The sequence below is a fragment of the Microcoleus sp. A006_D1 genome (assembly GCF_036702805.1).
GTDB lineage: Bacteria > Cyanobacteriota > Cyanobacteriia > Cyanobacteriales > Microcoleaceae > Microcoleus.
This window is the reverse complement of sequence record NZ_JAUBVZ010000017.1, coordinates 1-97,530: the sequence shown is the minus strand read 5'-3', so window position 1 is coordinate 97,530 and position 97,530 is coordinate 1. Positions and strand designations below refer to the sequence as shown.

The following is a 97,530-nucleotide window of genomic DNA, read 5'->3' as shown; positions in this document are numbered from 1 at the left end:
CGATCGCCCGTCGCCCGTGAAAAAATCGTCAAGGGCGATCGACCGGCACGATGCCAAAAGAGCGATCGCCCGTCGCCGCTGAAAAAGTAGTCAAGGGCGATCGCACTTTCGGATAGGGGGAAAGTGCGATCGGGCTTTACTCTTGGGGTAATAGGAAAAGAGATCGCACCTCAACCTAATTTTTCAGGCAGCAGAAACTCTACGCCATCACTGACCGATCGGAATAAAGATTAGCCAGTTGCGAATCCCGTTGCAACGCCCACGCACGGCGAACCGCAGCATCAGCATTAACCAATCCATTGCCAAAGGTATTATCGCGACCAGCAGTTCCTAAGTCCATTGCTGTGTCTATTAAGATTTGGCGTATTTGTCCTCCAGTTAAGGCTGAGTTGACACTCCACACCAGTGAGGCAATTCCTGCCATATTGGGATTAGCAGCAGAGGTGCCATTAAAAATTAATTCACCCGATTTAGACATTGCTGGAGAATCTGTTGCTGCCATAAGCGTGAGGCTGGAACCAAAATTAGAGTATGAAGCTTTACCTACATTTGTAGCATTTGTCAACCCATTTACAGTTGTTTGGTTCCAATTCTCAAGCGCTCCAACGGCCATCACATTACTATGGTTTGTTTGAAGTCGAGCCACACCTCCACTCTTTATGGGGTTGGTTGTCTTATCATCAACATTAATGCCACCATTACCCGCTGCAACAGCAAAGAAGGCAACGTCAGAATTATCTCGAATCAACTGCTCTAGTTGTGCTTGTGTGGCACCATCATTAAGCCACGATTCTCCTTGAACTCCACCTTGGAAGACAACCTTTTTACCAGTAGCACGGGCGGCTTTAATTGAACTATCAATAGCACTGAAGAGGCTTACACGACTCCCTCCCCTACCTCCTCCATAGAGGTCGTTAACAATTACTTGACTGTTCCAATTTATTCCAGCAACTCCCGAACTATTGTTAGTCGTTGAACTCATGACACTAATTGCCATATGTCCATGTCCATCATCATTGTAGTCATCATTATCAATGCCATTAGAACGCAGACTCAAACGATTATAGTCAATATCAACAGGTGGTGGCGTAAGCCCTGAATCCAAAGATGACAGCAGGATATTACTGCTACCGCGAGTGAAACGCCATGCACTAGAAACATCAGATACACGAAGATTCCACTGTTTATCAGAGGAGGTATCATTAGGACGAATTTGCAGATCCATCTCTGATCCATCAGAGAAGCGCAAACGCTCAATTCCTTGGAAATAGACTTCCCGACCATCAGAAAGGGTAATGTAGTCTAACGCATTACCGTTAAAGATAGCTTGACTGTTCGTTGAGCCAGACCAAGGATTAAAGGAATTGAGACTCATTCCATTAATGCTAGTAACGCTGGAACGAGAAATTCCAGAGAGATTTAGTGTATCCGTGCCACCACGTCCAATAATCACGCCACCTGTACCTAAGCCACCTGCATAAGTCAATGTTTCGCCTGCAAACGTACCATTAACTCGGTTAGCAGACAAAATTTTGATTGACTGTGCTGGCGAGATGACTTCTTGACCGCTTGTAGTACGAGCAACTGCACGAATTTGGTAATCTCCTCCAGTTAGGTTGGAGAAGTTTGCTAGGTTGACTAGCTGGTTAGATAAACTAGCTGAGTTCCAAGTGCCAAGGTTAGCAACGACGCTACCATTCCTGACTGCTTCTAAACGCACGTTGGATAGGTTTGCAGTATTAGCCAAATTGTAACTAAATCGGATAGCGCCTCCCTCAAAAACCGTATTGGCAGTGTTATCACCAGAAGCATCAGTTATGCTGAAACTTGTGAATTCAGGATTTTGAGTTGCGGTAGTATTGGCATTAAAATTCTGCCAATTACTCCATTCTTTCCCATCAAAAGCACCAATCCAGAGACTATCACTACCAGCTAGACTGCCGCCAACAAAGCGAAGGGTTTGAAGCTGATTAGCTGCTACCTCAATAGCTTGAACGGCTGGCTGACGCACACCATTAACGGTAAAGTAACCACTGCTGGCAGAGCTATTACTATCCCAGAAGCGGTAGCGCGTAATAACATCTCCGTCTGCATCGGTAGCTGTAAATACTGGACTAATTGATTGATTGGCATTAACAGATTGGTTGCCAACATTTACCACAGGAGCACGATTAGCTTGTTTCGTCTCAATATTGAAGCTAGTGCTGCCCCAAGTTTGCCCATCGTAAGCCCAAACTGTCAAATTATCATTGCTAGCTACGCTGCCACCAAAAAAGCGTACTGTACTTAGTTGACTTGCATCAACCCCAAAGGAAGATGATTGACGCACCCCATTGACGGTAAAGTAGCCGCTGGTGCTGTTAAAATTCCCATCAGAGAACCAGTAGCGGCTGATGGTATCCCCATCCGGGTCGCTAACGTTAAACAATGGCGACATTGACTGGTTAACGTTGACTGTTTGATTTAAAGCACTTAAAATCGGAGCACGATTAGGCTGTTTTGTCTCAATGTTGAAGCTAGTGTTGCCCCATGTTTGACCATCATAAGCCCAGACTGTGACGTTATCCGTGCCTGCTGCACCTCCACCTACAAAACGAACATTACTCAGTTGACTGGCATCAAAAGCGAAAGCACTGTTTTGACGCACACCGTTAAGAGTAAAGTAGCCACTGGTACTGCTGGAATTGTTGTCAGCAAAATAGTAGGTGGTAATGCGATCGCCATCCGGGTCGCTGACACTAAATGATGGCGACATGGACTGGTTAATGTTGACTGTTTGATTGAAACTACTCACCAGCGGAGAACGATTTGGTTGCAGGGGAGCATACTTAGCAACAAACGAATCAAGACTTCCGGCAGCAGTACCACCTAAAGAGCCATCAGTCCAGCCAGAAATATAGACATTACCTGTACGGTCAACTACTACATCCCTGGATGCGTCTACTGCTGTACTACCCAACAGTAAAGTCGAAATTTTGTTGCCTAAGCTATCATATTTAGTGACAAAAGCATCCGTACTTCCTGAGTTAGTTTTACCATCCAAAGAGCCTGTTGTCCAACCAGAAATATGAACATTTCCTGTGCTATCAACAGCCACTCCCATCGAACGATCTTCACCAGATGTTCCCAATTGACGAGTCCACAAACGATTACCAAAAGTGTCGTACTTTGCAACAAAAGCATCCTGTCCTCCAGCAGTAGTATTGCCATACAGAGAACCTTCAGTGGTTCCCGAAAGGTAAACATTTCCAGTACCGTCAACCGTAACATTCGCGTTACGTTCGGCTTCAACAACTGAACCTTCTGAAGCAGGAGTCCCGAATAGTCGCGTCCACAATTTGTTACCAAACTGGTCGTATTTAGTCAGAAAAACATCTGTACCACCAGAGTTGGTATTGCCATCAAGAGAACCTTCTGTTAATCCGGCAACGTAAACATTGCGAGCCGTGTCAGTGGCAACCGAACGAGCTACATCATTGCTCCCAGTCCCCAACTGTCGAGACCAGAGTTGATTACCCCAAGTATCGTATTTGGCAACAAAAGCATCTGTATTACCAGCGTTTGTACTACCAAGAGAGCCGTTAGTTTGTCCTGCAACATACAAGTTGCCAGCACTATCAGCCGTCACGCCACTAGCCCAGTCATCAGTTTGAGTTCCTATCAATCGGCTCCACAACCGATTACCATTACTATCTATTTTGGCGAGAGTAACATCTCGCGATTGAGTTCCAGGCCCGTTATCTTCTCCAACTGTAAAAACGTTTCCTGTTCCGTCAACAGTTACGTCTGTATAAAAATCCCAGCCTGTAGAACCTAGCTGACGAGTCCAGAGTTTATTTCCATTGGCATCGTATTTCGTTATGAAAGGATCAGACTGATTGGAGCCATTACCATTGGCATTGACATTGCTATCTAAGGAGCCAAGGGTGCCACCAGCCATATAGACATTACCAACACTGTCAACAGCAACTCCACGAGGTCTGTCTATAGCTGAACTACCCAATTGTTTTGTCCAGATTGATTGTTGATTATTGGGTGGTTCTACTTCTTCAGGAAGTGGATCTGCTGGGTTTTCTTGACTACTGATAAAGTCCCAAAGTGCTTGATCTAACCGAACGGATTGTTCCTGCACCGGGTCTGTGACAATCGGGTCTGTGACTGGATCTGTGACAATCGGGTCTGTGACTGGATCTGTGACAATCGGGTCTGTGATGATCGGGTCTGTGACGATCGGGTCTGTGACAATCGGGTCTGTGACAATCGGGTCTTTGACTGGATCTGTGACAATCGGGTCTGTGACAATCGGGTCTTTAACAATCGGGTCTTTAACGATCGGGTCTGTGACAATCGGGTCTTTAACGATCGGGTCTGTGACAATCGGGTCTTTAACGATCGGGTCTGTGACTGGATCTGTGACGATTGGATCTGTGACAATCGGGTCTTTAACGATTGGATCTGTGACAATCGGGTCTTTAACAATCGGGTCTGTGACTGGATCTGTGACGATTGGATCTGTGACAATCGGGTCTTTAACGATTGGATCTGTGACAATCGGGTCTTTAACAATCGGGTCTGTGACTGGATCTGTGACGATTGGATCTGTGACAATCGGGTCTTTAACGATTGGATCTGTGACTGGATCTGTGACAATCGGGTCTTTAACAATCGGGTCTGTGACTGGATCTGTGACAATCGGGTCTTTAACGATTGGATCTGTGACTGGATCTGTGACTGGATCTGTGACAATCGGGTCTTTAACAATCGGGTCTTTAACGATTGGATCTGTGACGATCGGGTCTTTAACAATCGGGTCTGTGGCGATCGGGTCTTTAACGATTGGATCTGTGACGATCGGGTCTTTAACAATCGGGTCTGTGGCGATCGGGTCTTTAACAATTGGGTCTTTAACAATCGGGTCTTTAACAATTGGGTCTTTGACGATTGGGTCTGTGACAATTGGGTCTTTGGCGTAATCAAGCAATTGCTTACCCAAATCAGTTTTCCGCCAATCTTTATCCGGGTTAATCACAGTATCGAGCAAAGCAGCTTTTCCAGTCGCACCCCGCACTTGAAAAATGATATCATTGTAATCCTTATCACTCCCTGCATCTAAGCGCATATCCTCCATCACAAAAGTATTACCTTCTCCCGTGACATCGGCAATTTGACCAAAGTGAAATCCCTCAACAGGATTCGCCATTGCCATAGAAAATAAAGGACGCTGAGCACCGCCAATAGTCGGATTATCAAACACAGACTTTACACTACCGTTGGGTACCAACATCACCCCATATTTACCCCCAGGAGTCACCGCAAAACCCTTGACTCCTAAGTAGACTCCTTGATTGGCATTACTCTCTCCTAACACACCAGAAAACCGCGCTCCTTCTGTAGCATCATTAATCACTACATGACCCTTCACAGAGTTACTTAAAGAACGCGCAGCTACTTCTTTGATAAATGCTTCGGAACCGGGTTGAAGATTTTCTAAACCCTCTAAATTGAAAATAGCCAACTCACCTTGGAACATCCCGCCATCAAATGTATAGTCTATACTGATTCGACCAGTTTGATCCGTAGTAAATACCCCCGATGTAAACGGAGATGTCAATTTTTTGTCGGTAGTTGGTTCAGGTTCTTTTTTGGTTTCAGTTGTTGCTACGCCAGTAGTTGAATTCTCTTTCTTTGTTTCTTCTAGGTTGCTGGTGGCAGTATTTGGTTGTTCTACTGACTTGGCATCATCAAGAGAGGCTACAACGGCTTTATCTGCTGTTAAAGGAGTGGCTGTTTTGGTTTCTTGAGTGGCTACAGTGTCGCCTGTAATTGGATCTTTTGTGACAGCAGTTGTTGCCGCAGCGGTTGTTGTTGCGGAGAGAGTTGTTGCTGGTTTGTCAGTTGTTGTTTGAGAAGTGGTTGTAACTAATTTGTCAGGGGTTGTTGATGTCGTTGCAACCGCAGATTCTGTGGCTGGAGGAGTTGTTGCTGGTTTATCCGTTGTTGTTTGAAAAGTGGTTGTAACGGGTTTGTCAGTGGTTGTTGATGTTGTTGCAACCGCAGATTCTGTTACTGCGAGAGTTGTTGCTGGTTGATCCGTTGTTGTTTGGGAAGTGGTTGTAACTAATTTGTCGGTGGTTGTTGATGTTGTTGCAACCGCAGATTCTGTTACTGCGAGAGTTGTTACTGGTTTGTCAGTTGTTGTTTGGGAAGTGGTTGTAACTAATTTGTCGGTTGTTGTTGTTTCAGAGGCTGTTGTAACTGGTTTGTCAGTTGTTGTTATTTGAGATGTGGCTGTAACTAATTTATCCGTTGTTGAGGTGGTTGAAACCGCTGATGTTGTGGAAGTTTCTGTAACTGGTTTGTCAGTTGTTGTGGAAGTTGCTGTAACTAATTTTTCGGTAGTTGTTGACGTGGTTGTTTCTGGGAGAGTTGTTGCTGGTTTTTCGGTGGTTGTGGAAGTTGCTGTAACTGGTTTTTCTGTTATTGTGGATGTGGTTGAATCCGCCGATGTTGTGGAAGTAGTTGTTGGTGGTTTCTCAGTTGTTGTGGAAGTTGCTGTAACTGGTGTGTCGGTAGTTGTTGTTTCAGAGGCTGTTGTAACTGGTTTGTCGGTAGTTGTGGAAGTATTTGTAACAGATTTTTCGGTGGTTGTGGCTGCGATAGTCGTTGCTGGTTTGTCGGTAGCTGCTATTTTATCTGCTGCTGCGACTGCATTTTCCTGAACCAAAGTTCCTGTGATGGGATCTTTGGTTGCCGTGGGTTTTTCGGAAGTGCTGACAACTGGTAAAATTGTTACAGTTAAAGGAGATGTTGTCTCGACTTTTACACCTGTGATGGTGTCTGTGTCGGCTTTTTTGGGAGAGTTTACTTCTGCTAAATTCAGGGTGAGTTTGATGTCGCCGGTGATTGGCAAAACTTGGATGGTATATTCCCCTGCTGACAAGCCTTCTATGTTGGAAGAAGTCTTGATGATTGCGCTGGTATTATTGAGTACGGATATGTCGGCATTCCCACTCAAGCCGTTGAGGGAAATTGGGAAGCTTCCCGGACTGTTGATGTTAAATTTGTACAGGTTGTCGATATTTGTAGTACCAACACTACCTTTGTAGGTTCCGCTGTCAGTGAATGCCCCGATGTTAAGTTCAGTCATTTGTACCCCTGAAAAATAGTTGGTTAAATCAGTTGTTGAGAATCGATCGATCGCCCTATTATGTTTTTATGTTTTCTCCTGTGCGTTTTTGAGCAGTTAGAGCTACCTAAAATTTTTCTGAAAACGGAAACTTTCAAGACTGCTTCTTTACTTTTTCAACGAAGCAGGGAAGTATTGCATTTATTTGTGAAGAAGCTTTAGTGATATTTGCCCGGGTGTCATATTTTAATCCAAATTTCACCTCAGTTTTAAAGTATCAGACAGCAAAAAAAAAAGCAATACGTATAAATACGCAATTTTTTACATTAAAAACTTTACAGTAACTTTACAATCGGCAATATAATTTTTGGTAGGTAGAATGACTGTAAAATAGCCAAAAACCATAGAAATTAAGCACTAACAAAGTATTAGCGCTATTGCCCACCAGACTGTTAGCAAAGCACGGCAGATGTAAAGCATCCCCAATGCAGAAGATTTGCTAAGTTTGTGTAAAGTATCAAAGAAACAGGACTTTATGACATTACTTAAAGCTCCTTTAAACCGAATTTAATGACGATTACTTTAAAGCTCCTTAATCGTCGAACAGCTATACTACCAGTCATAGACGCAAGAACGGCTAAAAACAAACGGTTGCGATTACGTCGCACAGCGAATAATGACAGAAATACGTTGTTTCTGCGTCTTGGACTAACTACCATGAAAAAAATTTGCTTCAAAGTGGCCTCAAATATATATCTGGGGGAACTTGAGGGTTTTATGCAAATTCGGGAAAATTGTTACATAAGTTTACATTTCAGTTGCCCGATCGCCTAAAGTTACCTCCAGCCACACTACCCCTGAAAAATAGTTCCTTAAAAGTGCTCTTAATTATCTATCGGGATTGACTTGAGGTTTTTATGCAAATTCCGGGCATTGTTACATAAGTTTATATTTGGGTTGCCCGATCGCCAAGTTAACATAAGTAGTAATTTTGCTTCAAACTATTGTGGGGTAAGCATCTTGCCCGCCCAAAGCTGCTATGTAAATACAGAAAATCTGAGTTGCGCTTGGGTATTGAAGGGGCTGCAAGTGCGATCGCCCCAATCGATCGCCCCAGACAATCCCTTATCCCCTACAATAAATAAGCAATTGTTATATTTTGAGTTATCCTGTGAGTCCTACTGCCGAAGTCAGCAATAACGTAAATGCGGGCGCTCTGCCAACCGTTACCGCTACCCCAGCCCGCCGCGCTGTTTTTCCCTTCACCGCGATTGTTGGCCAGGAGGAGATGAAACTTGCGCTGCTATTGAATGTCATCGATCCCAAAATTGGTGGAGTGATGATTATGGGCGATCGCGGTACTGGTAAATCTACCACAATCCGTGCCCTGACTGACTTGCTGCCGGAAATTGAGGTGGTGGCTGACGATCCTTTTAACAGTCATCCCACCGATCCGGATTTGATGAGCGATGAGGTGCGCGATCGCACTTTATCTCAAACTGACATTAAAATCGCCCGCAAAAAAGTACAAATGGTAGACTTGCCGCTCGGCGCTACCGAAGACCGAGTGTGCGGTACGATCGACATCGAGAAAGCTTTGTCGGAAGGCGTGAAAGCTTTTGAACCAGGCCTGTTAGCTAAAGCTAACCGCGGCATTCTTTACGTCGATGAAGTTAATTTGCTCGACGATCATTTAGTCGATGTTTTGCTAGACTCCGCCGCCAGCGGTTGGAATACTGTTGAAAGAGAAGGCATTTCGATCCGCCACCCGGCTAAATTTATTTTAATCGGTTCCGGGAATCCCGAAGAAGGAGAATTGAGGCCGCAGTTGCTCGATAGATTCGGGATGCACGCAGAAATTCGGACTGTCAAAGACCCGAATCTGAGAGTGGAAATTGTCGAACAGCGATCGAGCTTTGACCAAAATCCGCCCGAGTTTCTCGCCAAATATCAGCACGAACAAGATGATATGCAGCAGAAGTTGGTGGAAGCCCAGGAAAGGCTGAAATCCGTAACTATCGATCGCGATTTGCGAGTAAAAATCTCCCAAGTTTGCGCGGAATTGGACGTAGACGGGCTGCGGGGCGATTTGGTCACAAATCGGGCTGCGAAAGCTTTCACAGCTCTGGATGAGCGCACAGAGGTGACTGTGGACGATATTCGCCGGGTGATGACTCTGTGTTTGCGGCACAGATTGCGCAAAGACCCGCTAGAATCTATTGATTCGGGTTCTAAAGTGACTAAAGTGTTCGATCGCGTATTCGGCCTAGAAGCAACTGAGGGGTAATGAGTAATTGGTAATTGGAAATGGGTAATTTGTGGTGATGAAACATTCCCAAAATTTTCAGACCTGATGCCCCATTTCCAATTACTAACTCAGGCAATGGAAAAACGAATTTTAGGATTAGATCCGGGCTTAGCCAATCTCGGCTACGGCGCAATTTCCTGTAAAATTGTCCCCGGAAAACAAGATCAAAACAGCGTTTCCATGATTGATTGCGGCGTAATTCAAACAACGCCAAAACAGGAAATGGGACAGCGCTTAAAAACAATTTACGAAGATTTGCACGCGGTAATTGAACAAGTAAAACCAGATTTAGCAATTGCCGAAAAACTGTTCTTTTACAAAATGGGAAATACCATACTTGTAGCGCAAGCGCGGGGAATTTTGATCCTAGTATTGGCGCAGTGCGGAGTGCCGCTGTTCGAGTTTACGCCGGCTCAAATTAAAAAAGCTTTGACCGGCCGCGGCAATGCTGATAAATCGGAAGTGCAAGAAGCTGTGGCGCGGGAGTTGGAGTTAGGTTACATTCCGAAACCGGATGATGCGGCGGATGCTTTGGCGGTGGCTTTGACTGGTTGGTACGACGATGATATTTGTCCGAAGACAATACTACAGTTGGAAACTCAAAAGAATTGATGCAATAGACTTGCATTGCATTCATTCACTTTCCTATCTTAAAATTATCTGCGTTCATCTGCGTTGATCTGCCTGACATCTGCGGTTGACTATCAATCAAAGATTTATGCAATTGCTCGTCTAATATCAAATCATCGGCAAATTCAACACAAATCCGGGCAAGACATCTTCTCCCGATAAACTCACGGGAAATTGTAAAATCTCTACTTCGCGATTAGGGCGATAAATTTCTACTTGTTGGTCTTGAGGATTAATTAACCAACCCAAGCGCAAACCGCTGTTGAGATACTCCTGCATTTTCTCCCGAAGCGGGCGCAGCGGGTCTGCGCGCGATTCCCTACTGGATAGCTTCGCTTCACGCAATTCTATTACAAAGTCAGGACAAATTGGCGGGAATTTTTCTTGTTGTTCTGCTGTCAAAGCAGACCATCTTTCTAAGCTAACCCAGGCCGCATCGGGAGAACGGTCTCCGTTATTCGGTAGCCGAAAAATTGTTGAAGAACTAAACACTCTCCCTAGCTGGGTTTGGTAATTCCACAGCCAAACTAAGCCAATCAAATCGGCTTCTCGATTGCCGCTGACTCCGCCTACTGGTGACATAATGATGATTTCTCCTTTCGATGTCCGTTCAAATTGCCAGTCTCGATTCATCTGGCACAAACGGTAAAACTGTTCGTCTGTTAATTCGACAGTATCTAAGTTTAAAGTAACTGTTGTCATTTTTCCAAACTCCCGATAAATATGAGTCCTGCAAACTATTTTAGCGCCACTTTCTGTCAATTTTAACATCAGTCCTGACAGCGAAAGTCCAAAATATGAGTTGAAAATGTAATTAAGTACGCGCCGCAGCTATCCCTGTGAATCGCCCAATCCCAACCTCAATCCCAAAAATGCTATAATATCAACTTTAACTGCTAAACTTACCCCGCCAGCATAGAACATAGGAAAATCTTATGGTGATTATTACCTCACAAGAAATTGCCCAATTTCGATCGCAATTAGCCGAATATCCCGAAGCCCTAAAAGCTCTAGACGAAATCGAAGATTGCGAAGGCAACATCGAAGATGCAGCGATATCTCTAGCAATTCAAGCCGGACAAGAACCGAATATTTCTGAAAATTGGTTGGACGGATTGGCAAAAAGATGCCGCGTTGCTATCTGCAAATCTGAGGTGAAAGAAGAGTTGATAAACGGACAGTTGAATGCAGCATTTAGAGATTTAGTCGCCGCCAAAACTTGCCCGCAGATTTTGGTGACATCGGTGATTATTTATGTATTTAAAACTGGGGTGAATGATTTTTGTGAGCCTCTGGAATATAAACTGTAAAGCCATTGATGCAGTTAAATTCGCCGCGATTTATCAAAACATGATATAACGAGGCGATCGCACTTTTCTCTACCACTGTGCACTGCTGTACCCAGCCGGCACCAAATCTGGCGACAAACCCAAAGATTTCCCCAGCAAACGAGCAAGTTGTACTAAAAAATTAGCAGTATCTGCGTCACCTTCGCCGGCCATTGAAGCCGATATCTGGATTAGCATCTGCACAAATCCTGCATCAATTAAATCGGAACAGGAACTCAAAACCTCTGGTTCTTGACCGTTGGGACAGGTAAGCACTCGCTCGATCAAGTTCAAATAAGCCTCGTGGCGTTCTGGATTCATTTTGGGGGGGTCGGTACAGTAAATGATTTATTATTACGTTTAACTGAGTCCTGTCAATCAGGCGATCGCATATACGATCCCCGTCTTTCGTCTAGAAACTCCATTCAGTCAGGAATAGACAGAAGCTTAAAGAAAATCTTAAGTTTTTCAATGCTAGTTTAGTCGAGGTAAGGTGCGCCATGAGCACCCTAGGATTCAAGGGACTTAGGAATATAAAAAATGAAAATAGGAATATTTTTAGGAAATCTCGGAAATCCCGCCATCTACTATCCCAAACTAGCCAAAATTACGGGCGGAGTCACGGCGAGTATTTTTCTGTGCCAATTATTGCAATGGCAAGCACAACAGTCAAATCCCGGCGAATGGGTGAAAACTAACGGCGGCGAAATTGAAAAAGCTACTGGTTTAAATTGCGAAGAACAAGAATTCGCTATAAAACTGCTGAAAGTGCGATCGCTCCTGAAAGAAAAATCCACAAATCCCAACACCGAAACCCTAGAACTCTGGGCGGACATTGACGCTTTGGAGGAAAAAATTAATAACTTTTGGGGAACCAATCCTGCTGATATTATAACACAAACAAGCCGCGAAAACAACAATCGTCCTGTAGAAATATTCCCCGAAACTTCACCCCCAAATGATGCAGTTAAAACTGATAAATTTTTCGGGCAACCGCGCCAGAAAATTGCGGTTACAGTCATCCCAAATTACCGATTTAGCGGGCCTTGGAATTCCGAAGCAGAACTGCAAAACTTTCAGCGAGCTTTAGAAGAATATGCCAGAGATCGCAACTTAGGATTTGGCCATCCTTCGGGATGGGCATTAAAAATTATTGACAGCATGACAAAGGGCTTAACCTCGACTTTTTGGGACGAATTTATCGCCGGAATTCCTTTAGGAGAAAGTCAGAAAGTTAAGCGAGAGTGGGAAATTGAGCCGGAAGTGCCTTATCCGGCGTTTGAAGAGGAGCGCATTCAGTATTATGTGCACAAGGGCGAACCGCTGGAAGCAGCAGTGTCTAAGGCTCGTGCTGACTTGAGAAACCCGGTTTTAGGGAAGGATTTGTGGGAGGGTTTTTTGCGAAAGTGCGATCGCATTGCCGATGATGCACTCAAAGCCAAAAACCAAGGCGTACAACACGCATATTTGCCCTCTTCCTTCAACGAAAGACCGCAAATTACCAAAGAAAGCGTGATGAATAAATTAGGGGCGATCGCGCCTCAATTTGCCCTGAATCAATCCACATCTGAAACAATCGCAGAACCGCCAAAACTCGAACAACAAGAGCCTCCAGCCGACGAAATCCCCAGTATTTCCTTTTTGCAAAAAGCTTACCAAACTTCTCTCGGTCGAGGTATTGTTGAAAAACAAATCGCGGCTAACCCAGAATGGGGCTATGAAATAGTTGATGGTGAAATAGTAGAATCTATTCCTTTTTAATGAGGCTAAAATGAAACGAATTAGCGATATCAATCCGCTGGGAGTTGAGCGGGCAAGTCCTTCAAATCCCGAAAGAGCAAAGCTGCGCCAGGAAAGATTGCAGCATGAGAAGTATTTAGGTTTTCAGCAGTTAATAGAGCTTTGTAGTTTGGGCGAATATGGCATGGCGAAACAACTTGCAAGCCGACATTCTCGTTGGGGTTATGAAATAGTTGATGGAGTTGTAATGGATCGGGTAGATTAGGTTCGTAGTAAAGACTTTAGTCCTTTCAGCCTCGGATTTTAGGACTGAAGTCATTACTACGAACCTACTTTTGCGGATATGTTAGAATTATAATAGAGAATTAATTGATTGTAAAGTTATGACAGCTATTATTAATGCCAAAAATCTAACGCTCAATGAAGTTAGTGAATTTTTGAAGTTTCAACAACTGTTTAACAACGAAACGTACCCAAGTTTATTATCATTAGAACCACTCGCCGAGTTTGAACAGCTAGAACTCGTGCAAATCCGCAACGATTTTCGCGAATACCTCTCTTTTGAAAGAGTTTCAGAAGGGCTGGTACAAGCTCTGACTACCTTTCCTTTGATGCGATTGGCTGGCTTTTACCGATCGCCATTAAAGATGAGTCTAGAAGAAAATATTGCTAATATTGCGATCGAAGATGAAGACATAACTATTACAGGCAGATTTGACATCTTAGCAATCAATAAACAGAAACAAATCGCCGCTGATATAGCATTTTGGATTTTAGTAATAGAATCTAAAAACAGTCTAATTGCTCCCCGTGCCGGTTTGCCCCAACTACTAACTTATGCCTATAAAAGTTTAGAATATCAAGAGTCAGTCTGGGGACTGACAACCAGCGGAGAGTTTTATCAGTTCGTTAATATCCGTCGAGGAAATCCGCCAACCTATCAGTTAATGCCCTTTCTGACTTTGATGGAACCCGAATCTTCTGTTGTGTTGCTGCAAGTTTTGAAAGCTATTTGTAAACTCTAGAAGAAGGAAGTTCGGCAACGGATTGTGTAACGGATGTAACGGATTGAAGACATGAAGTAGGGTGCGTCAGCGAGGAAGATTTCGGGAAAAACTCACAATCTCACAACTGACGCACCCCCGGAATAAATGGTGCGTCAGAATGAGATTATGAGTGATTGTTGAGAATTACTAAACTGACGCACCCTACCGCTTTAACTGTTGACTCTTCAACCCGCGGAGGCGGGTTTTGCCTGTATAGACGCGGTTTCAACCGCCGAGTCTTCTGCATAAAAAAATGAGGCGGGGAGAATTCCCTACCTCAATTTTTAGCTAACTTTTACCCTACAAAATAGAGCTGTTAAAACTTAGTAGCCTCTGGTGTTTGGCTTGTGCACGATGAAGCTTAGCACTTGGCACTGCTTCACGTTGTCAAAACCCATGACGCGGATGTAAGACTGAGAATTTTCTTGGCGGCAAGCTTGAATTTCAGCCATGATTTCTTGGACGCTGCGAGCACCAAACAAAGGCAATTTCCACAAAGTCCAGTAGCGCATTTCAGGGGCAGAGGTTTCGTTGAATTCTACGCCGGGAATGTAGCCTTGATCCAAGATGTACTGGAGTTGCTTGGCAATTTGCGCGTCTGTCAGCGGGGGCAAATAGGACAGAGTTTCGTAACGACGCTCTTTAGGTAAAGTCTTCATTTTGTGTATCTCTAAGGTGTGTGTTCGATCGCACTTATCGATCGATTAACTCGACAAATTATCCAGATTCGGTTCAGAATCTATTGATGTTTCAGGATTAGCGATAGAAACAGACCAATTAAGTTGCGTAATTCGCTCTAAATGCTCGCGTCTGTGTTCCATATTCGACTGTTGAATGCCAGTACAAACCATTTCTGGCAAGAATTCTGTCACATCGTGAGCCAGATACTCTCGCACAGTCATGATCCGAAATCCTAAATCTTGATTTTCCCTCAGCAACTCTTGAATATAAACTTCTCCATCTTGGATTTTGCCCTTAGTGGAAAATTCGTTTAACCAGATTGCCAAAGCAGGATTGGTTTCGCTCAACTGAGCTAGCACAATCCGCACGGATTGATAGGTTAGGTAACTCGCCAGCACCTTAGCGGTGTCTTTCGCAACTTGTTTGAGCTCCATTCTGACCGCATCTCCCTCAAATTTTAGATTTTGGATTTTAGATTTTAGATGCAAACTTACTTGTAAATCTTCTTCAAAGATAAAGAATTAACAGCAAGTTTGCGACCTAAAACCTAAAATCTCAAACCCAAAATCATCAAACGGTATCCATTGCCTCGAACTCAAACTTAATTTCTTTCCAGAGTTCGCAAGCAACAGCCAGTTCGGGGCTCCATTTGCAAGCTTCGCGAATGATGTCTCCGCCTTCGCGCATCAAGTTGCGGCCTTCGTTACGAGCTTGGACGCAAGCTTCCAAAGCAACGCGGTTAGCAGTTGCACCAGGTGCGTTACCCCAAGGGTGGCCCAAGGTGCCGCCGCCGAACTGCAAGCAGGAGTCGTCGCCGAAGATTTCTACCAAAGCTGGCATATGCCAGATGTGGATACCACCAGAAGCAACTGGCATGACACCAGGCATGGAGGCCCAATCTTGGGTGAAGTAAATACCGCGGCTGCGGTCTTCTTCGATGTGGTCTTCGCGCATCAAGTCTACGAAGCCCATCGTGATGCCTTTTTCGCCTTCGAGTTTGCCCACAACTGTACCCGAGTGCAGGTGGTCGCCGCCGGACATCCGCAAGCACTTGGCAAGCACGCGGAAGTGGATACCGTGGTTCTTTTGACGATCGATCACGGCGTGCATTGCGCGGTGAATGTGCAGCAAAATACCGTTTTTGCGGCACCATTTGGCCAAGCTGGTGTTTGCAGTGAAACCACCGGTGAGGTAGTCGTGCATGATGATCGGGGTTTTGATTTCTTTGGCGAATTCAGCCCGTTCCATCATTTCTTCAAAGGTAGGGGCGGTTACGTTGAGGTAGTGGCCCTTGACTTCGCCGGTTTCTGCTTGGGCTTTTTCAATAGCTTCTTGAACGAACAGGAAGCGATCGCGCCAACGCATGAACGGTTGCGAGTTGATGTTTTCGTCGTCTTTGGTGAAGTCCAAACCGCCGCGTAGAACTTCGTAAACGGCACGGCCGTAGTTCTTAGCAGACAGACCCAATTTGGGTTTAATTGTACAACCCAGCAAAGGACGGCCGTACTTGTTCAATTTGTCCCGCTCAACGGTAATACCGTGAGGAGGGCCTTGGAAGGTTTTCAGGTAAGCAATGGGAACCCGCAAGTCTTCCAACCGCAGAGCGCGCAGAGCTTTGAAACCGAAAACGTTACCAACCAAAGATGTCAGCAAGTTGGTGACGGAACCTTCTTCAAACAAATCCAAAGGATAGGCGATGAAGCAGATGTATTGGTTGTCTTCACCGGGAACTGGCTCGATGTCGTAGCAGCGACCTTTGTAGCGGTCGAGGTCGGTCAGGAGGTCAGTCCACACAGTTGTCCATGTACCAGTGGAAGATTCAGCAGCTACAGCAGCGCCTGCTTCTTCTGGTGGTACTCCAGGCTGTGGAGTTACGCGGAAAGCCGCCAAAATATCTGTATCTTTCGGCGTGTAGTCCGGGGTGTAATACGTTAGTTTATAGTCTTGAACTCCGGCTTTATACCCAGCCTTTGATTGAGTTTGGGTTTGCGCGTAAGCCATATCTCGCTTCCTAGTATTCGCTTAATTTTTTGGGCCTGATGGCCGGCTCCTAAAAATATACCAATAAACGGACACTCTAAAATTTTAATATTCTTTTAATCATCATAAGTATTATTTATTTTACTTTACATTAAGACAATATTTGTAACATATCTTATAAAACAAAAGGTATGAAGGATGCGGGGGGAAAGGCTGGGGATCGCAGGACGGGGGTGGAGAATTTCGATCGCGCGAAAGATATTGTGCAGCGAGCCGAACAGCCGATCAATAAGGTTTATGTAAAGAGTTTTATCCTGGAAAATCAGAATTGGGAATGGGTAATGGGTAATGGGTAATGGGGAATTGGGAATTAGTTATAAATACCTAAATTTGTGGTTGTAGTTGAAATCGATCTCAACTGCAATTCAGTCGGCAATCCAAAATCTCAAATCCAAAATCTCAAATCCAGTGGGGGGGGCGAGAAACCCGGTTTCTACGAAAAATTTACGTTTATTAACGAGAAATCTACAAAGAAACCGGGTTTCTGAGGTTGCAAGTGCGATCGGCAACTAATCCAGCAATTCTTCAATTCTTCAATCCAAAATCGAAAATCGAAAATCGACTGACTGACCACCAAGTCAAAAATCCGCACCATAGCACATAATATGGACAGGGACTTGTGCAGCAACCTGGTGTATCAACCAACGCAAATTCGTCGTTACAGCAATTAAACCTCGCTTAAAACCTGGTTTCTGCGTTAGCTGCGCGTAAGTCTAGTATGGATATTTTGCCCTATTTCTAGTCTGGTTGTGCCCCATCCCCCTTCAAAAGCCGTCCACTGCATCAATCCAGATTGCCCAAGGCCTTACCCTCAGACTTGGGGCAACAATTTTTGTCAGAGTTGCGGGACTCCGCTGCGACTCAAAAATCGCTACGTGCCTCTACAAGGCCTTGGTTCCGGCGGTTTTGCATCAATTTTCACAGTTTGGGATACAGAAACTCAAACCGAGCGCGTCCTAAAATTGTTGCTCGAAACTTCCCCGAAAGCGGTGAAACTGTTCGAGCAGGAAGCTTTGGTTTTGGCACGTTTGCGGCATCCTGGTGTCCCGAGAGTCGAGCCGGACGATTATTTTCATGTGCAAACTCAAAATTTTGTAGGCGGGGATAGAAGTGCCACAGCGAGGCGCTTGCCTTGTTTGGTAATGGAAAAGATTCACGGCAAAACTTTAGAAGAGGTTCTCGACGATCACCCTCAAGGATGTCCGCAGGAATGGGTGTTTAGTTGGCTGAGTCAAGCTGTGGAAATTTTAGAGGAGTTGCATCGGTGTCAGATTATTCACCGTGATATTAAACCGAGCAATTTGATGCTGCGAGATCCAGAATCGCCCCAAGTTTTGCTAAGCAAGGGTTTGGGCGGACTGCAATTGGTGGCGATCGACTTTGGGGGAGTTAAACAGATGGGCGGTGGTGAACCGGTGGGGAAAGATTCTCCGAGCTCGACGCGGTTGATTTCGCCTGGGTACAGCCCGCCGGAACAAATTGTCGGTGGTGGTGTGGTGCCCGCGACGGATTTTTATGCGCTGGGGCGGACTTGCATTCACTTGCTGACGGGGAAGTATCCGGCCCAAATTGAAGATCCGATGACGGGGGAGTTGCGGTGGCGACATATTGTGTCTGTGAGTCCGGCTTTGGCGAATTTGTTGGATGATATGGTGCGATCGAATGTGCAGCAGCGTCCGGTAAATGCTGGGGAAGTTCGATCGCGCTTAAAGGAGATTTATGCTAAGAGTAATGGCAAAATTGCGCTCGCCCCAGTCAGTCAAGCTATTGTAGAATTTTGCCGACAAATAGTAGTAGTGACGGCGCAAAAAACGGCAAGTTTGACGGTTTTGGTGTTCGGCGCGATCGCCCAAATCGTGGTAGCTTCTCTGGATACGGGCTGGGAAATGGTGCTCGGCGGGGTTGGTGGATGTGCGGGGGCGATCGGCGGTTTGGTTTTGGGCTATGCTTCGCCTATTGGCCCGGAAGTTGCGAGTTTTCTGAATGAAGGTTTGCACCAATTAATCCCTAACATGACTTTTGCTGTCGGGCCGGAAGTGCTGCTGTTTGCGTTTGCGGGTTGGGGCACTGCGGTAGGCTTGACGGATGCGGGGAGTTTTCGCCAGCAAAAACAGTATTGGCTGTCGGGATTGATGGGTGCTCAGGGCTATTTGTTGGCGGGTTTGTGTTGGATGGAAGCAACTGCTTCTAGCGGCGTGCAGGGGATTATTTTGGGGGCTTTTGCGATCGCCACTTTAACGATCGGAATGGGTTTGCGGAGTCACCAATTAGTTCATGCTTTGGTAGTAGCTGTTTGTTCTACGGGACTGTTTTTGTTTCTGAATGCTTTGAACATTTTTCCGGGGAGTTTCTTGGGGATTTTGTCGGTGTCGGCTGATGCTAATTTCGGCTGGTTGCAGGTTTGGGGATCTATTGTTTTCTTTGGTTTGTTGGGAAGTGCGATCGGGCTTTGTTTGGGAGTCAGTCATTATTTAGTTGTGCCCGTGTTGCGGTGGTTGGGATGGCGGTAGAACATTCATAATTAAGACTCAGCCCTTGAAATTCCGACTAAACGCGAGCATTGGTAGGGAAACGGCACTGCCGTGTCCGACGCTGGACTCTGCGACTTTTAGAGATAAATTTCACATCTTGCCCGCCATAAAGCTCAAATTTAAATGTAAAATAGGTGAGGAATAAAACTAACCGCAGATGTCAGGCAGATCGACAAAGATAAACGCAGATAATTTGTCCGAGTTGCCTAAATTTTGAATAGTAGTAAATCATAACTTCAGAGTGCCATGTCAAAAATATTACTAGAATCTTTTCGGACAGCCTACGCAAATATGGAGTTGTCGCCACTCATAACTCCGAAAGAAGTGGCAAACTTCCGCGTAGAATATGGGACGGAAGTAATCGAACAATTAGAGCAATTAGTCGAAGACGATCCATCGGGTAGCGGTAAAATAATTTTTAGCGGACATCGCGGTTGCGGTAAGTCTACACTGTTGGCTGAGTTTTGCCGCCAGATGGACGATCGCTATTTTACAGTGTTTTTCTCGATTTCCGACTTGATTGAAATGTCGGATGTCAATCATATTAATATTTTGTTTGCGATCGCAGTTCAGTTGATGGATGCAGCGGAAAAACAGGATATTCCAATCAAACAATCAACTAAAGAATCATTTTATAACTGGTTTGCCACTAAAACTAAAACACAAATTGACGAATTGGGCGCCAGCGGTTCGGTGGGTTTTAACTTGTTTAAGATGATTACAGGCAAGTTAAAAGCTGATGCAACAATTCGTGAAGAAATCAAACTAGAGTTTATCCGCAAAGTTTCCGATTTAGTTTCGACAATTAACCAGATCGCTGCTGTAGTTGAAGACGGTGCAAAGAAACCGATAATGGTCGTGATTGACGACCTCGACAAGTTAGATTTAGGTGTCGTCCGCCAAGTTTATCAAGAACATATTAAAGCGCTATTTTTGCCGAACTTTAGGATGATTTTAACAACTCCAATATCCGCGCTGCGAGATGTTTCTTTGTCCGCTACTGTGGAAACAGAAACCAACGATCAAGTCGTGTTTATGCCAGTAACTAAGCTGTTCAAACGCGGGGAAAGCCGGAATCCTGATGCTGTGCCGATGGCGGAACCGGCGGCGAGATTGAAAGAGATTTTAGCTAAACGCTTGGGAAGCGAATTGATTGAACCGGAATCACTCGATCGCATTGTCATATACAGCGGTGGAGTGTTGCGAGAATTGATTAGAATTGCTAACGAATGTTGCCGCATTTGTTTGCGCTTGGTGCGACGGCGGCCGGAAGATGTCATTAAAATTAATGCTGAAGTATTTGAGGAGGCTATTAATAAATTGCGACTGGATTTTGATACTCGTTTGGGAACAAGTGATTATGAGATGTTGATGGCGACTTACAGAGATTTTAAGCCGGAAAACCCGAAAGCTAAAGAGTTTTTGGATTTGCTGCATGGGTTATATGTTTTGGAATATCGGAATGCTGTTTTGTGGTACGATATTCACCCGATTGTGCTAGAATTGTTGAAGCAGCGTGATGATTTTCCGGGTTAAGGTATTGTGGCATTGGTGTAAATTTAACGTCAAATGTAGTGCGGTTCTTCTGTCTAGCGATTAAGGCCAGATCCCCCCTAGCCCCCCTTCTTAAGGGGGGGACAAGAATCTGATTAAAGTCCCCCTTGCTTTCGGGGGATGCGAGGGGGATCTGGCCTCGGACAAAAACGAGATTTATCAAAGGTTCCAGACTTAAGTTGACACTAATAGCTATTGCGACATTTAAATTTAACTTTTCGGACGCGCATCAGTACCAAAGAAACCGGGTTGTTCACCGAAATCAAAGGCTATCATCCAAAATATTCGTAAAAAATCAGGTTTCTGCGTAAGTTCAGATGATGCTAAATTATTATGTCAAATTTCAACAGTCAAAATAAAGATAATTATGAAGATTTACTCGTGTCAATTGAAGCGGGTAAAGATATTCTCAACTTGTTAATTGCAGTTTGCGATGATAGCGAGTGTCGAGAACAACTAATATTGAAGTATGAAGCAGAACTGGAACCGGATATCCGCCGCTATCGGGTAGAATTGGCTAGGGGTGAACCGAGTTTGCGATCGACTATAGCGCATTTAGTAGAACGAGAACCCTATTTGCAGCAGCGGGGAAAAGCTGCGATCACCGTGACTGGTGTGGAACAACTGCGCTTTTTTAAGGGCTTGGACAATGTGCGATCGGAACAAGAGGTGTTTTTTGGCTATTTGCAATGGACGCGAGAAGCATTGCGCGAGTATCCGTTTTCGATTGTGTTGTGGGTGACGCGACAAATTGAAATTCTGATTAGTGATGAGTCTCCTGATTTTTGGAGTTGGCGGAAAGGTGTGTTTCGGTTTGAGACAAAAAAAACGGCGGCTGTTTCCAAAACTGAGTTTGAACCGTTTCGACAGCTAACTGAAGGCGACGATCGAGAACCGCCGAGTTTGATTCCGCTGGAAGATTTGCAGGATCTAATTGCGCGTGTGCAACAGAAAAAAGGACTCGAAGACCCCAGTTTGGCAAGTCTTTATGCGAGTATGGGGAAAATTTATTACAGAAGGATCGAGTCGGGAGAGTGCGAAAATTTTCAGGATGAGTATGAATTGGCGATCGATTATTTCCAAAAGGCGATCGGGCTTCAGCAAGGGTTAGATTCGGAAGCGGAATTATCAAGTAGTTTAAATTACCTCGCCGGACTTTATGAATCCCAAGGAAGGTACTCGGAAGCGGAACCGCTGTATTTGCAAGCAGTGGAAATAGACAGGCGTTCGCTTCCAGAAGACCATCCCAGTTTAGCTACTCACCTCAACAATTTAGCCCTACTTTATAAATCCCAAGGAAGGTACTCGGAAGCCGAACCGCTGTATTTGCAAGCATTGGAAATAGACAGGCGTTCGCTTTCTGAAGACCATCCCAGTTTAGCTATTGACCTCAACAATTTAGCCCTACTTTATAAATCCCAAGGAAGGTACTCGGAAGCCGAACCGCTGTATTTGCAAGCTGTGGAAATATCCAGGCGTTCGCTTCCTGAAGACCATCCCAGTTTAGCTATTCGTCTCAACAATTTAGCCGGACTTTATGAATCCCAAGGAAGGTACTCGGAAGCCGAACCGCTGTATTTGCAAGCATTGGAAATAGACAGGCGTTCGCTTCCAGAAGACCATCCCAGTTTAGCTACTCACCTCAACAATTTAGCCCTACTTTATAAATCCCAAGGAAGGTACTCGGAAGCCGAACCGCTGTATTTGCAAGCATTGGAAATAGACAGGCGTTCGCTTTCTGAAGACCATCCCAGTTTAGCTATTGACCTCAACAATTTAGCCCTACTTTATAAATCCCAAGGAAGGTACTCGGAAGCCGAACCGCTGTATTTGCAAGCATTGGAAATAGACAGGCGTTCGCTTCCAGAAGACCATCCCAGTTTAGCTATTCGTCTCAACAATTTAGCCGGACTTTATAAAGCCCAAGGAAGGTACTCGGAAGCGGAACCGCTGTATTTGCAAGCATTGGAAATAGACAGGCGTTCGCTTCCTGAAGACCATCCCAGTTTAGCTATTGACCTCAACAATTTAGCCGGACTTTATGAATCCCAAGGAAGGTACTCGGAAGCGGAACCGCTGTATTTGCAAGCATTGGAAATAGACAGGCGTTCGCTTCCTGAAGACCATCCCAGTTTAGCTATTGACCTCAACAATTTAGCCGGACTTTATGAATCCCAAGGAAGGTACTCGGAAGCGGAACCGCTGTATTTGCAAGCATTGGAAATTTTTCACAGCAAGTTGCCAGAAAATCACCCGAACATTCAGACTGTGTGGAAAAATTATGTTGGGCTGTGGCGGGAAGGAATTAGTAAAGGAGATTTGACCTTTGAGCAATTGCGAGAACATCCTTTCGGGGAACAGTTATTAGCAGAACTTCAGGAATAAAGAAAAATTTCGCTTTCAGTTACAAATGTTGTTAAAATATAGAATATGGAGCCTGGATTGTAGATAATAATTTAGTCAAAAAGCAACGGAAACATTCTCTAGCAAAACAAAAGGATAAAAAAATGGGCAGAGTCACCGCAACAATAACCGTCACCAATCACATCGATGAAATTCTGGGAGAAAGAGGGTTCATCCCCGCAGAGCAAATACGCTCTATCACCATCGATAACGTCTTAGTCGATACAGGAGCAACTCGACTCTGCTTACCAGCAGATATTATCAGTCAGTTGGGTTTGCCAATGCTAGGTGAAATCGACGGACATACGGCAATAGGAACCAGAAAATTTCGTCTGTTCAAAGATGTCACTATTGCCGTAGCTGGACGAGAAGGCAGGTATGATTGTGTAGAAATTCCCGCAGGAGAAGAACCTTTACTCGGCTTAATTCCTCTCGAAGATTTGGGTTTAGAACCGGATTTGAAAAATCAGCGGTTAAATGTTTTACCAGCAGAGGGCAATCAAAGCTATATTCGGGTGTAGCAACATTTGTAGGGTGTGTCGCCATGAACAATCCCTAAATGCAATCGACAATTTCACGTATCCGCACCTGACAACTACTAATAAGAACTCGCTGGTGCGTGAGGCACTGAATCAAGTTACTCAATTTGTGATAATTATTGTTAATCGCCGCGCCTCATACACCGTACAATCTGGTAAAAAAGTCAATGTATATGTTTGCAATAAAATGACAGTCACTACTCATCAACTTATTCAGTGGAAACAGCAAGGGCGTGCAATTGTGGCGCTGACAGCTTATGATTATGCGATCGCCCAACTAATCGATCAAGCAGGCACTGACATCATCCTAGTCGGCGATTCCCTGGCAATGGTAGCGCTGGGCTACGACACAACACTGCCCCTCACCCTCGATGAAATGCTGCACCACGCTAAAGCAGTGCGTCGCGGAGTCAAACAAGCATTGATTGTGGTCGATTTGCCGTTTTTAACTTACCAGGAAAGTCCCCAGCAAGCGATGCACTCGGCCGGGAGAGTTTTGAAAGAAACTGGCGCTCAAGCTGTAAAATTGGAGGGTGGATATCCAGCAATGGCTGCCACTGTTTCGCAGCTAACATCCGCCGGGATTCCGGTGATGGGTCACGTTGGTTTAACTCCGCAGTCGGTACACCAACTCGGTTACAAAAAACAAGGCAAAACAGCCGAATCTGCCGATCGCATCATAGCAGAGTCGATCGCACTTCAAGAAGCTGGGGTTTTCGCGATCGTCCTAGAACACATTCCCGCAGACTTAGCCGCTCAAATTACCCAAAAATTAACTATTCCCACCATTGGCATCGGGGCTGGCCCGCACTGCGACGGACAAGTTTTAGTTACTTCCGATTTGTTGGGACTTTCCGAAAAACAACCGCCTTTTGCCAAAGCTTACGCCAATTTTCGAGAAACAATTACCCAAGCTGTCAAAGATTATTCCCTAGAAGTTAGAGAACGAAAATTTCCCGAATAGGTTCGTATTCAATTGACAATTGACAGTTGACAGTTAACAGCGAACTCTACCTAGAAGGAAGAGGATTGGAGTAATGAATAGTTTTCTTTTAATTTCTCGCCTTTAAGGGTTCCGACTTTAAACCAATTCTTTGGAGTAAAAACTTCCGTCCTCATAAAATCAGAGGACTGAAGTCCTCACTACCAAACTATTTCAAACCTTCGGCTTATCCTCTTCGGGCAAATCCTTCTCCTTGTCAGCAGATTCACCATCACCTAGACCAACCCCTTCCTTAAAACTCCGCAGCGTTTTCCCCAAAGCATTGCCCAACTCAGGAATTTTCTTGGGGCCGAAAATTAGAATAGCGACTACCGCAATAATGCCCATTTCGGGCAATCCCAGACCAAACATACACTCATCTCCTCTAAAACTTGCTCGATCGCACGTCCATCTACTGATATCCTTAAAAGTATCTACCTTTTTTCCTGCATCCTGCAACCGTAGAATCAAATTTTATTCAGCCATCGCCCGATAAATAGGAATGTTAGAAATATCCCAGCCTTCCCTCCGCGAACAACAGCACCATCTCATCCGCAAGTTAGCAGAACGGATGGAAGCAGTATGGCATCGCTATCTCGACCTCGAACCCTACCACCTACCCGCTGACTTGGGATACGTAGAAGGGCGCTTGGAAGGAGAAAAACTGATCATTGAAAACCGCTGCTATCAAACGCCCCAGTTCCGCAAAATACACCTCGAACTTGCGAAAGTCGGGCCAATGCTGGATATTCTGCACTGCGTGATGTTTCCCAGACCGAATTACGCTTTGCCGATGTTCGGTACGGATATCGTAGCAGGCAAAGGCAAAGTTAGCGCCGCGATCGCAGACCTTTCTCCCCTCAATCCGAGCCGCACTTTGTCGGAAACCTACCGAACCCAACTGCAAACTTTGCCGATTAACCAGTTTTCTTGTCCCCGGCAAATTCCAGAGTGGGGGGATATTTTCTCGGAATTTTGCCTGTTTGTGCGGCCAGATTCGATCGAAGAAGAAAGCAGATTTCTGGACATAGTTGAATCTTACATGGAAATTCACTGCAAGCTAGCAGTCGCATCCGTTCCAGTCTCGGCCGCTGAAGAGGAGAAAGTTCTGGCTGCTCAAATGTACTACTGCACCCAGCAGCAGCAAAACGACAAAACTCGCCGCATACTTGAAAAAGCTTTCGGTCAAGATTGGGCTGAACATTACATGACTGAGGTGCTGTTTGATTTCCCTAAATAGCTGAAATCTGTTTACAATACTTCATAGTAGGTGTGCAAAAACTTAATCAGGAAATCACCTACCTCATACGTCATGGGAAAGGAATCACGGGTCAAGGATAAATCATTTTTTAAACCGCCAGGGCGAGGAGTCATCGGTTTAGCGATCGCCGCCACTCTCCTTACCACAGGAATCGGTTTTTGGCAAGTATCTCAAATTAGAAAAGCCGAAGAGTTAAAGGCGGCGGCTGCAACTGCGGCTGCTGCAACTACTGCCTCCACCCGCACCAGCGTTACAGCTTTGGGTAGGTTGACTCCGCAGGGGGAAGTGATCAAATTGTCTGCCCCTTCGGCGTCTGAGGGAGCGAGAATTGAACTGTTGAAGGTGGAAGAGGGCGATCGCGTCAGTCAAGGACAAATCATAGCAGTTCTCGATACGCGCGATCGGCTCCAAGCAATCCTCCAACAAACCGACAAAGAAGTCAAAGTCAAACAAGCAGAATTAGCGAAAATTCAAGCAGGCGCAAAAACAGGCCAAATCGGCGCCGGGAAAGCCGAAGTTGCCAAGTCTGAAATTCAACGTCAAAGAGAAACCGAAGGCGAAGGAGCAAATGTTGCCCGCTTAGAAGCTCAAATGCGAAGAGACATCGAAGCTGCACAAGCTAACGTCGCCAAATTCGAGGCACAACTACAACGGGAAACCGAAGCGGAACGAGCTAATCTTGCCAAATTTGAGGCACAACTGCAACGAGAAACTGAAGTCCAGCAAGCTAAACTTGCGCGGCTGGAAGCTCAAGTGCGCGGCGAAATTGCCTCTCAAAATGCTACAGTCGATCGACTAAAAGCCGAATTAGCCAACGCCGAAGCCGAGGAAAAACGCAATCAAGAACTGTCCGAAACAGGTGCAATTTCTGCTTCCGCCTACGATACCAAACGCTTAGGAGTAGAGACAGCCCGCCAGAAAGTTAAAGAAGCGCAAGCTATATTAGAAAAAACAGTGCAAACTTTGCGAGAGGAAATAGTCGAAACTAAAGCCACAGTCAAACAAAAAGTAGAAACAGGCAAGCAGGAAATCAATCAATCCCGCGCCAATCTCAAACGCAAATCAGAAACAGGGCGGCAGGAAATTAATCAAGCTACAGCCACTTTAAATCAAAAGATAGAAACTGGCAGAGAACAACTCAATCAAGCCGAAGCAATGCTCAAACAAAAAGCAGAAACCGGCGAAGAACAAATCAATCAAGCCAAAGCAACTCTCGACCAAATTGGCGAAATTCGCCCCGAAGACGTGCAAGCCGCCCAAGCTGCTGTCGAAAGTGCGATCGCCACCAAACAAAAAGCCCAAGTAGACTTAAACTTAAGCTATGTCAAAGCACCCGTATCCGGTTCCATCCTCAAAGTTAACACCCGCCAAGGAGAACGCATCAACACCCAAGACGGCATCGTAGAACTAGGCCGCACCGATCAAATGTACGCCATAGCCGAAGTTTACGAAACCGACATCGCCAAAGTGCGAAACGGCCAGCGCGCCACAGTTACCAGCTCAGTTTTTGCAGGCACATTAGAAGGAACAGTCGCTAGAATAGGCAAACAAATCGGTAAAAAAGATGTCCTGAATACTGACCCCGCCGCCGACACCGATGCTAGAGTTATCGAAGTAAGAATTCGCCTCGACCCCGAATCGAGCAAAAAAGTTGCTGAACTGACAAACTTGCAGGTTGAAGTCAAAATAGCTATCTAAAAAAACTCATAACATGGCAAAAATACAGCTAGCTTGGGCACAGTTAACCCGCGAGAAAATGCGCTTAGTCATCGCGCTAGCCGGGATTGGCTTTGCCGATTTACTAATGTTTATGCAATTTGGATTTAGAGACGCACTATTTGAAAGTTCCGTCAGCTTTCACTCGAAGTTAAAAGGGGATATTTTCATCACCAGCACCCAATCTACGGCTTTAATAGCCATGAAAAGTTTTCCCCAGCGGCGCTTATATCAAGCTTTGAGTTTTAACGGCGTTACAGCAATTAGCCCGGTATATCTAGGCTTTGGATTGTGGAAAAATCCCGATCCAAACGAGCGCAAAACGCGCCAACTAATGGTCATCGGTTTTGATCCCACTCGTCCGGTTTTTGATATGCCGGAAATCAAAAATAATTTAGACAAAATTAAAATTTCCGATGTAGTTTTATTTGACCAAGCTTCCCGCCCGGAATTTGGGCCAGTAGTGGAATATTTCAACCAGGGAAAACCTGTTGAAACAGAAGTTGACAACCGCCGCGTTGCGGTAGAGGGTTTATTTACTTTAGGGGCATCTTTCGGTGCTGACGGAAATATTGTCACCAGCGATTTGAACTTTCTGCGAATTTTTGCGACGCGGAGAACAAAAGGTTTAATTGATATCGGTATTGTGCACTTGCAGCCGGGAACTGATGTGAAGGCTGTTGTCGAAAAAATGAGGGCAACTTTGCCGTCAGATGTGCGAATTGCTTCAAAGGAAGAGTTTGTAGCTTTTGAGAGAAAGTATTGGGAAGAAGGCACGGCCATCGGATTTATTTTCACTCTCGGCGCGGCAATGGGATTTATCGTGGGGATAGTGATTGTTTATCAAATTCTTTATACTGATGTTACCGATCACTTGCCCGAATACGCGACGTTGAAGGCGATGGGATATAAGGATTTTTACTTTTTGAGCGTGGTGTTTCAAGAGGCTTTGATTCTGGCAATTCTTGGTTATTTGCCTGGGTTTGGGGTTTCTGTGCTGCTGTACAATTTAGGGAGAAGTGCTACGAGTTTGCCGATGTATATGACTGTGGGGAAGGCTGTAACTGTGTTTGTAATGACAGTTGTCATGTGTTGTGTGTCGGGGGCAGTTGCAGTTAGGAAGTTGCAGGCGGCTGATCCGGCAGATATTTTTTAATCAAGAAAGTTCGGCAGCGGATTATGTAGCCGATTTAACGGATTTAATATATAGCAAAACACGAAAAGTTATTGAGAAACAAAAATGCCGATACCAAAGCCACATTATTCTGTAAGCTGGATTTATCTAATGCTTGCCGTCATCTTAGAAGCAGCAGGTACTATTTATATGAAATTCTCTGAGGGTTTCACAAAAGTGGTTCCCTCGATTTTGATGCTAATTTTTTATGGAATTAGTTTTGTCTTTTTAAATTTAGCGATTAAAAAACTAGATGTGGGTGTAGCTTATTCAATTTTCTCCGGGTTGGGAATTGCTCTTGTTACTATTGGAGGCATTTTCTTTTTTAAAGACCCCATCACAATTTTTAGAGTCACGGCTATTTCCCTAATCATGATTGGTGTGATTATTTTGAATTTTACAGATTTATCTCATTAAACAACGCCAAGAAGGAAGAAATAAGAACGAATTCCCAATTCCCAATTCCCAATTCCCAATACCAATTACCAATGAATACTTTACCAGTTGTTTCAATTGAAAATCTCAATCATTCCTTTGGTGAAGGACAACTTCAGAAGCAGACATTATTTGACATCAACTTAAAAATTTATCCGGGCGAAATCGTGCTAATGACCGGGCCTTCTGGGTCTGGCAAAACAACTTTGTTAACCTTAATTGGAGCTTTGCGATCGATCCAAGAAGGTAGTCTCAAAATTCTTGACCAAGAATTGCGGGGAACTAAGAAAAATAAATTAGTTCAAGTCCGCCGCGACATCGGCTATATTTTCCAAGCTCACAATTTGCTCAAATGTTTGACAGCGCGGCAAAACGTGCAAATGTCTTTAGAACTGCACAGTCATCTTTCTGACCAAGAAACTAATGATAAAATAGAGGAAATGCTGGAAGCTGTAGGGTTGGGAGAAAGAATGGATTATTACCCGGACAGTCTTTCTGGCGGGCAAAAACAAAGAGTTGCGATCGCCCGCGCATTAGTCAGCCAGCCAAAATTAGTATTAGCAGACGAGCCCACGGCAGCCCTAGACAGCAAATCAGGTCGAGATGTGGTAGAAATCATGCGAGGTTTGGCAAAAGAACAGCACTCTACTATTTTGCTCGTCACCCACGATAACCGCATTTTAGACATTGCCGATCGCATTATTCACATGGAAGACGGCTACCTCGCACAAGACACATCAACACTCGCTACAACTGGCGTTCTTTCGGAAAAATAAAATTAATTCACCTCAACTTATTTTCGAGAACCGGGACGCTTTCCCCCTACCTTAGCAGGACTTTTAGTACCACTTTTAGCTGGATTTTTAGAACCAGCTTTGGTGCCTTTTGCGCTCTTAGCTCCTGCCAACTGGCTCTCATTATCATTTGTAGGTCTGCCGGTAGGCGTTCTCGTAGTCCTAAAGGTAACATTCACCCCTTCATTTGACTGTTCCAGTACCAACATCGGCGTCGGCTTTGCTTTTTGATCCCACTCAATGTGAACGATGCGACCTTGAATTGTCGGCTGCCAACTGTCGTGATCGTCTGAAGGACTCAGATAAGTTTCCAAACAATCAATGATTTGATTGATTGTCGCCGATGTTGCCTGAGTCGGCAGTTTCATCAGCTTAATTTGAATCCGAAACAGCACTCGCTTTTCTATTTTTACTGCTGGATCGCCAGTTTCATATTCGATATCAAACATCGAATCCACTTGCCTGCCGCTGCCCGCATTCCCATTTTTATCTCCCACTGCACCCTGAGTCGGACGCAGGGCAATACTAATTTTATCTTTGACTTTTACCTTAATTTGGTTCACAATGGCAAAGTGAAAGACCTCTTCCGCCATCCGCATTCTCAGGTAGTCTAAATTAAAGTCTCGCGAGTGGATGAGGTCGGGATTTTTTTCCATCTTTGTCATGGTTTCCAGAGCCATTTTGTATTTTTTCTGGAGTTCTCGATTTCTAAACTCCTCAAATTTGAGCTTCTTGCTCAAATCGTCGAGTTTTAGCTTGGTAAACACCGCTAAAGCGATAAGCAATAACAACAGTCCTCCCGACGCTCCCATCAAGAGTTGATCGGAGGGCAGAGCTCCTGGTTTAGCCTGTTTAGGTTTGGGAGAGGCTACTGCCAACCTTGGTTCTACAAGGATTATTTGGGTTGACATGGGCTTTTAAAGGGTAAAGTTTGACGCTATATTTATACAGGACTCCAGAGTAGAGCTGGCAGTGCAACTCGATCGACTAACACAGAGATCATTCCACCACCATCTTGGTACAACTGGATTTCTGAAACTCGAACAGGCACCCTCTAATTAATACTTTATCTTTAACTGCAAGCAGGTTCCCGAAATATCGGAAAATTGCGATCGGACACAGGAAAAAAAAATGGTGACTTGTCTGTGTTCAATTATACTAATACCGATCAAAAAAAAAGTTTGTTTGGCAGACTCCGTTTCTAGGAAAAAAAGTAAATACACATAAATTAATACTAACTGTGGGAGCGATCGCCAAAAACACTTCTGGAGAACCACCGATCGCGCGGACGATCGAGTAGCGGACGGCTGGGGTGCTAATTGCTACGTGAGCCAACTATCGGCAGTGCCAGCCCACCGGGCGGTTTACTGTGAGAGTAGAGTTCAAGTGCGATCGAACAGTGTCTCCTTAGCTAAGATTACAGCTAATACCACCAATATTCGATCGTGACCTACGAACCCCTCCACCACAAATATCGCCCTCAGACATTTGCCGAATTAGTCGGCCAAGAGGCGATCGCCCAAACCCTCACCAGCGCCATCCTGCAACAGCGCATAGCACCAGCATACCTATTCACCGGCCCCAGAGGCACCGGTAAAACCTCCAGCGCCAGAATTTTCGCCAAATCCCTCAACTGTATTTCTACTGGCGCCCCCACCCCCACACCCTGCGGCAAATGCAACGTTTGCCAAGAAATTGCCCGAGGTTCCACCCTAGATGTCATCGAAATCGATGCCGCCAGTAACACCGGAGTAGATAACATCCGGGATTTGATCGAACGAGCCCAATTTTCCCCCGTACAGTGCCGCTATAAAGTATATGTAATAGACGAGTGTTTGACCGGTGATTCTCAGGTACAAACTAGCGAAGGTCTGATGCGGATCGACAATCCCAACATCAAAGGAAAACAAGTTCTCAGCTATAACGAAACTTCTGAAGTTTGGGAATTTAAAAAAGTTTTGAGGTGGTTAGACCAAGGTAAAAAACAAACACTGGTGATTAAAACCACCAACCGAGAAATTAGATGTACCGGCAATCATCCAATCAGGACAGAACAGGGATGGATACTAGCAAAAGACGTACAAGAAGGAGTGAAGATACTATCCCCTGCGAATGTGGGTGCGGCAGCATCATTTACAAATTTGGGACAGATGGACGCTTGCGGAGATTTGCCAGAGGACATCAATTTTACGGGAATACCTACGGACAAAAAATCTACGACTTTGCCTCTATTCTCGAACAGGCTCAAGCCATCCGACCTCTCTGTGCGTGTGGATGTGGAGAACAACTCGAAATACCAGACTTTTTGCAAAAAAAAGGCAAAGGAATTAATACCATTCAGTCTTATTGGCAGCGACATCCATATAAAAAAAGACATGGAATTTGGGATGCAAGAACCGAAAAGTTCTTGGCAAATGCCGAAGTTTTGCAGCCCGAAACACTCGGACTCATCTACGGAACATTGCTTGGAGACGGTTTTATCACCTACCCAAATAAATATAGCCGATTTCCAAGGTTGGGCTGGACACACGGAGAAAAGCAGCGGGAATGGTTGGAATACAAAGCCTCTTGCCTTTCGACACTGCGACCAAAGTTACGAGTTACACCTAACCAAGGATACGGAAATATATCAGTCTGTTGCAACACAGCCTGCCATCCCCAACTTAAAGATGTCTTTGACACTTTTAAACCTAACGGAAATGGAAAATACGTCACAAGGGATTGGCTCGCGAGTGTCACTCCAGAAGGACTTGCTTGGTGGTACATGGATGATGGCTCGCTCAGCCTTTCACCAGAAGGAAGTCCAAGTATTCAAATTCATACAGAAGGATACTCTTCGGAAGAAAATCAACTCATTGCCAATTGGCTTACAGGCTTGGGATACCCAACAACAACAAAGTTCTACACAAGGTCTAACACAGGTAAAACCTACCACTACATACACATGGGCGCTGAAACCAGTAGAAAATGGGTGTCAAACTTTAAACAGTATTCAATCCCTACAATGGATTACAAGTTCGGAGACGGTCGAATCTGTAAAAGTCGGTGGAATCGAGAGGGTTTATGATATCGAAGTAGAAGACAATCACAACTTTGTGGCAAATGGCCTCTGTACGCATAACTGCCATATGTTAACCGTGGCATCATTCAACGCCCTTCTAAAAACCTTAGAAGAACCACCCGATCGCGTTGTATTCGTTCTTGCAACAACAGACCCACAAAGAGTATTACCAACCATCATTTCTCGTTGCCAGAAATTCGACTTCCGCCGGATTCCCCTCGACTCAATGACCGCCCACTTGCACAAAATTGCCCAATTAGAAAATATCAACATTGCCAGCGATGCAATACAAATGGTCGCTCAACTCGCCCAAGGAGGACTGCGAGATGCCGAAAGCTTGCTCGACCAACTCAGCTTATTTCCCGACCAAATAACAGTCGAAAAAGTTTGGGATTTAGTCGGCGCAGTCCCAGAAAATGATTTAATGGAACTGCTGCAAGCCATTGAAAACGATGACGCTACAGCCTTAGTAGACATGACTCGCCACCTAATGGATAGAGGACGAGAACCGCTAATTGTACTGCAAAGTCTCGCCAGCTTTTACAGAGATTTGCTAATAGCCAAAGCTGCCCCAAAACGGTCAGATTTAGTAGCTTTAACTGCCGCAACTTGGGAAAAACTCTGTGATTTTGCCCGTGCTTGGGATGCCGAGTTAATTTTGGCAAGTCAGAAACATTTGCAAACCCACGAAGTGCAAATTAAAAACACCACTCAGCCGCGTTTGTGGCTGGAAGTAACGCTGTTGGGATTGTTGCCATCAGCAATTAGAACTCAGCCACAACCAACAGCCGAACCAGGTAGAAATATTGCTCAATCCCAAATTCACCCCCCCCAGCCCCCCCTTGCTAAGGGCGGGAGTTCCACAACTCATATCGAACAGCCTCCCGTAGCCAAACCTCAAAATCCGCCCCCGCAGCCGCCACCTGCGGCTAATCGCACAGAAAGCACACCTACCGCACCGATTCCCGCACCCATACCTAGTGCTGAAACACATTATTCACCAACTAATTCAGCCGATGAAATTGATTTAGATAGAGTATGGGAACAGGTACTTGATCGCGTGCGCCCCCACGGCACTCAATCGCTACTTCGCCAACACGGACAGCTAGTAATTTTTAGCAATGATAGTGCTTATGTTAAGATTAGTTCGCAGCCGTTGCTCAAGATGGTTAAAGACAAAGTAGCTAATATTGAAGAAGCTTTTGTGCAAGTTTTTAACCGTCAAGTAACAGTAAAAGTGGGAGTGACAAATCCCGCTGAAATTAATAGTTCCCGCGATTTGCCAACTTCTAACGGAAGTGTTGCCGAAAATCCTAGAAATTCTCCTTCTGTTATTGATGCGAATCAACAGGTGCAGAACTCAGCGAGTTCTGAGATTACAGATGATTTTTTGGGGAATGGGGGAGAAGAGCAAAAAGACTCCTGGGCGGTCGAAAATACTGCGGCCAAGCTGCCAAATGTTTCTGAACCTCTGCGGCAGACAAACAGTTCTACAGACTCTCAGAATGACTTAAATACTCAGGCTGTAGCGGTGCGGGCTGATGCTCAAGCTGTCGCGAATACGAGTAGGCAATGGGCTGAGATGTTTGAGGGACAAGTAGTTGATTTGTCGGATGATTTAGAGATTTGGGAGTCGGGGAGTTTCAGCTTGGAAACTGAACCGGATTTTCCTGAGTTGTCTGCTGAGTTAGGTGAGGATGATTCTATCGATTGGTAAATGGGAATTTGGGATAATACCAAATCTGCGTTATGTATCCCCTCTATGACTCGGCGGTTGAAAGAGACTGTTGGCGAATTCGCCGAGGGTCTCACCCCTCACCTCTGACGGGCAATTCATGAATTGCCCCTACATTGAACCAGGACGATGGATTTAAATCGGTAAGGTTGGGAACCATGATCCGTAGGGGCAATTCATGAATTGCCCTGACAGGTTTGTAGTGAGGACTTCAGTCCGCATCTCTCATCACAGGACTAAAGTCCTCACTACGAACCTATTACGAACCTATTGGCTGAAAACTTCTGCTGTTAAGCCGACTCGGGCTTTGGCAAAGAAGACGGAAGCACTAACAATTCGGCGGTCGATCGCTTCTCAACCATTTCCTTAGTAATCATACACCGAGCAACATCCTTGCGCGACGGCAACTCATACATCACATCTAACATCAACTCTTCGACAATTCCCCGCAGTGCCCGCGCTCCAGTTTTGCGGCGGTAGGCTTCCTGGGCGATCGCCCGAATCGCATCCGACTGAAAATCCAACTGCACGTTATCCATCTTTAGCAGCTTTTGATACTGCTTCACCAAAGCATTGCGCGGCTCAGTCAAAATCGCCATCAGCGTCGCCTCATCCAGGGGATCTAACACCGCCGCCACCGGCACCCGCCCGATAAACTCTGGAATCATCCCATATTTTACCAAATCGTCTGGTTCCAATTGCCGGAGCACATCGGCGGCCCGCTTTTCCTTCGGCACAGCTTCTCCCGGCTGAATAAAACCCATTGACTTTTTACCAGTTCTCTGCTCGATCACTTTGTCCAGACCGACAAAAGCGCCGCCGCAAATAAACATGATATTGCTGGTATCAATTTGGATGCAGTCTTGATAGGGATGCTTGCGGCCGCCTTGGGGAGGTACATTGGCGATCGTCCCCTCCAGCATTTTCAGTAGCGCTTGCTGCACGCCTTCCCCAGACACATCCCGCGTAATCGAAGGATTTTCGCTCTTGCGGGCAATTTTGTCAATTTCATCAATATAAATAATTCCGCGCTGCGCCTCTTCCACATCCATATCTGCCACTTGCAGCAGCCGCAGCAAAATATTTTCCACATCTTCCCCGACATAGCCGGCTTCCGTCAGAGTCGTCGCGTCAGCCACCGCAAACGGCACGTCCAGCATATCAGCCAGCGTCTGGGCGAGGAGAGTTTTGCCGCAGCCCGTCGGCCCGATTAACAAAATATTCGATTTTTGCAGTTCTACTTCTTCCGGCGGGTGCTTGCCGCTATTTTTGGCATGGATAAAGCTCAGGCGCTTGTAGTGGTTGTAAACCGCCACTGAGAGCACTTTTTTCGCCTCTTCTTGCCCGATCGCATTTTCGTCGAGATAATTCTTAATTTCTCTCGGCTTGGGAATTTGGCTCATCGACATACTTTTGCCCGAGGTAGCGCGGCGCTTTTGCGCCGTTTCCTGCTTCGGAACCGCCGCCGCTGGGGGCACAGCACTGGAATCAAACAACTCCTCATCTAAAATTTCATTGCACAAATCAACGCATTCGTCGCAGATATACACCCCTGGGCCTGCGATTAACTTGCGCACTTGCTCTTGAGACTTGCCACAAAACGAACATTTTAGATGGGAGTCGTACTTAGACATAACAGCCTCTTATTTCAGTGCAGTGACGTTTTCTCCCGCTGTCGGAAGGTTTTCTTTTTCGATAACTCGATCGACCAATCCGTAATCTTTGGCTTCATCGGCTGACATAAAAAAGTCGCGCTCAGTATCAGCCTCTAACTTATCGATCGGTTGACCTGTGTGGTGCGCTAACAGTTGATTCAGCTTACGCTTATGATAAAGGATTTCTTTGGCTTGAATCTCAATATCCACTGCTTGACCTTGAGCGCCTCCGAGCGGCTGGTGGATCATAATCCGAGAACTCGGAAGAGACATCCGCTTGCCGTGGGCTCCTGCTGTCAGCAGAAATGCGCCCATACTCGCTGCCAAACCATAACAAATCGTCACCACATCCGGGCGGATTTGTTGCATTGTGTCATAAATTGCCATACCCGCCGTCACCGAGCCGCCGGGAGAATTGATGTACATTTGAACATCTTTTTCTGGATCTTCGGCATCTAGATACAATAGCTGAGCTACTATCGAGTCAGCCACTTCATCGGTTACGGGAGTTCCTAAAAACACAATGCGCTCCCGCAGCAAGCGCGAGTAAATGTCAAAGGCCCGCTCGCCCATCCCCGACTGTTCTAGTACCATCGGCACTACATTGCTGGGGCTAGAGCTGACATCAAAATCGTTATAGCTTGTAATTAGGTAATTGGAAGATTGAGATATCACCATAAGACACCAGTCAAAGATTCTAGACAATTTGCTGCTGCTGATTTTGCTTTAAATTAAGCCGCCAGCTTTTAACTATTATGCCTCTTCTGAACCCAGATGTGGGGAATGGGAGCTTTGACTGAGCGAGATTGCTTTGTGCCTGGCCCAACGCTGGCGGAGTGAATGAGTTAAAAGACTTACTTGCAAATCATGGCTGTTTCTAGTGCGAGCGTCCGCGCTCGCTTCGTTACGGAGCTTGTATATAATTTACCAACAGAAACCCGGTTTCTTAGCAAAATCTTGGTTTGGTGGCGAGGCATCTACATAGAAACCGGGTTTCTAGCCCCCGCGCGAGGGCCCTGTTTTAGCAAGCATAAGGTGCGCGGCATTGGTGTCAACTTAAGCTTAAAAGTTGATAAATCTCGTTTACCGCCTCTTGCCAGATCCCCCTCGCATCCCCCGAAAGCAAGGGGGACTTTGAGTGCTTCTTGTCCCCCCCTTATTAAGGGGGGCTAGGGGGGATCTGGGCCCGATCATCAAACAACAATCTATGACTACGTTTGACGTGCTTGTTGGCACCAATCGGTGCTTGCTAAGCGCACCCTACACTTGTAGTTTTTGGTAGCGAACCTCTACTTTTACTCTTCGCCTACAACTTCCACGTCGATGACGCTTGTGGCTGCTTCTGCTGAAACTTCCGCGTCTGATGCTTCTGTTTCTTCGAGTGCTGGGGGATTTAGAGAGCCTTCAGGTACAAGTTCGATTGTTCCTTTTTCTTCCAACCATTTCAGGGTTTTTTGTTTCAGCAAGTCTTCTGCTACAAATTCCCGCAATTTGATTGGGTCAAAATCTCCTTTCGGGAACTGCTTTCTGACTTTTGCTACTTCTTGGGCTAATTCTGCGTCATCCACAGATAAGGATTCCAACTTAGCTACTTCTGCCAGAGCTAGAGACTGCTTGAGTCTCTCTACTGCTTCCGGGCGCGAGCGTTCCCGCATCGGCGCGATATTTTCTTCGGTAAACAGTTGGTTGATATCTATGCCATAGTTTTTCAACTGCATGGCTTGTTGGTTTAGCAAATAATCGATTTCGCGATCGAGCATTGTTTCGGGAATTTCCACTTCTATTAGCTGCACGAGTGCTGCTGATATAGCTTTTTCCTTATTAGAAGATGTCTTGTTTTCTTGCTCTGTTTTAAACCGCTTTTCGAGGGATTCGCGCAGTTCTGCTAAAGTTTCAAACTCGCTAACTTCTTGGGCGAAGTCGTCGTCCAACTCCGGCAATTCTTTTTCCTTAAGTTCTTTCAGGGTAATCGTAAAGACTGCCGGTTTCCCCGCTAATTCTTCACTGCTGTACTCGTCGGGGAACTGCACGGAAACTTCTCTAGTTTCTCCAGAATTCATCCCGATCATGCCTTGGATAAAGCCCGGTACAAACTGATTTTCCGATAATTCTACTTGAAAGTCTTCGGCATCGCCGCCGGGGATTTGTCCAGGAGTTTCGCCTTCGGGTGCTTCGGCAAATTTACCGGAGAAATCCACCAAAGCCACGTCTCCCAACTGAGCTGGCCGGCCTTCTACGGGGATTAAAGTAGCTTTGTCCGATCGATATTTTGCCAGTACCTCATCCACCTGAGCTTCGTCATACTTAGCTTCTTCTGCTTGAAGCTGCAAGCCGGTGTACTGATTCATTTTGACTTCTGGCTGTACGTCAACCTTAGCCGAAAAAGTTAGAGACTGTTCTGGATCGAACTTCTCTAGCAATTCTTCAAACTCGGTGCGCAGTTCAAAACTGCCAATTGCCGCAATTTTTTCTTGTTCGAGGGCTTTTTGCAGCGAATCATTAATCAAATTTTCCAAAGCCGTCGCCTTCAAGCGAGTCTGGCCCAGGCGCTGTAGCAAAACTTGGCGGGGAACTTTGCCTTTGCGGAACCCAGGAATATTGACCTCGCGAGCGAATTGTTTAATTACCTGCTCGTAAGCTTGTTTTGACTTTTCTGATGGCACTTCGATTTCCAAACCAATTTGACTGGCTGGAAGTTTTTCCTGGGTTACTTTCATCGGCTTTTTTTTGATATTTAACAATAGTAATAAAATACATACAAATCTGACTTTGCCTGCATTTTAAGTTTGTACACTTTGACTTGTAGCGGCACAACTACCAACACCTCTACCGGATCAGACTGTAAGTCATAGCCAGCTACTTTTTGGGATCTTGCCAAATAGTTCTAGTTTGAGGATACTAGCTTTTGCTGCTAGGAATGTGGAGGTTAAGTCCACCAATTGCCGATGCACCATAGCATATATTGCCGTCTGATGTCAATGTTTTTGGCTGCGTGGCACGTCAAAGTCAATGGATGCGCCTGCTAAAATGCAGATATATCCCAAAAGCTAACCCGATGCCGATCGAGCGCGGGGCGATCCTCTTCGTTGGTGAGCCTCCCCGTAGGGGCGGGCTTTCATGTATAGATCGCGAAAGCTAACGCTAACGGCGAAAGATGCTAAACTGGAATTGAGTAAGATCGACCGCTGTGGTTAACTGCACCCTTACCATCTGCTCGCGCCCTGATGTCGCATAAGATTAATTGAGTTTGATATTCAGTATTGCGGTTATTTAAATTTTAGATTTCGATCGTTTAAAGTCTAATTTGCGGAGGAAAGTAATTTGTCTCAATCCTATCGAGTTGCCATTTTAGGAGCCACCGGCGCAGTCGGTGCTGAGTTGCTAGAACTCTTGCACAGCCGCAGTTTTCCCATTGCTGACTTGAAGTTGATGGCTTCGGAGCGTTCAGCAGGCACAAAATTGCCTTTTGGCGGCGAGATGCTGCGGGTCGAAGCTGTGACAGATCGATCGTTCGATAATGTAGATCTAGTGCTCGCCTCCGCCGGCGGCTCTACTTCTAAATTCTGGGCTCCGAAAGCAGTGACCGCCGGCGCCGTGGTAATCGACAACTCCAGTGCTTTCCGCATGGATGCGACCGTACCGCTAGTGGTTCCCGAAGTCAATCCCCAAGCGGCGGCATCTCACCGAGGCATCATTGCTAATCCCAACTGCACGACGATTTTGATGGCAGTTGCTGTTTGGCCGCTTCACAAAGTTAGGCCAGTCAAGCGCATAGTTGTGGCGACTTACCAGTCTGCTAGCGGCGCGGGCGCGAGGGCTATGGAGGAAATGAAAGATCAAGCCAGGGCAATTTTGGCAGGGGAAACTCCCAAAACAGATATCTTTCCCTACCCCCTAGCTTTTAACTTGTTTCCGCACAATACGCCGATTAACGATTTGGGGTATTGTGAGGAAGAGATGAAAATGGTAAACGAAACTCGGAAGATTTTTGGTACGGACGAGATTAAAATTACTGCAACTTGCGTGCGGGTTCCCGTACTGCGCGCCCACTCCGAGGCGATTAACCTAGAGTTTGCAGAGCCTTTTAGCCCGATCGAGGCCAGGGAAATCTTAAAGGAGGCGATCGGCGTTAAGCTGGTAGAAGACTGGCAAGCTAATTATTTCCCGATGCCCGCCGAGGCCAGCGGTAAGGATGAGGTACTCGTCGGCAGGATTCGCCAAGATATTTCTCACCCCTGCGGGTTGGAGATGTGGCTGTGCGGCGATCAAATTCGCAAAGGGGCGGCTTTAAATGCTGTGCAGATAGCCGAGTTGCTAGCAGACAAAGATTTGCTGCGAATCAAAGCAGCGGCTGCTTATAACTAGCGGGAAGCTGGCAATAGGGCAAGAGAAATGAAGATTTTAGATAAACCTTTCATCTGAAATCAAAAATTTAAAATCAAAAATCAACAGTCTAAAATCGGAGAAAGTGTGGTAAAGTTTGGACGGGTTCTGACTGCAATGATTACGCCGTTTAAGGAAGACGGCAGCGTTAACTATGCGGTAGCAGAGCAATTGGCAGTTCATTTAGCCGATCGCGGTACGGATAGCTTGGTAGTGTGCGGAACTACGGGCGAATCTCCCACTATGAGCTGGGATGAAGAGTACGAATTATTTCAGGTGGTGCAAAAGGCAGTAGCTGGTAAAGCCTTGGTAATAGCAGGAGCCGGATCGAATTCTACTTCAGAAGCAGTCGCAGCTACCAAAAAAGCAGCTAAACTAGGGTTAGACGGTTGTTTGCAGGTCGTTCCTTATTACAACAAGCCACCGCAAGAAGGTTTGTACAATCATTTTCGGGCGATCGCGCAATCTGCTCCAGAATTGTCTATAATGTTATATAACATCCCCGGTCGCACTGGTCAGAATATGTTGCCGGAGACGGTGGCTCGATTGGCAGAAATCCCCAATATAGTAGCCGTAAAAGAAGCAAGTGGCAACCTAGATCAAGCAAGTCAAATTCGGTGCTTGACATCACCTGAATTTGCGATCTATTCTGGAGATGATTCCCTAACTTTGCCAATGTTGGCAGTAGGAGGATCTGGTGTAGTTAGCGTAGCCAGCCATCTGGTAGGAGAGCAACTGCAACAGATGATCAAAGCTTTCGAGGCCGGTCAAGTTCAAGTCGCTACCCAGATTCACTTGCAACTTTTTGACTTGTTTAAAGCTCTATTTCTCACCACAAATCCCATTCCCGTGAAGACAGCTCTCAAACTTCAAGGCTGGGATGTAGGTTCCACCCGTCCGCCCCTGTGCGATCCGCCCATTGAGGTAACTCAAAAGTTAAAGGACGTACTGAGTCAACTAGCACAGGTATCAGCTAGCTAGACTAGATAGGCGAGAACGAGTTTTCTGAAAACTAAATATTTGGTTGTCATCAGTCATCAGTCATCAGTCATTAGTCATGAGCTATCAATTATTAGCTGATAATTAAGAATTGCTGATTGAGGAGTGGAGACAACTGACTGTACGGGAGAGTAAAACCCCGTAGGGGAGTTTTTCACAAATATCTTGGAATATATTGGAAAAAATCTCCCCCATCAACGAACAACAAATAGTAGACAGTAGACAACAGTCAACAGTCAACAGTCAACAGTCAACAGTCAAATAACAAAATAACTAACAAAGGATACGCATGATCAAAAATACAACTGCACAAGTTCTAAAAGTTATTCCCCTCGGCGGGCTGCACGAAATCGGTAAAAACACTTGCGTGTTTGAATACGGTGACGAAATAATTCTTTTAGATGCAGGTTTAGCATTCCCGACAGATGGAATGCACGGTGTAAATATTGTCCTCCCAGACATGACTTACCTGCGGGAAAACAGCCACAAAATTCAAGGTATGATCGTCACTCACGGTCACGAAGATCACATCGGCGGCATCCCTTATCACCTCAAACAATTTGAAATTCCCGTGATCTACGGCCCGCGTTTGGCGATGGCTTTGCTCGCCGGAAAATTGGAAGAAGCCGGAGTATCTCACCGCACCGAATTGAGAACGGTTCGCCCCCGGGATACGGTAAGAATTGGGAAGCATTTCTTGGTCGAATACATCCGCAACACTCACTCGATGGCCGATAGTTTCACGGTGGCAATTCACACTCCCGTCGGAATTATAATTCACACCGGAGACTTTAAAATTGACCACACTCCTGTAGACGGCGAGCATTTTGATTTGCAAAAGCTGGCGGAGTATGGCGAAAGAGGCGTGCTGTGCTTGATCAGCGATTCTACTAACTCGGAAATTCCTGGCTTTACCGCTTCAGAACGTTCTGTTGCTCCGAATTTAGACAGAATTATCGCTCAAGCAACGGGACGGGTACTGCTGACGACTTTTGCTTCATCGGTACACCGATTGCAAATTGTTTTGGACTTGGCTAAGAAAAACAATCGGTTTGTCGGAGTGGTTGGTCGATCGATGTTGAACGTCATCGCTCATTGTCGTAATCTCGGCTACATCAAATGCGAAGATAGTCTTTTCAAACCTTTGAAAGAAATCCGCAATTTGGCTGAAGACAAGGTTTTGATTTTGACTACGGGTTCCCAAGGCGAACCAATGGCGGCGATGACTCGCATTGCTAACGGCGAACATCACGAACTGAAAATCAGAAAGGGTGATACAGTCATTTTCTCGGCTAACCCGATTCCGGGAAATACGATCGCAGTGGTAAATACGATCGACAAATTGATGATGCTGGGCGCAAATGTAGTTTACGGGCGCGACAAAGGCATTCACGTTTCCGGGCACGGCTGTCAGGAAGACCAGAAGTTAATGATTAACATGACTCGTCCCAAGTTCTTCTTGCCGGTACACGGGGAACACCGGATGCTGGTTCAGCACTCGAAGACGGCTCAAAGCATGGGCATTCCCGCGAGCAATATGGTGATTATTGACAACGGCGATGTCGTAGAGTTGACTGAAAATACGATGCGACTTGGTACTAAAGTACCTTCTGGAATTGAATTAGTTGATTCTTCGCGATCGGGAGTTGTCAAAGCGAACGTCCTGAAAGAACGCCAGCAGTTGGCTGGAGATGGGGCGGTGACAGTAGCTGCGGCGTTAAATGCAGAAGGTAAGTTGGTTGCTACACCGCAAATACACTTGAAAGGTGTAGTCACATCAGCCGATCGCGAACTGTTACAACAGTCGATCGCTCAAACGATTGACACTATTTTAAGCGATCGTTGGTCTGAATTTGTCCGACCTTCAACAACAGCCGAATCAGGAGTTGATGTGGACTGGGTAGGAGTGCAAACGCAAATAGAACGGGCAATTCAGCGCGTACTGCGCCGGGAACTTCAAAGCAATCCCATGCTAGTATTCCTGATGCAAATTCCCGAAGGAGCATTATTTGTCCAATGGGAAAAAGCAGCAGTAACTCCAGGTTCTTTAGAAGCACCCAAGCTATTAGGGCCATCATCAACGCCAGCGCCAGCGCCAGCGCCAGTTCCTGCTAATGCAGTAACAGGTCGCCGTCGCCCCCGGACAGCAGCAAAAGTTGCTTCCGTAGTTTCCTAGAATGAACAATCCCTGGCCAAGCCAGGGATTTGTTTCTCAACTGCGGATCAACACAAATAAACGCAGATAGTAACTAATTCTATCTGCGTTCATCCGTGTTTATCTGCCACCATCTGCGGTTTAAATTTGTTTCTCAACCGCAGATGAACGCAAATAAACGCAGATAGTAACTAATTCTATCTGCGTTCATCTGTGTTTATCTGCAACCATCTGCGGTTGCAAAATTAATCAACCACCAGCAACTGCTGGAACAATGCTGACTTCATCGCCATCTTGGAGAGCAGTTTGTGATCCGTCCAAAAAGCGGATGTCTTCGCTGTTGACGTAGAAATTCAGAAATCTGCGGGGTTCTCCCTTTTCATCGCACAGGCTTTTTTTGATGCCGGGACAATTTGTTTCCAGGGATTCAATCAGTTCGGAAATATTGCCGCCGCCGCATTCGATGGTGGCTTGATTGTTGGTGAATTTTTGCAGGGGAGTGGGAATTAAAACTTTGACGGTCATTTTTTTGAGTCCTTGGTCAGTAGTCAGTTGTTAGTTGTTAGTTGTTAGTTGTTAGTTGTTAGTTGTTAGTTGTTAGTTGTCAGTTGTCGGTTGTCAGTTGTTGATCCCAATAACCAATAACCAATAACCAATAACCAATAACTAATAACCAATAACCAATAACCAATAACTAATGACTATTAAACAGAAGCTTGTTGCCATTCTAAGCGTTCGAGGGTACGGGCGCGTTCGAGGGCGCGCTCGAAGGCTTCTAGTTTCGGCTCGAGGGTGATGGGTTCGCCGATGTAGCCTTGGACGGCTTCTTGCGTCTTCAGGCCGTTGCCGGTGATGTAGACGACGGTAGTTTCGTCGGGATTGATTTTACCTGCTTCTACGAGTTTCTTCAAGACTGCGATCGTGGTGCCGCCTGCGGTTTCTGTGAAGATGCCTTCAGTTTCTGCTAGCAGTTTCATGCCTTCGATGATTTCGGTATCGTTGACGGATTCGATGTTGCCGTTGGTTTTGCGGGCGACTTCCAAGGCGTACATACCGTCTGCTGGATTGCCGATCGCGATCGACTTAGCAATTGTATTCGGTTTGACTGGTACTACGAAATCGCGACCTTCGCGGAATGCTTGGGCGATGGGGGAACAACCGTCAGCTTGAGCACCGCTGAACCGGACTTTCTTGTCATCAACTAAACCGACTTCGACGAATTCTCGAAAGCCTTTGTAGATTTTTGTGAACAAGGAACCAGAGGCGAGAGGGGCAACGATGTGATCGGGCAATTGCCAGCCTAGTTGTTCAGCAACTTCGTAGCCAAGGGTTTTCGAGCCTTCGGAATAGTAGGGACGCAAGTTGATGTTGACAAATCCCCAGCCGTGTGTATTGGCGACTTCGCAACAGAGGCGGTTAACTTGGTCGTAGTTCCCGTGAACTGACATGACAGTTGGATTGTAAATCAGAGTGCCGAGGACTTTGCCAGCTTCTAAGTCTGAAGGGATGAAGACTACGCAGTCGAGACCGGCGTGGGCGGCGATCGCAGCGGTAGAGTTAGCTAAGTTGCCAGTGCTGGCACAGGATACCGTTGTAAAACCCAATTCTCTCGCTCTACTGAGGGCGACTGACACCACTCTGTCTTTAAAGCTAAGAGTGGGCATATTGACGGCATCATTTTTAATATAAAGATTTTTTAGACCGAGGCGGCGCGCCAAGCGGTGGGATTTTAGTAGAGGAGTCATCCCAGTGCCGACATCGATGACGTTATCTGTAGCGACTGGTAAAAATTCGCGGTAGCGCCAGATCGAGTTGGGGCCGGCTTGGATGGTTTGGCGAGTAACTGTGCGGCGGATAGCGTCGTAGTCGTACTTGACTTCTAGCGGGCCAAAACACAGGTCACAAACGTGCTTGGCTTGGAGTTCGTACTCTGCGCCGCATTCTTTGCACTTGAGGGCTGTGAAGGTTGCTGTTGTGGATTGTGTTCTGGTCGCCTGGGTCATAGCTCAACTCTCTAGTTTTGCGATGTTTTCTAATTCTTAGGACAGATTAGCACGGTCAATTCACCGCGTCAACCATACCCGATTTTTTTAGTCGGGATTGATTGTGTGGCAGTTTTTTGTCGGAAACGGGAGGTGGCTGGATAGTCCTCAATCTCTCTCTCAGCCTCGTTTCCAAGCTCTGCCGGGGAATGATAATTGAGAGGAAAAATCTCTCGATTAACCGAACTCAAGAATGATTGTGCTGCAAAACTAATTTCAAAACTTTATAAAGTTTTTTTTGCTTGGGGGCCGAGAAACCGGGTTTCTACGAGATTTTGTGTTTAGTAACGAGAAATATAGCAAGAAACCCGGTTTCTCAGAGCGGCGGGCTTCTGCATGGGGGCCGAGAAACCGGGTTTCTACGAGATTTTGTGTTTAGTAACGAGAAATATAGCAAGAAACCCGGTTTCTGAGATCAGCGGCTTCTGCATGGGGGCCGAGAAACCGGGTTTCTACGAGATTTTGTGTTTAGTAACGAGAATATAGCAAGAAACCCGGTTTCTGGAGGTCAGCGCGTCTACGAAATTTGGGGTTTACTAACGAGAATATAGGCTTCCCCCTCTCCCCCTCTCCCCCTCTCCCCCTCTCCTTACCCACCGCTGACAGGGGGGATGAGTACCACTTCGTCGCCGTCTTGGAGGATGGTGTCGGGGGAGACGAATTCTAGGTTGATGGCGAAGCGGGTACGTGTGCGCCACTGTTCTAATTGAGGATATTGGGCAAGAGAGCTTTCGAGCACTTCAGACACTGGGGTTTCGGGAGCAAGTTCTAGTGTAAGTTCCGAAACGCCGTAGGCTTCACTGAAGGCGGCGAACAATTTAACGGTGATGGTAATTGAAGAGTTAGACACGGCAGTTTTGTGCGATCGACAGTTTGGCAATTATCAACTACACCATACAATTAATTTGGAATTAGGCGCGCCGAGGCTTAGAATTGAAAGCGGTTATCTTGAGTTGAGTTTTGCGCGATCGGGCAAACATGACAGTGGATTGCAGCAGAAATTCTGAAGACTATTGTATGCCGATCGCTCTCACCAGCCCGGCCGAAAGAAGCAGTTGCCATCCAGTTAGATGCAGCTAGCTAAGGTCTAGTTTGCTGCTGTTGAGGCTACTGCGAAACTATTTTTTGAGGATGCGGTATAGATACTTCCCCGTAATTGTGGGACAGTACAAAAATATCGCATTAGCTTTAGCGGGCAACAACGCAGACTATGCTCTGCTAACTCGCTGATTCCCGACTAAAAATCTGGTCGTCAAGTCCAGCTTATAATTCCCGAAGCTTTGCCCCGCTTAGCAAACGTGCCGTTCGATCTAAAAATAATAGTCAAGTTAACCCGATCGAGATATTTATGGCAAATAACGATTTCAAAGTGCTGCAAATTATTGAAGCTAAAGGCTGGTATGCCTTTGGGAGTACCAAGCAAAGCCAGCACGTTGAGAGGTGGGTGAGACCTGTCGTGTGTTGGGTGTTAATAGAAGATAAAAAAAAGCGACGGATTGTGACTGCTACCGCTAGCTATCAGATCGAGATTGACGACAAAGAAGTCGAGTTTTTTGCCCACGAAAGCGAAATTCAAGATATCGAGAGCCTCCCCAAGTCTGTCTCCGTATCGGAATTCCTGAAAACAGAAGATTGAGATCGGGGCTGAAGGAACTCATTTAATCAGTTATTAATTATTCCTTAGTGATTCCTTAAACTTGCTGTCGGATGCTATTTCAATTAAAGGCAAAACCACTCTTATTGGGCTGAACTTAAGCACTCCAATCAAAGAAACCGGGTGTTTACGGAATCTGCGGGCTGCCACGAAGTGTTTTCGCAAAAAATCCGGTTTCTGAACACCCGTCCGTCGAGGACTATCTATTTCAAATACGAGGAAAATTGATAATTTTGCGTTGCCTTCTGCATCAGAAAGCCGCAGGCCTCAATTACCCCAAAAAATAAAGAGGCCGGAAGATTGCTGGCATTGCCAACGCGCTTCCGACCTTTGCTGAATAACAGGGTATGCATATGTTTTTAAAGTATGGCAGCCAGGTCTTCTAGATATCAAGAGGGCTATTGCAATCACCCACTTTTGCTTTTAAGCTGTGTTTGCAAGGTTCATACCATTTTAGAATGAAAATTTGAAATTAGAGAGCCGCTGAGGGTTACAGGTTAAGGATTCTAGCTGTTTATCTGTAGCGGGTGCTACCAAAAATCAGGGCATTCGCGGTCGTAAGCGAAGCAGGCCGAAGGTATCGCCATTTCCTCAATTTTTGTAGTCAAAGCCGAAAGTGCGATCGCTCGCTACAACTGCTGCGACTTCAAACCGCACCAATATCATGTCCGGTTGAATAGTGATCATACTTTTTTTCTTCGACTATGCCCTATGCCCTATGCCCTATGCCCTATGCCCGTATAAGTTTCATAAGTAATTAACCGGACTTGATATAACAACAGGTTGAGGCATCTGCTGCCGCATCCGCCGCCCCAGCAAAGCCATCCGCACGCCGCCAGCAGGCCCCAAAGTCACCCCTCGGCGTTTGGCCTGCACGGGCTTTTTATCGGCCAATACAAGGTCTAAATCGCGCAAAATGGTTGCCAGAACCAGCTTCATCTCCAACTGCGCCAGCGCCAAGCCGATACAGCGGCGAGTACCGCCTCCAAACGGCAAATACTCGTAAGGCGAGAATTGCCTCTCCAAAAACCGTTCCGGCTTAAATTGCAGCGGTTCTGGATACAAATCCTCCCGCCTGTGGGTCAAATAAATCGAGCCGAAAACCACCGTACCCGGTTCTAGTTGATATCCCATCAGTTCCACAGGCTGGCGCACCACTCGCGGAAACGTCAGCATTCCCACCGGATAAATTCTGAGTGTTTCTTGACAAACTGCACTCATGTAAGGCAAGCGGGAAATCTCCATCGGGTCGGGATTTTCGCCCAAACTGTCCAATTCTTGCAGCAGTTTTTGGCGCACTGAAGGCAAACTGTGAATCCAGTAAAATGCCCAAGCTAGGGCTGTTGCTGTGGTTTCGTGGCCGGCAAACAGCAGCGTCATCAACTCGTCGCGCAATTCTTCATCCGTCATCGGTTGCCCGTTTTCGTCGCGCGCGGCCATCATTAAGCTGAGAATGTCGGTGCGGTTAACGTCTGGTTGCAGTCTGCGTTCTGCTATTTCCGCGTCCATCAGTTCGTTAATTTTCCGCTGCTGCTGTTTCATGCGCCCCCAAGGACTCCAACGGCCCCAATCTTGCTGCAACCAGGGCAGAAATAGCATACTCGATCGCAGCGGAGAGCCCATCGTGTCGATCATCGCAGCCAGCAGCGGCGACAGTTGCTGCAAGCGCGGCCCTTCATCCAGTCCGAAGACAACTTGCAAAATTACCCGCATGGTGATTTCCTGCATGGCTGTGCGGGCCACAAAAGGTCGATCGACAGTCCACTTGCTAGCAACATCTTGAGCGATATCACAAATTTGTTGGCCATAATTCCGCATCCGTTCCCCGTGAAAGGGCGGCATCAATAATTGGCGCTGCCGTTTGTGCTTTTCTCCCGAGATCACAATCATCGATTGTTCTCCCAGCAAGGGTTTAAGAATACCGTTGATATCGCCGGGAGCGTCAAAAGCTTTGCTGTTGAGCATTTCCTGGATCGCTTGCGGGTTGTGGATCATCACGAAGGGTTCGAGGTTGCCCCATCGAGTCGTGAAAATCTCCCCGTACTTTTTGGCACTTACATCCATGTACGTAAGTGGATCGGCGATCCATTGAATTAGTTGCACGAAGCGGGGGGTATTGGGGCCGTCAGGTAGGGTCATAGAAATTGTGGTAGTGCTTGTTAAAGGACTTGGAGAACATAAATAGGACTGCCGCAGAAACCGGGTTATACCCTCTGCAATAATTTTAAGAGGTTATTCTCGAACGGTGCTCACAATGTCCTGTCCGAGCTCTGTAAAACGCACTGTTTTGATTTGCCAAGGAGCATAACTGGTTAAAGTTTGGCGCACGCCCCCGAACAAACCTAACATCTGACAACTCGACAGATTTTGCAATTTCTGCCTGGAATTTCCTGATGCCCGTAAATCTACGGTAGCTATTCCGAGATCGCGATCGACGCTAAGCCGATAGCCAACCAAACCTAGACTACTGAAAACCTGCTGCTTTAACACTTCATTAACGGCCGATGACATTAACTGGTTGTCTGGGCCTGTAACTGTTTCTGCATTTAGAGTTTCACAGAGATTGTCTACCTTATAAACCGTGACGGTGACAGTATTCTCTGATACTGCTGGGCTGCCTAAAACTGAGGTAACAGAGTTAGATGGTTCCGCTGCTTGAGTCGATCGATCTTCAATTTGATTTGCCGTTAGCTGTAGGTGTCGGAATTGACCGGCGCTTGCTGGGGGTTGGCTCTGGTTTTGGGCCTCCAAAGCTGCTGCATCATAGCTAGAACAACTGCTAGCGCCGATCAGAATTAATCCAGTTGCTAAATATCCGAACTGTTTGCAGATACGGTTCATAGTTTTGAATACTCAACTAAACGTCAGTGTAGGTCGGGTGAACTTTGGTGGTAGAAAGCACTTACTCCCTGATTACACTCACTTAGAAGTATTTCCCGGCATCCGTAATACGGAGATGAAAACAAGTTAAGAGTTCTGGTTAATACCTTTATTTTAGTGTTGTGTCACATAAATGGGCAAGGCACTTTATTTGTGTCGCGCCACCGTCGGAGTATCTCATCAGATGCGAGCTCGCAACCGCGATCGCAAGTCATATCAAATACCCTGTCAGTGGTGTGATGTAGCGTTGCAACTCGCTCCATCCAAATGTCTGATTTAAAAAGTCTTTTTCCGGTTTACGAAAGCCTCAGCTTGATTAGTAGTAATGACGACATACTTCCGACTTGCGCGCGCATTTTACGATCGGCTGATTGAGCGTTTTTGTAACTGCGCTTTCGGTGCAGTTATACAAATCCGCGTTAAAAAACCCCGATCGTCCTGGTGCGGTTGAAACCGCTCCTATACAAAATTTCGTCCGCCTCCGCGCGATCCCGAGCCGGGACGCTCGGGCTGAGAATAAAGCGGGTATTTAAGCCGGATTTGGTATTACAAATGTGCAAGTCGCGAACCACATAATTCCGAAGCCAGCGTGAACTGGCGCATCAAGGGTGCGATCGCAACATTTGGTGATTTTTGTGCCGAATTCCCTCAAAAAAAGTGAAAGATGAAACAGCAATTATTGACAAAAGTTTTGGCGGGAACCGCGATCGCCCTGTGCGGCCTGACAGTTGCTCCTGGGGCGAGTTACGCTCAGCCTTCATCCCGGGAAACCGGATTTTCGTGCAGCACCTCGACAGGTGCGGCGGTGACGGTGTACCAAAACCCTCAAGGTGCGGTAGAGCCTTGGATTGAGTGGACTTCCGATTATTTCTCCGCTTCTGGGTACAATCCGAAAACTCGGTGTCAATTAGTCAGCCAACGCCTCGAAACCTATCGGCGCAACCGCGTACTCAAGTACATTACGGCAGGCCAGATGAACGGTCAAAACGTCATCTGTACGGCGAATCAAGTCAATGGTTTGTGTCAAAATTTGATTTATACTCTCAGGCCTGGCCAAGACCCGATCGGCTCTTTGTATAATTTGTTAGCTTGGCGTCAAGGACAGGTCGGGATGCCCTCTACGGAAGAAAGCAGTAAAATTCCTTACATTGATGTCCGAGAAAAGCTAGGGGAAAACACGGAAAATGAGGTGCAACTGCCCCCTTTTTTCCCGCCGTCCGAGCTCCCTTAAGGGTTGGGCAATTTTCAATTCCATCGCCAATTCCAGGGGTTGATGTGGAAAACTTAGCGCGTCGAACAGCGGTACGCATCCAGAACTCGAAATCTTCTGGTTCTGGGACAATCGTCGGGCGACAGGGGCAAACCTATAGGGTGCTGACTAGCTGGCACGTTGTGGCTTTCGACAGGGGCGATCGCACAATTGTCACCGGCGACGGCCGTTTTCACCGACCGCTGGGAGTTCCGAGGCGGCTGGGCGATACTGATCTGGCGATCGTAGAGTTTCTCGCCAATACGGAGTATAGAATAGCACTAATTAGCGGGCGATCGCCAGCAGTGGGAGAGCCGTTGCTGGCGGTCGGATTCCCTGCGGGTGCTGGGGTTTTGGCCGTAGCGCGGGGGTTCGTAGAGCTGCTGCTGTCGAAATCTTTACCTCAAGGCTATAGCTTGGGTTATACAAATGAGGTTAAAATTGGCATGAGTGGTGGCCCGATTTTTAATGCCAAAGGTTTCTTGGTTGGGATTAACGGTCGAGGCAAGTATCGAGAACCCGATTTTGGCGTTTATGCTTTTGAAGATGGAAGCGAACCGACGCCGGAATTATTGGAAAAAATGGTTAAATCCAGTTGGGGAATTCCGATCAGTACATATTTGCAGTTCGTCTCGTCTCATTTAGGGAGTTAGCGATGAATGTGTGGGGTTTGCGGTTTGACGCGCTGACAGTTATCTTGACTGGTGCAGTAACGGCGGCAGCAATTGTTTGCCAACAATCTGCTGCTTGTGCCAAAACAGCCCAAGAAGTTGCCCAGCTAGCGATGTTCACAACGGTGGAAGTCAACAATACGCTGGGTTTTTCTGGTAGCGGCTCTGGAGTAATTATTGCTAAACAGGGCAGTGTTTATACTGTTCTGACGGCGAATCATGTAGTGGCAAGTCTCGCCCAAGAATACAGCATTCGCACTCATTTGGAAAAAAATTATACTGCCATCAGAATACAGCGGCTGCCGAAAAACGATCGCGATATAGACTTAGCTTTGATCCAGTTTCAGAGCCGAGAACCGTATCCAGTCGCGCCAATGGGCGAGTCGGGACGCGCGGTTGTCGGTTCTACTATTTATGTTGCTGGCTATCCGCTGCCAATTGCCTCTGGATCTGAAAGAAAACTGGAGTTTACTGCTGGTATTGTCTCTTCTCGCCTCGGCCGCGCATCATCGGGCTACGGGCTGCGCTATCAAGCTGTGACAAGGCGCGGCATGAGCGGCGGGCCTGTATTTGATGATGATGGCAGAGTTGTGGGAATTCACGGTCAAGGAGATACTGTTGGCACAGTGACGAGCCAGTGGAACGGTCAGAGTGAGGAGATTAAAACGGGGTTGAATGCCGCAATTCCGATCGATTCTTTTACGGCGTTGCGATCGCAAACCTTACCTAACGGGTTTGATATTCTCAGCAATCTTTCTATCAGCCGCGCCTCGACGCAAAGCCAACCGAACCTCGGTCAGGGGGGCTTTGTGTGTGATACCTCCACGGGCGAACCGGTGACTGTGTATCAAAATCCCCAAGGGTTCAGGGAACCTTGGATTCGCTGGAATTCTAATTTCTTTTCTAGTTCTGGGTACGATCCTCTGACTCGCTGCCAACAAGTGACTCAGCGCCTAGAAAATTACAGCCGCAACCAACAGCTTAATTATGTCACAGTCGGCATAGTAAACAATCAGAAAGCGATTTGCACCACCAGCCGCGTTAATGGGCCTTGCGAAGGTTTGATCTACACGCTGCGCCGCGATCAAGATCCGGCTCCAGCACTTAGCAGTTTCTTTGTTTGGCTGGCGAATCAAAAGGCTAGACCTTCTCTTTTTGAAAGCAACACTGTACTTTATATTAATGTTGGGGAACGTTTGGGTTTAGATATTGCCGAATGACAGTTGACAGTTGATAGTTGACAGTTGACAGTTGACAGTTGGCAGAGGGAAGAGTTGACAGAAGGAAGAGGCAATAAAATTAATGGTTTTAGCAATTAATAACGCTCTAACCGTTTTGGCGGTTGCTATGAAAATTTAAGATATTTGACTGATTTATCATTGGCCGTAGCAGAAGTGATGATTTTTTGCAACACAGAAGCTATAAAATTACTGTTACATGAATTCAAATCAAATTTTTCAGGTATCAAGCATGACTGCAACTACGCCGAAGGCAACGTCAGCAATTCCCAGTTTTTGCGAAGGAATCCAGTATTTCTCCGAGACAGTGCCTGGTTTTGAGACTTACGGGAAAGCACCTGCGATCGCCATTGGGAGCAAATCGATCGCCGATCCAGCCGATCCAAGCGCCGTCTTTCAAACAATGCTCGCAGCAGACGCTCTGCGCTACCTGACGCTGCAAGTCACCGCCAGTAAAGCATCGGGACATCCCGGCGGTTTTGCCAGCCAAGCTGAGGCTTACGCAGCATTGGTGATGCTGGGGCACAAGAATATTGTCACCGAAGTCGGACATCACGCCCCCGGCTTTTATAGTGCGATGTTTCTCGATCGATCTTTGGAAGACATGGGAATTGTCAACGTACAGCAAGTGCGCGATAAATTCCGAGAAAAAGACGGTTTGTTAGGACATCTTTCCGGTTTCATTCCCGGCCTTTTAGCACCAGCAGGCCCCCTCGGACAAGGGCAGCATTTCGCAATGGCTGGCGCACTTTTGCACCCCGACAAACTGTTTCCTTTCACAATGGGCGACGGCGGCATGGGCGAACCTTATCCGATGAGCAGCATGGGGCATTTCCACACTGCTTATCCGAAGGCTACTAACTTTTTGCCAGTGTTAGTTTGGAACGGATATTCCCAAGAACATCACAGCATGGTTTCGACTAAAACCAATGCTGAAATGATTGCTTATTGGCAAGGAAACGGTTTTGAAGAAATTATCTTAGTTGATGCTAAGGAATTTGACGATAAAAATCAACCGGAAGCTTATGTTGATAGCACTGCTTTTTCACTCGAACAGCGCATGGCATTTACCAAAGCTGTTTTACAAGGAGTTGACAAAGCAGCCAAATCTGCTCTCGGCGGCAAATTAACTGTGTTTATCATCAAACAGTTAAAAGGTGCCGGCGTGCACGCATTGGGCGCAAAATCTCACAATCTTTATCCGAAAGATACCCTCGATGCTCCACACATTATCAGCGCTTTAAAAGAGCGCGCTTTGACTGCTGATGCGTGGCAGTTGGTACGGACAAATTGCGAGCGCGCGGGCGGCGGGCCTGCTGCGAAAACCGTTGTTACTGAGTTTACATTGCCGCTGGCAGATTTGGGCGAATTGCCTTTAGAAGAATTTGCGGTTGGCGGAGATCCCAAGATTTCGACAACTGCAATGGGGCTTTTGGTGGGAAAAGTCGGTGAGCGCGATCGGACTTTTCTTGTCACCAATGCTGATGGCAATGAAGCATCGGCAATTGCCAACATCAACCAAGCTCTCAAAATCATTCACCCGACGACAGATGACTTGTACAATCAATCGCCAAACGGTCAAGTTTACGAACCTTTGAGCGAAGATGCTTGCGCGGGTTTAGCAGTAGGTTTGTCGCTATTTGGCGCGCGGAGTTTGTGGTGTTCCTACGAATCTTTTGCCATCAACGGTTTACCAATTTGGCAAACTGTAACCCAAGCAATGGCAGAATTGCGCCGCCCAACTCCGGCAACTGTCACCTTATTTACGGCAGGTGCTTTAGAGCAAGGCCGTAACGGTTGGACGCACCAACGCCCGGAAATTGAGGCTTATTTTTCCGCGATGATGCGCAACGGCAATGTGTTTCCTTTGTTTCCACCGGATGCTAACAGCATTCAAACTTGTTACGAGTGGGCTTTGAGTGCCAGAAATAAGGGAGTTGTGATTACTGCGAGCAAGTCGCCTCTGCCAATTCGCACTACTTTTGAACAGACTCGCCAAGGTTTGGCAGACGGTGCAATTGTGCTGCACGAAGTCGCTTCTCCTCAAGCTCCCCACAATCAAGGGGGAAGTAAGAAAGTTGTGTTTGCTGTTGTCGGCGACATGACTTTAATGCCTGTGTTTGAAGCGGCGGCATTTTTGGAAACAGAAGGCATTGGAGTGCGGATTGTTTCTATTGTGAATCCCCGGCGTTTGTACCGCCAAAGCGATGTTGCTTGGGATACTTGTTCGGAAGCTGACGGCGGCTTTTTGAGCGATGAGAAATTTGCCGAAATGTTTGGCGGAGATGCCTTGATTGGCGTGACAGGCGGTGCTTCTGGGATGTTGGAGCCGGTGATGCTCCGCAGCAATTGCCCGCGGGATACTTTCGCTTGGAAGCGGGGGGAAACGACTGCTAGTGCTGGTCAGTTGATGGCGTTTAATGGGTTGACTGCTGAGGCATTGACTAAAAGGGCGATCGAGCTAGTTCATTAAGTGAGAAATCAGGACACGGCAGTGCCGTGTCCCTACAATTGATAGCGGTAGGGAAACGGCACTGCCGTGTCCCTACAATTGATAGCGGTAGGGAAACGGCAGTGCCGTGTCCCTACAATTGATAGCGGTAGGGAAACGGCACTGCCGTGTCCTCTATCTCATTCCGGCGCAGCCGGAATTGATATAATATTTAAAATAGGATGGTGATACCTATGACAGCACAACTTTTAGAAGAAATAGTTACCCTTGCCGAACAGCGATTGATTGTCCCCGGTTATTATAGTTGGGAGCAATTTGAGGCGATCGAATCTTTGATGGCAGACTCTTCTGGTTTGCGGATAACTTATCTTGATGGGTGGATCGAGTTTATGACACTGGGCGAAGCACATGAGACAATAAGTTGTATTATTAGTTTTTTACTACAACTCTATTTTTGTGAGATGGGAATTGAATATATCCCTGTAGGAAGTGCTACTCGCAGAGATAGAACAAGAAATGTTTCATTTGAGCCTGACGAGTCTTATTACATAGGTTCAAGAAAAGAGCATCCAGATTTAGCCGTGGAAGTAACGATTACTAGCGGTAACACAAGTAAACTAGCTAAATACCTCCGACTTCGCATTCCTGAAGTTTGGTTTTGGGAAAATAATCAGTTGGCTGTTTATCGGCTGCGGGAGGATGATTACGAGCAAGTTTTAAGAAGTGAGTTATTGCCGGAGTTGGATTTAACATTGTTGGTACGCTGCATTTTGATGCCTTCAACAATTCAGGCAAGAAATGAGTTTCTGAATGGGATTCGGCAAGTGGGTTGAAGGCTGAGGAGTTGGCAAAACGTGCGATGAAACTGGTTGGTTAAGCTAAAATGTGGCTGACAACCATTTGCTCTCAGAAACAACGTTTGTGCGATCGCTCTCAGGAGTAGATATTTTGGATAATGCAATATCTCTGTCTTTAGAGATTCTGGCATCTTGACGGTGGCGTGTCTATGAGTCACAATACCCGAAATCATTTGTAGACACGCTCCATGATTCCACCGAATGACACAGCTACCTTGTATCCAATGCGGATGCCAAACAGACGAGCATTTGGATGTTTTACAGGTTTCTGGCTGCTTTTAACCCAGTTTCATCGACTTCGTAGTCTCGTCATTCAAAGTCGATGATGACCATTTTGCCCATGTTTTCGTCTATCTCGACTTGTTGGCGGATGCTGTTTTGGTACAATTGTCTTGCGCGCCGTGCCACTTCTTCGCGGCTTGAAAAGATGGTTTGCATCGTCTCGCCTCGCGATCGCTACACTGATATTGTACCGCAGATATCGATCGCCCTTTGTTTGCTTGGGCGATCGCCCTACGGGATAGCTCGCGTCACGCCCTCTGTGCAATCATCGCACTTTAAAATGGTGGAAATGGATCGGATTGTCGGTGGAAAAAGAGGTTGGGTGACACGAGGGTTAAGGGAATATGTAGGAAAGGGCGATCGTTCTTTTTTTGCTGGGGATCGTCCTCCGTGCAAATCGCACTATTTGGTAGTTGTAAGAGGTGCGATCTCAATGCGTGAAATAAGATATTAGTATGAGATAGGAGAGTTACTTGACTAACCTAGTTGCTTTGTTTAATTAGACTTGGGCCTTTTAAACATATTAAAAAGTGCCTTACCATACCAATCTCCTATAGAGATTTCTTCCTGTGCCAATTCCGTTAAATCATCTCTAATAGCAGCTATGAGTGCAAGTAAAGTTTCTTTAACTTCTACCGGATTGTTATGGTTATTATCATTTACAAGAATGTTCCATTCATCTCGAAGACGCTCAAGCACCATTTCGGAATACCCTGATTTAAAACCATGATATGACTTGTGAATTTCATGGGGTAAGGCTATTATATTTAGTGGACTATTCATATCTATCTTGGCGTGTATTACCAGTTGAGATTTCTCCCAAAGATGAACTGGAATAATATGATGATCTGCCAATTCTGTAGTAGTTCGAGGAGTTTTGCCTCGTTTGAGAGCTTTAGCTATTTCTGGATCTATTTTCTCAGATATATGCAAATGCGATATCAACATAACAAGGTCTGGTGAATCAAGTAGCTCTATCTTCACAATTTTACCTGTTTTAGCGTCTTTGAAAAGAAACTCTTTTGCATATTGATCGTACATCATCCAATACTCACCAGGCTGAATATTGTACCTCTTATGAAAGAGGGAGCCTGCTTTAACTACATGATTTGTCCACTGTCCCATTCCCATAAAATTACCCCAACTCACCACTAAGTATTTTTAAAAGCAACAAAAAAAGTATTTCAAGTTCGTCTTGGTCTAAATTATCTCTCACAATTTGAGAGCGCAATTTTGAGCGGTCTAAACCTTTAATTTTTCGGATCACTCTTTTCTCTTCAGGTTCTAGCTTATTGCGGTTTTCAATTTTTTCAAATTCTTTGTTAAACTGGTTAATAATTTGTTCAACCGTAGCATTCTCTAACTCATTTTTGAACTCATTTGGATCGAATTTAGGTCGCGGCTTACTCCCAGGAAAAGGGACTGGATTACTACCATCCCCTAACCAAAGGTCGAGAAGCCAAAATATTAATCCAACTCCAAACATTGAGAGCCAAAACCACCATTTGATGATTTTTCCAATAACTCTCACTACCTTACCTGATATTTGCAGGAACTTTTCGCTGAAATCTTTTGCTTTTTCTGGCTTTCGATTCTCGGTCATCTTACCTCCCAAGTTTGCGGCTTAAGTGAAAACTAAAAGTGGATCAATATTTGTAAGTGGAACTGAAAGTTAACATGGGGCTTGTTTGCGAAGCGTACCGTGATCGCCCTTCGTGCAATCATCGCTCTTTGAAATGGTGGAAATGGATAAGATTGTAAGTGGAAAAAGAGGTTGGGGTGACACGAGCGTCAACCCAACATACAAGATGGGATCGCACTACGAATTTTGCTAACGTATTGCGGGATCGTTATGAACCACGAAATCTGTTTGCCAATTGTTGTTGTGAGGAACTACTCGAACCATAACAGGAGAGCCACGGAAAGGATTTTGACAATATGTCTGCTGACCATGTTGAGGTGATCCAATAATACATTTCTGATTGAGTGTGTTTAATCGCTTTCCATCATCTTTGAATTCGACTTCTCCACCAACACTAACCACCTGTGTTTCTATTTTAGCAGTTACTTTCCCAGAAAATGATGCCCCTTGAATCTCTTGAGCAGTGTACCAGAAAACATCAGCCCCACTTCCACCTGTATATTCAACAGCGAGAGCATTACCGTATGTCCATGTCACCGACGGGAAATAACAAGTGACACGTTCTCGATCGCGTCCGCTTCGACAAGTTCCACTTTTAGGGCCATCAATCATTCCAGGATCTCTTGAGGACGCAGAGATAGCCGAAGTAGCAACTATCAACGCTGCGATCAGAAATGAACGCATTGAAAAGGTGAAAAACCGCCATCCTCGATTTTTTTGATAAGCTGTTTTCATTTGCTAATTCCTTTATTGAGGGATAAGTATTTTTTCTGTTTTTAGTGGAAATCAATTTTGAAAGCTAATGCTTAATTAGACAGCCACTGCGTTAGAATACACCATTACATTGGATAAAACTGCAACTAATCAATCATTAGGGTGACGCTTTATACTTCTCCCATAATCCCTATAAATCAAAGCTTTGTCTAGCCCAAAAATGTTCAACTTTGTTCCCAGTCTCCCTCCCATCGGCTCAATTTCATCTACTTTTGTACAAAAATGTATTAAAATGTTCTCCAATGTGATCTATAATACAAGTCAACTCACAGTCCATGACCCCCATGAACCTAAAAGAAGCGTTAAAACTAGCCGACAAAATAGTCTTCGAGAAAACCGGCGCACACCTAGACGACGTACAGGAAGCGGTACTAAAAGGCACTCTAGAACGTGAGACATACAAACACATAGCCAAAGAATTTGACTGCTCCGAAAGTAATGTGAGGCAAATCGGATCGGAATTATGGCAAATACTTTCAGAAAAGTTAGGAGAAAAAGTCAGTAAAACGAATTTTAGAGCAGCAATGCAGAGGTTACAAAACTCTAATGTTTTAAACTTTGCCAAAGACGTTGTAGTGACTGGTAGTTTCAACACCTGTGGAGAAGCTAGACACCCGCCAAACATACCAAATCCACACCCACCAAATCAAGAAACATCCCATCACGACTTAAGCGAAATGCCGCAATTAGGTGCTTTCTACGATCGCACCCCACAACTCCAAACCCTCAAAAACTGGATTCTACAACAAAACAGCAGCCTCATAGCCCTCACCGGCATCAGCGGCATCGGCAAAACCACACTCGCAGTGCAACTCGTCCAACAAATCAAAGACGAATTTGAATACGTCATTTGGTGCAACCTCGACACATCCCCCACCCTCCCGGAATTTGAAGCCAACCTAATCCAGTTTTTCTCCCAGTACCAAAAACAAGACTCACCCACAATCAACCAGAAAGCATTACCCCTAATTAAATATTTACAAAAACATCGCTGCTTAGTAGTCTTAGATGACATTCACAATTTGTTCAGCAGCGGCGAATTAGCAGGAAAATATCAACCAGAATACGAAGAATATCGCTCTTTATTCAAACAAATAGAAAAATTATCCCATCAAAGTTGCTTCCTGCTCATCGGTTGGGAACAACCCAGAGAAGTTACTCAAACTAAAAGCCTAAATACACACATTAACACCTTACAACTCAAAGGTTTAGACATCGCAGCCGGACGGGAAATACTCAGAGATTATGGATTAGCAGACATCGACAACTACTCAGCACTCATTCACCGCTACCAAGGCAATCCCCTCTGGTTAAAAAGCGTCGCGACTCTGATCCAAGAGTTGGGAGGATGCGTGACAGAGTTATTACCAGATGATACTATATTGTTGCCGGAAGATTTGAAAGATATTTTACAGCAGCAGTTTAGTCGCCTATCCGAACTAGAAAAACAAGTCCTCTCCTTGTTGGCGAAAGCAAGCGATACAATCAACCTCACCCAATTGCTAGAAAACAGCCGAATTCCAGCCTCAGACTTGGTAAATGCGCTGCAATCTTTATCGCGGCGCTGCTTGATTGAACAACAAGCAAAATTTTACACTATTTCACCTGTACTGAGGCAATATGCTGCGATAAGACTCGGCGGTTGAAACCGTATGTCCAATCTTAAATACCCCTTTATTTCTTAGTCCCTCTGAGATCGGACATCGTTTGTGTAGACGCGGTTTCAACCGTACGTCCGATCTGTAACTTAATCATATCTAATTTTTATTAATAATGAGTAATCCCTGTCTATGTTATACTAAGGCAGGGCTACTGATTTTTATTCGGAGCATTACGCCCATGATCGTACAAGTTTCAGAACCAATAACAATTGTTAAAGAAGAACGCTTTACCTTGCCAGGTTATTATACTTGGGAGCAATTTGAGGCGCTAGAAACCTTAATAAAAGATGCCCCCGGCTTGCGAATAACTTATTTAGATGGGTGTGTGGAGTTTATGACAACTGGTGAACCACATGAAATTTTCAAAAAAATGCTAGCTATTTTGCTAGAAGCTTACTTTTTTGAAAAAGGTATTAAGTTTCTTCCAGTTGGGAATGCAACTCGCAGGGACAAAACTCAAGATGTGTCATTTGAACCAGATGAGTCCTACTATTTAGGTGATAAAAAAACACATCCAGATTTGGCAATTGAAGTCACTATTACCAGCGGTGGCATAGATAAACTAGAAAAATACAAGCGGTTGAAAATTGTTGAAGTCTGGTTTTGGGAAAATAATCAGTTGGCTGTCTATCGGCTGCGCGATGATGATTACGAGCAAGTTTCAAGAAGTGAGTTTTTGCCGGAGTTGGATTTACAATTGCTGGTACGCTGCGTTTTGATGCCTTCAATAATTGAGGCAAGGAATGAGTTTCTCAATGGGATTCGGCAGCAGTAATTCGGTTGATTAATAGGATTTATGCAACGGGCAGAATTACTGAGGTAATATGCCATAAGACTCGGCGGTTGAAACCGATCCTATACAAACGATGTCCGCCTCCGCGGACTAAGAAATATAAATTAGATAGAATAATCAGTAGTCGCAATTCCATTGTTTGCCATGACGCTGAAAGAATTAGAGCCTCAACTGCTGGCACTCTCTGACGAGGAAAAAGCTCAAGTTATTCAACTCCTATCTCAGGGAAAAATCAGTCTGGGGCGCGGTATTGAAAAAACGCCTAATGTTTGTGGTGGAAGTGCCTGCATTGCCGGAACTCGGATCACCGTTTGGGGACTTGTAGAAGCTCGTCGCATTGGGTATAGCGAAGCCGATTTACTCACAAGCTATCCATTGCTCTCTGCTACTGATATTGCTAACGCTTGGGTTTATGCCGAAGCCTTTCCCGACGAAATTGAAACAGAAATCCGGGAAAACGACGAAGTAATGGACGAGGAATTGTAACGTATGCACGTCTCTATTCGCAGCAACTTATACGGTATTGATACTAAATCCGACTTAAATACCCCCTTTATTTCTTAGTGCGCTTGGAGTGGACATCGTTTGTATAGGATCGGTTTCAATCGTACGTCTTATTTTTATTTCTTAGTCCGCGGAGGCGGACATCGTTTGTGTAGACGCGGTTTCAACCGCCGTCTAAATCTTATCTTTATTTCTTAGTCCGCAGGCGAGTGGACATCGTTTGTGTAGACGCGGTTTCAACCGTACGTCTGATCTTGGGGTAATGCTAAAATATGAGGTAATTTTCATTAAATTTGGCTACTCTCCACAAACAAAAACCGGGCAACTTCACAGCTACCCGGCAATCCAAACTTGAGATTTCAGACAAATCTAAAATCTCAAACCTAAAATTCTTAAACAGCTACAGTCTTCTTAGCAGAAGAGCTGAATTCGCCCTTAGCATACTTAGCTGCAAAATCATCCAAAGACATTTGCTTAATCTTTGTACCGTTACCAGCGCAACCAAAAGAGTTGTAACGATCGCTACAAACCTTCTGCATATACTTGATCGACGGCTTCAAGAAGTGGCGCGGATCAAACTCATCGGGCTTAGCAAACAAAGCTTCGCGCACCGCAGCGGTAATCGCCAAACGGTTGTCAGTATCGATGTTGATCTTACGCACGCCGCACTTGATGCCCTTTTGGATTTCTTCCACAGGTACGCCGTAGGTTTCGCGGATTTTGCCACCGTTGCTGTTGATGATTTCCAGCAATTCTTGGGGCACAGAAGATGAACCGTGCATTACCAAGTGAGTATTCGGCAAGCGGCGGTGAATTTCTTCGATGCGGCTGATTGCCAAAATTTCGCCAGTCGGCTTGCGGGTGAATTTGTAAGCGCCGTGGGAAGTGCCAATTGCCACTGCGAGAGCATCAACGCCGGTTTGCTCAACGAAATTAACAGCTTCTTCAGGATCTGTCAGCAATTGATCGTGAGAAAGCGCACCTTCAAAGCCGTGGCCGTCTTCTGCTTCGCCCATTCCTGTTTCCAGAGAACCCAAGCAACCCAGTTCGCCTTCAACGCTAACGCCGATCGAATGAGCAACCTTCACAACTTCGCGAGTAACTTCAACGTTGTACTCGTAGCTGGCGGGAGTCTTAGCATCCGCTTCCAAAGAACCATCCATCATCACGCTGGTGAAACCTTGGCGCATGGCAGAATAGCAAGTACCGGGGGCATTGCCGTGGTCTTGGTGCATACAAATGGGGATGTGAGGATAGGTTTCAACTGCGGCCAAAATCAGGTGGCGCAGGAAATTTTCCCCAGCGTAGGAGCGAGCGCCGCGAGAAGCTTGCAGAATCACGGGGCTGTTGGTTTCGTCAGCAGCGCGCATGATCGCTTGGATTTGCTCCATGTTGTTGACGTTGTAAGCCGGTAGGCCGTAACCATTTTCAGCCGCGTGGTCGAGCAGCAGTCGCATAGGTACAAGCGCCATAGATATTCCTCCTAATTATTTGTGATTTCTGGGCAGTGGATTTTGGACAAGTTCAATTCTTAGGATAATCTTAAGACAATTTGTAGCCGATCGCGCATTCTGTTTCCAGATTTACTTAAAAGTTCAAAAAACAAAATTTTGAGTTCTGAGCATTCAACTCAGAACTCAAAATTATTGTTTTTTTTATGGGTCGCCCGGGATTTGAACCCGAGACCAATCGGTTAAAAGCCGAATGCTCTACCGCTGAGCTAGCGACCCGCGAACGCGTTGTTACCGCACACAAGATCTAATAGTAGCACCCGTTTATTTAAATAGCAAGTCTTTTTCAAAAAAAAGTTGCAGTCATGCGAACCAGCATCTCGCAAGTCGCTCCCGGCTGCAAATAAATCAAGTGTTCGCCAGTATTGAGCGCATTTCGAGGAGCCGTCCAAGGTTCCACACAGTAAAAATCCTTGCCCTTCACAGTCCAGAAAACCAACTTCCCATAGCTGGAGTTGTAACTGACGGTGAGCCGCAAGCCCCGCCCCGCGTCAGTGACAGTAGCAGCCAGGCCGGTGAGTTCATCAAAGGAAACATCAATTTCATCCAGCGTCGGGTCAAAAACCCCCGTGAAATAACCCTTTTCGTGGGTGTTCTGATCTCTGTACTGCATCCCTGGAATCTCAAAGCGGAGATTTGTCTTGTCGGGAGCTAAAAAATAAGGGTGCAAGCCGCTAGAAAAGGGCATGGGTTCTGCACCCAGATTGGTGTATTGCTGCACAATTTCCAAAGAATTGCCTTTAATTTGATAAGTAAAAGCTAATTGGAAATCAAAGGGATAAACAGCCTGGGTCTTCTCGCTGCTGTTAAGCACCAGGGTAAGAGCCGCGCAACCCTCCGTAACTTGTTCCGTCGCCGTCCAAGGCAAATCGCGAGCAAAGCCGTGCTGTTTGAGCTGGCGCTCGACTCCGTTGTGGGTGTAGGTATTGTCGGGGAGATTGCCGCAGATGGGAAACAAGATGGGAATCCCGCCACGTACAGTCAGATCGGGATTGGCGAACCGTTCCGCGTCCAAGTAAAACATTTCTTTGCCTTCAACCAGCCAGCTAGTGGCAATACCGCCCCGTTCCGGCACAACTTCTAGAGTAGAGTTAGCGGTTTCGTCGGAGAGGATATAGGTTTTGTACTGCTTTTGCTTCAGCGCGATCGCAAACACATTTGTCATTGGTAGTAGGTCGTCGATCATTGGTTGTTAGTAAATCAGTCGTTAGTCATTGGTCGCTGGTACTTGATTTTCACCCATTACCAGAAAGAATTGGTTGAAAGCCGGAACCCTTAAAGGCGAGAAATTAAAACAGAGTATTCATTGCTTCAATCCTCGGACTTCCAGGTAGAGGTAGCTGTCCCAGGTCAACTGTCAACTGTCAACTGAATGAACGCCCCTTTCAAAGGCTCTGTATCCTTGCTCCGACTCCCACCGGTTAACCAATGCTCGCAGCTATCGGAGGCAGGGCGATCCCCGGCCCGGATCGATCGCTGCTTTTGCCGGGAACGATCGCCTTTGTCGGGTACTCTTTGAGTGCGACTTTAAAAGATAGATCCCCAGTTGGGGCAAGATAGCTTTGGGGACTGATCGCCCCTCCCGAACTGGGAGATGGGGGCGAAATAAACGGTTCTTTGATGAATGGCTCTTTGGTAAACGGATCTGATTCCCGGCTGGGCTTTTGAGGTTGAGTGCGATAGATGCGCGGTGGCAAATCTTGACTCGGAGGCGGGCTTGACTCAATTGCAGGCCCAGTCTTGTTCTGGAAAAATGAGGAGTTTTCCGACTGTTTGGGAGCAGCAGGCAAAGGCGGCAAAATGGGGGTAGGTTTGGGTTGTCCCGGGCCTTGCAGATTGTTGTCACCGAATGTTCCGGGGGAACCGGGCCCTGGCTGGTACGTACCGCTAGGAGCTGTTCCGGGCCGAGAATTGGCAGGCTTTGGTGCCGCTCCTGGGTTGATTGGGGCATCGAGAACTACAGCAGATCGCATCGGGCGATCGAAGATACTAGAAATTTGCTCAACGTGTTTGAGGATGCGATCGCCCGCGGCTCCTTTGACCACCTTCGGCTGAAATTTTTTCACCTCCACAGGCAAAAATTCTACTTTCATATTCCTGTCTTTGAGCGATACTTTCAGGACTGCGGTATCGTAATCGCTGCGAGCATTCGCGCCGAATATAAAATTACCTAATGAGTAAACAATCGGGCGGCCTTTGTAAATTTCTGCACCTTGCAGGACGTGGGGGTGATGTCCCACTACCAAATCTGCTCCTTGGTCGATCGTGAACCGAGCCAAATCTATTTGCCAGTCCCCCGGATAATCTGCCAATTCGACTCCCCAGTGGTAATTAACCACAATCCAGTCTACCTGACCCCTGAGAGCTCGAATATCCTCTGCCACGCGATTGTTGCGGCGTGCATTAGTGCCCGCTTTCCCTTGGTCGGCGGCGTGAAGGTCGGAATCGTAATAACCAAGGTATGCGATCCGCTGACCCTTCACCTCAATAATATCTGGACGCCTCGCTTCTTTAATATCTCTACCGGCTCCCAGATGCCCAATCCCAGCATTATTTAGAGTATTTATAGTCTCCACCAGCCCCGGCTCCTCGTAATCCATAACGTGGCTATTTGCCAGATTGACAAGATCCACTCCTCCTGCTGTTAATACTTTCACCGATTCTGGAGCTGCTTTAAAATTTAATTGTTTTTTGCCCAGGCCCAAGGTAGAGCTAGTCAGGGGGTTTTCTAGGTTAACCATCGACACATCTGCTTGCCGGTACTCGTCCATGTTGGCGAAAGCCCAATGGTAATCGTTACCGCCAGATGCGGAGATCGCATCCGATAGATTCACATTTCCTCCGAACATCAGCGTTACGGTTGGGTCATAGGGATTGGCAACCTGCTTTTGTTGCACTACGGGTACTACTTCTAAGGCCGCTTGCACCGCATCCGGACGTTTTGGAGGCGGCCCCGACATGACGGCTGCTTGCTGGTACGGGGAGACTGGGGATACTAACCGCATGGCCAGAGCCTCGTGGTAGCTCACCCAACAGCCTAAGATAAATGAGGCAAGTGCCGATCCCACTAGCAGCAGAGAACGATAGGTTTTAAATTTAACCCAATCGACGACGAGTAGGGAACGGTCACGTCGCTGTCGGCGGTTTGCCGGAGTCACAATTCGCACTGACTGTTTCCAGAGAATCTCTGGTTCCCCAGCCAAGCGCGCGTGAATTCGCACCCCTTCTACTGCTGGCGAGTTGAGTCTCCAGAGTTGGTGGCAAATAAATTTAACTAAGCCTTCGCGGAGAGTGTTCCCCAGTAATGTATTCTCTGGCGCAAATTCGCGCTGGAATTCTACCAGAATTTGCACGCATCCAGCCTGAGCCTGTTCGACGCGGGCATAAATCCCTTCTGGTCTTAGCAAGCTGTCAATCCAGTAATTCAGGGCTTGAAAGTTACCCGATCGCGCTAGCTCCAACATAGACCGCTGCGACCAATTTTCTGCATATACCATCAATTAGCCTCCTTAACACATTGAGCGATGACTGTAATTTCTTTTCAACGGAACTGTAATTCTTTTAGCTTAACCGCCACTTCGCTGCCCACTTTGAAGCTAGTTGTTCGCCGACACCATTTTCTACATTTAGGTGCTGCCTGCTGTCAGTGATTTTTATCACATTCGCGTCTGTCGATTTGACATTTTCGATTTGACATTTTCGATTTGAGATTTTCGGTTGAGTCAAGAAGCGGTAGCGGGCGATCTTTCCTAACCTCCAAAGTTGACTGTGCTGGGGGACTTCAGGCAGAGGAGATTGAGATTTCCACAGCGCAGAGTCTGTTGTTATTGTCGCTGTTTGAGTGTCGCTTTGGAGCGCTCAGGTCGATCGGAGATTTAATTCTGCGATCTATTGAAGGCAAATGCCTCTCGCGAGAGATGCGGCCGGCAGCAAAATCAGCGATCGGATAAATGGCGTACTCGATAGATTTGGTGGTAAAATGAAATGTAGTAACCTCCATCGGTGTTAAAGTTTCAGAAAACGTGAAACTAGCCAGTCAATATGGCTATGCCTTCCGATGTAAAACCCAAAGTACGTTACCAAAAAATTGGGTTCAAAGCCCCGTCCTGATAGGGTGGCTTTCATGATAGAACTATATATTGATTCGCGAGATGTAAAAATCCGGTCTCAACTGCATAGTTCAAAAAATGTCACATAGGTTGGGGCATCAACCTACGAGGCTCAGCAATATCAGACAAGGTGTGCTTGCATTTGCTGTTTGAATCCCGAATCCCGATGCCTCCCGTGGCCCGGGAGTATGTCAATGTAAACAGGCCATATTTTAAGCAAGTTACACTGCGCAGGAGAACTGACAAATGCTACAGCGCAAAATCTATCAACTCTGTTGTGATGGTCGTGAGGTTTCTATTTTTCTTCGAGATCAGCAACGTTGGATAGAGCGCGCTCGTATCCTAGATATTGAAGGGGATCTAGTCACGTTGCGCTACGAAACAGACGAAGAAGACGAAATTAGCTCCTGGGAAGAAATGGTGCGTCTCGAAAGTATTGGAGCAGTGTCCCAGAAGTTGGCTTCGGTGTCGAGAACTAACTGCGAACCCCTAGTTTCTGACGATTGTCCCGAAGCCGAACAAATTCGCAATCATTACCCGGACTCGAATTTAGATTAGTTTTGATCTCGCGCTTGAGGCACAAAGAATACTTGGGGGAAAAGAAAACAACTTTTCTCCCTTTTTTGTGGAAGAATTAGGCAAAAAACCCGGTTTACGCCAAAAATCTTCTGGATTGTCACCAAATGATACAGCAACCGCCACATCGGTGAGGACATAAATAACTTCATGAATAGAGCCGATACCCGTACTGCATCAATGGTTTGATTCGGGTTATGCAACAACTGTCAACTGTCCACTGTCAACTGTCCACTGCTATACCAGCTTATTCGCCGTCGGTTTCCCGATCGAGGAAAAGTTCGGCCTCAGGTATAGCTTCAAACACCGGACAGTAACCGTCGGGGGTAACTTTAAAGCCAAACAAAGTAGATAACTGGTTCCAACAGCGCTGGCCGCGGTAGTGCTGGCAATTGCCGCAGCATTCGAGATTGGTTTGAACGGTGCTGCCTTGAAACAGCAGTTCCCGCTGGGAAATGCCGCGCAGTACCAGTTCTTCGCCTTGCCAGCGGGCTTCTACCAAACCGGTATCGGCAAAATTGGCCCACCGAGAATCGGCTGTAATCAGACTCGGCAAGCTAATTGCTACCTCTGTCCCCAATTCGCTAAGTTCTCCCTCATAGTTAGTTTCCGGGATCGCCGGCTGCAAAAACATTTCCCCGATCGGCAATTCGACGATCGTACCCGCCGCCGGAGTGTGCAACTGGTAGCGGTTTCGCAGCTCGTCCAAGTTAGCCAAATCAGCCAAATAGGCAGGGGAACCATGCACCAAAATCACGTGCTGGGGACGCAAATTGTGGATGAGCTGGGTAGTTCCCGGGCCGTCGCAGTGTTCGGCTAGCAGATAAGTTTCGACGCTTCTGACTCCAGATTCGGGCCAATTGCCCAGCCATTCCTTGACGGGATATCCGGGTTTTTGAGGTGCGAGCAAAATCCAAGGATTTGGGCGATCGGCAACATACAAATTCAAATCAGCAATTCGGTCAGTAATCACAATACACGGCGTGGAGCCCAATTCGGGGCGCTGTTCCGCAGACAGCCGACGGACACGGGGTTTCACCCTTTCGTCCCAAAACAAAGGTTGGTGTAGAGCAAAATTTTGGACGGCGGTGGGAAAATGGGGCAGCAATTCCAGATAAGCGTCGCAGCCGTCAGCGACAGTACCGTCTACCCAAATATCCAAGTCGCGGCCTGTGAAATAGTGGTGGCTGCGGAGCAGCATCAGCAATTCTTGACCCAAACCGAGGGCGGGCGCGGGCAGCAGTACCGAGTACCCGTCAGCGATCGCGCGGTGGATGCGATCGGCTAATTGATTTTCCAGTTGTCGGCGGTGAGGGTGTCGCGCCGTGCCATAACTGCCTTCCAAAATTAACACATCCGGCTTCATCCCCCGGAGTTCTCCCAGCGGCAAACCTTCCACCAAACGAGAATTAGACAGAAAAAAGTCGCCGGTGTACACCAGGGTGTAGGTGCGGTGGGGAGCGGCATAAGTCAGCAGCACAGTCGCCGCTCCGGGTAAATGGCCCGACGGGAACAACTGCACGCTCAGTCCCGGGCGCAGTTCCATCGGCGACTGCCAGGGCAGTCCCTGACAGAAGTGCGATTCTGGCTGCTGAGCCAGGGAGGGCCAGTTGAGCGGTAGCAGTCGCGCTGTCACTTCGCTGGCATAAATTGGCAACTGCGGGAAAGATTGGTGGAGTGCTAGCAAACCTCTGGCGTGGTCGGCGTGGGCGTGGGTGCACACCACAAAATCGGCTGGCAGCGATCGATCTAGTGTCGCTGACAGGGGTGCGATATCTTCTACACCGCAGTCGAGTAAAATCCGGTGCGGCCCCATGCGCACTAGCAGACAGACCCCTTCCTGTGCGTGGCCTGCGCCGTAAGGTAAACAATCGAGATCCATCACTGGGTTTAGCCCCCTGTTTTACGCGCAACTTGCAGTATCGCAACATCTAAGTGTTGGCTGCGACTGCATTCATTCGATCGACTTGAGTTCCGGACGCATCAACCGGGTTTGATGGAGGAAAAGACTTTGTTACCGCCCTCGCTAAGAGTGAAAAAACCCGGTCGATTGAAGTTTTGGTGCATCAGCCTGGGAGTTTAATGTTTGCTCCCAGGCTCCGGCTCCCGTGCAACGAAAGTAATTGCACTGTAAATTTGGTACTTGGTGCAACGCTGGGGAAAAGCTATTTTCCCCAGGTATTGGCAGAAATCGGCAAAAAGCCTGGAACCAAGTTAATGCTGCGGGTTCTGGCCTCAAAAGTTACATTTTATTGCAGCTTTTAAGCCCAGGCAACTCGATCTCATATTCTGAGTGTCAAACCTTTTTTCACAATTTGCGCCTGCTAGCAGTTAGTCTTTTTTATGAGAAGATTTTAATTCAGCAGCCCTAAGATGTTGACAAAACTTTACAAATCTTTATCCCTGGGATTTTGAGGGGGTGTATAGTCCCACAATCAAAACTTGAATAAGCAGACTCATGCTGGCTGAGTCTTGCTGTCATGGTAGGTGGAGAGTTTATGAGTTCGATCGGTTTTTTTGTAAAAGTTTGATACATTTTTCTAAGCAAACCTTGTGGCTATCCAGGAAAGAGTTTAAATGGCTTTTGGGCGGCGCATATCAATGGAGCGTCGCCCTCTGTGAAGACACAGACCCCGTTGAGTTGTGGCGCGGACGCTGAGATAGGGAAACCGCAACCGTAATTCAGTTGACAGTTGACCGCTCGACAGTTGACGCTTGAGGGCGACCTCTACCTGGAAGTCCGAGGATTGGAGTAATGAATAGTCTTGTTTTAATTTCTCCCTACAACAATAGTCCGGACAGTACCCGTTTTTTTTGAAACAACTTCTCCCGAGAGGTTTGTAGAATTTAATTTCAAAAATTTATGAGGTCGAGCGCCTCAATATCGAGAGGAGATTTCCCAGCAGGTTAGCCTCTACAAAGCTCGCGGTTGCGAAGCAGAAAGAGATTGCGATCTTGACAGCCAAGAATCTCCAAAAAAGTTCGGCGATAATACAGTACCTTTCGCTGGCGCTGCTGTCAGCCAAGTCGGTAAAAAACAAGTCGGATACAACCGGATGCTTGCCATGTGCTTTTTGAATAAGATAAATCGCCCTGAGATCAATTTCGGTTGGTGACTAACTTTTCCATTCTCTCAACTATGGCTATGAATCTTGCACGAATTTTGGGCTTTTTATCAGTAACTTCAGCCTGAAGATGTCTCGGTGAGAGGATGGGACGGTTGATGATTTTGTGAGAATGAATCAGCCCAAGGGACTTGGTGAGGGGAGCATCTGGGCGCCAGCTTTTGTTAAAAAAATGCTTTTTGCCAAAATTAGCTGCTGCCTTGGGGAGGGGGCGAGGGCGATGCTTTATTACCAGAAAGAATTGGTTTAAAGCCCCAAGCCTTAAAGGCGAGAAATTAAAACAAGACTATTCATTACTCCAATCCTCTTGCTTCCAGGTAGAGGTCGCCCTCCGAGGTCATCTGTCAACCGTCAACTGTTTGGTATGTTGTCGAGAATAGTAGCCGACGATCGCAATCAACGCTCAAATCAGGTGCTGCACACACCCGGTTCGATCTAAAAATCTGGTTTTGAGATTGGGGATTAATGGCGAGGCTTGGTAGCGCAGGCAACCGTTAACACCTGCAATTGACAGCAGCCTCGATGAGCGATCGTTTTTGGCGGGAAAAATTCTGTTGGAAAAAAACTTGACATCAGCAGGTCATCGAAAGTAAAAATAAATAAAAGCAATAACAAAAATGAGGTTTTATGTGGGATTCGCGATCGGCGATCGGCAAGTATGGCATTGATAAGTTGCTATCCCATACAACAATTTTGGCGAAAATACATCCGGGAAAATACGGAGTATCTATGAGTTTTTCGCAATAATTTTTCACAATCTAAAATCTAAAATCTAAAATCTAAAATGGCAACAGCTATTCTCGACCTGGAAATATCCAAACTCCCGCCAGAAATTACGGTTGAGGAGCGTTACAGCAAAGCTTTGGTTTTAATTAGACTGCACGGAAAACCGATCGGGCAAGCTCAAATTCCGGTAGTCGGAGGTCGGATTGAGGGATCGCAATTGCGGGAAAGTCTGATGAATGCAGCAGGCGATAACCTTTGGAAAAATTGGCTCTACGATGCCCTGGATTGGGACGAACGCGGGGCGGCAGAGACAATCCCGATAGCCACGGTAGCGATTTGTACGCGCGATCGCCCGGAAGATTTGCGGCGCTGTCTTGACGCGCTGATGCTGCTCCCAGATGATGGTCAGGAATATTTAGTAATTGACAACTGTCCGGCTACGGATGCTACCCGTGAATTGGTCAAAAATAATTACCCGCAAGTCCGGTACGTGCGGGAAGACGATTTAGCGGGGGAAAGCGCCGCCCGCAACCGAGCTTTGCGGGAAGCTAAACACGAATTCGTAGCGTTTACAGATGATGATGCAGTGCCCGATCGCTATTGGTTGCGATCGCTGTTGCAAAATTTCCGCGATCGGCGAGTGATGTGCGTCACGGGGCTAGTGATGCCCCTAGAGCTGGAAACAGAAGCGCAAGAATGGTTTGAGCGCTACAGCCCCTACGGGCAGGGCTTCTACCGCCGAGTTTTTGACGGGGCGCACTGCAATCCGCTGATTATTTCTCCTGTGGGGGTTTCGGCGAGTATGGCTTTGCGGAAAAGTTTAACCGACAGCATCGGGATGTTTGACGAAGCTTTGGGCGTGGGTACGCCGGCGAAATGCGGCTCAGACACCGAACAGTTTTCTCGCATTTTGCGCGCGGGCTACTGCATCGTGTACGAACCGAGGGCCGTGAGCTGGCACCGCCACCGGCGTACCTGGGCAGAGCTGCAAAACTTGCTCAAATGCTACGGAATCGGAGTCTATGCTTACTGGACGCGGATATTTGTGGTCAATGGAGAATTTGGGGTGCTTCAGTTAGCTTTGTGGTGGCTGCGGTACAAACAAATTCCCGAGCTCATTGCTTCGTTGCGAAAGCAACCGGATGCTGTGCCGAGTGATTTGCTTTTGGCTCAATTGCGGGGCTGCATTCGCGGCCCGATGGCTTATTTTGAGTCTCGGAAGCAGTTAAAAGCAATTAAGGAAGGAGTCAGTAGTCAGTAGTCAGTAGTCAGTAGTCAGTAGTCATTAGTCATTAGTCATTAGTAAGAGAGAATAGAGAATAGACAAGAGTGTTTTTAATTACCAATCACCAATTACCAATTACCAATCACCTTGATTCAAGACAGGTAATTCACTGATATAGTGATCGCTGTTTTTTCCCTCTTTATTCTTCCTGCTTCGTTGTGACTAATGACTGAGGACTGAGGACTAAAAACTAAGGACTAATCACTTCAACATCCCAATTACCAATCACCTGGAATATGAATATGGAAAATCTCACAGTTAGCGTAATTATTCCGACTCACAATCGCAGTGCTTCCCTGCGGCGCGCTCTTGATGCTTTGCACTTGCAGAGTTATCCGATCGACCTCATGGAAGTGACAGTAGTCGCAGATAGCTGCATTGACGATACTTTGGCAATGCTGCAAGACTACAAAGCTCCGTTTAAACTGCACGCGATCGAGGTAAATTGCCGGAGTGCTTCAATTGCTCGCAATACAGGAGCAGCAGCGGCTACCGGAGAATTGTTGCTATTTCTGGATGACGATATCGAAGCAATGGCGCCACTGGTAGAAAGCCACGTCCGCACTCACCAAGCACGTCGGGGCTGTGCTGTCATGGGCATTTATCCGCCCAAGTTGCAGGGAGGAACTAGATTTTTTGATGTGGAAGTGCGGGCTTGGTGGGAGGACAAATTTTATCAGATGAGCAACCCCGAGCATCGATTCGAGTACCGAGATTTGCTCAGCGGCAATCTTTCTCTGGATGCGGAACTGTTTGCTCGGCTCGATGGCTTCGATTCGGCTTTTGGAAACTGCGGCGGGGAAGATTACGAGTTTGGGATACGTTTGCTGAAAGCTAATGTACCTTTTGTGATGGCGAATGAAGCACTGGGCTATCATTACGAACACGAAACTAACAATCTCGATCGCTCTTTTCGCCGCTGTCGTCAAGAAGGGCGATCGGATGTTTTGATCGGTAAGCGACACCCGGAAATCAGACCGCTCCTGCACGTAAAGGACTACGAAACTCCTTATTCGCTGGTGGATAAACTTTTGGTGGCGGTGGCTTTTTTCTGGCCGGCGGCTGTGGATTTTCTGGCTGCGGGACTGAGGAAATCTCTTGATTTGTTGCAAAGCTTGGGGATGCGACTGACTTGGCGGTGGCTGCGGGCAAAATTGCGCGGTTATTGGTATTTCCGGGGGGTGATGGACGAGTTGAAAAGTCGATCGGCAATTGCGAGTTTTATGCAAGGTGGGCCGGCCAGGGCCGATTTGAGCGATCGCGAAATTGAGATCGATTTGCAGCAAGGTTGGGAAGCAGCAGAAAGGTCGATCGACGCTGAACGGCCCGATGGCATTTATCTGCGTTACGGTGAACTGCCGGTCGGCCACATTCCTCCTCAATTCGGTATCGAGCCGCTGCGGGGCGTCCACCTGCGTTCAATTCTGGCAACTTCGGTTTCGGATCGATTGCTAGCGGCGATGGCGGCTAACGGTATGCCGAAAAGTGCTGGAACGGATCTAGAAAAGCCTCTAATTGCTGTTGAGAATTATGAGTTAATCGATAGTCAGCAGTCCTTAGTCCTTAGTCCTTAGTCATTAGTCATTAGTCGTTAGTCAAGATGGAGATTTTAAGTTATAGCAACCGCCACATCGGTGAGGACATAAATAACTTCATGAATAGAGCCGATACCCGTACTGTATCAATGGTTTGATTCGGGTTATGCAACTGTCAACTGTCAACTGTCAACTGTCAACTGTTTAGGAGCAAGTTATGGGAATAAAACTGCTGAAAATTGAGTTTTCTGAACCGATTCATCCGATTCGCGGACTGGAGAAATATGAAAAAATCCGCATCTTGGTGTGCTACGGGGGAACGCCTCTGAAATGGGTAGAAATATTGAATAACCCTTGGCAGGAAATTATTCCGGCAGAGCGGGTGCGATCGACAATTGTGGCGCAAACAGGTCAGGAATTGACGCAAGCAATTCTCGGTCAACAGTTGGGGCTCAAAGCAGAGCCAAACCATCCGCTGCCACCGATTAGCGTGGTCATCTGCACGCGCGATCGCACGGACTTGCTCAAAGGCGCTTTGGAAGCAATTCTGGCCGTGGACTATCCCGATCGCGAAATTATCGTCATAGACAACGCTCCTTCCAACACCAGCACGGCTGAATTGGTGGCGCGATTGCCTGTACGCTACGTCAAGGAAGAACGGCCAGGATTGGATTGGGCGCGCAATCGCGGCATCGCTGAGGCCAGCCACGAGATTGTGGCTTTTACAGATGACGACGTGCGGCCCGATGTCGGTTGGCTGCGAGGGATTGCTGCGGGTTTTGCTGACCCGGAAATTATGGCTGTTAGCGGTTTAGTGGCGCCGGCGGAATTGGAAACAGAGGCTCAAATTCAATTTGAATTGGGCTATGGCGGAATGCTGCAATACGCCCACAGCTTTAAAGTTGATGGTAGCAAGCTCTCGACGCGGGAGTTGTTGTGGTCGAGCGCTTACGGCGTCGGCGCGAATATGGCTTTCCGCGTCCGGGTGTTCGCGGAAGTGGGCAATTTTGACCCGGCTTTGGATGTGGGGACTGCGACTCGGGGCGGTGGCGATATCGAGATGTTTCACCGGATTTTGGCTAAGGGATACTCGATTTTTTACGATCCCAGAGCTTTTGTGTGGCACGTACACAGGCGCAGCGGCGAGGCTTTGAGCAAGCAGTTAATGGATAATGGGCGCGGTTTTGGGGCTTATTTGCTGACGTGCGATCGCAACCGTACAGTCAGCCGCCTGGAAATTTTGTATTTTGCTGGCGTTCACTGGATCGGCGGGTGGATGCTGGACAAGTTGCTGCGTCCGGGCTGGCTACCCCGCAAATTGCTGGTGAACGAGTTGCTAGGAGCTCTGCAAAGTCCTTTTAGTTACAGGAAAGCGCAGTTGCAAGCTCAGGAGTTGGCGGCTATCCCAAGCCAGGAATCGCAGTTAGTTGAACAGCCGGTAATTGTTGGTGGTGTACAGTGATAAATGCGGTAAAACGGGTAAATCGGCGCCAAATTGCTCATTTTTTCGATTTGCTGCGCGAGTTGGTCGATCGCGATATGAAATTACTTTACAAGCGATCGACCCTAGGAATTGCTTGGACTTTGATCAATCCGCTGTTGCAGTTGGCTGTTTTTTCTTTTGTATTCCGAACAGTAATTCCGGTGAACATTCCGCAGTTTTCTTCCTTTGCTTTCAGCGGTTTGTTAATTTGGAGTTGGACTCAAACGGCGCTGTTTCAAGCGACGGGACTAATTACTGGCAACCTGGCTTTAATCAGACAGCCGAATTTTCCGACAGCTATTTTGCCTGTAGTCACAACTACCACCGGATTGATTCACTTTTTGCTGGCGCTGCCGGTGCTAATTATCTTTTTAGCAATTGATGGGATACAGCCAAATTCGGCGCTGTTAGCCCTGCCGCTTTTGATGGTGATTCAATTCATTTTGACGGTGAGTTTGGCTTATCCCCTCGCTGCGATGAACGTTACTTTCCGCGATACGCAGCACACTTTGGGGGTGTTGTTGCAGATGCTTTTTTATCTGACTCCCATTTTCTACGATTTCAAAAGTGTGCCCAAAGAATTTCAGCCTTTCTATCAGTTAAATCCGATGGTGCCGCTGATTGAAGCTTACCGGGCAATACTGCTCAAAGGTACGCAGCCGGACTGGCAATCTCTGCTAATTTTGAGCTTGGTTGTGGCTGTTCTTTTGCCGATCGGACTGGGAATTTTTAACAGGCAAAGCGATCGATTTGTGGAGGAATTGTAAATGCGTCAAGCTATTGTTGTCAAGGGTTTGGGTAAACGTTTCAACCGCTACAGTGCCGATCGACCTTTTACGATTATGGAGGCCGCTTTGTGGGGCTGGTGGCGGATGAAACCAAAAGCACATTTTTGGGCGCTGCGGGATATCAGTTTTAGTGTTTCTGCTGGCGAAATGCTGGGAATTCTCGGTAAAAATGGAGCCGGAAAATCGACGCTGCTGCAACTAATGGGCGGTATCGGCTGCGCTGAGGAGGGAACGATTAAAGTTAACGGCCGAATTGGCGGTTTGTTGGATTTGGGTGCGGGTTTTCACACTGATTTAACGGGCAGAGAAAATGTGTTTGTGGGTGCGGTGGTGGCGGGTTTGACTCGCCGGGAAGCAGCGCGCCGCTTTGACGATATTGTGGAATTTGCAGAATTACAAAAGTTTATCGACAGCCCGATGCGGACTTACAGTACGGGAATGCGAATGCGGTTGGCTTTTTCGGTAGCGGTTCACACCGATCCGGAAGTGCTGTTAGTGGATGAACATTTGTCGGTTGGTGATGTGGCTTTTCAAACTAAATGTTTGAATAAAATAGCAGAGTTTAAAAATCAAGGCTGTGCGATTGTTTTGATTTCTCACAATGCGGCGCAAATTCAAAAATTGTGCGATCGAGCTTTGTGGCTGCGGGAAGGTAAAATCATGGCTTACGGCGACAGGGAAGTGGTAGTGGGTCAGTATTTGTCGGAAATGCGATCGGAAACTGACAAGCGCACTCCCATGCGTCCTCCTGAAGTTACAAGTACGGGTTTGCAACTGCGAGTCAATCAAAACCGTTTTGGTTCTTTGGAAGTAGAAATTACTGATGTAAAAGTGTTGCCAGATGAAGAAATAGACAGCGGCGATGCTATTACTATTGAAATTCATTATTCGGTGTCAAAACCGATTGGTGCTGCAATATTTGGCGTCACAATCAGCCGCGAAGACGGTCAAAGTTGTTTTGAAACTAATACTAATCAAATGGGGCGGTTGATTCCGCTAGCAGAAGGTAAAGGTAAAATCCGGCTGCACGTAGACAGGCTGGATTTAGGCAACGGTCAGTATTATATAAATGCTGGGGTTTACGAGAAGGGTTGGGCCTATGCTTACGATTATCACTGGCACGTTTATCCGCTGTACGTGCGATCGACTGTACACCAAAAAACGATTCTTTGTCCGCCCTACCGCTGGGAATTTGACGGCAAAATGGAGGTACTGGATTTACCCGAAAAAGCTGAGAAAGTTCACGCTTTGAATAAGAATAATCCCAGCTATGCCAAGATTTCGACTCAGTTGAAAAATAAGCAATCACCGGATTTTTTAATTATTGGCGGTCAAAAATGCAGCACGGAGGCATTATACGGCTACCTCGAAAATCACTTGCAAATTATCAAAGAAGGTGCCAGACAAGCACACTTTTTTGAGTTGAATTTCGAGCGTGGCGTCGAGTGGTATAGCAAACAGTTGACGCGGAGTGTCGCGGGTGACAGGGTACTGCTGTGGGAAATGACTCCCTACTACATTTATCATCCTTTGGTAGCCGAGCGAGTTTACAAGTCTTTCCCGGATGTCAAGCTGATTTTAATGCTGCGAAACCCGGTAAAACGAGCGTGGATGCACTATCATTTAGAAGTGGCAGTAGGCTGCGAAAAGTTGGAGTTTGAAAAGGCGATCGCCTCTGAACCAGACAGGCTAAAAGGTGAAATTGAAAAAATCAAAGCCGATGAGGGTTATTACAGTTTCAACCACCAACATTATTCCTATTTGTCGCGGGGAATTTATGTCGAACAAATCAAGAATTGGCTCGATTATTTTCCGAGAAAACAGTTGCTAATTCTCAAAAGCGAAGATTTTCAAGCAAATACCAGCCAAGTTTTTTCACAAGTCTTAGATTTTTTGGATGTCAGTGCGATTCCAATTAAAGAATATGAGATTAATAGTGCTGAGGATTACAACAAAATGCCTGCGGAACTCGAACAACAATTAACCAATTATTTTCAGCCTTACAATCAGCAACTTTCTGATTTGTTGAAGGAGGATTTTACTTGGAGTTAAGTAAATAGTTTTGAATCGCAGATAGCGCGATTTTGAGTAGGTGGCGGACGCCGCACAGAAAACACTATAAGTATGGTTGTCCACCACTCTTTGCCTAAATCACGATCCACAAATCATTGATAAATTATGACAATGAAACGAATATTTTTAGTGGGATGTCCTCGCAGCGGTACGACAATTCTTCAAAGTTTGTTAGCCTCTAATCCGGAAATTATTTCTTTTCCTGAATCGAAATTCTTTCACTATTTACTTTACGATTTGTTCGCGGGAAAGTTGCCAATGAGGATGGAAGCTTTTTTTAACGATGAGATTAAGCGCCCTGAACTTTTGAAAGGTTTTGATGACAGTCAAAGTGTGGAAACTAAGGCTAGTTGGTTTATCGGGATTTTAGATGGTTTAGCAGCGGAAGAAAATAAAAGCATTTGGTTAGAAAAAACGCCGGAGCACATACATTTTATTCAGGATATAGAGAGATTTGCGCCGGATGTTAAGTTTATACATATTTTGCGAAACGGTATGGATACCATAGCTTCTCTGTATGAAGCTACTAGGAATTTTAACGATTTGTGGGGTAGTGGTTGGGATTTAAACCACTGTATCGAGTCCTGGAAAAATGCGGAGTTAATTAGCTATAAGTATGTTAATGCTTCCAATCATATATTGGTTAAATATGAGGAACTTGTAGAAAACAAAAAATCAGTTTTAGAAAATATTTGTAATTTTATTGGTATCGATTATGACGCGGGGATGCTGACTGATTATAAGAAAAAAGCAGCTAATTATAGTTTAAATAAACCTTGGCATCAAGGCATTGAAAGGGATATAACACTTGCTAAAGTTCACAAATATCATAAATATTTTAAAGAAAGTGAAATTCAAGAGATTTTAACTCATATCGACTGGGTAAATTCGGAAGTTGCCTACAAAGTTGCGGTGGAAGTGAGCGAATTGATTTCGGATATTGCTGTTCCACAAATATGCGATCGCCTGTGCTGTACAATTCTACTAGAAGGCAATGAACTGGGAACCGTTGAATTGCCCGCGTGCAACGGGATGGTGGCGGGCGCGGTGTTGGCGGATGCGATCGCAGCCCAGTTTGCTTGGCAAATTCTCGATCGCTTTTTTCAACACAATCCAGAAACTCTGCAACTTGAATGGACGCTATTTTTACAGGAAATCTGGAACCACCCGCATAGCCTTGATGATGATTTTTACAATCCAGAAACCGCGGATGAAGCACTAACAATTAGCCTGGAAAAAGACTTGATTGCTGTGGAAGTCAGCGCCGAATTGCCTAACATCAAAGTTGAGCTTTCAGAAATTGACGTGCTAGTAAAAGTAGGCGGTGTTGCTATCGGTATTGTCACGGTTGGGGTGGAAAATAATTTTGTTTCTGCTCAAAAAGTGCGATCGACAATTACTCGAAATATCGGTTTTGAGTTGTGCGTCGCCGCCGTGCGAGAAGCATTGCTGGGAAAACCCTTGGATAGTGAGCCATCGCTGCGATCGCGCTTAGCCTCTGCTGCTCAACAAAGGTCGAATCAGCCCGACTGGTTGAACGCAGAGGGTTCTGGGGGCATTTACCCGCAAGATGCAGTGATGTTTGGTAGGCGAGGTGGTGCCACAGGAACCAGTGTCAGCCGTCGCGCCGCACTCCCGGCGCAGGCGCTGCGGGAACTAGCCAACTCGGCAGCAATCGCGGGGGAACCGATAATGCAAATTCCCCGAGAAAACGAGTTACAAAAGCAAGTATTTTACGCACCAGAAATCATTTGGCAAAAATCGCCTCGTAGAGAAATCGCGCACTCGGTGAAACCGCAAGTTTTCGACAATGAAAGCGTTACAGACCAACTGCCAATTATCGCCTACCGCCGCATTTCTCCCGATAGTTTAAATGCAGTTACTCCGCAGTGTTTGGAACAAGATTTGCAGTATTTCAAAGAAAATGGTTATTACACTGCGACTTGGGAAGATTGGGAAAAAGCGAAACTAACTAAAACTCCTTTACCAGGCCAAGCCGTACTGCTGACTTTTGACGGCGGCCATCTCGACTTTTTAACCTATGTTTTCCCTTTGCTAAAACGCTTTGATTTTAGAGCAACTGTGTTTCTAGTAGCGGAGTCGATAGGAAAGACAAATAGTTGGGAAAAAGCCGAATTTCCAGAAGTACCGTTAATGGGATGGCCGGAAATTCTGCAAATGCAGGATGCAGGAATTGAATTCGGTTCCATGTCTGCTACTCATCAGGCTCTGACGGCATTGTCGCCCGCAGAAATTGTGCGGGAAGGAGCAAAATCCCGCGCAATTTTGGAACGGGGATTAGGAAAATCTGTTAAATGTTTTGCTTATCCCTACGGGGATGTCGATAAAATTGTAGAGCATTTAATCGGAGCGACTGGGTATAATTTTGGTGTATCCTACGGGTCTAACTTTAGCAGTTTTGACGATTCTTTAATGTCGCTCCCGCGCCTTCAAATTACCCCCGAAAATAGATTGACGTGGTGACAACCCTTTTTAAACCCTGACAGCAGATTTGTAGGGTGCGTCACCCAGAGATTTTCAACTCAATCAAAAATTTTTCAACTGACGCACCCTACAAGTGAAATCGCTGCTAACTTGTAGGGGCGGGTTTAGCTAGCAATATCAACCAAAAGCAGACAATTTCATTACAAAACCCGCCCTAACCCAGCGACTTTCTCAGCCGCTGTACCAAAACCTGAAATTTACGCCACAAATAACCGCCAAATCCTCTCGAAATCTTCTCAAATTTATAATCAAATAAAATATCCATCACATCTTCAGTTTTCATGTACTTTAAATAAGAAATCATTTTATCTGTGAGTTCATCATTAACATCATCAATATACTTTCTCACCGCCAACCTTTCCGAAATATTCCATTTTTTATCGAACTTGCGGTGCATTTGCGTCTCATAATCCGCAAAATCTGAGATTTTCCCCTCCAAATATTTTTCAATGTATTTTCCCGCGATTTCGGCGCCATCCATTCCGTGTCTGATACCCTCGCCGCCCAAAAAATTCACTGTCGAGACAGTATCGCCGATCGCAATTATGTTATCCTTGCAATAAATATCCTGCAAACCGCGACTGTACTTCAGCGTCGAACCGTGTTTGTCAATAATCTGATAACTTTTCGACTTCAGATATTCATCAATCAGCAAATCAATATATTTTTTCAGAGGTGACAAATCTTTGAGGGTTTTAGCATCTAAAAAAATGCGGCCCGCACCGACTTTCAGCCTGTTTTGTTCCATGGGAAATATCCAAGAATAACCCTTCGGCATCCATTTATCGCCCAAAAAGAAGATTAAATCATTGGCATATTTATTGTAAATTTCCGGTTCAACTTCAATCAAATATTCGATTCCGGTTCCCGACAAAAAATTAGGCTTATCATTTTCTTTGTCGTACATAATCGCCCTAGCAAAGCCAGTCGCATCAACCAAGACTTTGGTGCTAACTTTGATAAGTTGACCGTCGGATAACTGTTTAAATTCAACTGTGGTTTCACCGTTGGCTTGCGAATGTCTGGTGTAGCGACAACCCAGCCAAACTTCACCACCAAATCGCTCGACTTCCTCGGCTAAAAATGCTCTAAATTTAGCAAAGTTGAGTACAACGCCCAAGTTTTCGGGAGATTCCCAAGTCTGACTGACTTTGGTCGTTTCAATAGTAAGTTTGTGCCAAAAACTGCCGATGACTGATACGGGTAAATCGAATTGAGATAGGGTTTCTAGGGGGGTGGCGGCGCTGGAAAAGTCATTTTTATTAAAATTATCATTTTGTTCTGCAAGCAAGACTTTGCGGCCGGATTTGGCTAGAATTCTCGCACAGTGGCCGCCTGCGGGGCCTGCTCCTACTATTACTATATCAAAAGTTTTGATTTTTTCCTGCACCTAATTAACTTGCTCCTAAAGTCAAAATACCTGAAGATATATCGACGACTAATCGCCGATTTTTTAGCCATTGGCCACCGATTAAAAATTCTGGTACTCCGTCACCGACATGAACGGGAATGTCAAAATCTTGACCGTCTATACTGATTTTTCCTGCATAAAGTTCAAAATAAAATTCTCCCTTAGCTGTTCGCATTTTTTCTTGTTTTAGATATGTCCAATCAAGTCCCTCTAAATCCTGAATGTCCATTGCTAGCCAGCCTGAAAAACCTGTATCTAGCAGGGCATCAACAGGTAATTCTAAGCCGTTATCCGCAATCAAATCAATTTCAAAAAATAGCTCATCCTCATCACCAAATCTTCCTTCAATCATATCGTGCCACAAACTCCGGTTTCATTGATCCGAAAGACGTGCAATTTAGCTTTGGGGTATTTTTCATGAGCTATTTTTCCAGCCACCATATCATCCTTGTCGATAAAATAGTCCCCGCTGTCTGGTTCAACTGCCATGTACCAATTGTAGTGAGTCTCAATTAATTCTGGTTTTAGGCGATCGAAAATTGGTTTGCAGCGCTGATAAAATGCTTCTCTTTCAGCGCGCCACTGGGCTTTCTTTTCTTCTGACCACTGGATTTCGGGGAATAATCTGCCGCGCCGTACTGTACGATTAGGTTTTACGTTAGTCATTGTTGATTCTCCCTATCTTCTCTCAATCATATCATGCCACAAACTAGATGGTAAGGTGCGCAGTGCGCACCCTACAATCATAACTAATTAGACGCTAACGGGTGACTGTTTGCGGCTGAATGTTGCTAAGATGCGATCGGCCATTTGCGACGGATTTAAACCCAATGTTGCAAAGGATTGTTCTGGTGTAGCGTGGTCTACCAATGTATCTGGTACGCCCAGCCGCATCAGCGGTACGAGGATATTGTTATCCATCAAAGATTCGGCTACTGCTGAACCGAAACCGCCCATCAAACAGCCTTCTTCCATAGTAACAACTCGCCCGATTCGTTGTGCCAAAGGCAAGATTAATTCGGTATCTAAAGGCTTGACAAAACGCGCATTGATCACAGTTGCTTCGATGCCGTGTTCGCTCAACATCTCGGCGGTTTGCATCGCCGGATAAACCATTGAACCGTAACCTAATATCAGCACGTCGTCGCCGTTGCGGAGGATTTCCGCTTTGCCGATCGGCAATTCTTCCCAACCTTCTTCCATCAGAGGCACGCCGTAACCGTTGCCACGCGGGTAACGCATGGCGATCGGGCCGCTGGTGTGGTTGATTCCCGTGACTACCATCCGCTGCAATTCTGCCTCGTCTTTTGGCGCCATAATTGTGATATTTGGCAGACAGCGCAAGAAGGAAATGTCGTACATTCCTTGGTGGGTTGGGCCATCAGCACCGACAATTCCGGCTCGATCTAAACAGAAGAAAACAGGCAAGTTTTGGATGCAGACATCGTGAACTATTTGGTCGTATCCCCGCTGCAAAAATGTCGAGTAAATTACTACAACCGGGCGCATTCCTTCGCAGGCCAAACCAGCAGATAAAGTCACAGCGTGCTGTTCGGCAATCCCGACATCAATGTACTGTTTTGGCAGTTTTTCCTGAAGTTTATCCAGGCAAGTTCCGGTTGCCATTGCGGCGGTAATACCGACAATTTTCGGATTATCTTGTGCTAGCTTGACCAGGGCGTGGGCAAAGACTTTTGAGTAAGCTGGAGGCTTGGGTTTGGTGGAGGGAATGCCTTTGCCGGTGGCTAAGTTAAAGGGATTTTGGGCGTGATATCCTACTTGGTCTTTTTCGGCGATCGCATATCCTTTACCTTTCACCGTCACCACGTGAACCAACACCGGGCCTTGGATGGTATGACCATGTTTGAAAGTAGCAATTAACTCTTCCAAATTGTGTCCGTCTACCGGCCCCATGTAAGTAAAGCCTAATTCTTCAATTACGGCTCCAACTTTCGACACGGCTAACCGTTTCATCCCTTCTTTGAGGCGTTCCATTTCTGGAGTAAATGTTTCGCCAACAAACGGAATTTGTTTGAATTGTTCCTCTAAGTTATCTTTGAGAAATTGCACCGGCTGCGAGAGTCGCATCTTGTTCAAATAGCGGGTAATTGCGCCGACGTTGGGCGAGATTGACATCTCATTGTCGTTGAGCACTACCATCAGATTGGTTTTCGGCATATGGCCCGCGTGGTTGATCGCTTCGAGTGCCATGCCGCCAGTCAATGCGCCGTCGCCGATGACTGCTACGGTTTTAAAGTTTTCGCCCTTAAGGTCGCGCGCCATCGCCATTCCCAGGGCTGCGGAGATGCTTGTAGAAGCGTGACCGGCGCCAAAGTGGTCAAATTTGCTCTCGCAGCGCTTGAGGTAGCCTGCAACGCCGTCTTTTTGGCGTAGGGTGTGAAACTTGTTGTAGCGGCCGGTGATCAATTTGTGCGGATAAGCTTGGTGGCCGACATCCCAGGTAACTTTGTCGCGATCGAGGTCTAGGGTTTGATAGAGTGCTAAGGTGAGTTCGACTACACCCAATCCGGGGCCGAGGTGGCCGCCGCTAGCGGCTACAGTTTCTAAATGCTTTTCTCGAATTTGTCGGGCAATTTGTTCGAGTTGATGAATCGACAGGCCGTGTAATTGGTTTGGATGAGTCAGTTCGCTGAGATGCATATTTTAAAATCCTGCTCCTAAGAATTAGGACGAATCCTTAACAGATATAGGTTATGCCTGCGGCGTTCGGTACGCGCAAACGTTAGAATAGTTTACCTGTTATTTGAGAAAAGTGTTAGGCGTAAAAATTTTGTTATTTTTGGTCTGGTAATTATAGTTAATAAATTCGGCTCAGTCAATATAAAAAAAGCTTATGTTTTTAGCTGCTGACGGGTAACTGTTAGCTGCACGGATTATTAGCGATTTAAAACTGGTTTTTGTAATGATGGCTGACTTTTTAGCCATTTGGTTTCTGCAAGCGGACTGTGATGCAAAATCATTAACTGCAACTTGCTAAAAGCTTCTAGCGCGTAGGTACAACCTTGCAAATCGCTAAACTCAACCTCAACAAATTCTGCATCGTATTCATCAACTACTGTTCCCACTTGACCGCGATATAAGCCCTGTTCTGGTAAGTCTTCTAGTAATGCAACGACATCAAGCAGTTTAATTATGAAATTCATTTTTGGATACCTCTTTTATGGAATATAACATAGCAGAAGTCAAGTTTAATTGAGGGATTTTGCTCATTCTAATTGACGAGGATCTTCCGCTGGTGGATGCCAACCGCCTTCTACCCAAAAACTGCGCGATCGCCGAATCGAATCCTCTTCATCATAACGTTGATCGTTAAGATCGAGGCGATTGCAAGTTGCTCGACCTACTGGAGTTTTACTGACAATATTTAGACCATCTGCTGTCCAGATAAAATGCTCTGAGCACTGCTGCTGACGAGGATTAAACAAGAAAAATTCTTGCTGAGTTTCCTGGTCAATTCCTTTGGTAAAATTGTAGTGGCGTTCGTTGCAGCGACGGCAAGCCAATGCCAAATTTTCTGTGTCATCAGATCCGCCGAGAGATTTGGGCATGAGATGATCTATTGTAAAGCGATCTGGGCTTAGGTATTCTGGAGAGTGGCAGTATTCGCAGAGATATTTAGCTCGTTGTCGTATAAGTTGTCGAGTGCGATCGGACACCATTTAGCTTGGGTGGAAAGTTGGGCATTAATCAATGTAAAAATTCGAGATAGTTCGATGATGCCAGCTAATTCTGGAATTTCATCGGCAGTTAGTAAATCTACTTTTTTTCTCTCTAGCAGTTCTTCCATGCGAGATTGAAGATCGTCGGTAAATCTGAATAAGTAAATATTCCCAAACTCTACCATTTTAAGGCCTTGGAGCATTAAGGAGGAAGGTTTCACCATTAATTGAGTATTCATAGGAATTAAAGCTCGTAGATACTCTTGGAATATTGTAGCTTATAAGTTGCTAAGTGAATTTGCAGAAGGGACGATCGCACTTATCATCAAATACGATCGCCCCCATCAAAATTACAACATTCGCTCTAACTCAGTCGATCGCACTTCTGGCAATTTCTCGGCCCCAGTCGTATCAAAGACGATCGCGTGTTTAGTATTTGGCAACAACCGCCGTAAAATCTGAATATAGCCGTCAGCATCGCCACGACGGTGGAAGCGCGCCACAACCAATCGCTGCATATTCGGGAGTTGGCGCACGATGCACCAGGGATGAATGTTTAATTTTGGCTTTGATGTTGGTATCATAGGGTAATCGTTCCCCACGTTTGTGGGGTGTGGTAGAAAAGCGGTCGCCCTTAAGTTTTCCAGGCTCCTAGGGCGATCGTTTTGAATTGTTTTTAATATAAGGTTGATACTAACCTGTTGTCAAGGGCAAAATGGGGCGAGTTAGACTAAAGATTCGAGAGTTGGCAGAAGAAAAGGGCTGGACGCTGCAAGATGTAGCCGATCGCTCTGGCGTTAATTACAACACGGTTAAGGGCTATGCTAGACGGGATGACGGGATGAGTACGGTTGACCTTAGCGCCGTTCAGAAAATCGCTATTGCTTTTGACGTAATGATTGAAGATTTAGTCGAGTTTTTGGAATAGTAGGGGCGATCGGGCTAATGGGCTACGTGAGGCTGCGGATTCGAGAACTAGCTGAGCAAAAGGGTTGGACGCTAAAGCAAGTTGCCGATCGATCCGGAGTCAATTACAACACTGTCAGAAGCTACGTTCAGCGCGATGCTTTAAACACAGTCGATCTTTCTGCTGTCTACAAAATCGCCCGCGCTTTCGACGTGACGATGGAAGATTTAGTCGAGATTTTGGAAGATTGAGGGGCGCAGATGCGGACGTACGGTTGAAACCGCGTCTACACAAACGATGTCCGGATGGTGCGCGGACTTAAGAAAATAACGTACAACGTAATTTTCACCGCCTTTGTCTTCAACCCACGGAGGTGGGTTTTGTTTGTATAGACGCGGTTTCAACCGCCCGATCTTCTATCCTCGCGTTTGACTTTGCTGAATTTCTGCTAACAGCCGCTCTTGACTTTTCGCAGGTTCTTTGCAAGTCAAACACTCGCAAACTAACCCGACAATACCTTCAGGCAAATCAGCCTCAATCTGACAAACAGCAGTCGGAAAATACTGCGAAATCAACCCCGAAATCTGGTCGGGCGACGTGCGAATTAGGGTAGAATGCTGATACCAATCCAGAGCCGAAAGCAGACTAGGACAAGCTTGGGGAGAATCTCGGATAATACTGCTGAAAGCTTGCAAACCTTGTTCAGCGCGATCGAGATATTCTAAATTTGGGGCCAGCAACGCTAAGCGAACCAAAGAGGCGATCGCAATTCCATTCGCCGCCGGAGTTGCATTGTCGATATAACTGCGTTCCCGCACCAACAAATCTCCGCTAACATCCTTAGCAGCATTGTAATATCCTCCCAATTCCACACTCCACAAAAACTCATCAAACTCATCTTGTACCTGCACCGCTTTATCCAACCAAAACTGAGAATTTGGCAACTGTTTAGCCTCATCCCCGTTTCCTAAAGTCAAACTCCCTTGATGCAAATCCAACAAAGCTTTCACAAACAAAGCATAATCTTCCGACTGTGCAGCCACAGCAGATTGTCCGTCATAATTCAGCCGCTGAAACCGCCCGTCAGTCCACTGATTGTCTAATATAAAATTAGCAGCATTCACAGCTAATTCCAGATATTCCAAATTTCCAAAAACAGCCGCCGCCCGCGCCAAACCCGAAATCATTAAGCTATTCCAAGCAGCAATCATTTTCGTGTCAGTAACTGCCGGAATTCTCCCCGGCCAACTGTCGTTTTTAGCTTCTTGATTGTTGCGGGCTGGGGGAAAGGTTTTCACAGTATCAGGATTGCCGCCGTAGCGCACAGCAAAAAGTTTAGCTAAAGCTGTTTCTACCGTGGCGCTGAGTTTTCCTGGCTGGTAGCGCTGCAAGACATTTTTGCCTTCAAAATTGCCGCTACGAGTCACAGTAAATTGTGCTTGAATTTCCGCTAATTCTTCAGCAGTTAACAGTTGTTCTAGTTCGGCATAAGTCCAAACATAAAACGCTCCTTCTTCCGGTTCTACTTCCTCGGAAGTGTTAAAACTGTCGGCATCCTGTGCAGCGTAAAAATAGCCAGTCGGCGCAATCATTTCTCGCTTCAACCATTCTACTGTCCGCGCGATCGCACTTTCAAAAGCAGGCTCTTGAATTCCCGCGCTCCACAAATTCGCCAAATACTCAACAATTTGACCATTGTCGTAGAGCATTTTTTCAAAGTGCGGCACAGTCCAAGTCGCATCAACCGTGTAGCGGTGAAATCCCCCGGCTACATGGTCGTAAATGCCGCCCAATGCTAAGTCTAATCCGCGCTGAGTGCAGACTTGTTTGCTGTCGTATTTTGCATCAAAATTGAAGCGCGTTCCCCGCAGTGCTAGCTCAGCATAGGGCATCATCGGAAAACTCGGCCCCGGGTTGCTGCCGGCAATAATTCCGGTGTTGAGTTCTAAGCCTTTTTGGAAGACTTCGCGATTTAATTCTGCGGTTGCTGCTGTCAGTACCGCCGACTGTTGGAGGTTGTCTAAAATCTCCGCTTTGAAGGCTTGCAATTTGCGTTTGTCTGTGTCGTAAAAGCGGCGAATTGCTTGCAAAACTTCTAAAAATCCGGGTCTTCCGTAGCGCGGTTCTACGGGGAAATAAGTGCCGCCGTAGAAGGGAATTCGCTCGTCTGGGGTGAGAAAAACGTTGAGTGGCCAACCGCCTTGGCCGGTCATCATTTGCAAGGTTTGCATATAAATGCTGTCGATGTCCGGGCGTTCTTCGCGATCGACTTTTATCGGTATAAAGTGCGAATTCATGTATTGGGCGATCGCGCTATCCGAAAATGCTTCCCCTTCCATCACTGTACACCAGTGGCAGCTAGAGTAGCCAATTGACAGGAAAATCGGTTTATTTTCGCGGAGGGCCGTTTCTAAGGCTTCGTCGCACCAGGGCCACCAGTCGATCGGGTTTTCGCTGTGTTTCCGCAGGTAAAGGCTTTGGGATTGAGCAAGACGGTTGACCATAATCAAATATAATTTAACTCGTGCTGAGTAAGCTTGTCAGTTCTTTAGCAGTTTAGCGCGATCTGTTTTAGTTGAGTTGTTGGCGACAATCATGTTTTAATATTATCACTAATTTTTTTGAGATAAAATGAGTTTATCATCTCGGAGAATTTTCAATCAACGGCTCGGACAGTTTTTGCTGAGTGCGGCCGTTCCTCCTGCTGTTCTCAAACAGTGCCAAGCCGAATCCTCCAACCAAGCCGAACCCTCGAACCAACCTGTATTAAAAACTAATGCTAACAAAGTTCCGACCAAAAAAGTAGTTCCCGAAGTAGAATTATTCGTTCCGACTTTTTTAGGAAACGACCAGCGCAGATTTTACGGTCGAGGTGTGCCGAAAAGTTTGAAGTTAATCGACAAATTTGAGCTAGGAAGCGGCCGGACTTTTCTGGGAAGGCGATCGCAAATTTGGAGCGGCGCGGGTTGGACTGGACAGCCCACAATTACCAGAGACCGAGACAAAACTTATTTAATTATAGGTTCTTTCGACCACTATTTGCACAAAATAGACATGGCGACGAATAAAGAAGTTTGGCGCTATGAATTTGATGATATCATTAAAGGTTCATCCACAATTTATATCGACAAAACAGCCAGCGCCGAAAACAGAATTGTGATTTTGCAGGGCAGCCGCAGCGGCGGAGGTGGCAAAAATGTTGTGCCGAGTTTTCGGGCAGTGTCTTTTAGAACTGGCAAGGAACTGTGGAAATTGGACATCAGGAGAACGCCCAGCTACAGTCAGGATAACGATAGCAGCGCTTTGTATCTGGGTGATGGCGTGTTGTTCAATGCCGGGGAAAATGCGATCGGCTATTTTATCAATAGTTCTGCCAGCAAAGCCAAAGTCCAACAAGGAATCAAGCAACCGCAGATATTGTCGGAAGTACAACTTTATGCAGCAGCAGATATCAGCAAACATGGGGGAAATTTGGTGGCAGAATCATCTCCAGCTAGATTCAAAGATCGCATCTTTATAGCTGCTGGATCTGGTCATATTTATGGTATCAATGTTAAATCTAAAAAGATAGTCTGGAATTTTTATACTGGTTCGGATTTGGATGGTAGTGTTGTCATTTCTAAATCCGGGAAGTTGTTTTGTGCGATTGAGAAACAATACATTCAAGGCAATGGTGGAGTGCTGAAGCTGAATCCTAAGAAGGATGCGGGTTCTAGTGCTTGTGTCGAATGGTTTTTGCCTACAGGAAATCGCCGAGTTGCTGACTGGGAAGGTGGGATCATTGGTTCGGTGGCGTTGAATGATGAGTATAATCCAGAGGGGTTCCCGACTCTTTTTGCGACAAATGCGATCGATGGCAATTTGTACATCGGTTCTCAAGGTATGATTACAGGTAAAAAGAATTTTGTACCTTGGCGAAATCAGTCTTACGATACTCCGGTAATCGTGTTTAAAAAAGAGATTGGTTCTTCAATTTCAACTCCGATTTTTACCGATGGCAATAAACTGATCAGTGCGGGATACAATGGTGTTTATTTGTTTGAGTTGAAGTGGGAACGAGCGAAGTCTGGGGATAAGAATGCTTTGAAAAATGCTAAAGGCGAGTTTTACCGTTTGAAGGTAAAAGAATCTGGCAGATTTAAACCGGGTTTATCGTTTGAGGCGACGCCTGTTGTTTGGGACGGAATTGTGAGGATTTGCGCGAGAGACGGCTGGATGTATACTTTAGGTTAGAATTGATATGTTGCACAACAAATCAGGAACAAGCAAGATGCTTGTTGCACAACAAATCAGGAACAGGCAAGATGCCTGTTCCACAACAAATCAGGAACAGGCAAGATGCCTGTTGCACAACAAATCAGGAACAGGCAAGATGCCTGTTCCACAACAAATAGATTATCTTGTGGAACGGGCATCTTGCCCGTTCAATCTAGTATCAGCATTTTCCGGGTGTTGAAATCCGCCAATGTCACCACCTGCCGTTTAACAGCGGTTATCTCTATCATAGAAAGAATGTCAGGAATTATAGGAAACTTGTTATATGGGTACCAATGACAGTCAAATAAGTCAAATTTACGGTTCTGAGGATGCTCAAGGTATTTTACAGCTTGCGATCGCCCGCCGACAAGATGAAGGCGAACTTTCCCGAGTGCAGCTTTTCGAGATTGCAACGGAATTGGGCATTTCCGAACAGGATATTGTGGCGGCGGAACAGCAATGGTTAGCGACTAGAGGAGAAGTTCAAGAAAAACTGGTTTTTAACACTTTCCGTCGCGGCAAATTGCAGAAAAATGTGACAAAGTACGGCATTGTCAATTCTTTTTTAGTTTTGTTCAATCTAGCAGGCTCTCACGAGCTTTCTTGGTCGCTTTTCATTTTACTAACGTGGGGATTGGGATTGTCGCTGAATGCTTGGAATGTTTATCAAACTGAAGGGGAAGATTACGAACAAGCATTTCAGCGGTGGCGTTTGAAGAAACAGGTGGGACAGTCGATCGGCACTGCGACTGATAAGTTTATGAAGTGGTTGCAGTCGTGATATGCACTCACTCGTAGGGTGCGCACTGCGCACCTTACTACTCACTTTCGGGTGCGCATTTTACTACTCAGGATCGATACCCAAAGCTCTTAATTGAGCGGCCAGTCGATCGCCCCGCTGTCGTTCTTGCTCGGCCTGTTGTTGAGCCAATTCTTTCTCCTGTTGCTCTTGTTCGGCACGCTGTTGCTCGCGATCGGCACGCTGTTGCTCGCGATCGGCTCGTTCTCCAACAAATTGCCTTCTGCGTCCCAAAAACGCAACCAAGGCAGTTCCGCATTTTGATACTGTCCTTGCCAAATTCCTAATTCCACACCCAAAGGCCCAATCGGATAGTGCCCGCGATCGTTGGCTGGCAATAACTGATACTTACCTGTTAGCAACTGATACACTTCTACGCTGGCTCGACTCACTTCATAAATAGCGTAGAACGGCACGCGAAGTGCTTGTTCGTAAACCCAAAATTTGCCAGTCTTAGGAGTTGCATCTCGTTCTTCCGAGCCGTCGCCCGAAACAAATTCGATGACAATTAAAGGTGCGATAACTTCGTACCACATCACGTAAGAACGCCGAATTTCACCGTCAACTAAGGGCGACACGTTGGGAACATAAAACCAATCGGGTGCTTCAGCTCCTCTGTCTGTCGGGTCTGTTAAACGCCAATAAATGCCGCAATCTTGACCTATGCAATATTGATTATCGGGGTGGCGCTGCTGCAATCGCGGGGTGATGGAATCAGTCAGCAGAATGCTTTGAGGATGCTCCTGAAAGTTTTTCACAAATGTACCGTCTTCGTCTGGCAGTTGAGTGTGGTCTGGAGGGCGATCGGTTATTGGTGTATAGTTTGTATCTCCCTCGGATTCTGGCAATTGAGTGTGGTCTGGCAGTCGATTGGCTATGGTCGAGGCTTTTGTTTTAGAAGCAGTCATAGCGGTAACAGTTAATTAAATTTAGATTATTTATCTCAGTCTTGGACGCATCAGCCCAAAGAAACCGGGTTTTTTACCTAATCTGTGAGCCACCCAGCGTATTTTCGTAAAAAAACCCGGTTTCTGACCATCGTGCGTAAGTCCTATATTTAATAATTGTAGCAGTTTTCTTGAGGTCTCGTTACTATTTTATTGTTACAAATTGCATCTCATCTTCCCTCGCGAGAATATTCATTTTTCACATATTGTCTCATCACTGGCGATAAACTGAACAGCGCCTGATTATGCTGTTCTTGTTTTTCAATCAATGCTCGATTTTCCAAAGATTGCAGTACATTGAATAAATCGTCCGGTGATAATTGCACATTCTCTAGAATTTGTGAAATTGAAATGGGTTCTATTTGATTCGCGATGCAGCACATTACCTGTTTCTCTAATTCTGATAGGCGATCGCACTGCTGCTGCAATTTTGCTTTCAATTCATCTCCCAAGAATAGCGTATCATATTTTAAGAATTCGGCAACTCGCCCGCTAAATAATTCTTGAATCATGGCTGCAACTATTTTCAACCACAAGGGATTACCTCGGTAAGTGTCAATCAGGGTTTCCCATTTTTCCGGTTCGAGTAAACCTTTTTCTCTGAGTATTTCGCCCGCTGCTGCACCTAAACCGTTAAGTCGTAAGGTGCGAACGCGGGCGTTTTCTCTGTTTAATGCGACAATTTCTCTAGGCGGTTCCCAACTATTGACGATTAAGCAACTGTTGTGGCAATTTTCGCCAATACGTTTGAATAGGGTGCTGTAATTTTCATATTCTGGTCGATAATTGCCTGCTATTTGTCCGCTGCTGAGAATTGTTTGTACGTCGTCTAGGATGATGAGGCAGCGGTGCGATCGCAATTTTTCGATTAGCAGCGATAGCAGTTCATCGGTGCTTGTTGGCAATTCGGTTTCTGGTAGATTAGATAAAAATTTAAGTAGGCTTTTTAGGGTATTATGGAGGGTTGGGGATGTGCCGAGACTTCGCCAAATTACATATTCAAATTGATGCTGGATTTGTGGGAGGAGATGGAGTGCGAGATTGGTTTTGCCAATTCCGCTGATTCCTAATATTGCGACTAGGCGGGTGCGATCGTGTACTATCCACTGTTGTAGGGTGGCGAGTTCGGATGTGCGAGCGTAGAATAATGAGGTGATATCTGGTGCATCTCTTAAGTCTTGGCGTATTTCGGGTTGGGTGTTTTCTGGGGCGGAGGGCGATCGGGTTTTCGGAACTTCTGGAGATTGGAAAGTTTCTGGACAGATATTAACGTTACCAATCTGTACAACATCTTTCCAGTAATGTGATGAAACAATGGAAAATTGCTGCCTTTTCAAGGTGGATTTAAAATTAGATTTATTAACTGCTTCACCTAATACATCTGAAAGTATTTTCCATAATTCCGAAGCAACATCCCTAGCATGACCTTCACTACAATGAGCTTCCTCTGCGATTTTCGGGTATTTTTGACATTGCCAAGCACCAAGCAATATAGCCTCTTGCACGTTGTCGAGGTGTTTTCCAGTCTTGGTGAAAACAAGGTTGTCGGCAAATTTTAAAATTTCTTCAGCGTCCATCGATCGCGGTAGTGTGCGGGTTTTAGCTATTGTATCCGACATTTTCCGATATTACCAGATAAAATCTGACTTTTTACTAAACTGTGATTGATAAAACTCCCGGCATTTTCCGATATTATCCGGCTTGACACAGTTTTATTTATACAGGCATAATAATGTTAATTAGTAATGAGGTACTAAACATGGGTTGCTAATAGTTCCAATTAATTGTAGGGTTGAGCAACGCACCTGGCGTTACACTCGACCCTACACAATGGTTATAGCAAGATTTTGTGAATTGGGTATAACCATTGTGGATAGGGAATCAGCAATCAATATTCTTGCGATCAAAGTAGAATTTACTGATTGGCAAAAGATCGATCGCCCTTTCTTTCCTGAAGTGCGATCGCACTTTCGCAACAATCTCAAGCCTTCAGACTCAAATGCAAGTCTGCGACAATCGGCAATTCAAATACATTACTCTCTAAAAACCGCTTGGATAAAAACATAACTTCTATATTTTCAATTTCCTCAGTTTCAGGATTGAGACGAGCAACAATTCCATAGTCGAGTTCTTGCGATTCTTGCTCTGCATAAGGCGAACACTTATTAATGTACAGAATATCGCCGACAGCATCGTATTTGAAAGTTAGTTTTTGTGCCATATTATCTCTCCTTGGGTAACAGTTTTTGTCAGGTAAGCTGTCACGATCCAATTGCGTTCTCTGGGAACTGTATCACTCACAACAGCTACTACAACATATCTACCCTTGCGACCCTTACCATACTGCCTTGAAAATAGAAAAGTATTGCCGAAACGTAAATCACATCGAACCTCATCTGGGTCAGCTAGAGTTTCAGCTATTCTTTCCTGATAAGTTGGTAGCAAATCGGGATGGGTCTCAGCAATGTGCTGCTCTCGCTCTTCTGTGAGTTCGACCTCACTGTCGAGATACGGACAGAAAAATTGTGTTGTCACACTTATCTAGTCTTGCCAGTCTTAGTTATCTAACTTTTAGATTACCATAATTATCTGACAAGTGAGCGATCGCCCTTCCTATCCTAAAATGCGATCGCCTAAAAATTTACCATTCTAAAAATATAATTCGTCTAAATAGAGTTCTGTTGCTTCTTTCAGATTGGCGATCGCTCCTTCAATTGTTTCACCCTGGCTAGCAGTTCCCACTTCAGGACATTCTGCCACATAAGCTGTTTAACATTTAAATTGCATTAACTGCATTTCCTTTGTTTTTTATTTTTCGCCCCCATTTAATAATTAATT

General features: G+C 46.0%; 81 protein-coding genes, 1 tRNA gene and 1 pseudogene. 44 read left to right on the top strand and 39 right to left on the bottom strand.

Going from position 1 to position 97,530, the window contains the following annotated elements:
• Positions 1-199 precede the first annotated feature (199 nt).
• Positions 200-7,147 (bottom strand): SBBP repeat-containing protein, encoded by a 6,948-nt coding sequence (locus QUB68_RS24220; RefSeq protein ID WP_332997224.1) that lies wholly within the window; start codon positions 7,145-7,147, stop codon positions 200-202.
• 1,150 nt (positions 7,148-8,297) lie between these two features.
• Between QUB68_RS24220 and bchI the strand changes: the two genes are divergently transcribed.
• Together bchI and ruvC are read left to right on the top strand one after the other, a co-directional pair.
• Positions 8,298-9,413, top strand: coding sequence for a magnesium chelatase ATPase subunit I (bchI, locus tag QUB68_RS24215; RefSeq protein ID WP_442923119.1), 1,116 nt, complete (start codon positions 8,298-8,300; stop codon positions 9,411-9,413).
• Positions 9,414-9,509: 96 nt separating this feature from the next.
• Entirely contained in the window at positions 9,510-10,046 is a 537-nt protein-coding gene (gene ruvC, locus QUB68_RS24210) for a crossover junction endodeoxyribonuclease RuvC (protein WP_332997222.1), read from the top strand.
• A 126-nt stretch (positions 10,047-10,172) separates the two neighbouring features.
• Here ruvC and QUB68_RS24205 read toward each other — a convergent pair whose 3' ends face one another.
• Positions 10,173-10,766: a Uma2 family endonuclease gene (locus tag QUB68_RS24205; RefSeq protein WP_332997220.1), complete on the bottom strand. Its 594-nt coding sequence runs from the start codon at positions 10,764-10,766 to the stop codon at positions 10,173-10,175.
• A gap of 233 nt (positions 10,767-10,999) precedes the next feature.
• On the opposite strand from QUB68_RS24205, the gene QUB68_RS24200 reads away from it, so the two are divergent.
• Entirely contained in the window at positions 11,000-11,374 is a 375-nt protein-coding gene (locus QUB68_RS24200) for a hypothetical protein (RefSeq protein ID WP_265236363.1), read from the top strand.
• A 69-nt stretch (positions 11,375-11,443) separates the two neighbouring features.
• On the opposite strand, the gene QUB68_RS24195 is transcribed toward QUB68_RS24200, so the two are convergent.
• Positions 11,444-11,713 carry a hypothetical protein gene (locus QUB68_RS24195; RefSeq protein WP_332997218.1) on the bottom strand — a complete coding sequence of 90 codons (270 nt, stop codon included), beginning with the start codon at positions 11,711-11,713 and terminating at the stop codon, positions 11,444-11,446.
• Between the two features lie 219 nt (positions 11,714-11,932).
• Here QUB68_RS24195 and QUB68_RS24190 point away from each other — a divergent pair, with 219 nt between their 5' ends.
• The 3 genes from QUB68_RS24190 (at position 11,933) to QUB68_RS24180 (ending at position 14,157) form a co-directional block, all read left to right on the top strand.
• Complete coding sequence (locus tag QUB68_RS24190) at positions 11,933-13,153, top strand: hypothetical protein (protein ID WP_332997216.1); 1,221 nt, start codon at positions 11,933-11,935, stop codon at positions 13,151-13,153.
• Between the two features lie 10 nt (positions 13,154-13,163).
• Complete coding sequence (locus tag QUB68_RS24185) at positions 13,164-13,397, top strand: hypothetical protein (RefSeq protein ID WP_332997214.1); 234 nt, start codon at positions 13,164-13,166, stop codon at positions 13,395-13,397.
• Positions 13,398-13,515: 118 nt separating this feature from the next.
• Complete coding sequence (locus QUB68_RS24180; RefSeq protein ID WP_332997212.1) at positions 13,516-14,157, top strand: restriction endonuclease subunit R; 642 nt, start codon at positions 13,516-13,518, stop codon at positions 14,155-14,157.
• Positions 14,158-14,501: 344 nt separating this feature from the next.
• Here the strand turns inward: QUB68_RS24180 and QUB68_RS24175 are convergent, their stop codons facing one another.
• The 3 genes from QUB68_RS24175 to QUB68_RS24165 all read right to left on the bottom strand — a co-directional run bounded on the left by QUB68_RS24175 (position 14,502) and on the right by QUB68_RS24165 (position 16,860).
• Positions 14,502-14,837 carry a ribulose bisphosphate carboxylase small subunit gene (locus QUB68_RS24175; protein ID WP_332997210.1) on the bottom strand — a complete coding sequence of 112 codons (336 nt, stop codon included), beginning with the start codon at positions 14,835-14,837 and terminating at the stop codon, positions 14,502-14,504.
• A 45-nt stretch (positions 14,838-14,882) separates the two neighbouring features.
• Positions 14,883-15,293 carry a RuBisCO chaperone RbcX gene (gene rcbX / locus QUB68_RS24170; protein ID WP_332997208.1) on the bottom strand — a complete coding sequence of 137 codons (411 nt, stop codon included), beginning with the start codon at positions 15,291-15,293 and terminating at the stop codon, positions 14,883-14,885.
• A 136-nt stretch (positions 15,294-15,429) separates the two neighbouring features.
• A complete protein-coding gene (locus QUB68_RS24165; protein ID WP_332997206.1) occupies positions 15,430-16,860 on the bottom strand; it encodes a form I ribulose bisphosphate carboxylase large subunit in 1,431 nt (476 codons plus the stop codon).
• 170 nt (positions 16,861-17,030) lie between these two features.
• Here QUB68_RS24165 and QUB68_RS24160 point away from each other — a divergent pair, with 170 nt between their 5' ends.
• The 6 genes from QUB68_RS24160 (at position 17,031) to panB (ending at position 24,890) form a co-directional block, all read left to right on the top strand.
• Positions 17,031-17,195 (top strand): hypothetical protein, encoded by a 165-nt coding sequence (locus QUB68_RS24160; protein WP_332997204.1) that lies wholly within the window; start codon positions 17,031-17,033, stop codon positions 17,193-17,195.
• Positions 17,196-17,648: 453 nt separating this feature from the next.
• Positions 17,649-19,409, top strand: coding sequence for a serine/threonine protein kinase (locus tag QUB68_RS24155; RefSeq protein WP_332997202.1), 1,761 nt, complete (start codon positions 17,649-17,651; stop codon positions 19,407-19,409).
• A 267-nt stretch (positions 19,410-19,676) separates the two neighbouring features.
• Positions 19,677-20,966, top strand: coding sequence for an ATP-binding protein (locus QUB68_RS24150; RefSeq protein WP_332997200.1), 1,290 nt, complete (start codon positions 19,677-19,679; stop codon positions 20,964-20,966).
• A gap of 351 nt (positions 20,967-21,317) precedes the next feature.
• Complete coding sequence (locus QUB68_RS24145) at positions 21,318-23,369, top strand: tetratricopeptide repeat protein (protein WP_332997198.1); 2,052 nt, start codon at positions 21,318-21,320, stop codon at positions 23,367-23,369.
• A gap of 122 nt (positions 23,370-23,491) precedes the next feature.
• Positions 23,492-23,908, top strand: coding sequence for an aspartyl protease family protein (locus QUB68_RS24140; protein ID WP_332997196.1), 417 nt, complete (start codon positions 23,492-23,494; stop codon positions 23,906-23,908).
• A 205-nt stretch (positions 23,909-24,113) separates the two neighbouring features.
• Positions 24,114-24,890 carry a 3-methyl-2-oxobutanoate hydroxymethyltransferase gene (gene panB, locus QUB68_RS24135; protein WP_332997275.1) on the top strand — a complete coding sequence of 259 codons (777 nt, stop codon included), beginning with the start codon at positions 24,114-24,116 and terminating at the stop codon, positions 24,888-24,890.
• Between the two features lie 192 nt (positions 24,891-25,082).
• Here panB and tatA read toward each other — a convergent pair whose 3' ends face one another.
• The gene (gene tatA / locus QUB68_RS24130) at positions 25,083-25,379 is read right to left on the bottom strand and encodes a twin-arginine translocase TatA/TatE family subunit (RefSeq protein ID WP_332997194.1); all 297 of its coding nucleotides are present in this window, start codon (positions 25,377-25,379) and stop codon (positions 25,083-25,085) included.
• A gap of 31 nt (positions 25,380-25,410) precedes the next feature.
• Here tatA and QUB68_RS24125 point away from each other — a divergent pair, with 31 nt between their 5' ends.
• The 5 genes from QUB68_RS24125 (at position 25,411) to QUB68_RS24105 (ending at position 30,270) form a co-directional block, all read left to right on the top strand.
• The gene (locus QUB68_RS24125; protein ID WP_332997192.1) at positions 25,411-26,148 is read left to right on the top strand and encodes a phycocyanobilin:ferredoxin oxidoreductase; all 738 of its coding nucleotides are present in this window, start codon (positions 25,411-25,413) and stop codon (positions 26,146-26,148) included.
• A 72-nt stretch (positions 26,149-26,220) separates the two neighbouring features.
• The gene (locus tag QUB68_RS24120; protein ID WP_332997190.1) at positions 26,221-27,867 is read left to right on the top strand and encodes an HlyD family efflux transporter periplasmic adaptor subunit; all 1,647 of its coding nucleotides are present in this window, start codon (positions 26,221-26,223) and stop codon (positions 27,865-27,867) included.
• Between the two features lie 13 nt (positions 27,868-27,880).
• Positions 27,881-29,041, top strand: a complete 1,161-nt coding sequence (gene devC, locus QUB68_RS24115) for an ABC transporter permease DevC (RefSeq protein ID WP_332997188.1) — start codon at positions 27,881-27,883, stop codon at positions 29,039-29,041.
• Positions 29,042-29,125: 84 nt separating this feature from the next.
• Positions 29,126-29,476: a DMT family transporter gene (locus QUB68_RS24110; RefSeq protein WP_332997186.1), complete on the top strand. Its 351-nt coding sequence runs from the start codon at positions 29,126-29,128 to the stop codon at positions 29,474-29,476.
• A 71-nt stretch (positions 29,477-29,547) separates the two neighbouring features.
• Positions 29,548-30,270: a DevA family ABC transporter ATP-binding protein gene (locus QUB68_RS24105; RefSeq protein ID WP_332997184.1), complete on the top strand. Its 723-nt coding sequence runs from the start codon at positions 29,548-29,550 to the stop codon at positions 30,268-30,270.
• Positions 30,271-30,287: 17 nt separating this feature from the next.
• Here QUB68_RS24105 and QUB68_RS24100 read toward each other — a convergent pair whose 3' ends face one another.
• Positions 30,288-31,199 (bottom strand): hypothetical protein, encoded by a 912-nt coding sequence (locus QUB68_RS24100; RefSeq protein WP_332997182.1) that lies wholly within the window; start codon positions 31,197-31,199, stop codon positions 30,288-30,290.
• 534 nt (positions 31,200-31,733) lie between these two features.
• Between QUB68_RS24100 and dnaX the strand changes: the two genes are divergently transcribed.
• On the top strand, positions 31,734-35,066 hold the full coding sequence (dnaX, locus tag QUB68_RS24095) for a DNA polymerase III subunit gamma/tau (protein WP_332997180.1): 3,333 nt from the start codon (positions 31,734-31,736) through the stop codon (positions 35,064-35,066).
• 308 nt (positions 35,067-35,374) lie between these two features.
• Here the strand turns inward: dnaX and clpX are convergent, their stop codons facing one another.
• The 3 genes from clpX to tig all read right to left on the bottom strand — a co-directional run bounded on the left by clpX (position 35,375) and on the right by tig (position 39,456).
• On the bottom strand, positions 35,375-36,718 hold the full coding sequence (gene clpX / locus QUB68_RS24090; RefSeq protein ID WP_332997179.1) for an ATP-dependent protease ATP-binding subunit ClpX: 1,344 nt from the start codon (positions 36,716-36,718) through the stop codon (positions 35,375-35,377).
• A gap of 9 nt (positions 36,719-36,727) precedes the next feature.
• On the bottom strand, positions 36,728-37,417 hold the full coding sequence (gene clpP / locus QUB68_RS24085) for an ATP-dependent Clp endopeptidase proteolytic subunit ClpP (protein WP_332997177.1): 690 nt from the start codon (positions 37,415-37,417) through the stop codon (positions 36,728-36,730).
• 617 nt (positions 37,418-38,034) lie between these two features.
• The gene (tig, locus tag QUB68_RS24080) at positions 38,035-39,456 is read right to left on the bottom strand and encodes a trigger factor (RefSeq protein ID WP_332997174.1); all 1,422 of its coding nucleotides are present in this window, start codon (positions 39,454-39,456) and stop codon (positions 38,035-38,037) included.
• Positions 39,457-40,060: 604 nt separating this feature from the next.
• Here tig and QUB68_RS24075 point away from each other — a divergent pair.
• From QUB68_RS24075 to QUB68_RS24065, 3 genes are all read left to right on the top strand, one after another.
• A complete protein-coding gene (locus QUB68_RS24075; RefSeq protein WP_332997172.1) occupies positions 40,061-41,104 on the top strand; it encodes an aspartate-semialdehyde dehydrogenase in 1,044 nt (347 codons plus the stop codon).
• A gap of 105 nt (positions 41,105-41,209) precedes the next feature.
• A complete protein-coding gene (gene dapA, locus QUB68_RS24070) occupies positions 41,210-42,103 on the top strand; it encodes a 4-hydroxy-tetrahydrodipicolinate synthase (protein ID WP_106150835.1) in 894 nt (297 codons plus the stop codon).
• 307 nt (positions 42,104-42,410) lie between these two features.
• Positions 42,411-44,297, top strand: coding sequence for a ribonuclease J (locus QUB68_RS24065; RefSeq protein WP_332997170.1), 1,887 nt, complete (start codon positions 42,411-42,413; stop codon positions 44,295-44,297).
• A 228-nt stretch (positions 44,298-44,525) separates the two neighbouring features.
• Here the strand turns inward: QUB68_RS24065 and QUB68_RS24060 are convergent, their stop codons facing one another.
• The 3 genes from QUB68_RS24060 to QUB68_RS24050 all read right to left on the bottom strand — a co-directional run bounded on the left by QUB68_RS24060 (position 44,526) and on the right by QUB68_RS24050 (position 47,168).
• Positions 44,526-44,801, bottom strand: a complete 276-nt coding sequence (locus tag QUB68_RS24060) for a MoaD/ThiS family protein (protein ID WP_332997169.1) — start codon at positions 44,799-44,801, stop codon at positions 44,526-44,528.
• Between the two features lie 179 nt (positions 44,802-44,980).
• On the bottom strand, positions 44,981-46,279 hold the full coding sequence (gene thrC, locus QUB68_RS24055) for a threonine synthase (RefSeq protein WP_332997167.1): 1,299 nt from the start codon (positions 46,277-46,279) through the stop codon (positions 44,981-44,983).
• Positions 46,280-46,907: 628 nt separating this feature from the next.
• The gene (locus QUB68_RS24050; protein WP_332997166.1) at positions 46,908-47,168 is read right to left on the bottom strand and encodes a MoaD/ThiS family protein; all 261 of its coding nucleotides are present in this window, start codon (positions 47,166-47,168) and stop codon (positions 46,908-46,910) included.
• On the opposite strand from QUB68_RS24050, the gene QUB68_RS24045 reads away from it, so the two are divergent.
• Positions 47,146-47,325 (top strand): hypothetical protein, encoded by a 180-nt coding sequence (locus QUB68_RS24045; protein ID WP_332997164.1) that lies wholly within the window; start codon positions 47,146-47,148, stop codon positions 47,323-47,325. The genes QUB68_RS24050 and QUB68_RS24045 overlap by 23 nt on opposite strands.
• 341 nt (positions 47,326-47,666) lie before the next feature.
• Positions 47,667-47,954 (top strand): hypothetical protein, encoded by a 288-nt coding sequence (locus tag QUB68_RS24040; RefSeq protein WP_332997162.1) that lies wholly within the window; start codon positions 47,667-47,669, stop codon positions 47,952-47,954.
• A 765-nt stretch (positions 47,955-48,719) separates the two neighbouring features.
• Here the strand turns inward: QUB68_RS24040 and QUB68_RS24035 are convergent.
• Both QUB68_RS24035 and QUB68_RS24030 read right to left on the bottom strand, forming a co-directional pair.
• Positions 48,720-50,111 (bottom strand): cytochrome P450, encoded by a 1,392-nt coding sequence (locus QUB68_RS24035; RefSeq protein WP_332997160.1) that lies wholly within the window; start codon positions 50,109-50,111, stop codon positions 48,720-48,722.
• Positions 50,112-50,204: 93 nt separating this feature from the next.
• Positions 50,205-50,813: a hypothetical protein gene (locus QUB68_RS24030; RefSeq protein ID WP_332997158.1), complete on the bottom strand. Its 609-nt coding sequence runs from the start codon at positions 50,811-50,813 to the stop codon at positions 50,205-50,207.
• 703 nt (positions 50,814-51,516) lie between these two features.
• On the opposite strand from QUB68_RS24030, the gene QUB68_RS24025 reads away from it, so the two are divergent.
• From QUB68_RS24025 to QUB68_RS24005, 5 genes are all read left to right on the top strand, one after another.
• Positions 51,517-52,083, top strand: coding sequence for a COP23 domain-containing protein (locus tag QUB68_RS24025; RefSeq protein WP_332997156.1), 567 nt, complete (start codon positions 51,517-51,519; stop codon positions 52,081-52,083).
• A gap of 44 nt (positions 52,084-52,127) precedes the next feature.
• A complete protein-coding gene (locus tag QUB68_RS24020; RefSeq protein WP_332997154.1) occupies positions 52,128-52,754 on the top strand; it encodes a S1 family peptidase in 627 nt (208 codons plus the stop codon).
• Positions 52,755-52,756: 2 nt separating this feature from the next.
• The gene (locus tag QUB68_RS24015; RefSeq protein ID WP_332997152.1) at positions 52,757-53,992 is read left to right on the top strand and encodes a COP23 domain-containing protein; all 1,236 of its coding nucleotides are present in this window, start codon (positions 52,757-52,759) and stop codon (positions 53,990-53,992) included.
• Positions 53,993-54,242: 250 nt separating this feature from the next.
• The gene (locus QUB68_RS24010; protein ID WP_332997150.1) at positions 54,243-56,483 is read left to right on the top strand and encodes a phosphoketolase; all 2,241 of its coding nucleotides are present in this window, start codon (positions 54,243-54,245) and stop codon (positions 56,481-56,483) included.
• A 212-nt stretch (positions 56,484-56,695) separates the two neighbouring features.
• The gene (locus QUB68_RS24005; protein ID WP_332997148.1) at positions 56,696-57,295 is read left to right on the top strand and encodes a Uma2 family endonuclease; all 600 of its coding nucleotides are present in this window, start codon (positions 56,696-56,698) and stop codon (positions 57,293-57,295) included.
• A gap of 333 nt (positions 57,296-57,628) precedes the next feature.
• On the opposite strand, the gene QUB68_RS24000 is transcribed toward QUB68_RS24005, so the two are convergent.
• Positions 57,629-57,757, bottom strand: coding sequence for a hypothetical protein (locus tag QUB68_RS24000; protein ID WP_332997146.1), 129 nt, complete (start codon positions 57,755-57,757; stop codon positions 57,629-57,631).
• Between QUB68_RS24000 and QUB68_RS23995 the strand changes: the two genes are divergently transcribed.
• Positions 57,747-58,055, top strand: a complete 309-nt coding sequence (locus QUB68_RS23995) for a hypothetical protein (protein WP_332997144.1) — start codon at positions 57,747-57,749, stop codon at positions 58,053-58,055. The two genes, QUB68_RS24000 and QUB68_RS23995, sit on opposite strands and share 11 nt — an antisense overlap.
• Positions 58,056-58,096: 41 nt before the next feature.
• Here QUB68_RS23995 and QUB68_RS23990 read toward each other — a convergent pair whose 3' ends face one another.
• The 3 genes from QUB68_RS23990 to QUB68_RS23980 all read right to left on the bottom strand — a co-directional run bounded on the left by QUB68_RS23990 (position 58,097) and on the right by QUB68_RS23980 (position 59,978).
• On the bottom strand, positions 58,097-58,732 hold the full coding sequence (locus QUB68_RS23990) for an AHH domain-containing protein (protein ID WP_332997142.1): 636 nt from the start codon (positions 58,730-58,732) through the stop codon (positions 58,097-58,099).
• Between the two features lie 4 nt (positions 58,733-58,736).
• On the bottom strand, positions 58,737-59,204 hold the full coding sequence (locus QUB68_RS23985; protein WP_332997141.1) for a hypothetical protein: 468 nt from the start codon (positions 59,202-59,204) through the stop codon (positions 58,737-58,739).
• A 228-nt stretch (positions 59,205-59,432) separates the two neighbouring features.
• Positions 59,433-59,978: a hypothetical protein gene (locus QUB68_RS23980; RefSeq protein ID WP_332997139.1), complete on the bottom strand. Its 546-nt coding sequence runs from the start codon at positions 59,976-59,978 to the stop codon at positions 59,433-59,435.
• Positions 59,979-60,301: 323 nt separating this feature from the next.
• Between QUB68_RS23980 and QUB68_RS23975 the strand changes: the two genes are divergently transcribed.
• The 3 genes from QUB68_RS23975 (at position 60,302) to QUB68_RS23965 (ending at position 62,957) form a co-directional block, all read left to right on the top strand.
• Complete coding sequence (locus tag QUB68_RS23975) at positions 60,302-61,663, top strand: NB-ARC domain-containing protein (RefSeq protein ID WP_332997137.1); 1,362 nt, start codon at positions 60,302-60,304, stop codon at positions 61,661-61,663.
• A 193-nt stretch (positions 61,664-61,856) separates the two neighbouring features.
• A complete protein-coding gene (locus QUB68_RS23970) occupies positions 61,857-62,453 on the top strand; it encodes a Uma2 family endonuclease (RefSeq protein ID WP_332997135.1) in 597 nt (198 codons plus the stop codon).
• 162 nt (positions 62,454-62,615) lie between these two features.
• Entirely contained in the window at positions 62,616-62,957 is a 342-nt protein-coding gene (locus tag QUB68_RS23965) for a DUF433 domain-containing protein (RefSeq protein WP_332997133.1), read from the top strand.
• A 410-nt stretch (positions 62,958-63,367) separates the two neighbouring features.
• Here QUB68_RS23965 and fba read toward each other — a convergent pair whose 3' ends face one another.
• From fba to QUB68_RS23945, 4 genes are all read right to left on the bottom strand, one after another.
• Positions 63,368-64,447, bottom strand: a complete 1,080-nt coding sequence (gene fba, locus QUB68_RS23960; RefSeq protein ID WP_332997131.1) for a class II fructose-bisphosphate aldolase — start codon at positions 64,445-64,447, stop codon at positions 63,368-63,370.
• A 186-nt stretch (positions 64,448-64,633) separates the two neighbouring features.
• A tRNA-Lys gene (locus tag QUB68_RS23955) sits at positions 64,634-64,705 on the bottom strand.
• 67 nt (positions 64,706-64,772) lie between these two features.
• A complete protein-coding gene (locus QUB68_RS23950; RefSeq protein WP_442923121.1) occupies positions 64,773-65,642 on the bottom strand; it encodes an aldose epimerase family protein in 870 nt (289 codons plus the stop codon).
• A 265-nt stretch (positions 65,643-65,907) separates the two neighbouring features.
• Entirely contained in the window at positions 65,908-67,983 is a 2,076-nt protein-coding gene (locus QUB68_RS23945; RefSeq protein ID WP_332997128.1) for a CapA family protein, read from the bottom strand.
• 858 nt (positions 67,984-68,841) lie between these two features.
• Between QUB68_RS23945 and QUB68_RS23940 the strand changes: the two genes are divergently transcribed.
• Entirely contained in the window at positions 68,842-69,153 is a 312-nt protein-coding gene (locus tag QUB68_RS23940; protein WP_106148100.1) for a DUF6679 family protein, read from the top strand.
• 265 nt (positions 69,154-69,418) lie between these two features.
• On the opposite strand, the gene QUB68_RS23935 is transcribed toward QUB68_RS23940, so the two are convergent.
• Positions 69,419-71,053 (bottom strand): MBL fold metallo-hydrolase, encoded by a 1,635-nt coding sequence (locus tag QUB68_RS23935; RefSeq protein ID WP_332997125.1) that lies wholly within the window; start codon positions 71,051-71,053, stop codon positions 69,419-69,421.
• Positions 71,054-72,065: 1,012 nt separating this feature from the next.
• Here QUB68_RS23935 and QUB68_RS30005 point away from each other — a divergent pair.
• From QUB68_RS30005 to QUB68_RS23900, 7 genes are all read left to right on the top strand, one after another.
• Positions 72,066-72,287, top strand: coding sequence for a hypothetical protein (locus QUB68_RS30005; protein ID WP_442923120.1), 222 nt, complete (start codon positions 72,066-72,068; stop codon positions 72,285-72,287).
• Positions 72,288-73,080: 793 nt separating this feature from the next.
• Entirely contained in the window at positions 73,081-74,283 is a 1,203-nt protein-coding gene (locus tag QUB68_RS23925) for a glycosyltransferase family 2 protein (RefSeq protein WP_332997120.1), read from the top strand.
• A 266-nt stretch (positions 74,284-74,549) separates the two neighbouring features.
• Complete coding sequence (locus tag QUB68_RS23920) at positions 74,550-75,881, top strand: glycosyltransferase family 2 protein (RefSeq protein WP_332997118.1); 1,332 nt, start codon at positions 74,550-74,552, stop codon at positions 75,879-75,881.
• A gap of 178 nt (positions 75,882-76,059) precedes the next feature.
• Complete coding sequence (locus QUB68_RS23915; protein WP_332997117.1) at positions 76,060-77,304, top strand: glycosyltransferase; 1,245 nt, start codon at positions 76,060-76,062, stop codon at positions 77,302-77,304.
• Positions 77,301-78,092, top strand: coding sequence for an ABC transporter permease (locus QUB68_RS23910; protein ID WP_332997115.1), 792 nt, complete (start codon positions 77,301-77,303; stop codon positions 78,090-78,092). The genes QUB68_RS23915 and QUB68_RS23910 overlap by 4 nt, the downstream gene beginning before the upstream one ends.
• On the top strand, positions 78,093-80,165 hold the full coding sequence (locus tag QUB68_RS23905) for a Wzt carbohydrate-binding domain-containing protein (RefSeq protein WP_332997113.1): 2,073 nt from the start codon (positions 78,093-78,095) through the stop codon (positions 80,163-80,165).
• Positions 80,166-80,297: 132 nt separating this feature from the next.
• Positions 80,298-82,670 (top strand): sulfotransferase, encoded by a 2,373-nt coding sequence (locus tag QUB68_RS23900; protein ID WP_332997111.1) that lies wholly within the window; start codon positions 80,298-80,300, stop codon positions 82,668-82,670.
• A gap of 175 nt (positions 82,671-82,845) precedes the next feature.
• On the opposite strand, the gene QUB68_RS23895 is transcribed toward QUB68_RS23900, so the two are convergent.
• The 8 genes from QUB68_RS23895 to QUB68_RS23860 all read right to left on the bottom strand — a co-directional run bounded on the left by QUB68_RS23895 (position 82,846) and on the right by QUB68_RS23860 (position 88,366).
• Complete coding sequence (locus QUB68_RS23895; protein WP_332997109.1) at positions 82,846-84,081, bottom strand: NAD(P)/FAD-dependent oxidoreductase; 1,236 nt, start codon at positions 84,079-84,081, stop codon at positions 82,846-82,848.
• A gap of 4 nt (positions 84,082-84,085) precedes the next feature.
• Complete coding sequence (locus tag QUB68_RS23890) at positions 84,086-84,454, bottom strand: aspartyl protease (protein ID WP_332997107.1); 369 nt, start codon at positions 84,452-84,454, stop codon at positions 84,086-84,088.
• Positions 84,451-84,768, bottom strand: a complete 318-nt coding sequence (locus QUB68_RS23885) for a hypothetical protein (protein ID WP_332997105.1) — start codon at positions 84,766-84,768, stop codon at positions 84,451-84,453. Before QUB68_RS23885 ends, QUB68_RS23890 begins: the two co-directional genes overlap by 4 nt.
• A gap of 87 nt (positions 84,769-84,855) precedes the next feature.
• Positions 84,856-86,763: a 1-deoxy-D-xylulose-5-phosphate synthase gene (gene dxs, locus QUB68_RS23880; RefSeq protein WP_332997103.1), complete on the bottom strand. Its 1,908-nt coding sequence runs from the start codon at positions 86,761-86,763 to the stop codon at positions 84,856-84,858.
• Between the two features lie 236 nt (positions 86,764-86,999).
• Positions 87,000-87,266 carry a DUF4926 domain-containing protein gene (locus QUB68_RS23875; protein WP_332997101.1) on the bottom strand — a complete coding sequence of 89 codons (267 nt, stop codon included), beginning with the start codon at positions 87,264-87,266 and terminating at the stop codon, positions 87,000-87,002.
• A 63-nt stretch (positions 87,267-87,329) separates the two neighbouring features.
• Positions 87,330-87,671: an HNH endonuclease gene (locus QUB68_RS23870; RefSeq protein ID WP_332997099.1), complete on the bottom strand. Its 342-nt coding sequence runs from the start codon at positions 87,669-87,671 to the stop codon at positions 87,330-87,332.
• A gap of 29 nt (positions 87,672-87,700) precedes the next feature.
• Positions 87,701-88,021 (bottom strand): hypothetical protein, encoded by a 321-nt coding sequence (locus QUB68_RS23865; RefSeq protein ID WP_332997097.1) that lies wholly within the window; start codon positions 88,019-88,021, stop codon positions 87,701-87,703.
• 111 nt (positions 88,022-88,132) lie between these two features.
• Positions 88,133-88,366, bottom strand: coding sequence for a hypothetical protein (locus tag QUB68_RS23860; RefSeq protein ID WP_332997096.1), 234 nt, complete (start codon positions 88,364-88,366; stop codon positions 88,133-88,135).
• Positions 88,367-88,497: 131 nt separating this feature from the next.
• Between QUB68_RS23860 and QUB68_RS23855 the strand changes: the two genes are divergently transcribed.
• Positions 88,498-88,710 (top strand): helix-turn-helix domain-containing protein, encoded by a 213-nt coding sequence (locus QUB68_RS23855; RefSeq protein WP_106148989.1) that lies wholly within the window; start codon positions 88,498-88,500, stop codon positions 88,708-88,710.
• 17 nt (positions 88,711-88,727) lie between these two features.
• Positions 88,728-88,940, top strand: a complete 213-nt coding sequence (locus QUB68_RS23850) for a helix-turn-helix domain-containing protein (RefSeq protein ID WP_106148990.1) — start codon at positions 88,728-88,730, stop codon at positions 88,938-88,940.
• A gap of 165 nt (positions 88,941-89,105) precedes the next feature.
• On the opposite strand, the gene QUB68_RS23845 is transcribed toward QUB68_RS23850, so the two are convergent.
• Positions 89,106-91,193, bottom strand: coding sequence for a thioredoxin domain-containing protein (locus QUB68_RS23845; protein ID WP_332997093.1), 2,088 nt, complete (start codon positions 91,191-91,193; stop codon positions 89,106-89,108).
• Between the two features lie 127 nt (positions 91,194-91,320).
• Between QUB68_RS23845 and QUB68_RS23840 the strand changes: the two genes are divergently transcribed.
• The gene (locus QUB68_RS23840; protein WP_332997092.1) at positions 91,321-92,922 is read left to right on the top strand and encodes an outer membrane protein assembly factor BamB family protein; all 1,602 of its coding nucleotides are present in this window, start codon (positions 91,321-91,323) and stop codon (positions 92,920-92,922) included.
• A gap of 307 nt (positions 92,923-93,229) precedes the next feature.
• A complete protein-coding gene (locus QUB68_RS23835) occupies positions 93,230-93,727 on the top strand; it encodes a 2TM domain-containing protein (protein ID WP_332997090.1) in 498 nt (165 codons plus the stop codon).
• Between the two features lie 63 nt (positions 93,728-93,790).
• On the opposite strand, the pseudogene QUB68_RS23830 reads toward QUB68_RS23835, so the two are convergent.
• The 5 genes and pseudogenes from QUB68_RS23830 to QUB68_RS30000 all read right to left on the bottom strand — a co-directional run bounded on the left by QUB68_RS23830 (position 93,791) and on the right by QUB68_RS30000 (position 97,452).
• Positions 93,791-94,653, bottom strand: a pseudogene (locus tag QUB68_RS23830) (Uma2 family endonuclease).
• Positions 94,654-94,862: 209 nt separating this feature from the next.
• The gene (locus tag QUB68_RS23825) at positions 94,863-96,269 is read right to left on the bottom strand and encodes an NB-ARC domain-containing protein (RefSeq protein ID WP_332997273.1); all 1,407 of its coding nucleotides are present in this window, start codon (positions 96,267-96,269) and stop codon (positions 94,863-94,865) included.
• A 404-nt stretch (positions 96,270-96,673) separates the two neighbouring features.
• The gene (locus QUB68_RS23820) at positions 96,674-96,913 is read right to left on the bottom strand and encodes a DUF2283 domain-containing protein (RefSeq protein ID WP_332997088.1); all 240 of its coding nucleotides are present in this window, start codon (positions 96,911-96,913) and stop codon (positions 96,674-96,676) included.
• The gene (locus QUB68_RS23815; protein ID WP_332997086.1) at positions 96,898-97,227 is read right to left on the bottom strand and encodes a hypothetical protein; all 330 of its coding nucleotides are present in this window, start codon (positions 97,225-97,227) and stop codon (positions 96,898-96,900) included. Before QUB68_RS23815 ends, QUB68_RS23820 begins: the two co-directional genes overlap by 16 nt.
• Positions 97,228-97,341: 114 nt before the next feature.
• Positions 97,342-97,452: a type II toxin-antitoxin system HicB family antitoxin gene (locus QUB68_RS30000; RefSeq protein ID WP_442923118.1), complete on the bottom strand. Its 111-nt coding sequence runs from the start codon at positions 97,450-97,452 to the stop codon at positions 97,342-97,344.
• Positions 97,453-97,530 lie beyond the last annotated feature (78 nt).

Coding starts and splice junctions, on each gene's coding strand:
- QUB68_RS24220 (WP_332997224.1), bottom strand. CDS start 7,147: ATGACTGAACTTAACATCGGGGCATTCACTGACAGCGGAACCTACAAA.
- ruvC (WP_332997222.1), top strand. CDS start 9,510: ATGGAAAAACGAATTTTAGGATTAGATCCGGGCTTAGCCAATCTCGGC.
- QUB68_RS24205 (WP_332997220.1), bottom strand. CDS start 10,766: ATGACAACAGTTACTTTAAACTTAGATACTGTCGAATTAACAGACGAA.
- QUB68_RS24200 (WP_265236363.1), top strand. CDS start 11,000: ATGGTGATTATTACCTCACAAGAAATTGCCCAATTTCGATCGCAATTA.
- QUB68_RS24195 (WP_332997218.1), bottom strand. CDS start 11,713: ATGAATCCAGAACGCCACGAGGCTTATTTGAACTTGATCGAGCGAGTG.
- QUB68_RS24190 (WP_332997216.1), top strand. CDS start 11,933: ATGAAAATAGGAATATTTTTAGGAAATCTCGGAAATCCCGCCATCTAC.
- QUB68_RS24185 (WP_332997214.1), top strand. CDS start 13,164: ATGAAACGAATTAGCGATATCAATCCGCTGGGAGTTGAGCGGGCAAGT.
- QUB68_RS24180 (WP_332997212.1), top strand. CDS start 13,516: ATGACAGCTATTATTAATGCCAAAAATCTAACGCTCAATGAAGTTAGT.
- QUB68_RS24175 (WP_332997210.1), bottom strand. CDS start 14,837: ATGAAGACTTTACCTAAAGAGCGTCGTTACGAAACTCTGTCCTATTTG.
- rcbX (WP_332997208.1), bottom strand. CDS start 15,293: ATGGAGCTCAAACAAGTTGCGAAAGACACCGCTAAGGTGCTGGCGAGT.
- QUB68_RS24165 (WP_332997206.1), bottom strand. CDS start 16,860: ATGGCTTACGCGCAAACCCAAACTCAATCAAAGGCTGGGTATAAAGCC.
- QUB68_RS24160 (WP_332997204.1), top strand. CDS start 17,031: ATGAAGGATGCGGGGGGAAAGGCTGGGGATCGCAGGACGGGGGTGGAG.
- QUB68_RS24150 (WP_332997200.1), top strand. CDS start 19,677: ATGTCAAAAATATTACTAGAATCTTTTCGGACAGCCTACGCAAATATG.
- QUB68_RS24145 (WP_332997198.1), top strand. CDS start 21,318: ATGTCAAATTTCAACAGTCAAAATAAAGATAATTATGAAGATTTACTC.
- QUB68_RS24140 (WP_332997196.1), top strand. CDS start 23,492: ATGGGCAGAGTCACCGCAACAATAACCGTCACCAATCACATCGATGAA.
- panB (WP_332997275.1), top strand. CDS start 24,114: ATGACAGTCACTACTCATCAACTTATTCAGTGGAAACAGCAAGGGCGT.
- QUB68_RS24125 (WP_332997192.1), top strand. CDS start 25,411: ATGTTAGAAATATCCCAGCCTTCCCTCCGCGAACAACAGCACCATCTC.
- QUB68_RS24120 (WP_332997190.1), top strand. CDS start 26,221: ATGGGAAAGGAATCACGGGTCAAGGATAAATCATTTTTTAAACCGCCA.
- devC (WP_332997188.1), top strand. CDS start 27,881: ATGGCAAAAATACAGCTAGCTTGGGCACAGTTAACCCGCGAGAAAATG.
- QUB68_RS24110 (WP_332997186.1), top strand. CDS start 29,126: ATGCCGATACCAAAGCCACATTATTCTGTAAGCTGGATTTATCTAATG.
- QUB68_RS24105 (WP_332997184.1), top strand. CDS start 29,548: ATGAATACTTTACCAGTTGTTTCAATTGAAAATCTCAATCATTCCTTT.
- QUB68_RS24100 (WP_332997182.1), bottom strand. CDS start 31,199: ATGTCAACCCAAATAATCCTTGTAGAACCAAGGTTGGCAGTAGCCTCT.
- clpX (WP_332997179.1), bottom strand. CDS start 36,718: ATGTCTAAGTACGACTCCCATCTAAAATGTTCGTTTTGTGGCAAGTCT.
- clpP (WP_332997177.1), bottom strand. CDS start 37,417: ATGGTGATATCTCAATCTTCCAATTACCTAATTACAAGCTATAACGAT.
- tig (WP_332997174.1), bottom strand. CDS start 39,456: ATGAAAGTAACCCAGGAAAAACTTCCAGCCAGTCAAATTGGTTTGGAA.
- QUB68_RS24065 (WP_332997170.1), top strand. CDS start 42,411: ATGATCAAAAATACAACTGCACAAGTTCTAAAAGTTATTCCCCTCGGC.
- QUB68_RS24060 (WP_332997169.1), bottom strand. CDS start 44,801: ATGACCGTCAAAGTTTTAATTCCCACTCCCCTGCAAAAATTCACCAAC.
- thrC (WP_332997167.1), bottom strand. CDS start 46,279: ATGACCCAGGCGACCAGAACACAATCCACAACAGCAACCTTCACAGCC.
- QUB68_RS24045 (WP_332997164.1), top strand. CDS start 47,146: ATGGTAATTGAAGAGTTAGACACGGCAGTTTTGTGCGATCGACAGTTT.
- QUB68_RS24040 (WP_332997162.1), top strand. CDS start 47,667: ATGGCAAATAACGATTTCAAAGTGCTGCAAATTATTGAAGCTAAAGGC.
- QUB68_RS24035 (WP_332997160.1), bottom strand. CDS start 50,111: ATGACCCTACCTGACGGCCCCAATACCCCCCGCTTCGTGCAACTAATT.
- QUB68_RS24030 (WP_332997158.1), bottom strand. CDS start 50,813: ATGAACCGTATCTGCAAACAGTTCGGATATTTAGCAACTGGATTAATT.
- QUB68_RS24025 (WP_332997156.1), top strand. CDS start 51,517: ATGAAACAGCAATTATTGACAAAAGTTTTGGCGGGAACCGCGATCGCC.
- QUB68_RS24015 (WP_332997152.1), top strand. CDS start 52,757: ATGAATGTGTGGGGTTTGCGGTTTGACGCGCTGACAGTTATCTTGACT.
- QUB68_RS24010 (WP_332997150.1), top strand. CDS start 54,243: ATGACTGCAACTACGCCGAAGGCAACGTCAGCAATTCCCAGTTTTTGC.
- QUB68_RS24005 (WP_332997148.1), top strand. CDS start 56,696: ATGACAGCACAACTTTTAGAAGAAATAGTTACCCTTGCCGAACAGCGA.
- QUB68_RS23995 (WP_332997144.1), top strand. CDS start 57,747: ATGGTTTGCATCGTCTCGCCTCGCGATCGCTACACTGATATTGTACCG.
- QUB68_RS24000 (WP_332997146.1), bottom strand. CDS start 57,757: ATGCAAACCATCTTTTCAAGCCGCGAAGAAGTGGCACGGCGCGCAAGA.
- QUB68_RS23990 (WP_332997142.1), bottom strand. CDS start 58,732: ATGGGAATGGGACAGTGGACAAATCATGTAGTTAAAGCAGGCTCCCTC.
- QUB68_RS23985 (WP_332997141.1), bottom strand. CDS start 59,204: ATGACCGAGAATCGAAAGCCAGAAAAAGCAAAAGATTTCAGCGAAAAG.
- QUB68_RS23980 (WP_332997139.1), bottom strand. CDS start 59,978: ATGAAAACAGCTTATCAAAAAAATCGAGGATGGCGGTTTTTCACCTTT.
- QUB68_RS23975 (WP_332997137.1), top strand. CDS start 60,302: ATGAACCTAAAAGAAGCGTTAAAACTAGCCGACAAAATAGTCTTCGAG.
- QUB68_RS23970 (WP_332997135.1), top strand. CDS start 61,857: ATGATCGTACAAGTTTCAGAACCAATAACAATTGTTAAAGAAGAACGC.
- QUB68_RS23965 (WP_332997133.1), top strand. CDS start 62,616: ATGACGCTGAAAGAATTAGAGCCTCAACTGCTGGCACTCTCTGACGAG.
- fba (WP_332997131.1), bottom strand. CDS start 64,447: ATGGCGCTTGTACCTATGCGACTGCTGCTCGACCACGCGGCTGAAAAT.
- QUB68_RS23945 (WP_332997128.1), bottom strand. CDS start 67,983: ATGGTATATGCAGAAAATTGGTCGCAGCGGTCTATGTTGGAGCTAGCG.
- QUB68_RS23940 (WP_106148100.1), top strand. CDS start 68,842: ATGCTACAGCGCAAAATCTATCAACTCTGTTGTGATGGTCGTGAGGTT.
- QUB68_RS23935 (WP_332997125.1), bottom strand. CDS start 71,053: ATGGATCTCGATTGTTTACCTTACGGCGCAGGCCACGCACAGGAAGGG.
- QUB68_RS23925 (WP_332997120.1), top strand. CDS start 73,081: ATGGCAACAGCTATTCTCGACCTGGAAATATCCAAACTCCCGCCAGAA.
- QUB68_RS23920 (WP_332997118.1), top strand. CDS start 74,550: ATGGAAAATCTCACAGTTAGCGTAATTATTCCGACTCACAATCGCAGT.
- QUB68_RS23915 (WP_332997117.1), top strand. CDS start 76,060: ATGGGAATAAAACTGCTGAAAATTGAGTTTTCTGAACCGATTCATCCG.
- QUB68_RS23905 (WP_332997113.1), top strand. CDS start 78,093: ATGCGTCAAGCTATTGTTGTCAAGGGTTTGGGTAAACGTTTCAACCGC.
- QUB68_RS23900 (WP_332997111.1), top strand. CDS start 80,298: ATGAAACGAATATTTTTAGTGGGATGTCCTCGCAGCGGTACGACAATT.
- QUB68_RS23890 (WP_332997107.1), bottom strand. CDS start 84,454: ATGATTGAAGGAAGATTTGGTGATGAGGATGAGCTATTTTTTGAAATT.
- QUB68_RS23885 (WP_332997105.1), bottom strand. CDS start 84,768: ATGACTAACGTAAAACCTAATCGTACAGTACGGCGCGGCAGATTATTC.
- dxs (WP_332997103.1), bottom strand. CDS start 86,763: ATGCATCTCAGCGAACTGACTCATCCAAACCAATTACACGGCCTGTCG.
- QUB68_RS23875 (WP_332997101.1), bottom strand. CDS start 87,266: ATGAATTTCATAATTAAACTGCTTGATGTCGTTGCATTACTAGAAGAC.
- QUB68_RS23870 (WP_332997099.1), bottom strand. CDS start 87,671: ATGCCCAAATCTCTCGGCGGATCTGATGACACAGAAAATTTGGCATTG.
- QUB68_RS23865 (WP_332997097.1), bottom strand. CDS start 88,021: ATGAATACTCAATTAATGGTGAAACCTTCCTCCTTAATGCTCCAAGGC.
- QUB68_RS23860 (WP_332997096.1), bottom strand. CDS start 88,366: ATGATACCAACATCAAAGCCAAAATTAAACATTCATCCCTGGTGCATC.
- QUB68_RS23855 (WP_106148989.1), top strand. CDS start 88,498: ATGGGGCGAGTTAGACTAAAGATTCGAGAGTTGGCAGAAGAAAAGGGC.
- QUB68_RS23850 (WP_106148990.1), top strand. CDS start 88,728: ATGGGCTACGTGAGGCTGCGGATTCGAGAACTAGCTGAGCAAAAGGGT.
- QUB68_RS23845 (WP_332997093.1), bottom strand. CDS start 91,193: ATGGTCAACCGTCTTGCTCAATCCCAAAGCCTTTACCTGCGGAAACAC.
- QUB68_RS23840 (WP_332997092.1), top strand. CDS start 91,321: ATGAGTTTATCATCTCGGAGAATTTTCAATCAACGGCTCGGACAGTTT.
- QUB68_RS23835 (WP_332997090.1), top strand. CDS start 93,230: ATGGGTACCAATGACAGTCAAATAAGTCAAATTTACGGTTCTGAGGAT.
- QUB68_RS23825 (WP_332997273.1), bottom strand. CDS start 96,269: ATGGACGCTGAAGAAATTTTAAAATTTGCCGACAACCTTGTTTTCACC.
- QUB68_RS23820 (WP_332997088.1), bottom strand. CDS start 96,913: ATGGCACAAAAACTAACTTTCAAATACGATGCTGTCGGCGATATTCTG.